The sequence below is a fragment of the Streptomyces ruber genome, from assembly GCF_014648075.1.
Taxonomy (GTDB): domain Bacteria; phylum Actinomycetota; class Actinomycetes; order Streptomycetales; family Streptomycetaceae; genus Streptomyces; species Streptomyces ruber.
In genome coordinates, this window is sequence record NZ_BMQK01000001.1 from 109458 (window position 1) to 221340 (window position 111883).

The 111883-nt window shown below is 73.4% G+C and carries 103 protein-coding genes and 3 pseudogenes (2 of these 106 only partly in view); 49 read left to right on the top strand and 57 right to left on the bottom strand.

The genetic code is table 11. The features are described 5' to 3' along the window. Both IEZ04_RS00555 and IEZ04_RS00560 read right to left on the bottom strand, forming a co-directional pair. A protein-coding gene (locus IEZ04_RS00555; protein WP_229820752.1) for a GNAT family N-acetyltransferase crosses the window boundary here: on the bottom strand, positions 1–10 show its start. 1103 nt of this gene lie to the left of the window's left edge; only the first 10 of its 1113 coding nucleotides appear in the window; the start codon lies at positions 8–10; the stop codon falls past the left edge of the window. Between the two features lie 42 nt (positions 11–52). After that, a complete protein-coding gene (locus IEZ04_RS00560) occupies positions 53–754 on the bottom strand; it encodes an HD domain-containing protein (protein ID WP_229820754.1) in 702 nt (233 codons plus the stop codon). A 224-nt stretch (positions 755–978) separates the two neighbouring features. On the opposite strand from IEZ04_RS00560, the gene IEZ04_RS00565 reads away from it, so the two are divergent. Beyond that, positions 979–1677 carry a copper homeostasis protein CutC gene (locus tag IEZ04_RS00565; RefSeq protein ID WP_189214600.1) on the top strand — a complete coding sequence of 233 codons (699 nt, stop codon included), beginning with the start codon at positions 979–981 and terminating at the stop codon, positions 1675–1677. A 104-nt stretch (positions 1678–1781) separates the two neighbouring features. On the opposite strand, the gene IEZ04_RS00570 is transcribed toward IEZ04_RS00565, so the two are convergent. After that, the gene (locus IEZ04_RS00570; protein ID WP_229820827.1) at positions 1782–3758 is read right to left on the bottom strand and encodes a HelD family protein; all 1977 of its coding nucleotides are present in this window, start codon (positions 3756–3758) and stop codon (positions 1782–1784) included. Between the two features lie 475 nt (positions 3759–4233). Here IEZ04_RS00570 and IEZ04_RS00575 point away from each other — a divergent pair, with 475 nt between their 5' ends. Beyond that, positions 4234–4434: a hypothetical protein gene (locus IEZ04_RS00575; RefSeq protein WP_189214602.1), complete on the top strand. Its 201-nt coding sequence runs from the start codon at positions 4234–4236 to the stop codon at positions 4432–4434. Between the two features lie 61 nt (positions 4435–4495). Here IEZ04_RS00575 and IEZ04_RS00580 read toward each other — a convergent pair whose 3' ends face one another. After that, positions 4496–6139 (bottom strand): DNA repair helicase XPB, encoded by a 1644-nt coding sequence (locus IEZ04_RS00580; protein WP_189214603.1) that lies wholly within the window; start codon positions 6137–6139, stop codon positions 4496–4498. A gap of 260 nt (positions 6140–6399) precedes the next feature. Here IEZ04_RS00580 and istB point away from each other — a divergent pair, with 260 nt between their 5' ends. After that, the gene (istB, locus tag IEZ04_RS00585; RefSeq protein WP_189214604.1) at positions 6400–7629 is read left to right on the top strand and encodes an IS21-like element helper ATPase IstB; all 1230 of its coding nucleotides are present in this window, start codon (positions 6400–6402) and stop codon (positions 7627–7629) included. Here the strand turns inward: istB and IEZ04_RS00590 are convergent. From IEZ04_RS00590 to IEZ04_RS00595, 3 genes are all read right to left on the bottom strand, one after another. Beyond that, positions 7607–7810 (bottom strand): hypothetical protein, encoded by a 204-nt coding sequence (locus tag IEZ04_RS00590; RefSeq protein ID WP_189214605.1) that lies wholly within the window; start codon positions 7808–7810, stop codon positions 7607–7609. The two genes, istB and IEZ04_RS00590, sit on opposite strands and share 23 nt — an antisense overlap. Positions 7811–7901: 91 nt before the next feature. After that, complete coding sequence (locus IEZ04_RS35545) at positions 7902–8030, bottom strand: hypothetical protein (RefSeq protein ID WP_268245651.1); 129 nt, start codon at positions 8028–8030, stop codon at positions 7902–7904. Positions 8031–8188: 158 nt separating this feature from the next. Continuing rightward, the gene (locus tag IEZ04_RS00595) at positions 8189–10807 is read right to left on the bottom strand and encodes a helicase C-terminal domain-containing protein (protein ID WP_189214606.1); all 2619 of its coding nucleotides are present in this window, start codon (positions 10805–10807) and stop codon (positions 8189–8191) included. A gap of 183 nt (positions 10808–10990) precedes the next feature. On the opposite strand from IEZ04_RS00595, the gene IEZ04_RS00600 reads away from it, so the two are divergent. Together IEZ04_RS00600 and IEZ04_RS00605 are read left to right on the top strand one after the other, a co-directional pair. Further along, a complete protein-coding gene (locus tag IEZ04_RS00600; protein ID WP_189214607.1) occupies positions 10991–12148 on the top strand; it encodes a hypothetical protein in 1158 nt (385 codons plus the stop codon). A 111-nt stretch (positions 12149–12259) separates the two neighbouring features. Continuing rightward, positions 12260–12907, top strand: coding sequence for an HAD family hydrolase (locus IEZ04_RS00605; RefSeq protein WP_373296229.1), 648 nt, complete (start codon positions 12260–12262; stop codon positions 12905–12907). A gap of 45 nt (positions 12908–12952) precedes the next feature. Here the strand turns inward: IEZ04_RS00605 and IEZ04_RS00610 are convergent, their stop codons facing one another. After that, positions 12953–13216: a hypothetical protein gene (locus IEZ04_RS00610; RefSeq protein WP_189214609.1), complete on the bottom strand. Its 264-nt coding sequence runs from the start codon at positions 13214–13216 to the stop codon at positions 12953–12955. A gap of 194 nt (positions 13217–13410) precedes the next feature. On the opposite strand from IEZ04_RS00610, the gene IEZ04_RS35740 reads away from it, so the two are divergent. Further along, on the top strand, positions 13411–13794 hold the full coding sequence (locus IEZ04_RS35740) for a cold-shock protein (RefSeq protein WP_189214610.1): 384 nt from the start codon (positions 13411–13413) through the stop codon (positions 13792–13794). 29 nt (positions 13795–13823) lie between these two features. On the opposite strand, the gene IEZ04_RS00620 is transcribed toward IEZ04_RS35740, so the two are convergent. From IEZ04_RS00620 to IEZ04_RS00635, 4 genes are all read right to left on the bottom strand, one after another. Then, positions 13824–14723: a 1,4-dihydroxy-6-naphtoate synthase gene (locus tag IEZ04_RS00620; RefSeq protein ID WP_189214611.1), complete on the bottom strand. Its 900-nt coding sequence runs from the start codon at positions 14721–14723 to the stop codon at positions 13824–13826. Then, positions 14707–15528 (bottom strand): futalosine hydrolase, encoded by an 822-nt coding sequence (locus IEZ04_RS00625; protein ID WP_189214612.1) that lies wholly within the window; start codon positions 15526–15528, stop codon positions 14707–14709. The genes IEZ04_RS00620 and IEZ04_RS00625 overlap by 17 nt, the downstream gene beginning before the upstream one ends. Beyond that, on the bottom strand, positions 15498–15971 hold the full coding sequence (locus tag IEZ04_RS00630; protein WP_189214613.1) for a DUF2771 domain-containing protein: 474 nt from the start codon (positions 15969–15971) through the stop codon (positions 15498–15500). The genes IEZ04_RS00625 and IEZ04_RS00630 overlap by 31 nt, the downstream gene beginning before the upstream one ends. Positions 15972–16032: 61 nt before the next feature. Continuing rightward, positions 16033–17472 carry an MFS transporter gene (locus tag IEZ04_RS00635; protein ID WP_189214614.1) on the bottom strand — a complete coding sequence of 480 codons (1440 nt, stop codon included), beginning with the start codon at positions 17470–17472 and terminating at the stop codon, positions 16033–16035. A 536-nt stretch (positions 17473–18008) separates the two neighbouring features. On the opposite strand from IEZ04_RS00635, the gene IEZ04_RS00640 reads away from it, so the two are divergent. Beyond that, positions 18009–18935 carry a DUF3027 domain-containing protein gene (locus IEZ04_RS00640; protein ID WP_189214615.1) on the top strand — a complete coding sequence of 309 codons (927 nt, stop codon included), beginning with the start codon at positions 18009–18011 and terminating at the stop codon, positions 18933–18935. A 164-nt stretch (positions 18936–19099) separates the two neighbouring features. Here IEZ04_RS00640 and IEZ04_RS00645 read toward each other — a convergent pair whose 3' ends face one another. Next, positions 19100–19357, bottom strand: coding sequence for a hypothetical protein (locus tag IEZ04_RS00645; RefSeq protein WP_189214616.1), 258 nt, complete (start codon positions 19355–19357; stop codon positions 19100–19102). Continuing rightward, positions 19354–19701 (bottom strand): hypothetical protein, encoded by a 348-nt coding sequence (locus IEZ04_RS00650; protein ID WP_189214617.1) that lies wholly within the window; start codon positions 19699–19701, stop codon positions 19354–19356. Before IEZ04_RS00650 ends, IEZ04_RS00645 begins: the two co-directional genes overlap by 4 nt. 282 nt (positions 19702–19983) lie before the next feature. Between IEZ04_RS00650 and IEZ04_RS00655 the strand changes: the two genes are divergently transcribed. Then, positions 19984–23106, top strand: a complete 3123-nt coding sequence (locus IEZ04_RS00655) for a sacsin N-terminal ATP-binding-like domain-containing protein (RefSeq protein WP_189214618.1) — start codon at positions 19984–19986, stop codon at positions 23104–23106. A 17-nt stretch (positions 23107–23123) separates the two neighbouring features. Here IEZ04_RS00655 and IEZ04_RS00660 read toward each other — a convergent pair whose 3' ends face one another. Further along, positions 23124–25538, bottom strand: coding sequence for an HAD-IC family P-type ATPase (locus tag IEZ04_RS00660; RefSeq protein ID WP_189214619.1), 2415 nt, complete (start codon positions 25536–25538; stop codon positions 23124–23126). A 68-nt stretch (positions 25539–25606) separates the two neighbouring features. Beyond that, positions 25607–25939, bottom strand: a complete 333-nt coding sequence (locus IEZ04_RS00665; protein WP_229820756.1) for a hypothetical protein — start codon at positions 25937–25939, stop codon at positions 25607–25609. 456 nt (positions 25940–26395) lie between these two features. Between IEZ04_RS00665 and IEZ04_RS00670 the strand changes: the two are divergent. Next, positions 26396–28015, top strand: a pseudogene (locus IEZ04_RS00670) (DUF6531 domain-containing protein); the annotation flags it as partial. Here IEZ04_RS00670 and IEZ04_RS00675 read toward each other — a convergent pair. Next, a pseudogene (locus tag IEZ04_RS00675) lies at positions 28016–28369 on the bottom strand (helix-turn-helix domain-containing protein); the annotation flags it as partial. Between the two features lie 185 nt (positions 28370–28554). Between IEZ04_RS00675 and IEZ04_RS00680 the strand changes: the two are divergent. Next, complete coding sequence (locus tag IEZ04_RS00680) at positions 28555–28974, top strand: ATP-binding protein (RefSeq protein WP_189214620.1); 420 nt, start codon at positions 28555–28557, stop codon at positions 28972–28974. 13 nt (positions 28975–28987) lie between these two features. On the opposite strand, the gene IEZ04_RS00685 is transcribed toward IEZ04_RS00680, so the two are convergent. Continuing rightward, complete coding sequence (locus IEZ04_RS00685; RefSeq protein ID WP_189214621.1) at positions 28988–29308, bottom strand: DUF2530 domain-containing protein; 321 nt, start codon at positions 29306–29308, stop codon at positions 28988–28990. A 182-nt stretch (positions 29309–29490) separates the two neighbouring features. On the opposite strand from IEZ04_RS00685, the gene IEZ04_RS00690 reads away from it, so the two are divergent. Next, on the top strand, positions 29491–30942 hold the full coding sequence (locus IEZ04_RS00690) for an NCS2 family permease (protein WP_189214622.1): 1452 nt from the start codon (positions 29491–29493) through the stop codon (positions 30940–30942). 22 nt (positions 30943–30964) lie between these two features. On the opposite strand, the gene IEZ04_RS00695 is transcribed toward IEZ04_RS00690, so the two are convergent. Beyond that, on the bottom strand, positions 30965–31186 hold the full coding sequence (locus IEZ04_RS00695) for a ribbon-helix-helix protein, CopG family (protein ID WP_189215333.1): 222 nt from the start codon (positions 31184–31186) through the stop codon (positions 30965–30967). Between the two features lie 206 nt (positions 31187–31392). Here IEZ04_RS00695 and IEZ04_RS00700 point away from each other — a divergent pair, with 206 nt between their 5' ends. From IEZ04_RS00700 to thpR, 3 genes are all read left to right on the top strand, one after another. Further along, positions 31393–31830: a MarR family winged helix-turn-helix transcriptional regulator gene (locus tag IEZ04_RS00700; protein ID WP_189214623.1), complete on the top strand. Its 438-nt coding sequence runs from the start codon at positions 31393–31395 to the stop codon at positions 31828–31830. A 156-nt stretch (positions 31831–31986) separates the two neighbouring features. Continuing rightward, positions 31987–33507 carry an MFS transporter gene (locus tag IEZ04_RS00705; RefSeq protein ID WP_229820758.1) on the top strand — a complete coding sequence of 507 codons (1521 nt, stop codon included), beginning with the start codon at positions 31987–31989 and terminating at the stop codon, positions 33505–33507. A 30-nt stretch (positions 33508–33537) separates the two neighbouring features. Continuing rightward, positions 33538–34131, top strand: coding sequence for an RNA 2',3'-cyclic phosphodiesterase (thpR, locus tag IEZ04_RS00710; RefSeq protein WP_189214624.1), 594 nt, complete (start codon positions 33538–33540; stop codon positions 34129–34131). A gap of 142 nt (positions 34132–34273) precedes the next feature. On the opposite strand, the gene IEZ04_RS00715 is transcribed toward thpR, so the two are convergent. The 3 genes from IEZ04_RS00715 to IEZ04_RS00725 form a co-directional block, all read right to left on the bottom strand. Next, positions 34274–35266: an aldo/keto reductase gene (locus tag IEZ04_RS00715; protein WP_189214625.1), complete on the bottom strand. Its 993-nt coding sequence runs from the start codon at positions 35264–35266 to the stop codon at positions 34274–34276. A 47-nt stretch (positions 35267–35313) separates the two neighbouring features. Continuing rightward, positions 35314–35901 (bottom strand): Uma2 family endonuclease, encoded by a 588-nt coding sequence (locus IEZ04_RS00720; RefSeq protein ID WP_189214626.1) that lies wholly within the window; start codon positions 35899–35901, stop codon positions 35314–35316. Positions 35902–35987: 86 nt separating this feature from the next. Further along, the gene (locus IEZ04_RS00725; protein ID WP_189214627.1) at positions 35988–36665 is read right to left on the bottom strand and encodes an SGNH/GDSL hydrolase family protein; all 678 of its coding nucleotides are present in this window, start codon (positions 36663–36665) and stop codon (positions 35988–35990) included. A gap of 84 nt (positions 36666–36749) precedes the next feature. Here IEZ04_RS00725 and IEZ04_RS00730 point away from each other — a divergent pair, with 84 nt between their 5' ends. Then, positions 36750–37739: a TolB-like translocation protein gene (locus tag IEZ04_RS00730; protein WP_189214628.1), complete on the top strand. Its 990-nt coding sequence runs from the start codon at positions 36750–36752 to the stop codon at positions 37737–37739. On the opposite strand, the gene IEZ04_RS00735 is transcribed toward IEZ04_RS00730, so the two are convergent. Next, positions 37740–38540, bottom strand: coding sequence for a TetR/AcrR family transcriptional regulator (locus IEZ04_RS00735; RefSeq protein WP_189214629.1), 801 nt, complete (start codon positions 38538–38540; stop codon positions 37740–37742). A 111-nt stretch (positions 38541–38651) separates the two neighbouring features. Here IEZ04_RS00735 and IEZ04_RS00740 point away from each other — a divergent pair, with 111 nt between their 5' ends. Together IEZ04_RS00740 and IEZ04_RS00745 are read left to right on the top strand one after the other, a co-directional pair. Then, a complete protein-coding gene (locus IEZ04_RS00740; protein WP_189214630.1) occupies positions 38652–39632 on the top strand; it encodes an ATP-binding cassette domain-containing protein in 981 nt (326 codons plus the stop codon). Further along, positions 39629–40450: an ABC transporter permease gene (locus IEZ04_RS00745; RefSeq protein ID WP_189214631.1), complete on the top strand. Its 822-nt coding sequence runs from the start codon at positions 39629–39631 to the stop codon at positions 40448–40450. Before IEZ04_RS00740 ends, IEZ04_RS00745 begins: the two co-directional genes overlap by 4 nt. A gap of 60 nt (positions 40451–40510) precedes the next feature. On the opposite strand, the gene serC is transcribed toward IEZ04_RS00745, so the two are convergent. The 6 genes from serC to IEZ04_RS00775 form a co-directional block, all read right to left on the bottom strand. After that, the gene (gene serC, locus IEZ04_RS00750; protein WP_189214632.1) at positions 40511–41629 is read right to left on the bottom strand and encodes a phosphoserine transaminase; all 1119 of its coding nucleotides are present in this window, start codon (positions 41627–41629) and stop codon (positions 40511–40513) included. A 149-nt stretch (positions 41630–41778) separates the two neighbouring features. Next, positions 41779–42993, bottom strand: coding sequence for a cytochrome P450 (locus IEZ04_RS00755; RefSeq protein ID WP_189214633.1), 1215 nt, complete (start codon positions 42991–42993; stop codon positions 41779–41781). Then, complete coding sequence (locus tag IEZ04_RS00760) at positions 42993–43613, bottom strand: GTP-binding protein (RefSeq protein WP_189214634.1); 621 nt, start codon at positions 43611–43613, stop codon at positions 42993–42995. Before IEZ04_RS00760 ends, IEZ04_RS00755 begins: the two co-directional genes overlap by 1 nt. After that, positions 43594–43956, bottom strand: a complete 363-nt coding sequence (locus IEZ04_RS00765; RefSeq protein ID WP_189214635.1) for a DUF742 domain-containing protein — start codon at positions 43954–43956, stop codon at positions 43594–43596. Before IEZ04_RS00765 ends, IEZ04_RS00760 begins: the two co-directional genes overlap by 20 nt. Further along, positions 43953–44360: a roadblock/LC7 domain-containing protein gene (locus IEZ04_RS00770; RefSeq protein WP_189214636.1), complete on the bottom strand. Its 408-nt coding sequence runs from the start codon at positions 44358–44360 to the stop codon at positions 43953–43955. The genes IEZ04_RS00765 and IEZ04_RS00770 overlap by 4 nt, the downstream gene beginning before the upstream one ends. Then, entirely contained in the window at positions 44357–46543 is a 2187-nt protein-coding gene (locus IEZ04_RS00775) for an ATP-binding protein (RefSeq protein ID WP_189214637.1), read from the bottom strand. The genes IEZ04_RS00770 and IEZ04_RS00775 overlap by 4 nt, the downstream gene beginning before the upstream one ends. Before the next feature lie 294 nt (positions 46544–46837). Here IEZ04_RS00775 and IEZ04_RS00780 point away from each other — a divergent pair, with 294 nt between their 5' ends. Then, positions 46838–49714, top strand: a complete 2877-nt coding sequence (locus tag IEZ04_RS00780) for an FAD-binding and (Fe-S)-binding domain-containing protein (RefSeq protein ID WP_189214638.1) — start codon at positions 46838–46840, stop codon at positions 49712–49714. Here IEZ04_RS00780 and IEZ04_RS00785 read toward each other — a convergent pair. Further along, positions 49671–50333: a TetR/AcrR family transcriptional regulator gene (locus IEZ04_RS00785; protein ID WP_229820760.1), complete on the bottom strand. Its 663-nt coding sequence runs from the start codon at positions 50331–50333 to the stop codon at positions 49671–49673. The genes IEZ04_RS00780 and IEZ04_RS00785 overlap by 44 nt on opposite strands. A 61-nt stretch (positions 50334–50394) precedes the next feature. On the opposite strand from IEZ04_RS00785, the gene IEZ04_RS00790 reads away from it, so the two are divergent. Further along, positions 50395–51369 (top strand): NAD(P)-dependent alcohol dehydrogenase, encoded by a 975-nt coding sequence (locus IEZ04_RS00790; RefSeq protein WP_189214639.1) that lies wholly within the window; start codon positions 50395–50397, stop codon positions 51367–51369. Positions 51370–51525: 156 nt separating this feature from the next. Here the strand turns inward: IEZ04_RS00790 and IEZ04_RS00795 are convergent, their stop codons facing one another. The 4 genes and pseudogenes from IEZ04_RS00795 to IEZ04_RS00810 all read right to left on the bottom strand — a co-directional run bounded on the left by IEZ04_RS00795 (position 51526) and on the right by IEZ04_RS00810 (position 54372). After that, positions 51526–51840 (bottom strand): winged helix-turn-helix transcriptional regulator, encoded by a 315-nt coding sequence (locus tag IEZ04_RS00795; protein ID WP_189215336.1) that lies wholly within the window; start codon positions 51838–51840, stop codon positions 51526–51528. 62 nt (positions 51841–51902) lie between these two features. Further along, complete coding sequence (locus IEZ04_RS00800; RefSeq protein ID WP_189214640.1) at positions 51903–52736, bottom strand: NAD(P)-dependent oxidoreductase; 834 nt, start codon at positions 52734–52736, stop codon at positions 51903–51905. 157 nt (positions 52737–52893) lie between these two features. Further along, positions 52894–53819 (bottom strand): annotated as a pseudogene (locus IEZ04_RS34525) (IS701 family transposase); the annotation flags it as partial. Between the two features lie 157 nt (positions 53820–53976). Continuing rightward, complete coding sequence (locus tag IEZ04_RS00810) at positions 53977–54372, bottom strand: MerR family transcriptional regulator (protein WP_189214641.1); 396 nt, start codon at positions 54370–54372, stop codon at positions 53977–53979. 128 nt (positions 54373–54500) lie between these two features. Between IEZ04_RS00810 and IEZ04_RS00815 the strand changes: the two genes are divergently transcribed. After that, complete coding sequence (locus tag IEZ04_RS00815; protein ID WP_189214642.1) at positions 54501–55637, top strand: alkene reductase; 1137 nt, start codon at positions 54501–54503, stop codon at positions 55635–55637. Positions 55638–55866: 229 nt separating this feature from the next. Continuing rightward, complete coding sequence (locus IEZ04_RS00820; RefSeq protein WP_189214643.1) at positions 55867–56226, top strand: putative quinol monooxygenase; 360 nt, start codon at positions 55867–55869, stop codon at positions 56224–56226. 223 nt (positions 56227–56449) lie between these two features. Here IEZ04_RS00820 and IEZ04_RS00825 read toward each other — a convergent pair whose 3' ends face one another. Next, the gene (locus IEZ04_RS00825) at positions 56450–56656 is read right to left on the bottom strand and encodes a hypothetical protein (protein WP_189214644.1); all 207 of its coding nucleotides are present in this window, start codon (positions 56654–56656) and stop codon (positions 56450–56452) included. A 396-nt stretch (positions 56657–57052) separates the two neighbouring features. On the opposite strand from IEZ04_RS00825, the gene IEZ04_RS00830 reads away from it, so the two are divergent. Further along, positions 57053–57292 carry a GntR family transcriptional regulator gene (locus IEZ04_RS00830; protein WP_189214645.1) on the top strand — a complete coding sequence of 80 codons (240 nt, stop codon included), beginning with the start codon at positions 57053–57055 and terminating at the stop codon, positions 57290–57292. A 106-nt stretch (positions 57293–57398) separates the two neighbouring features. Then, positions 57399–58922, top strand: a complete 1524-nt coding sequence (locus tag IEZ04_RS00835; protein WP_189214646.1) for an alpha-1,2-mannosidase — start codon at positions 57399–57401, stop codon at positions 58920–58922. 21 nt (positions 58923–58943) lie between these two features. Here the strand turns inward: IEZ04_RS00835 and IEZ04_RS00840 are convergent, their stop codons facing one another. After that, positions 58944–59927 carry an EamA family transporter gene (locus IEZ04_RS00840; protein ID WP_189214647.1) on the bottom strand — a complete coding sequence of 328 codons (984 nt, stop codon included), beginning with the start codon at positions 59925–59927 and terminating at the stop codon, positions 58944–58946. A 535-nt stretch (positions 59928–60462) separates the two neighbouring features. On the opposite strand from IEZ04_RS00840, the gene IEZ04_RS00845 reads away from it, so the two are divergent. The 9 genes from IEZ04_RS00845 to IEZ04_RS00885 all read left to right on the top strand — a co-directional run bounded on the left by IEZ04_RS00845 (position 60463) and on the right by IEZ04_RS00885 (position 69797). Beyond that, on the top strand, positions 60463–60825 hold the full coding sequence (locus tag IEZ04_RS00845) for a DUF6247 family protein (RefSeq protein WP_189214648.1): 363 nt from the start codon (positions 60463–60465) through the stop codon (positions 60823–60825). After that, complete coding sequence (locus tag IEZ04_RS00850) at positions 60822–61082, top strand: hypothetical protein (protein WP_189214649.1); 261 nt, start codon at positions 60822–60824, stop codon at positions 61080–61082. The genes IEZ04_RS00845 and IEZ04_RS00850 overlap by 4 nt, the downstream gene beginning before the upstream one ends. A gap of 97 nt (positions 61083–61179) precedes the next feature. Further along, positions 61180–61974 (top strand): TIGR03084 family metal-binding protein, encoded by a 795-nt coding sequence (locus IEZ04_RS00855; RefSeq protein ID WP_189214650.1) that lies wholly within the window; start codon positions 61180–61182, stop codon positions 61972–61974. After that, positions 61974–63656, top strand: a complete 1683-nt coding sequence (locus IEZ04_RS00860; RefSeq protein WP_189214651.1) for an acyclic terpene utilization AtuA family protein — start codon at positions 61974–61976, stop codon at positions 63654–63656. The genes IEZ04_RS00855 and IEZ04_RS00860 overlap by 1 nt, the downstream gene beginning before the upstream one ends. Further along, positions 63653–65251: an acyl-CoA carboxylase subunit beta gene (locus IEZ04_RS00865; protein WP_189214652.1), complete on the top strand. Its 1599-nt coding sequence runs from the start codon at positions 63653–63655 to the stop codon at positions 65249–65251. Before IEZ04_RS00860 ends, IEZ04_RS00865 begins: the two co-directional genes overlap by 4 nt. Positions 65252–65261: 10 nt before the next feature. Beyond that, positions 65262–67130, top strand: coding sequence for an acetyl/propionyl/methylcrotonyl-CoA carboxylase subunit alpha (locus tag IEZ04_RS00870; RefSeq protein ID WP_189214653.1), 1869 nt, complete (start codon positions 65262–65264; stop codon positions 67128–67130). Positions 67131–67185: 55 nt separating this feature from the next. Next, positions 67186–68352, top strand: a complete 1167-nt coding sequence (locus IEZ04_RS00875) for an acyl-CoA dehydrogenase family protein (protein WP_189214654.1) — start codon at positions 67186–67188, stop codon at positions 68350–68352. A 42-nt stretch (positions 68353–68394) separates the two neighbouring features. After that, complete coding sequence (locus IEZ04_RS00880) at positions 68395–69132, top strand: enoyl-CoA hydratase family protein (RefSeq protein WP_189214655.1); 738 nt, start codon at positions 68395–68397, stop codon at positions 69130–69132. Further along, entirely contained in the window at positions 69120–69797 is a 678-nt protein-coding gene (locus tag IEZ04_RS00885) for a TetR/AcrR family transcriptional regulator (protein WP_189214656.1), read from the top strand. Before IEZ04_RS00880 ends, IEZ04_RS00885 begins: the two co-directional genes overlap by 13 nt. A gap of 15 nt (positions 69798–69812) precedes the next feature. Here IEZ04_RS00885 and pdxH read toward each other — a convergent pair whose 3' ends face one another. Continuing rightward, complete coding sequence (gene pdxH / locus IEZ04_RS00890) at positions 69813–70556, bottom strand: pyridoxamine 5'-phosphate oxidase (protein ID WP_189214657.1); 744 nt, start codon at positions 70554–70556, stop codon at positions 69813–69815. Positions 70557–70753: 197 nt separating this feature from the next. Between pdxH and IEZ04_RS00895 the strand changes: the two genes are divergently transcribed. Further along, positions 70754–71872, top strand: coding sequence for a citrate synthase 2 (locus tag IEZ04_RS00895; protein ID WP_189214658.1), 1119 nt, complete (start codon positions 70754–70756; stop codon positions 71870–71872). A 309-nt stretch (positions 71873–72181) separates the two neighbouring features. Here the strand turns inward: IEZ04_RS00895 and IEZ04_RS00900 are convergent, their stop codons facing one another. Both IEZ04_RS00900 and IEZ04_RS00905 read right to left on the bottom strand, forming a co-directional pair. Further along, entirely contained in the window at positions 72182–73573 is a 1392-nt protein-coding gene (locus tag IEZ04_RS00900; protein WP_189214659.1) for a PAS domain-containing protein, read from the bottom strand. A 226-nt stretch (positions 73574–73799) separates the two neighbouring features. Beyond that, positions 73800–74558: an SIS domain-containing protein gene (locus tag IEZ04_RS00905; RefSeq protein WP_189214660.1), complete on the bottom strand. Its 759-nt coding sequence runs from the start codon at positions 74556–74558 to the stop codon at positions 73800–73802. A 337-nt stretch (positions 74559–74895) separates the two neighbouring features. Between IEZ04_RS00905 and IEZ04_RS00910 the strand changes: the two genes are divergently transcribed. Continuing rightward, a complete protein-coding gene (locus IEZ04_RS00910; protein WP_189214661.1) occupies positions 74896–75588 on the top strand; it encodes an iron-dependent transcriptional repressor DtxR in 693 nt (230 codons plus the stop codon). 553 nt (positions 75589–76141) lie between these two features. Further along, positions 76142–77068, top strand: a complete 927-nt coding sequence (locus IEZ04_RS00915) for an alpha/beta fold hydrolase (protein WP_189214662.1) — start codon at positions 76142–76144, stop codon at positions 77066–77068. Positions 77069–77088: 20 nt separating this feature from the next. On the opposite strand, the gene IEZ04_RS34535 is transcribed toward IEZ04_RS00915, so the two are convergent. Together IEZ04_RS34535 and IEZ04_RS00930 are read right to left on the bottom strand one after the other, a co-directional pair. Next, entirely contained in the window at positions 77089–78702 is a 1614-nt protein-coding gene (locus IEZ04_RS34535) for an ABC transporter ATP-binding protein (protein ID WP_229820765.1), read from the bottom strand. Positions 78703–78801: 99 nt separating this feature from the next. Beyond that, the gene (locus IEZ04_RS00930; protein ID WP_373296230.1) at positions 78802–79485 is read right to left on the bottom strand and encodes a bifunctional DNA primase/polymerase; all 684 of its coding nucleotides are present in this window, start codon (positions 79483–79485) and stop codon (positions 78802–78804) included. Positions 79486–79815: 330 nt separating this feature from the next. Here IEZ04_RS00930 and IEZ04_RS00935 point away from each other — a divergent pair, with 330 nt between their 5' ends. Further along, the gene (locus IEZ04_RS00935) at positions 79816–81201 is read left to right on the top strand and encodes an NsdA family TPR-like regulatory protein (RefSeq protein WP_189214664.1); all 1386 of its coding nucleotides are present in this window, start codon (positions 79816–79818) and stop codon (positions 81199–81201) included. A 130-nt stretch (positions 81202–81331) separates the two neighbouring features. After that, positions 81332–82714: a hypothetical protein gene (locus tag IEZ04_RS00940; RefSeq protein ID WP_189214665.1), complete on the top strand. Its 1383-nt coding sequence runs from the start codon at positions 81332–81334 to the stop codon at positions 82712–82714. Between the two features lie 79 nt (positions 82715–82793). On the opposite strand, the gene IEZ04_RS00945 is transcribed toward IEZ04_RS00940, so the two are convergent. Beyond that, complete coding sequence (locus IEZ04_RS00945; protein WP_189214666.1) at positions 82794–84140, bottom strand: ABC transporter substrate-binding protein; 1347 nt, start codon at positions 84138–84140, stop codon at positions 82794–82796. Positions 84141–84311: 171 nt separating this feature from the next. Between IEZ04_RS00945 and IEZ04_RS00950 the strand changes: the two genes are divergently transcribed. Continuing rightward, on the top strand, positions 84312–84758 hold the full coding sequence (locus tag IEZ04_RS00950; protein ID WP_428838052.1) for an SCO4402 family protein: 447 nt from the start codon (positions 84312–84314) through the stop codon (positions 84756–84758). Positions 84759–85311: 553 nt separating this feature from the next. After that, positions 85312–86193 carry a formyltetrahydrofolate deformylase gene (gene purU, locus IEZ04_RS00955; protein WP_189214668.1) on the top strand — a complete coding sequence of 294 codons (882 nt, stop codon included), beginning with the start codon at positions 85312–85314 and terminating at the stop codon, positions 86191–86193. A gap of 23 nt (positions 86194–86216) precedes the next feature. On the opposite strand, the gene IEZ04_RS00960 is transcribed toward purU, so the two are convergent. Together IEZ04_RS00960 and IEZ04_RS00965 are read right to left on the bottom strand one after the other, a co-directional pair. Further along, positions 86217–87806, bottom strand: a complete 1590-nt coding sequence (locus IEZ04_RS00960) for a maleylpyruvate isomerase N-terminal domain-containing protein (protein WP_229820767.1) — start codon at positions 87804–87806, stop codon at positions 86217–86219. Further along, positions 87803–88384, bottom strand: a complete 582-nt coding sequence (locus IEZ04_RS00965) for a sigma-70 family RNA polymerase sigma factor (RefSeq protein WP_189214669.1) — start codon at positions 88382–88384, stop codon at positions 87803–87805. Before IEZ04_RS00965 ends, IEZ04_RS00960 begins: the two co-directional genes overlap by 4 nt. A 411-nt stretch (positions 88385–88795) precedes the next feature. On the opposite strand from IEZ04_RS00965, the gene IEZ04_RS00970 reads away from it, so the two are divergent. The 3 genes from IEZ04_RS00970 to IEZ04_RS00980 all read left to right on the top strand — a co-directional run bounded on the left by IEZ04_RS00970 (position 88796) and on the right by IEZ04_RS00980 (position 90914). Next, the gene (locus IEZ04_RS00970; protein WP_189214670.1) at positions 88796–89224 is read left to right on the top strand and encodes an STAS domain-containing protein; all 429 of its coding nucleotides are present in this window, start codon (positions 88796–88798) and stop codon (positions 89222–89224) included. A 230-nt stretch (positions 89225–89454) separates the two neighbouring features. Then, positions 89455–89967 (top strand): EF-hand domain-containing protein, encoded by a 513-nt coding sequence (locus tag IEZ04_RS00975; RefSeq protein WP_189214671.1) that lies wholly within the window; start codon positions 89455–89457, stop codon positions 89965–89967. A 467-nt stretch (positions 89968–90434) separates the two neighbouring features. Next, positions 90435–90914, top strand: a complete 480-nt coding sequence (locus IEZ04_RS00980; protein ID WP_189214672.1) for an ATP-binding protein — start codon at positions 90435–90437, stop codon at positions 90912–90914. Positions 90915–91363: 449 nt separating this feature from the next. Here IEZ04_RS00980 and IEZ04_RS00985 read toward each other — a convergent pair whose 3' ends face one another. After that, a complete protein-coding gene (locus tag IEZ04_RS00985) occupies positions 91364–92599 on the bottom strand; it encodes a flavin-containing monooxygenase (protein ID WP_189214673.1) in 1236 nt (411 codons plus the stop codon). Between the two features lie 87 nt (positions 92600–92686). Further along, positions 92687–93340 carry an isochorismatase family protein gene (locus tag IEZ04_RS00990; protein WP_189214674.1) on the bottom strand — a complete coding sequence of 218 codons (654 nt, stop codon included), beginning with the start codon at positions 93338–93340 and terminating at the stop codon, positions 92687–92689. Between the two features lie 180 nt (positions 93341–93520). On the opposite strand from IEZ04_RS00990, the gene IEZ04_RS00995 reads away from it, so the two are divergent. After that, entirely contained in the window at positions 93521–94228 is a 708-nt protein-coding gene (locus IEZ04_RS00995; RefSeq protein ID WP_189214675.1) for a GNAT family N-acetyltransferase, read from the top strand. Here the strand turns inward: IEZ04_RS00995 and IEZ04_RS01000 are convergent. From IEZ04_RS01000 to IEZ04_RS01010, 3 genes are all read right to left on the bottom strand, one after another. Beyond that, positions 94206–94889, bottom strand: a complete 684-nt coding sequence (locus IEZ04_RS01000; RefSeq protein ID WP_189214676.1) for a pyridoxine/pyridoxamine 5'-phosphate oxidase — start codon at positions 94887–94889, stop codon at positions 94206–94208. The two genes, IEZ04_RS00995 and IEZ04_RS01000, sit on opposite strands and share 23 nt — an antisense overlap. Before the next feature lie 51 nt (positions 94890–94940). Further along, positions 94941–95375, bottom strand: coding sequence for a pyridoxamine 5'-phosphate oxidase family protein (locus IEZ04_RS01005; protein WP_189214677.1), 435 nt, complete (start codon positions 95373–95375; stop codon positions 94941–94943). Between the two features lie 185 nt (positions 95376–95560). Continuing rightward, a complete protein-coding gene (locus IEZ04_RS01010) occupies positions 95561–96202 on the bottom strand; it encodes a TetR family transcriptional regulator (protein ID WP_189214678.1) in 642 nt (213 codons plus the stop codon). Positions 96203–96410: 208 nt separating this feature from the next. On the opposite strand from IEZ04_RS01010, the gene kbpA reads away from it, so the two are divergent. After that, positions 96411–97199, top strand: a complete 789-nt coding sequence (gene kbpA, locus IEZ04_RS01015) for an AfsK-binding protein KbpA (RefSeq protein WP_189214679.1) — start codon at positions 96411–96413, stop codon at positions 97197–97199. A gap of 209 nt (positions 97200–97408) precedes the next feature. Then, on the top strand, positions 97409–99784 hold the full coding sequence (afsK, locus tag IEZ04_RS01020) for a protein serine/threonine kinase AfsK (RefSeq protein ID WP_189214680.1): 2376 nt from the start codon (positions 97409–97411) through the stop codon (positions 99782–99784). A 125-nt stretch (positions 99785–99909) separates the two neighbouring features. On the opposite strand, the gene IEZ04_RS01025 is transcribed toward afsK, so the two are convergent. The 3 genes from IEZ04_RS01025 to IEZ04_RS01035 form a co-directional block, all read right to left on the bottom strand. Next, positions 99910–100155 (bottom strand): sigma-like protein, encoded by a 246-nt coding sequence (locus tag IEZ04_RS01025; protein ID WP_229820769.1) that lies wholly within the window; start codon positions 100153–100155, stop codon positions 99910–99912. 276 nt (positions 100156–100431) lie between these two features. Next, positions 100432–103425 carry an SARP-family global regulator AfsR gene (afsR, locus tag IEZ04_RS01030; protein ID WP_189214681.1) on the bottom strand — a complete coding sequence of 998 codons (2994 nt, stop codon included), beginning with the start codon at positions 103423–103425 and terminating at the stop codon, positions 100432–100434. 131 nt (positions 103426–103556) lie between these two features. Then, entirely contained in the window at positions 103557–103943 is a 387-nt protein-coding gene (locus IEZ04_RS01035; RefSeq protein ID WP_189214682.1) for a winged helix-turn-helix transcriptional regulator, read from the bottom strand. A gap of 114 nt (positions 103944–104057) precedes the next feature. On the opposite strand from IEZ04_RS01035, the gene IEZ04_RS01040 reads away from it, so the two are divergent. Continuing rightward, positions 104058–104474, top strand: coding sequence for a RidA family protein (locus IEZ04_RS01040; RefSeq protein ID WP_189214683.1), 417 nt, complete (start codon positions 104058–104060; stop codon positions 104472–104474). Between the two features lie 76 nt (positions 104475–104550). Here the strand turns inward: IEZ04_RS01040 and IEZ04_RS01045 are convergent, their stop codons facing one another. From IEZ04_RS01045 to IEZ04_RS01065, 5 genes are all read right to left on the bottom strand, one after another. After that, positions 104551–104838, bottom strand: coding sequence for a type II toxin-antitoxin system PemK/MazF family toxin (locus IEZ04_RS01045; protein WP_189214684.1), 288 nt, complete (start codon positions 104836–104838; stop codon positions 104551–104553). Between the two features lie 141 nt (positions 104839–104979). Next, positions 104980–107304: a protein translocase subunit SecD gene (secD, locus tag IEZ04_RS01050; protein ID WP_373296231.1), complete on the bottom strand. Its 2325-nt coding sequence runs from the start codon at positions 107302–107304 to the stop codon at positions 104980–104982. 70 nt (positions 107305–107374) lie between these two features. Continuing rightward, the gene (locus IEZ04_RS01055) at positions 107375–107782 is read right to left on the bottom strand and encodes a hypothetical protein (RefSeq protein WP_189214685.1); all 408 of its coding nucleotides are present in this window, start codon (positions 107780–107782) and stop codon (positions 107375–107377) included. Positions 107783–107852: 70 nt separating this feature from the next. After that, positions 107853–108560 (bottom strand): response regulator, encoded by a 708-nt coding sequence (locus IEZ04_RS01060; RefSeq protein WP_189214686.1) that lies wholly within the window; start codon positions 108558–108560, stop codon positions 107853–107855. Positions 108561–108790: 230 nt separating this feature from the next. Then, positions 108791–109867, bottom strand: coding sequence for a HAMP domain-containing sensor histidine kinase (locus tag IEZ04_RS01065; RefSeq protein ID WP_189215339.1), 1077 nt, complete (start codon positions 109865–109867; stop codon positions 108791–108793). 413 nt (positions 109868–110280) lie between these two features. On the opposite strand from IEZ04_RS01065, the gene IEZ04_RS01070 reads away from it, so the two are divergent. The 3 genes from IEZ04_RS01070 to IEZ04_RS01080 form a co-directional block, all read left to right on the top strand. After that, positions 110281–110610, top strand: coding sequence for a TraR/DksA family transcriptional regulator (locus IEZ04_RS01070; RefSeq protein WP_189214687.1), 330 nt, complete (start codon positions 110281–110283; stop codon positions 110608–110610). Next, the gene (locus IEZ04_RS01075) at positions 110597–111412 is read left to right on the top strand and encodes a rod shape-determining protein (protein ID WP_373296232.1); all 816 of its coding nucleotides are present in this window, start codon (positions 110597–110599) and stop codon (positions 111410–111412) included. The genes IEZ04_RS01070 and IEZ04_RS01075 overlap by 14 nt, the downstream gene beginning before the upstream one ends. Before the next feature lie 124 nt (positions 111413–111536). Continuing rightward, a protein-coding gene (locus tag IEZ04_RS01080) for an Rv1733c family protein (RefSeq protein WP_189214688.1) crosses the window boundary here: on the top strand, positions 111537–111883 show its 5' portion. It continues 322 nt past the right edge of the window; the window shows 347 of its 669 coding nt (coding positions 1–347); the start codon lies at positions 111537–111539; its stop codon lies off the right edge, out of view.

The window sequence follows — 111883 nt, forward strand, 5'->3', positions numbered from 1 at the left end:
TTGGTCGCATGACGGCGAGGGTAGGGGGTTTCGGATGTCCGTACGTACCGGATTACCCGAGCGCCGCCAGCTCGGCCTCCAGGTTGCGGCGCGCGGCCGCCTCCCACTCCCGCTCCCCGTACGGCGTCCGGAACAGCCGCGGCAGGCCGAGGAGCTGCCGCAGCACGGTAGCGCGGCCCGAGCGGAACGCGTCGTCGGGCACGAAGGCGTACTCCTCGCGGACGGCGCTCGCGTAACGGCCGTACGCCTCCGGGGCCGCCGCCAGGATCGCGAGGTCGGCGTCGCAGAGCACGGCGCCGTTCCCGTCGCCCGGGGCCGGGTCGTGCGTGACGGTGAGCCGGACGAGGCGGGCCACCTCGGCCGTGCCCGCCCGTGGCACACCGGCCTCGGGCAGGGCGCGTTCGGCGAGACGGGCCGACCGCTCCTCGTTCGTGGACCGCTCCGGCAGGTACACCGCGTCGTGGAACCAGGCCGCCAGCCGGACGAGGTCGGGGTCGTCCGCGTACTCGGCCAGGACGTCGAGGTGGTCGAGGACCGCCGTGAGGTGGTCGAGCGTGTGGTACCGGCGCTGCGGCTCCGACCAGCGCCTGATCAGGTTCTCGGCGTAGGGGTACGGATCGGGGTGGCAGGCGCCGTCGCGGGCCGCGAGCAGGGTGCGCAGCCAGCGGCCGCGGAGGGCGTCGAGGTCCGGTGCGGGCGCGGGCGTGGGCGTGGGCGTGGGCGCGGGGCTGGGCGTCGGCCTGGACGTGGGCATGGGGTCATTGTGCGGGGAGGGGCGTGGGGCGGGGCGCAGCACGGGGCGTGAGCCGCTCGGCACGCGGGGCGGGGTACGAACCGGCCGGAGCGGAGGAGGGCGGTCCGAACACCTTCGGACGAGGCGGTGCCCGCGGGGCGTACCGGGCGTACCCTTTCGGTCGGACAACTGGACTAGACCTGTAGACCTGCAGGTCGACGGACGGAACGACCGGAAGGGGTCCCATGCAGACGCGTGCAGTCCTGGAGGTGATCGCCCTCGACGCCGAGGACGCGCTCGCGGCGCGGGCCGGAGGCGCGGACCGGCTGGAGGTGGTCGCCGACATGGCCGCGGACGGACTGACCCCGCCGGCGGCCGTGGTCGCCGCGATCCGGGACGCCGTGGACCTCCCGGCCCGGGTGATGCTGCGGCCGGGCGCCGGCTTCGCGGCCGGGACCGCCGAGGACGTCGCCGCGCTCGTACGGCAGGCGCGGGAGCTGCGCGCGGCCGGGGCCGAGGAGTTCGTGTTCGGGTTCCTCGCGGAGGACGGCGGACCCGACCTGGCGGTGCTGGAGCGGGTGGCCGCGGAGCTGGACGGCCGGCCGTGGACCTTCCACCGCGCCATCGACCGCGCCGCCGACCGTGAGGCCCTGCGCAAGCAGCTCGACGGCCTGCCCGGTCTCGACGCCTACCTCACCGCGGGGTCGGCCCGGGGCGTGGACGACGGGCTGGACGTCCTCGTCGCCGAGGCCGCCCGCCGCGGCGAACCGGGCCACACCCAGCGGCTCGTCGTCGGCGGCGGACTGCGGCTCGGCCACCTGGCCCGGCTGCGGGCCGCCGGCGTGGACGCCTTCCACGTGGGGAGCGCGGTCCGGCCGGCCGGGTGGCGCGGGCCGGTGTCGGCGGACGCGGTACGGGAGTGGCGGGCCGCGCTCGACGGGTGAGCGCTCCGCCGGGCCGGGGTCCGGTGCGCCGGCCCGGTGTGTCGGCTGCGGGTCCGTCGTGGCTGGTCGCGCAGTTCCCCGCGCCCCTTGCCGGGCGCGTGCCCTCAGCCCAGCTGCGGCGGCAGCTCCGCCGTGTGCGTCACGATCAGGCCCGACACCGCGCGGGTCAGCGCGACGTACAGGCGGCGCAGGCCCGTGCGTTCGTCCGGCTCGCCCGCGACGACGGCGCCCGGTTCGTCCAGGACCACGTAGTCGTACTCCAGACCCTTGGCGAGCGAGGCCGGGACGAGGGTGAGGCGGGTCTCCCGCGTCGTCTCCTCGCCGGGGCCGAGATGACCGATCCCGGCCGCGGCGAGGGCCTCGGCCAGGGCGGGTACGCGGGCGTCCGCCGCGATCAGGCCCACCGAGCCCTCGCGCCCCAGCAACTCCTCGCAGGCACCGGCCACTTCCGCGTCATCGGTGTGCGTACGGATCTCGAAGAAGCCCGGGTTCTCCCGGACCGACGCCACCGGGGCGAGACCGGGCGCGATGTGGGGCAGCAGCCGGGAGGCGTAGGCGATGACGTCCGTGGGCACGCGGAAACCGGCCGTCAGCTCCTCGATCACCGCCTCGTCCTTGCCGAGGTGCGCCAGCGCCTCCTCCCAGCTCCGCGTCGCCCACGGAGTGGTGCCCTGCGCCAGGTCGCCGAGCACGGTCGCCGAACCGGTGGTGCAGCGGCGGCCGACCGCCCGGTACTGCATGGGGGACAGGTCCTGCGCCTCGTCGAGCACCACGTGGCCCAGCGACGGGGTGCGCTGCACCAGGTCGGTGGCCTCGTCGATCAGTACGGCGTCCGCGGCGGACCACTTGGCCGACCGGACGCTCCGCGCGGGCTTCGCCCACAGGATCGCCCTCTGCTCGTCCTCGCTCAGCACACCGTCCGCGTGCGCGGCGAGGAACTCCGCGTCGCCCAGCAGCCGCAGCACCAGCTTCGCCGGGTCCACCGGCGGCCAGATCTCCTTCACCGCCGCCTTCACCGCCGGATTGCGGGCCACCGCGTCCTGCACCCGGTCGTCCGGCGCCTCGCCCGCGCGCTCCATCTGCACCAGCACCGCGTGCGCGATCCGCTGCGGCAGCGCCTCACGGGCCGCCCCGTACCGGATGCCGCGGGCCTGCAACTCGCGGACGATCTCCTCCAGTTCGTACGCCGGTACGCGCCACCGGCGGGACCCGCGCACCACGACGACCGGCTCGGTGGGCAGGGTGACGTGCGACCGCACGGCCCGCCGCAGCACCTCGGCCATCCGGGCGTCGCCCTTGACCACGGCGGCCGCCGCGTCGTCGGCGCCCCGCACCTCGACGTGCGCCACGAGGTCGTCGACGGTCGCCTGCTTCACCTCCAGCTCGCCGAGGGCGGGCAGCACCTGCTCGATGTAGTGCAGGAAGGAACGGTTCGGCCCGATGACGAGAGTGCCGGTGCGGGCGAGCCGGTCGCGATAGGCGTACAGCAGGTACGCGACCCGGTGCAGGCCCACGGCCGTCTTCCCGGTGCCGGGTCCTCCCTGGACGCAGACCGTGCCGGACAGGCCGGACCGGACGATCTCGTCCTGCTCGGGCTGGATGGTCGCCACGATGTCGCGCATCGGGCCGACGCGCGGGCGCTCGATCTCCTGCTGGAGCAGCTTGCTGGTGGTGTCGGCCTCGGCGGGGTCGGTGAGGTGCTCGTCCTCGTACGCGGTGAGGTCGCCGGCCGTGTAGCCGAAGCGGCGGCGCAGCGCCACGTCCATCGGGTCCCGCCGGGAGGCCCGGTAGAACGGCTGCGACACGGGCGCGCGCCAGTCGACGACCATGGGGTCGCCGCCGGTGTCGTGCACGTGGCGGCGGCCGATGTAGAAGCGGTGCGCCTCGTCCGTCTCCTCCGTCCCCTCGGTGCCGTCGGTGCCCGGGGCGTTCAGGTAGTCGAGACGGCCGAAGAAGAGGGGGGTGTCGCTCAGATCGGCCAGGGCCCTGATGCGCTGGTCGATGTCGTGCCGGAGCGCCTCGGCGCTGACCCAGGTCGCGGCGACGTTGCTGGTGTCGAGCGACTCCGCCTCCTCGCGCATGGCGCGCAGCGCGGCCCGGGAGGCGGCGAGGTGGGCGCGCTCCCGGGTGAGGGGGTTGTCCGGGTCCGTTTCGGGGGCGCGGTGGGTGAGCTCGTCGGTTCGGGTCGACACGGTTCTGCCTCCGGGCGTGACGGTGCGCCGGCCCGGGACGCGGGGCGTGTGCCGGCCGGCTGCCGTTTGTGGGAGCGCGGGTGCGCGCAGTACACGGTGCCGGCCGGTTTCCGTCCGGGCGGCGGCGCTCCACTCCGAGAACTGCTTCGAGAACTTCGAGAGGGAGGCGGGCAAGAGCGGAGATTCTAGGGGAGTGGGGAGCGCGGGTGCCAACCCGTTTCTCGGGGTCCCTCCCCTCCCGCCCCTAGGGGAGGGTCTCGGTCCCGAGTCGTACGGGGGCCCGGACCTGAGGGTGAGGAAGCGGCGCCCCGGGTTCCCTCCCTGGACCGACGCCGTCCGCGGACCGGAACACCACCATGGAGACATGAGTGCAGCGACCTTCACCCCGGCCCCCGTCGCCCGGCACGCTGTGCCGTCCGGTGCGATCCCCTTCGACTCCGCCCGCCGCCGTCCCGGTCCGGGCGGTGCCCTGCGCGCCGTAGGCGTGTTCGCGGGCGCGGCGTTCGACGTGATCCTGCTCGGCGACTACGCGGAGGGCGAGGAGGCGGGTGTACGGCGCCGCTGAGGCACCGTACCGGTCCGCCCCCGCGCCCGGCGGGAACCAGCCCTCCGCTCAGCCCTCCGCCTCAGCCCTCCGCGAGGATCTCGTCCGCGTCCAGGATGCGGTACGCGTAGCCCTGCTCGGCCAGGAAGCGCTGGCGGTGGGCCGCGAAGTCCTGGTCGAGGGTGTCGCGGGCGACCACCGAGTAGAAGTGCGCCTGGTGGCCGTCGGCCTTGGGGCGCAGCACGCGCCCGAGCCGCTGGGCCTCCTCCTGGCGCGAGCCGAACGTGCCGGACACCTGGATGGCGACCGTCGCCTCCGGCAGGTCGATCGAGAAGTTCGCGACCTTGGACACCACCAGCACGTTGAGCTCGCCGTTGCGGAACGCGTCGAACAGCTTCTCCCGCTGGGCGTTCGAGGTCTCGCCCTTGATCACCGGCGCGCCGAGGTGCTCGCCCAGCTCGTCGAGCTGGTCGATGTACTGCCCGATGACGAGGATCTGCTGCCCGGCGAAGCGGCGCACCAGCGCCTCCGTCACCTTCCGCTTGGTCTCGGTCGTGGAGCAGAAGCGGTACTTCTCCTCCGCCTCGGCCGTCGCGTAGGCGAGCCGCTCGCTGTCCGTGAGGTTGACCCGGACCTCGACGCAGTCGGCGGGTGCGATGTAGCCCTGCGCCTCGATCTCCTTCCAGGGCGCGTCGAACCGTTTGGGCCCGATGAGCGAGAAGACGTCGGACTCCCGGCCGTCCTCGCGCACGAGCGTCGCGGTGAGCCCGAGCCGCCGTCGCGCCTGGAGGTCGGCGGTGAACTTGAAGACCGGCGCGGGCAGCAGGTGCACCTCGTCGTAGACGATGAGCCCCCAGTCCCGGGAGTCGAACAGCTCCAGGTGCGGATAGACGCCCTTCCGCTTGGTCGTCAGCACCTGGTAGGTGGCGATGGTGACCGGGCGGATCTCCTTCTTCGTCCCGCTGTACTCGCCGATCTCGTCCTCGGTGAGCGAGGTCCGCTTCACCAGTTCGTGCTTCCACTGGCGGGCGGAGACGGTGTTCGTGACGAGGATCAGCGTGGTCGCCTCGGCCTGCGCCATCGCCCCGGCGCCGACGAGCGTCTTGCCCGCGCCGCAGGGCAGCACCACGACCCCGCTGCCGCCGTGCCAGAAGTTCTCCACGGCCTGCTTCTGGTACGGGCGCAGCGCCCAGCCGTCCTCGTGCAGCTCGATCGGGTGCGCCTCGCCGTCCACGTACCCGGCGAGGTCCTCGGCCGGCCAGCCCAGCTTGAGCAGCGTCTGCTTGATCTGCCCGCGCTCGGAGGGGTGCACGGCGACGGTGTCCGGGTCGATCCGGGCGCCGACCAGCGGGATGATCCGCTTCGACCGCAGGATCTCCTCCAGCACCGGCCGGTCGGTGGTCGTCAGGACCAGCCCGTGCGCCGGGTGCTTGGTCAGCGTCAGCCGGCCGTAGCGGTCCATCGTCTCCGCGATGTCGACGAGCAGCGCGTGCGGCACCGGGTACCGGCTGTACTGCACCAGCGCGTCCACGACCTGCTCGGCGTCGTGCCCGGCGGCGCGCGCGTTCCACAGGCCGAGCGGGGTCACCCGGTAGGTGTGGATGTGCTCCGGCGCGCGCTCCAGCTCCGCGAACGGGGCGATCGCCCGACGGCAGTCGTCGGCCTGCTCGTGGTCGACCTCGAGCAGGAGGGTCTTGTCGCTCTGGACGATGAGTGGACCATTCACGCGCGGCTGCCTTTCGGGATGGCTCCGTGGCTCTGCACGGCCAAACGTCCAGTGTGCCTGATCGCGGCGGCGGAGCGGGGGCGTCGCGGTGACGGCCGGTGCCGTCCCGTGCCGTCCCGTGCCGGAGGCGGACCGCGTCCCCTCCTATTGAATGTCTAACCACCCCAATGGGTGGTCGGAATTCTGATATGCGGTGCTGTTTCCGAAGAATGGCGGACCGTGCGGGTCACCGCCCACGCCACCGTCCCCGGAGTGAGCCCATGCACGGTCACAGCCCGCCCCTGCCGTCCGCCGCCGCATCGCCGACGACCGCGACGCTCGGGTACGTCCTGTTCGCCACCCGCTGGTTGCAGGCGCCGCTCTACTTCGGTCTGGTGGCCGCCCAGGGCGTGTACGTCTACAAGTTCTTCAACGAGCTGTGGACGTTAGTGCACCGCTGCGTGACCGGTGCGGCGACCGAGACCTACGTCATGCTGGCCGTGCTCAAACTGGTCGACGTCGTCATGATCGCCAATCTGCTGATCATGGTGATCGTCGGCGGTTACGAGACCTTCGTGTCCCGGATCGGCCTCCAGGGCCACCGTGACCAGCCCGAATGGCTCTCGCACGTCAATTCCAACGTGCTGAAGGTGAAGCTCGCCACCGCGATCGTGGGCATCTCCTCGGTCCACCTGCTGCAGATGTTCGTGGACGTGCACCACACCACACGGCACGCGCTGCTGTGGGGCACCGTGATCCACATGGCGTTCATCGTCTCGGCGGCGATCCTCGCGTACATGTCCGGCCCGATGGTGCGCCCGCACCGCTCGCCCAGGGAGCTCGGCGAGCCCGGCGGCCACGGGGTCGCGCCGGCCGCGGCGGTGCTCCCCGCGCAGCCGGCGGCCCCCCGCCCGTCCCCGTACGACGCCGGTGCCGAGAGCCGGCTCCGTGCCGCGCGCTTCCCCGTCCGCAAGCTGCTGGAGGAGTTCGACGAGAGCCACCCGCAGTCCTTCGACCGGGAGACCGTGACACGGCTGGGCAAGCTCGACTTCGTCACCGCCCGGCGGAACGCGGTGTTCGTCGGCGCCCCCGGCACGGGCAAGACGCACCTCGCCATCGGTCTCGGCGTACGCGCCTGCCAGGCCGGCCACCAGGTGCTGTTCGCGACCGCCGCGGACTGGGCGGCCCGGCTGTCCGGCGCCCACGCCGCGGGCAGGCTGGCGGAGGAGCTGGCCGCGCTCGACGCCTACCCGGTGCTGATCCTCGACGAGGTCGGCTACGCGCCCTTCGACGCGGACACCGCCCACCTGTTCTTCCAGCTGGTCGCGCACCGCTACGAACGGGCCTCGCTGCTCGTGACCACCGACCGCCCGCTGGACCGCTGGGACGAGATCTTCGGCGGCGGCCCCGCACCGGCGATGGTCGACCGCCTCGCCCACCACGCCGAGATCGTCCACCTGGTGGGCGAGAGCTACCGGCTGCGGTGCGCTACCTCAGCGTGGGCAGAGTGATGTTGTTGATCAACGGGCCCTCCACGGTGACACCCTCGCCGACCAGGGTCTCGACGTAGGTCCCGGAGACGGGCAGCGGCAGCGGGTTTCGGGCCGCCGCCGGGGGAGCGCCGAGGACGGCGGTCACGGCGAGCAGTGCGGCGCCGGTCAGCGCGGTGGTGACACGACGGGTGGTGCGCATGGGGTTCCCCTCCTGTCGGGCCGGTCCCCGGGCGCCGGGGCCGGCCCGAGGCGATGGCGGGCCCGGTGCTGCGAACGGGCCCGCACAACGGTCAGAGCTGCGGCGTCTCCAGCACGAGACCGGCGATGTCGATGGAGACCGCCGCCGCCTGGGCGGCGAACGAGGTGACCATCGCGGCGGCCGCGGTCAGCACGGTGGCGATTCGGCGAGCAGTACGCATGGGGCTTCCTCTCTGCCGCGCTCGGGTGAGCGCTGTCGGACACCGGGTGGCTGCCCTTGCGCCGACCGGCCGACGCGGCGCGCCCGGGAAGCTCGCCCGAGCGTGGGAAACCCACGGCGTGGCGTGCATGAAGCCGTGCGTACGCCCGTACGGGTGAGTCAGATCGCGTCGTCGGCGAGCTCCGCGACGCCCGTGATGCGGTGCAGCGGGAAGGTGCGGACCTCGTCCGCGGTGTGGTCGTACGCCGTGACGAAGCCCCCCTCGACGCGCACGGGCGCGATGACGCGCTGGCTGGCGCCGCCCTCGGCGTTGACGTAGCCGATCCACACGGCCTCGCCGGTCAGGACGGCGGCCTGCAGGGTGGCGAGGGTCTCCGCGGAGCCGGTGCGCGGCAGGGCGCCCTCGGGCGCGGGCGGACCGTCCTTGCGGGGCGCCGTGGTGGCGAGGTCGCCCGCGCGGACGGCGCGCAGGGCCGCGCCGAGCAGGACGTCGTCCGGCACCGGCGGCCCCTCGGGGACGGGTTCCGGCGCGGTGCGCGGCGGGGTGCGGTGGGCGTGGGCGCGGGTGATCAGCACGTCGCCCTCGGCGGACTCCGCGGCCGGGGCGTACCCCATGGCGCGCAGGCCCTCCAGGAGCGTCGCCGGGTCCACGCGGGCGGCCAGCACGGTCGGCGCGAGGCGGCGCAGGCCCAGCGCCTGGGACCGCCGGTCGGCGAGGATCTCGGCGAGCACGGCGTCGTCGTCGCAGCGCACGTACGCCGAGGCCGCGCCGATGCGCAGATGGCCGTGGCGGCGTGCCACGTCGTCGATCAGGTACGCGAGCGGCTGCGGGACCGGGGTGCGGGAGTGGGCCGCGAGGAAGGCGTGCAGGTCGGCGGCGGTGCGCCCGGCGTCCAGGGCGCGACGGACCGAACCGGGGGTGAAGCGGTAGACGGTCGCGCCGCCCTTCGACTCCACGTCCGCCAGCACGTCCAGCGTGTCGGCCAGCGGGCGGCGCAGCGGGCCGGGGGCCACGGCGGTCAGGTCCGCCTGGAGGAGGACGTGGTCGAGGGGTTCCGGCAGCAGCGGGGCGAGCAGCCGGGCGGCCCGCAGACCGGCCGCGGAGCGCTCGGCAGGGGTGGCGGGAACGGCGGGCGGGGGCTCCTCGCGGTGCCGGTGGTGGGCGGGGAGCCGGTCGCCGGGCTCCTCGGGCAGGTCGTCCCGCGCGGCGGTGCCCTCCGGCAGCCCCAGCAGCGCCCGGCCGTGCGCGGACAGCGCCCCGCGCCCCGTCACGCCCAGCTCCTCGGCCTCCGCCAGGGTCCAGCGGGCGAGCCGTGACCGCAGATCGTCCTCCTGCCGCGGTTCACCCGCCGGGCCCTGCCGGGGGCCGCGCAGGGGGCGCTCCCAGCGCAGGCGGGCGAGGACCGACTCGTGCGTGGGCGCCGCGCCCCGGGGCAGCCCGGCGAGCAGGGTGAGCACCCGGTGCCGTACCTCCGGCGCGGCCGAGCGGTCCAGGTTCGGGCCGAGCGCCGACAGCGTGCGGTCCTTCGCGTCCCGCCCGCCGACCAGGCCCGCCGTACGGGTCGCCGCGAGCCACGCGGTGGCCAGCCGGGCCCAGCGCTCGGCGGGCGGCAGCTCCAGCCACTCGTCGTACGCCGGGGTCGCCGCGTACCGCTCGTCGGCCTCGCCGTCGGACGCCAGCAGGCCCGCCGCGTAGGCGAGTTCGAGCCAGAAAGCGGCCATCGGCTCGGGCACGTCGAGGGCGACGGCGGTCCGCTTGAGGTCCCGCACGCTCAGGCCCCCGGCCCGCAGCACGGCGGGACCGCCCTCGTCCCAGTCCTTCAGCAGCTCCTCGACGGTCGAGAGCGCGGTGTACGCCTGCCCGGCCGCCGCCGCGTCCACAGCCTGTGGACTGTGCGAGGCGGCGGTCCCGACGCGCGGGGGCACCGGCTCCGGCATCCGGTGGGCGCGCCCGGCCCGCAGGTGGAGGGCGGCCTCGCGAGGCAGTACGACGGTGCCGGGCGGTGGGGGTCCCCCCTGCCCGAGCGCAGTCGAGAGCTTGGGGGAGGGCAGCAGCAGACCGCGGTCCAGCAGCCAGCGCAGGTGGGCGGCCGGGTCGGCGGTGACCTGCCCGTACGGCGGGCCCCACACCAGGCGGTCCAGGACGGCCGTCGCGTCCGCCGGCGCGTCGTCGAGGAGCGCGGCCATCCGGGCGCGGTCGCCGAACAGGGCGGTCAGGGAGGTCACCGCCGACACCGAGTCGTGCGTGCCGGGCAGCCCGGCCGCGACGACGATCTCCTGCACACGGCCCGGGGACATCCCCGCCATCGCCTCCGCCACGGTCGGCCCGAGCCCGGTCGGGGACGGGTGCTGCGGGGAGGGCGCGAGCAGCTCACGGGCCGTGCGGACGAGCCGCAGCCGGTCGTCCGGGCCCCAGACGAGGGCCTGTTCGCGCAGCGTGGCGAGGGCGTGGGGGAGCGCGGCGGCGACCGCGGGATCGGTCTCGTCGCCCGCCATCAGGCCGAGCAGTTCGTCGTACGGGGCGGGGTCCGCCGCCACGGCCAGCGCCTGGGCGGTCTGCAGCGCGAACCGGTCCAGGCGCTCCAGCGCCCGGACGACCGAGGCGCGGGTGCCGGCGCGGGTGGCGAGCTGGGTGAGGTCGGTGGGGACGGGGGTGATGAGGTCGGGACGGGCCCGGAGGAGCGCGGACAGGGAGTGGTCGTCCCGCGCGCGCAGCGCTTCCGCCAGCGAGCGGGGGGCACTGTCGGGGGTGCGTTCCGGTTGCTCCTCGGTGCTCATCCGCTCAACGTTAGCGGGTGGCAGGGGCACCGACCTCCGTCACGGGCCACTCGGCGCGCGTCCGCGCGCCCCGTCGCGTACGCCTGGGCGCCCGGTCGGCGGGCGCGCGGTAACGTCTGACGGCGCAGGGTAGGGCACGGTACGGCACAGGCTTGACAACGGACCCGTCCCGGAGGGGACTTCGTGGGGATTGAGAGCGACCAGGTCGTCTACGAGTACTTGAGCCGGGTCGGTGACCTGGCCCAGCAACGGCAGCTGCCGTCCGCCACGAGAGCGCGGCTGGTCACGGAACTGCGCAACGAGATCGACCGGCGCCGGTCGAAGAACCCGGTGGACAGCCCGGCCTCGGTGCGCCGCATCATCGCGCGGCTCGGCACGCCCGACGAGGTCGTGGCCTCCGCGGGTGCCCCCGACGCCGTGGCGGAACAGCCGCCGGCCGCCGTGCCCGCCCCGCGTCCGGCGGAGCCGCGGGAGCGGCCCGCGGAAGCGCGGGAACGGCCCGGTGCGCCGCGGGAGCGGGCGAAGAGGCTGCGCCGCATCGTGCCCCGGCCACGGCCGGCGGAGCCCGGGCCGGCGCCCGCGGCGGCTCCCGCGGCGGCTCCCGGGAACGGAACCGTCCCGTCCGGCCAGGACAAGGGCGAGAAGAGCGACGCCCCCGTCGAGTGGTGGCGCGACGACAGCCCCGCCGCGGGCACCGCCGCCCTCCGCAACGGCAACGGCGACGGCGACGGCCCGCACGGCGACCTGGGGCTGAGCGACGTCGTACCCGGCTTCGTCGGCGGTGTGGAGATCCCCGAACTGCTGGGGCCCTCGCTGCGGAAGGGAGCTCCCGACGGCGGCGCGGACGGCGCGGACGGCGCGGGCAAGGCGGTGCCGCAGCAGAAGGGCGCCGCGGTCGCCGTCGAAGGAGCCGCACCCGAGAAGGCCACCGCGTCCGAGAAGGCCGGACCCGGGTCCGCCCTCGGGCGTGGCCGCCGCGTCCTGACCCGGCTGCGCCCCGCCGACGGCTACACGAACCCGCTGCTCCTGCTCGCCGCCGCCCTCCTCGTCGCGGGCGCCTTCGTCGGCAGCCTCGTGCCGCTGATCCTCGGCTGGCTCATCGCCTACCTGTCGCGCCGGCTGACGCCCGTCGAGTCCAAGTGGGCCGTGCTCGGCGTGCCCGGGGTGGTCGCCGCCGCGGGGATCGTCTGGCTGTGGGGGCGGATGGACGGGAGGTGGGGCGAACCCATCGCCGAGGGGCAGATGAGCGGCGCGATCGACGAGACCTGGCCATGGGTCCTGCGCGGCGCGGCGGTCGCGTCGGCGGTGTTCCTGGTGTGGCGGTCCCAGCGGGCGCGTTAGTGCGGTCGACTCCGGCCAGTTTCCGGCTGCGGGTCCGTTGTGGCTGGTCGCGCCCACGCGGCGGAGCCGCACATCGACACGGTCCCGCGCCCCTGTTCGGGGCGCGGCACAATGGCCGATATGGCCTCCACGACCTCCTCCGTGCCCGCAGCCGCGCCCACCGTCGGTTTCGACCTCGACATGACGCTGATCGACTCCCGGCCCGGCATCCACGCCAACTACCTGGCGCTCTCCGCGCGCACGGGCACGTACATCGACGCCGATCTGGCCGTCACCCGGCTCGGTCCGCCGCTGGAGCAGGAGCTGGCCCACTGGTTCCCCGCGGAGCGGATCGCGGCCGTGGCCGGTCTCTACCGTGAGATGTACCCCACACACGCCATCGCCGCGACGCCCGCCCTGCCCGGCGCCCGGGAGGCGATCGCGGCCGTGCGGGCGGCGGGCGGCCGGGCGGTCGTCGTCACCGCCAAGTACGAGCCGAACGCCAAGCTGCACCTGGCGCACCTCGGCATCGAGCCGGACGCGGTGGTCGGCGATCTGTGGGCCGAGCAGAAGGCCGACGCGCTGATCGAGCACGGCGCGGGTGTGTACGTCGGCGACCACCTCGGTGACATACGCGGGGCGCGCACGGCCGGCGCGTACTCCGTGGCCGTGGCCACCGGGCCGTACGGCATGGAGGAGCTGCGCGCGGCGGGCGCGGACGCCGTCCTGCCGGACCTGACGGCGTTCCCCGCCTGGCTCACGGAGTACCGCGCGGCCTGACGGTCCCGTACGCGGACGAGTGGGGGAGTGCGGTGCGCGCCGGGATCACCGTGAGGCGCGCGCCAACACCTCACGAGCCCGGCGGCGCCCCGCCGCGATCGACTGGAACACACCCGCTCCGGCGATCAGGAAGCCGACGCCCATGAGCATGCTCAAGCCGAACATGAAGGTGGGGAACGGCGTCGTTCCGAGGAAGAGCGGGGCCAGGGTGACGAGAGTGGCCACGGCACCGACGACGAAGACGACGGCACCGGCACGGATCAGCCGGTCACCCGGTCCGCTGGAATTCGGTTGGGTTTTGTCACGCACCCGACCAGGGTAGTTCCCAGCGCGGAGGAACAACCGGGGGACGTCTTGTCACCGGCCCCCGGACCATTAGCCTTGGAACCGGCGGGTCCCGACGGCCCGCTCTACTGCTATACGGAGCCGTTTCCGCATGCGCGGACGGCTTTCGGCGCAGTTTTCAGACGCAGTTTCCGACGAGTACGAGGACGAGGACAGACGTGCCTACCGGCAAGGTCAAGTGGTTCAACAGCGAGAAGGGCTTCGGCTTTCTCTCCCGCGACGACGGCGGTGACGTCTTCGTCCACTCCTCTGTCCTGCCGGCCGGAGTCGACTCCCTGAAGCCGGGCCAGCGCGTGGAGTTCGGCGTCGTCGCGGGCCAACGCGGCGACCAGGCGCTGTCGGTGACGATCCTGGACCCGACCCCCTCGGTGGCGGCCGCGCAGCGCCGCAAGCCCGACGAGCTGGCGTCCATCGTCCAGGACCTCACGACCCTGCTGGAGAACATCACCCCGATGCTGGAGAAGGGCCGCTACCCCGACAAGGCCTCCGGCGCCAAGATCGCGGGCCTGCTGCGCGCGGTCGCCGACCAGCTGGACGTCTGACCCGAAGGGCCCCGACCTGCCTGTGGGGCCTACGGGAAGTCGAGCGCCTGCGGGCCGAGGGGCGGAACGAGTCCCTCGGCCGCCGCGCGGGTGAGCAGCCCGCGGACCGCCGCGTAGCCGTCCTCGCCGAGGTCGGCCGTGAACTCGTTGACGTACAGCCCGATGTGCTGGTCGGCGACGGACGCGTCCATCTCCTGCGCGTGCGCGAGCACGTAGGGGCGGGAGGCCTCGGGGTCGTCCCAGGCGGCGCGGACGGAGGCGCGGGCCGACTCGGCGAGCAGCTCCAGCGTCTGCTCGCCCAGCGAGCGCTTGGCGATGATCGCGCCCAGCGGGATCGGCAGCCCGGTGGTGCGCTCCCAGTGCTCGCCCATGTCGGCGAGCTTGTGCAGGCCGTAGTTCTGGTACGTGAAGCGCGCCTCGTGGATGACGAGACCCGCGTCGATCTTCCCGTCCCGTACGGCGGGCATGATCTCGTGGAACGGCATGACCACGATCTCGCCCACCCCGCCGGGCACCACGTCGGCCGCCCACAGCCGGAACAGCAGGTAGGCGGTGGACCTCTCGCTGGGCACGGCGACCGTACGGCCGGTGAGGTCGGCGTCCGGCTCCCGGGTCAGCACCAGCGGCCCGCAGCCCCGGCCCAGCGCGCCCCCGCAGGGCAGCAGCGCGTACTCGTCCAGGACGTACGGCAGCACGGCGTACGACACCTTCAGCACGTCGAACTCGCCGCGCTCGGCCATGCCGTTGGTGATGTCGATGTCCGCGAACGTCACGTCGAGCGCGGGCGCGCCCGGCACCCGGCCGTGGGCCCAGGCGTCGAAGACGAAGGTGTCGTTGGGGCAGGGCGAGTACGCGATCCTCAGCGGCTCGGTCGTCAGGGACTCGGCCGGCTGCGGTTCGGCCGGCTGCGGTTCAGTCTGTTCGGTCATGTGAGGTCCAACGTTCCAGTACGGGCGTGAGCTTCCCGAAGGCTCCGGTGAGCGCGGCCAGCGCGTCCCCGATGCGCCAGGCGTCCCGGTCGCGGGGGCCGATGGTGTTCGAGACGGCCCGCAGCTCCAGGACGGGCGTGCCGTGCGCGGTGGCGGCCTCGGCGACCCCGAAGCCCTCCATGCCCTCGGCGAGGGCGCGCGGATGGCGGGCGCGCAGCTCGGCGGCGCGCCCGGCGCTGCCGGTCACGGTCGACACGGTCAGTACGGTGCCGATCCGTGCCCCCGTGACCGCCGCGACCTCCCGTACGAGTGAACCCGGCGGACGGTGGTGGACGACGCCGAAGCCCAGCTCGGTGACCGGCAGGAAGCCGCCGGGGGCGTCCGGTGCCTCGGCGCCCAGGTCGGCGACGGTGATCGTGTCGGCGGCGACCAGGGAGCCGAGGGGCGCGTCCGGCTGGAACCCGCCGCCGATCCCGGCGGAGACGACCAGGTCGTACGGTGTCCCGGCCAGGGCCGCGGCGGTCAGCGCGGCGGCCGTGTTCGCGGCGGCGAGGGCGGGGCCGACGCCGGCCGCGAGGAGGTCGTAGCGGACGTACGGGACGCCGTGCGGCTCCTGTGCGCCGCCCGGGCCGGACCGGTCGTCGTCGTACCGGTGCAGGATCGCCGCGGGCAGGGGCACCTCGCGCGCGGGCGCGGGAAACGCCCCTGCCACCGCGTCCCGTTCGACGGGGACGGCGGTGGCGACGAGTACGTGTACGGCGGACGCGGACGTGATCAGGCGTCCTTCTTGAGCTTGAAGGACCACAGTCCGGTGACCTTGTCCTCGCCCTCGCGGACCGAGACGACCGTCGTGTTGCCCTGCGCACCGTACTGGGCGTTGAAGAAGACACTGCCCGGGATGGTGCGGTACGTCTTGGTGCTGGAGTCGGTCAGCGGCTGACCGTTCATCAGGATCGTCCAGCCCTCGTCCGCGATCTTCGGGTCCACGCCGAAGCGGACGGTCTCGTCCGGGTCCACGGTGATCGACTTCATGTTCGAACCCTGGAGGCACTTCGAGAGCTGGGCGGTGGCGACCGTCTTGCCGTGGCCGTAGCAGTCGGTCTCGGAGCTCACCGAGTCCGAGCCGACCGTGAGCGTGGCCAGCGGGGTCGGCTTCTCACAGGCCGACAGGGCGAGAAGACCGGCGGAAACGGCGCCGAGAGTGGCGACGGCGCGACGTCGGCGCGCTTCGGGACGCAGGAAGGTCATGGCCGAAGGCTATCTGGCGGCCCCTGGGCCGTGACCATGCGGGTACGCGGCGTGCCGCGGATCACGCCACGCGGTGCCGGACCGTGCCCCCGTGCCGGGCGGAGGCGAGCAGCCCGCGGACGGTGGTGAGCCAGCCGACGGCGACGATCGCGGCGGCCACCGCGAGGCCGAGGACGCCGTTCAGCGGCAGCGCGATGCCGATGGCGCCGCCCAGCACCCAGGACATCTGCAGCAGGGTCTCGGAGCGGGCGAAGGCGGAGGTGCGGACCCGCTCGGGGACGTCCCGCTGGATCAGCGCGTCCAGGGACAGTTTCCCGAGGGCCTGCGCGAAGCCGGCGACCGCCCCGAGGCAGGCCACGAGGACGGTGCCGAAGAAGACGGCGGCCGTGACGGCGACGCCCAGCTCGATCGCGACGACGGTCACGATGATCAGCTCGGGCGCCCGGGAGCGCAGCCACGCCCCGACGGCCGTGCCCAGCGCGTTGCCCGCGCCCGCGGCGACGCCCACGATGCCGAGGGAGACCGCCGCGCTCTGTCCGGCGATGGGGTGCACGCGCAGCAGGAACGCCAGGAAGAAGATGAGGAAGCCGGAGAGGCAGCGCAGGGCGGCGTTGGCGGCGAGGGCGTGGGTGACGGCGGTGCCGACGGTGCGCAGGCCCGGGCGCTTCAGCGTCCCGCTGCGGTGCGGGCCGTGCAGGTGCTCGGCGTCGGCCGCGAGCAGCGCGGTGTCCTCGCCCTTCGCCGAGTCGACGCCGCGCGGCAGCGAGAAGGAGAGGAAGGTCCCCGCGACGAAGAGCACACAGGCGCCGTAGAGCGGCCAGCGCTCCCCGATCAGCTGCAGCCCGGCCCCCACGGGCGCGGCCGCACCGGTGGCGAGCAGCCCGCCCAGGGTGACCCGCGAATTGGCCTTGACCAGCGAGAAGCGGGGCGGGAGCAACCGTGGCACCACGGCGCTTCTGACCACCCCGTACGCCTTCGACGCGACCAGCACGCCGAGCGCGGCCGGATACAGCTCGAGGCCGCCGGTGACGACGGCGGCGGACAGCAGCAGCGCCAGCAGGGCGCGGGCGAGCATGGCCGTGGCCATGGCCGCCCGGCGGCCGTGCGGTACGCGGTCCAGGAGCGGGCCGATGACGGGGGCGAGCACGGTGAACGGGGCCATGGTGATGGCCAGGTACAGCGCGACGCGGCCGCGCGCCTCGTCGGTCGGCACGGAGAAGAAGACGGTGGAGGCGAGCGCGACGGTGATCATCACGTCACCGGCGCCGTTGACGGCGTGCAGTTCGATCAGCTTGCCGAGACCGGACTCGCCGGCCCCGTGCGCGTGCGTCACCCTGCGGATGCCGCGGGCCGGGCCGGTGACCGGAAAGCGCAGGGCACGCCCGACGGAGCGGACGGCGCCGCCGACCCGGCCCGGTCCGCCGCCTCGACTGCTTCCCTTGCCGCCACCCCTGGGCCCGCTGATCCCGGTGGCACTCTGGGTCGACCTCGCGGCTGCCACCCCGTCATAGTGCCCCGACTTCGGGGGGTGTAGTGCGGTTACCGCGCGGATGGGGGCCGTGAGACGGTGCACACCGCCGCACCGGTGCCCCTGACGACGGCACTTGGGCCGCGGCGGATCCCACACGTTCTCCGGTGCGTCGTCCCCGGTTCTCCGGAGGGCCGCCGGGTGTCCCTCCGGGAGTCACGGAAGCCGCGCGGGGCGGTTTTGCGCCACCGGTCCGTGCCCGGGCCGGGCGGCTCCCCGGTCCGTTCCCTGCCCGGCGGACGTGCGGAAGCGTACGTCGGGGGTGGGCCCAGAGGCCGGGAGAAGGTAGCGTGCCTAGAACGACCCGGCGGTTGTTCTCGGCCGCGCGCCGCTCCGGCATCCCGCAGAATGGATGACGTAGGTGCGCCCGAGCGCGATCGGGCGCGGACGTCGACGCGGCCCACCCCCAGTGCCCTCCGCGGCCTGGGAGGTCCCTCAGCCGCTCCGTCCGCACCCCCGCTCCGCCCGGGGGCGCACTCGTGAGACGGCGTAGGAGAGAAGCGATACCTGTGAGCGCAGCGACAACGCGAAGCCGCACCCCCGACCGTCTGTGCGCAGAGGCCGTCGACCTCGCCCGGGCCGCCGCCGAGGAGGCCGCGGCACCCGGTGTCGTCGGCGAGCACGCGGGGCTGGTGTCCGAGGGAGACCGTGTTGTCACGCACTTCTTCGAGTGCAAGGAACTGGGGTACAGAGGCTGGCGCTGGGCCGTGACCGTGGCCCGGGCCTCCCGCGCCAAGTACGTCACGCTCGACGAGGTCGTGCTGCTGCCCGGCCCCGACGCGCTGCTCGCCCCGGAGTGGGTGCCGTGGAGCGAGCGCCTGCGGCCCGGCGACCTCGGCCCGGGCGACCTGCTGCCCACCGACGCCGACGACCTCCGGCTGGAACCCGGCTACACCGGCGAGGACGAGCCGCCGCCGAACTCCGCGGTCTCCGAGGAGATGGCCGCACTGGTGGAGTCGGAGGACGCCGAGGTCACCGACGGGTCGCCGGCCCGCCTGCCGGTCGCGCCCGCGCGCGGCTCGATCGCCGCCGTCGCGGACGAACTGGGCATGCGCCGCGCCCGCGTGCTGTCCCGCTACGGGCTGCACACCGCGGCGGACCGCTGGGAGGAGTCGTTCGGCCCGAAGACCGCCATGGCCCAGGCGGCGCCCGCGACATGCGTCAGCTGTGGCTTCCTCGTACGGATCGGGGGGTCGCTGGGGCAGGCCTTCGGCGTGTGCACCAACGAGTTCGCGCCGGCGGACGGGCGGATGGTGTCGCTGGCGTACGGCTGCGGGGGCCACTCGGAGGCGGCGGTCATGCCCAAGCCGCCGCGGCCGGCCCCGCCGGTGATCGACGAGACGAAGGTGGACCCGTTCCCGCTGCGCCCGGCCCCCGACTCGGGCTCGGTGTCCGTGACGGCGGACGAGTCGGCGGCGGAGCTGGGGCACTCGTAGCGGTGTGGCGGGGCGGGGCCGGAGAACGCCAGTGCTTCGGCCGGTTCCCGGGCCGCCTCCGCGGAGCCGGGCGGGGCGGCGGTACCTCGGTCGTCAGTGAGGTCCGTCGGTGACCTCGATCGGGTGGCGAGCCGCGAGCCACAGGCACGGCCCGGCCTGGTGGCTCACCACCCCAGATAGGTGAGCTGCAGGACGTAGACGCGTTCGCTGCGCACCACGATCTGGTACCTGAACATCCCGCCGCGAACGATGACGTCGCCTCCCCTCGGGTCGTCCGTGTCGTGCGCCCGGCCGTGTACGTACAGTGCTTCGGCCGCCCGTACCAGCTCGGCCGCCTTGCGTTCCACCTCGGCGAGGAACGCGGGCGGCGCTGTGCGGGCGGCTTGTTCCGCGCTGAAGGCGTACTCCCAGGCCCAGCTCAACCTTGTACTGCCTGCATGGCCTCGTCCAGTACGAGGCTCAGCTCCCGAAGGGCTTCCTGCGCGACGGCCGTGTCCTCGTGTTCGAGATTGCTGCGGGCACGGGCATGGCGGGCGGCGAGGTCCGGGCGCCGGGCGATCTCGATGTCTCTGGCCCAGGCCAGCACCCAGCTCCGGACCGGGCTGAAGGACTGCCATTCCACGGCCTTGGCGAAGGCTTCGTCCTTCGTCCGCTGCATCTCCGGCAGCCGTGTGGGGTCCACGACCGCGAGGGCGGCCCGCAGGGCGTCCGGCGTCTGCTCAGGTCGGGGAAACAGCTCGTGTCCGTGATCGGCCGGTGTGCTCATGGTGTCCTCCCGGGCGTGGCCCGGCCAGGTTAGTCGTCCGGGACGGCCGGGGTGCCGAAGCGTGGACACGGGGGTGGGTTCTCCCTGGCCGTCCCGGTCAATGGCCATATGGGGTGGCGCGCATACCGGGTGGCTCATTCCGCCGCCTCGTGATCCGGCCGTGACGATCAATATGCGCATGAGGTGATCCTCCTCCGGTCGCACGGGACGATCCGCCTCCGGAAAGCGGTTGTTCGCCCGGGCGCGGTACCTTCATGGCCGATGCGACAGGGAAGGTGAACCGTGAGCGACTTCGTGCGGCCGGCGGCCGAGGGTGCGGACCCGTTCGGGACGGCCCGGCTGCGGCGCGGCGTGCTGGACGCCTGGGCCGCCGCCCCGGCCCGTTTCCGTGAGGACGCGAACGCCGAGGAGGACCTCGTCCTCGGCGGATACCGGGACCGGCTCGTCGTCGAGCTCGCCCAGAACGCCGCCGACGCCGCCACCCGCGCCGGGGTGCCCGGCCGGCTGCGGCTGACCCTCCGCGACGGCGTCCTCGCCGCGGCCAACACCGGTGCCCACCTCGACGCGGCCGGCGTCGAGTCCCTGTCCACCCTGCGCGCCTCCGCCAAGCGGGACGCGGAGGACAGCACCGTCGGGCGGTTCGGCGTCGGGTTCGCCGCCGTGCTCGCGGTGAGCGACGAGCCCGCCGTGGTCGGCCTGCACGGCGGGGTGCGCTGGTCCCTCGCCGAGGCCCGTGACCTGGCCGCCGACACCGCGCTGGGCAACCCGGGCCTCGGTGACGAGATCCGGCGCCGGGACGGCCACGTACCGCTGCTGCGGCTGCCGTTCGCGGCGGAGGGCAGCGCTCCCGAGCCGTACGACACCGTGGTCATCCTGCCGCTGCGGGACACCGCCGCCGAGGACCTCGCCGAGCGGCTGCTGCACGCCGTGGACGACGCCCTGCTCCTCGCCCTGCCCGGCCTTGAGGAGGTCGTCGTCGAGGTGGGGGAGGAGGAGCGGACCCTGCGGCGGAGCGCGCGGGGGAACACGGTGACCGTCGAGGACAGCCGCGACGGCGTCACCCACTGGCGTACCACCGCCGCGCACGGCGCGCTCGACCCCGCACTCCTCCTCGACCGGCCGGTCGAGGAGCGGCTGCGCCCCCACTGGTCCGTCACCTGGGCCGTGCCCGTCGGTGACGACGGCGCGCCGGTCCGGCCCCGCACCGCCCCCGTCGTGCACGCGCCCACGCCCAGCGACGAGCCCCTCGGCGTGCCCGCCCTGCTCATCGGCTCCTTCCCGCTCGACACCACCCGCCGCCACGCCGCACCCGGCGCGCTCACGGACTTCCTGGTGGAGCGCGCGGCGGACGCGTACGCCGAACTCCTCGCCGCGTGGCGGCCGGTCACCCCCGGCATCCTCGACCTCGTGCCCGGCCCGCTCGGCAAGGGCGAGCTGGACGGGGCGCTGCGCCGGGCGGTGCTGGAGCGGCTGCCGCGCACCGCCTTCCTGCCCACCGCCCTCGACCCGGCCGACGACGAGGACCTGCCCGAGGCGCTCCGCCCGCGCGACGCGGAGGTCGTGGAGGGCGCCGGGGCCGAGACCGTACGGGTGCTCGCCGAGGTGCTGCCCAGCCTGCTCCCCGCCGGCCTGGAACGCCGCGTCGAGCTGCGCACCCTGGGCGTCCCCCGGGTCCCGCTCACCGAGGCCGTGGACCGCCTCGCGGGGCTGGAGAAGGCGCCCGGCTGGTGGCGGCGGCTGTACGACAGCCTCGCCGGGGTGGACCCGGAGCGGCTGTCGGGGTTGCCCGTGCCCCTGGCCGACGGCAGGACCACCATCGGCCCCCGTCAGGTCCTCCTCCCCACCGCCGCCTCCGCCGAGGAGGCCGCGACCGAGTCCCTCGCCCGCCTCGGCCTCAAGGTCGCCCACCCGGACGCCGCCCACCCCCTGCTGGAGAAGCTCGGCGCCCTCCCGGCGACGCCGCGCGCCGTGCTGACCACCCCGCAGGTGCGCGCCGCGGTGGCCGCCTCGCTGGACGACGAGGGCGCCAGCTGGGACATCGAGGACGGTCTGGACGCCGAGGAACTCGCGGACCTCGTTCTCGCGCTCGTCCGCGACGCCGGCCTCGAACCCGGCGACGAACCCTGGCTCGGCGCCCTCGCCCTGCCCGACGAGGACGGCGAACTCGCGCCCGCGGGTGAACTCGTCCTCCCCGGCAGCCCCTTCGCGCAGGTCATGCGTGCGGGTGAACTCGCGGCCGTGGACGAGGAACTGGCCGCGCGCTGGGGCGAACAGCCCCTGGCGGCCTGTGGCGTCCTCGCCACGTTCGCCCTCGTCCGCGCCACCGACGTCGTCCTCGACCCCGACGAACTGGAGCCGCGCGACGGCGACTTCGCCGAGCCGGACGACGCCGGGCTGCTCGACGCCGTGGACGTGTGGAGCGAGGACGTCCTCGACCGGCTGCCGGACACTCCCGTCCCGCCGGTGGCCACGGAGATCGTCGCCGTACGGGACCTGGACCTGGTGGACGACGACCGCTGGCCCGAGGCCCTGGCCCTGCTCTCCCGCCCGCCGCTGCGCGACGCGCTCACCCAGCCCGTACGGCTGCTGCTGCCGGACGGCACGCACGAGATCGTCCGGCCGTACACGGCGTGGTGGCTGCGCGGGCACCCGGTGCTCGACGGCCGCCGCCCGGCCGGTCTGCGCGCCGCGGGCGGCGACCCGCTGCTGCGCGGCCTGTACGACGAGGCCGACGCCACCGGCTTCGACGACGAGCAGGTGCTGCGGGCGCTGGGCGTACGGACGTCGGTGGCCGCGCTGCTGGACGAGCCGGGCGGTGCCGCCGAGCTGCTGGACCGCCTGGCGGACCCGGAGAGGCCCGTGACGGCGCCCCAGCTGCACGCCCTGTACGGCGCGCTGGCCGACCTCGACCCCGAGCAGGTGACCCTGCCGGACGAGCTGCGGGCCGTGCGGGACGGCGAGGTCGTCGTCGTGGACGCGGCGGACGCGGTGGTCGTCGACTCGCCCGACCTGCTGCCCTTCACGGACGGGGTGCCGCTGCTGCCCGTACGGCCGGCGCGGGCCGCCGAGCTCGCGGAGCTGTTCCAGGTGCGGCGGCTGAGCGAGTCCGTGACGGGCGAGGTGACCTCCGAGGGCACGGAGCACGAGGTACCGGAGTCCGTGCGGGTCCTGCTCGGCCCGTCGACCCCGGCGTCGTACGTCGAGCACGAGGAACTGATCGTGGGCGGGGTGGAGCTGGACTGGCGCCGCACCCGCGACGGCGTGCTGCACGCGGCCACGCTGGAGGGCGTCGCGGCGGGCCTGGCCTGGGCGGCCGGGCAGTGGCCGCGCCGCTTCGAGGTGGCGGCGCTGCTGGAGGACCCGTCGCGCACGGAGGAGCTGGCGCGGGACCGCTGGTTCGACTGAGCACCCGGTACCCGGGGTCACGCGGGAAAGCGGCGGTCGACCCACCTCCACAGGAGCTCCAGGGCGGCCGCCCCCGCCACCGCGATGCCCACCGCGGCCCACGGCGTCGTCGTCCCCACCAGCTTCAGCGCGAAGAAGTCCTGGAGCCAGGGGACGGCCAGCACCAGCAGAAAGGCCAGGCCCATCGCCGCCACCAGGCACAGCCGCCACCAGGTGTACGGCCGGGCGATGATCGCCAGCACCCACATGGAGATCAGGAAGAGGGTCAGCGTGGCAGCGCTGGTCTCCGCGTCCAGGGCGTCCGGGCCCGTGTAGTGCCCGCGGGCGATCAGGTACGTGGCGAAGGTCGCCAGTCCCGCCACCACGCCGCCGGGAATCGCGTACCGCATGACCCGCCGGACGAAGTGCGGCCGCGCGCGTTCCGTGTTGGGCGCGAGGGCGAGGAAGAACGCGGGGACGCCGATCGTGAGGGTCGAGAGCAGGGTCAGGTGGCGGGGCAGGAACGGGTACTCGACGTTCGACAGCACCACCAGGACCGCGAGCAGCACCGAGTACACGGTCTTGACCAGGAAGAGCGTCGCGACGCGGGTGATGTTGCCGATGACCCGGCGCCCCTCCGCCACCACCGAGGGCAGGGTGGCGAAGCTGTTGTTGAGCAGCACGATCTGGGCGACCGCACGGGTCGCCTCCGAGCCCGAGCCCATGCTCACGCCGATGTCCGCGTCCTTGAGGGCGAGGACGTCGTTCACGCCGTCGCCCGTCATCGCGACCGTGTGGCCCTGGGACTGGAGCGCGCCCACCATGTCCCGCTTCTGCCGCGGGGTGACCCGCCCGAACACCGTGCCCGCCTCGATGGCCTTCGCCATCCGGTCGGGGTCGTCGGGCAGCCGGCGCGCGTCCACCACCTCGCCCTCCAGCCCCAGCTTGGCGGCGACCGCGCCCACGGAAACGGCGTTGTCCCCGGAGACGACCTTGGCCTGCACGTCCTGCTCGGCGAAGTAGCGCAGGGTGTCGGCGGCGTCGGGGCGCAGCCGCTGTTCGAGGACGACCAGCGCGGTGGGCCGGGTGTCGCGGGTGACGTCGGGGGCGTCCAGCTCCCGGCCCCCGCCGGTCCGCGCGAGCAGCAGCACGCGCAGCCCCTGCTCGTTCAGCCGTTCGGTCTCGGCGAGGGCGGGGTGGCCGTCGTCCAGCAGCACGTCGGGGGCGCCCAGCAGCCACGTACCGGACTCGCCGTCCCCCTCGCTCAGCGTGGCGCCGCTGTACTTGCGGGCCGAGGAGAACGGCAGCGACTCGGTGCAGCGCCAGTCGTCGCTGTCCGGGAAGGCGTCGATGATCGCCCGGAGGGAGGCGTTGGGGCGCGGGTCGGACTCGCCCAGCGCACCCAGAACCGTACGTACGTACGACTCGTCGGCTCTGGTTCGGGCTCCGGCCTCGCCGAGCAGCCGCAGTTCGGTGACGACCATGCCGCCCTCGGTCAGGGTCCCCGTCTTGTCGAGGCAGACGACGTCCACGCGGGCGAGCCCCTCGATGGCGGGCAGCTCCTGGACGAGGCACTGCTTGCGCCCCAGCCGGATCACCCCGATGGCGAAGGCGACGGAGGTGAGCAGCACGAGCCCCTCCGGGACCATCGGCACGATGCCGCCGACCGTCCGGGCGACGGAGTCCCCCAGCGCGTTGTCCTCGGCCACGAGCTGGCTGACGACGAGCCCGACCGCGGTGGGCACCATCATCCACGTCACGTACTTCAGGATCGTGGAGATCCCGGAGCGCAGCTCGGAATGGACGAGCGTGAACCGGGACGCCTCCTCGGCGAGCTGCGCCGCGTACGCCTCGCGCCCCACCTTCGTCGCCGTGAACGCGCCCCCGCCGGCCACCACGAAGCTCCCGGACATGACCGGGTCCCCCGGCCGCTTCACGACCGGATCGGCCTCCCCGGTGAGCAGCGACTCGTCGATCTCCAGCCCGTCGGCCTCGGTGATCCCGCCGTCCACGACGATCTTGTCTCCGGGCCCGATCTCGATCAGATCGCCGAGCACGATCTCCGAGGTGCTCACGGCCGCGGCGGCCCCGTCCCTCCGTACGGTCGGCCGGGCCTCCCCGATCACCGCCAGCGAGTCCAGCGTCTTCTTGGCCCGCCACTCCTGGACGATGCCGATGCCCGTGTTGGCGAGGATGACGAAACCGAACAGGCTGTCCTGGATCGGCGCGACGGCCAGCATGATCACCCAGAGCACGCCGATGATCGCGTTGAACCGGGTGAAGACGTTCGCACGGACGATGTCGGCCAGGGAGCGGCTGCTCCGCGCGGGGACGTCGTTCACCTCGCCACGGGCGACCCGCTCGGCCACCTCGGCGCCGGTCAGGCCGCCCGCGCGGCCCAGGGAGCGCGGGGGGTCCGGGAGCGGGGCGGCGCCCGCGTCCATGTGCGTCATGCAATCGACGGTACGTGCGAATCAGGGGCCGCACCCGGCGAGCGGGGGAGGAGGGCCGGACCCGGACGTCAGGCGGCCCGGTCCCACTCCTGGCCGTGCCACTGCTCCTCGGCGGCCGACTCGCGCAGGGCGGCCTTCTCCCGGGCCCGCAGCACGGCCCAGGTGACCGCGCAGACACAGGTGAGGTACCAGGGCAGCGGCCACAGAACGGGCCACGCGCGGAAACCGGGCGCGAGAACGACGTCGACGGCGGCGGTGGTCATGCCGCCGGCCAGGCTCCAGCGGAGGAGGCGGCCGGAGGTGCGGACGGACCGGCCGAGGCGGTGAGCGGTCTCCGCGGTGGTGCCAGGGGGATCGGGCGGGCTTTCGGGCAGGGCTCTGCCCGGGTCCTGATCAGACATCGCGGGAGGGTCTCCGGGCTTCTCGGTGTTCTCCGGAAAGGACGGCCGACCTGCTTACCGGCTGGATCGCCGGTGGTCGGACGCTGAAAGTGTGCATGCCGTGAAGTCCCTGGTCACGGTACGCATGGTGGGCGGCGTGGCGTCTGAGACAACTTCGCGGCGGGGTACCGGGCGGCGATTGACCGTGTCGTGGCCTGATTGATGCAGCCGTCAGGCGGACGACCGCCTGTCTCAAAGTGGCTGGAAAGAAGCGCCGGGGACAGCGCTTGAGAGCTGCGCAAGCTCCCGCGAGGGGTTATCAGCCAAACAAGGCGCTGGAAACCCCGGCGGAACGGGGAATTCCTGCCGTTTCTGCTCGGATATGTCTTGTTTTATCCGGTGTAGAGCGCGTAAGAGGTGGGGCTGATTCCGGCCCGTATGTGATCGATCTTCGGGGGAAGCGCCCGCCGTCTCGGCGTGCCCGGAGAACGAACAGCACACAGATCCGCCCTCGTCGCGGCCCTCACGGCCGCCGCTCTCGCGGTCACGGCCGCACCCGGCCTGGCGGCGACTCCGCAGCCGGAGCTCCCGGACCCGGAGAGCCCGTGGACGAAACCGACCAAGATCGCGGCCCCGGCCACGCCCACCGGGGTGACGCAGCCGCCGGCGTCGAAGCCGGAGGCGGAGCCGTCGGCAGAGGTGGCGGCCTGGCGGGCGGCTCAGGAGGCCCGCACCGAAGCGGGCGAGGGTTCCGCCGGGACAGCGGCCCGCACCTCCGCCGCCGCCGAGGCCACCACGGAGTTCGTGCCCGAGGGTCAGGGCGACGTCCCCTGGCACCGCATCCTGGACACCCGCCTCAGCGATGCCCTGGTCGCCCGGGTGAACCTGTCCGACGGCAATCTGATGCTGGCCGCGACCGACTTCGACATCGCGGGCGTCGGCCAGAAACTCCAGCTCACCCGCACGTACAACTCCCTGGAGGCCCCCTGGGGCAAGGTCTCCCAGCGCTGGTGGCAGGGGTACGAGCGCTACCTCCGCGTGGCGGACGGCGAGGTACACGTCTTCGACGCCACCGGTGACGTCCTGCGCTTCACCGAGACCAGCAGCGGCGGCTACACGACCCCGACCGGCTACTCCAAGGACCTGAGGAAGAACGCGGACGGCACCTACACCCTCACCGACCGCAAGTCCGGCACCAAGGACGCCTACGACGAGCACGGCACCCTCACCAAGGTCACGGACAAGAACCACGGCACGATCACCGTCGACCAGCACGACGAGGGAGCCGAGCACAAGGGCTTCAAGCTCACCGAGACCCGCTCCGGCCGCTGGATCGACCTGGTCAAGACGTACGGCAACCAGTGGCAGGCCAAGGACCACACCGGCCGCACCGCCGTCCTCGACCTGGACGGCTCCGGCAACCTGGCGAAGGTGACGGACACGGCGGGCAAGGCGACGACGTACGACTACGACGCCTCCCGCCGCCTGACGAAGGTGACCACCCCCGGGGGCACGGTCACCGTCTTCACCTACGACGGCCACAACCGCGTCACCTCCCTGCAGCGGGCGACACAGTCCTCGGGCAGTGGCCACTCGGGGCCGACGTGGAGATACGACTACTCGGCCGCGCCCAAGGAGGCGGGCACGACGACGGTGACGGACCCGGACGGCGACGACACCGTCTGCACCCACACCGCGGACGGCGAGGTCACCAAGGTCACCGACCCGCTGCAGCACTCGCGCCACGCCACGTACGCGAACCACCTCACCCAGACCGCCACCGACGCGCTGGGCACGGGCGCGGACGGCACCGGCGGCAACGTCACCACGTACGGCTGGGACGGCCGCAACAACGCCACCTCGATCGAGCTGCCGCTGGGCGCGACGGCCTCGGTGACCCAGTACCAGACGATCGCCGGCACCGACCTGCCGAACGACTTCACCACCGCCGACGGCCGCAAGGACTCCTTCACGTACGACACCAACGGCAACACCATGTCGGTGACCACCACCGGCAGCGCCGGCGGCACCCGCGAGTACACCTACAACAAGGCCACCCCGGCCTGCGGCGGCTTCGAGGGCCAGCGCTGCACCGCGCAGGAACTCGACATCGAGTCGGTACGTGGAGTGGTACTCCAACTCGGCCAGGTTCAAGAACGAGGTGGGCAGCAGACCGCGGTACTTCTCCCACCAGCCGCGTGTTCGATCGCCGGCCATCGCCACCAGTGCATTGATCAACTTGCCGTCCGTGCAGGAGTAGTGAGCTGCGAGCTGCCGTACGCGCTCTTTGCTCACGCCCGCCATGCCGGATTCGATCTGACTCACCTGGGCCGAATCCGTTCCGAGCAGCGCTGCGGCCTCACGTCCCTTGAGTCCTGCGGTCTCGCGCAGTTTCCGTGGCTCAGCGCCCAGGCGTTCCTGTCGTGCGGTGGACTGCTGCCTGCGCGGCATGGTGTCCTCCTCGCCCCCGACTGCTGGAGGGCCCTACTGTCGGTGACGCGACGCACACGCTGCGGAACCCCGGGACCCCGGAAGCGCACCACTCCGTCCTGCCACGGCGGCTGCGGCAATGCCACCGCCCGAGAGCCTCCGCGCACTTCCACCCCACCCGCCCCTCCGCCGGAACGGAGTCCCGCATGCCTGAGAACGACCGCGAGCCCTGGGAGTGCTGGCTCCACGTCCCCGACGATCCGTGCGCCGTCACCGTCAGCCGCCGCACCCTCCGCCTGATCCTGACCCTGCACGGCCTGCTCCACCTCGCCGACACCGCCGAACCGCTCGCGACCGAGCTGGTCACCAACGCCGTGCGGCACACCGAGGGGTCCGCCGCCCTCCGCGTCCGCTGGAAGGGAGGCGTGCTGCGGATCGGTGCGTGGGACGCCAGTCCGGAGCCGCCGGACCCTCCCTGTCTCGTAGGGCGGTGCGCCGACGATCGCGAGGAGGGCCGCGGACTCGTCCTCGTCCGTGCCTGCGCCGACCTGTGGGGGTGGCAGCCGCTGGCCAGGAACGGGAGTCGGGGCAAGTGCGTGTGGTGCGACCTCGCCGCCACGGCGTGAGCGGACCGCGCGGCTAGGGCTTCTGTTCGGTGACCGCCGGGTCCGGAGCCGTCTCCGGACCCGCGCCCGCCGTGTCCCCGCCCGCCCGGAGGGCCGCCGCCCGTTTGATCGCCGCGTCCCGCCTGCGCACGTAATAGATGCCGATCAGCCCCAGCCCGCCGCCGGCCAGGCAGGTCCACACCCACCATGTGTGGCCGTGGTCGTCGAACCAGCCGTAGAAGGGGAGCTGGGCGAGGAAGAGGACGAACCACAGGATCGTGCCGCCGGTGATCGTCGCGACCACGGGGCCCTCTAGGGGCTCCGGCGCCTCGTGCCTGGGTGTCCACTTCGCCATGGGGACAGCTTACGAGGGCCTCACGGCGCGGGTGGCGACCGGCTCGCCTCGCGGGGTTACGCGCGTAGATGGCAAATCGCGCCTCATATGTTCATACTGAAACCAATTGTTCATGACCGCTTCATTTCGTAGGAAACACCAAACGGGCACGGGGGAGACCGGTTGGTGGTGTGAGGACCCGCATGCCCACCTCGGCACCCAGCCAGGACTCCCCGCTCCGGTCGCCGGAACCCAGACCCGCCCGGAACGCGCTCGACCGCTACTTCAAGATCTCGGAGCGGGGCAGCACGCTCTCCCGTGAGGTCCGGGGCGGCTTCGCCACCTTCTTCGCGATGGCCTACATCGTCGTGCTGAACCCGATCATCCTGGGCAGCGCCAAGGACATGTACGGCCACCAGCTGGACAACGGCCAGCTGGTCACCGCGACCGCCCTGTCCGCCGCGTTCACCACGCTGCTCATGGGCGTGATCGGCAACGTGCCCATCGCGCTGGCGGCGGGGCTCGGCGTCAACACCGTCGTCGCCCTCCAGCTCGCTCCCCGGATGTCCTGGCCGGACGCCATGGGCATGGTGGTGCTCGCCGGGTTCGTGGTGTGCCTGCTCGTGGCCACCGGACTGCGGGAGCGGGTGATGAGCGCGGTGCCGCTGGGGCTGCGCAAGGGCATCTCGATCGGCATCGGTCTGTTCATCCTGATGATCGGTCTTGTCGACTCCGGTTTCGTCTCGCGCATCCCGGACGCCGCCCAGACCACCGTGCCGCTCCAGCTCGGCGGCGACGGTCACCTCAACGGCTGGCCGGTGCTGATCTTCGTCCTCGGCGCGCTGCTCACCCTCGGGCTGATCGTGCGCAAGGTGCCGGGCGCGATCCTGATCTCGATCGTCGTCATGACCTTCGTCGCGGTTCTGATCAATGCCGTCGCCGATGTGCCGTCCTGGGGCCTGACCACCCCCGAGTGGCCGGGCAATCCCGTCTCGACCCCCGACTTCGGGCTCCTCGGCCAGGTGAGTCTCTTCGGCGGGTTCGAGAAGGTCGGCGTGCTGACCGGCATCCTGTTCGTCTTCACCGTGCTGCTGTCGTGCTTCTTCGACGCGATGGGCACGATCATGGGCGTCAGCGACGAGGCCAAGCTGGCCGACGCCCAGGGCAACATGCCCGGCATGAACAAGGTCCTCTTCGTCGACGGCATCGCCGTCGCCGCCGGCGGGGCCACCTCCTCCTCGGCCACCACCTGCTTCGTGGAGTCCACGGCCGGTGTGGGCGAGGGCGCCCGAACGGGCTTCGCGAACATCGTCACCGGCGGGCTCTTCGCCGTCGCGCTCTTCCTGACCCCCGTCGCCACGATGGTCCCGTCCCAGGCGGCCACCCCGGCGCTGCTCGCGGTCGGCTTCCTGATCCTCGCGAACTCGATCCGGGACATCGACTGGAGCGACCACACGATCGCGATCCCCGCGTTCGTGACCATGCTGATGATGCCGTTCACCTACTCGATCACCAACGGCATCGGCATGGGCTTCATCACCTTCGTGGTGCTGCGCCTCGTGGCCGGCCGGGGGCGGGAGGTGCCGGTGGCGCTGTACGTCGTCTCGGCGGTGTTCGCCTTCTACTACCTGATGCCGGCGCTGGGGCTCACCTGATGCCCCGCCCCTGCCGCGCGGCTCACACCGGACCGGGCGACCGGCCCGGTGACCCCTGGTCCCACGTGACCTCGTAGAACCTCTCCGTCTCGTCGACGGCGGCCTGGAACCGCTCGTCGAAGTCGTCCCGAATGAGCGTCCGGACCACGTAGTCCTGGACGCTCATTCCTCTTCTGGCGGCGCGTCGCCGGACACGTTCGAGCAGGTCGCGATCCATCCGCAGGCTGAGCACGCTGGTCCCCATGGTCCCCATGGACACGAGGGTCGGGCGGGCGCGGGCGCGCTGTGTCAGGTTCCGCCGACGACTCACTCGTACGAGTGATTACGCGTGCAGTACGGGTGGGGTGATGTGTGAAGTCCCAGGGTCCCGGGGCAGGAGTGGCGGGTTTCACGGGCGATCCGCCGCCGTTCGGTGGTATTTAGCGAGAGTAATGAGTTACGCTAAAGAACATGTCCGAACTGACCCATGGCGGCGACGACGCTGCCGTGAACGCCCTCCGGTCCGCCGTGATGCGACTGTCCCGCCGACTGAAGCACCAGCGGGTCGACGAGTCGCTGAGCCCCACCGAGATGTCGGTGCTCGGCACGCTCGCCCGCTGCGGCACCGCCACCCCGGGCGAGCTCGCCCGCAAGGAGCACGTGCAGCCGCCCTCGATGACCCGCATCGTGGCGCTGCTGGAGAGCAAGGGCCTGGTCAGCCTGGAGCCGCACCCCGAGGACAGGCGGCAGAAGGTCGTCGCCCAGACCGAGCGCGCCGAGGCGATGCTCGAGGAGAGCCGGCGCAAGCGCAACGCGTGGCTGGCGTCCCTGGTCGAGGGCCTCGACGAGGAGGAGTGGGCCAAGCTCCGCGAGGCGGCACCCGTCCTGGAGAAGCTCGCGCACCTGTGACCGGCCGGGGCTGACCGCAGGGACGTGCGCCCCGCGTCCGCGCCCGTGCGTGCTGCGCCTGCGCCGGGTGCGCACTCGTGAGCCTCTCGGGCCGACCCTCCGAAGAACCACACCGAGGACGACGATGTCCGTGACCAGCCAAGGAGGCGAACCCTGTTGAGTACGGGATCCGGAGCACACTCCGCCCCCGCACCGGCCACCCACGACTCCCCGTCCACCCGCGACCCGCTGCCCGCCGACGAACTGCCGGGCATGGTCGAGCCTGAGCCCCAGCGGACACCCGAGCCCGCACCCGAGCTCAAGTCCGAGCCCAAGCCCAAGCCCTCCCGGCCGTCGTCGGCGGCGTCTTCGTCGTCATCGATGTTCCGTTCGCTGCGCATCCGCAACTACCGGCTGTTCTTCATGGGCCAGGTCGTCTCCAACACCGGCACCTGGATGCAGCGCATCGCGCAGGACTGGCTGGTGCTCAGCCTCACCGGCTCGTCCACCGCCGTCGGTGTCACCACCGCGCTGCAGTTCCTGCCGATGCTGCTCTTCGGACTGTACGGCGGTGTCCTCGTCGACCGGCTGCCCAAGCGGCCCACGCTGCTCGGCACCCAGACGGCGATGGGCCTCACCGGTCTCGCCCTCGCCTTCCTGACGCTCTCCGGACACGTCGAGGTCTGGCACGTGTACGTCGCCGCCTTCGCCGTCGGACTCGCCACGGTCCTCGACAACCCGGCCCGTCAGTCCTTCGTCTCCGAGATGGTCGGCCCCGAGCAGCTCCAGAACGCGGTCAGCCTGAACTCGGCCAACTTCCAGTCCGCCCGGCTGATCGGCCCCGCCGTCGCCGGTGTGCTGATCACCGGCGTGGGCACCGGCTGGGCGTTCCTGCTCAACGGCCTCTCCTTCATCGCCCCGATCACCGGTCTGCTCCTGATGCGGGCGCGCGAGCTGCACGTGGTCGAGCGCGCCCCGCGCGGCAAGGGGCAGCTCCGCGAGGGGCTCCGGTACGTCGCCGGGCGACCCGAGCTGATCTGGACGATCGTGCTGGTCGGGTTCATCGGCACCTTCGGCTTCAACTTCCCGGTGTTCCTCTCCGCCTTCGCCGACGACGTGTTCGCGGCGGGCGCCGGCTCGTACAGCCTCTTCAACACGCTGATGGCGGTCGGCTCCGTGGCCGGCGCGCTGCTGGCGGCACGGCGCGGCACCTCCCGGATGCGGGTGCTGATCGCGTCGGCGCTGGCGTTCGGCGCCGTGGAGGTCGTGGCGGCCGTGACGCCGTCGCTGTGGCTGTTCGCGGTGCTCATGGTGCCGATCGGGATGTTCGGCATGACCGTCAACGTCACCGCCAACACCAGCATCCAGATGACCACGGACCCCGCGATGCGCGGCCGTGTCATGGCGCTCTACATGATGGTCTTCCTCGGCGGTACGCCGGTGGGCGCGCCGATCGTCGGCTGGGTCACGGACGCGTACGGGCCGCAGGTCGGCCTCGCCGCGGGCGGACTGGTCTCGCTCGTCGCGGCGGCCGTGGTGGGCCTGGTGCTGACGCGCGCCGGCGGGCTGCGGCTGTCGGTCGGCTGGCACCACGGGCACCCTCGGGTGCGGTTCGTCCCGCAGTCCCGGAGCGAGGAGCCCCGGGGTGCGGGCGCCGAGGGGCAGCGGACCGAAGAACTGGTGACGGCCGCCAGGTGACGTGCCACCCGGACCGGGGAGGGTGACGGCATGAGACTGTTCGCGGCCGTGCTGCCGCCCTCCGAGGTGACCGAAGAGCTCGTCCCCGCCGTCGCCGCGCTGAGACGGCTCCCCGGGGCCGGCCGGCTGCGCTGGGCGGACCGGGCGAACTGGCACTTCACGCTCGCCTTCTACGGCGAGGTCGGCGACGGCGTGGTGGCCGAGCTGTCGGAGCGGCTGGAGCGTGCCGCCCGGCGCACCGACGCGTTCCCCCTGGCGCTCCGGGGCGGCGGGCAGTTCGGGCAGGGGCGCGCGCTGTGGGTGGGCGCCGGGGGCGACGTACGGACCCTGCGGCTGCTGGCCGAACGCGCGGAGGCGGCGGCGCGGAAGGCGGGCGTGCCGATGGAGGGACACCGCAGGTACCGGGCCCATCTGACGCTGGCCCGCAGCCGGGAGCCGTTCGACGTGCGGCCGTACGTCGATCGGCTCGACGCCTTCGCGGGCCGTACCTGGACGGTCGGCGAGCTGGCCCTCGTCCGCAGCAACCTGCCGAGGTCCGGGGTGCCGGGGGAGCGCCCCCGGTACGAGACGGTGGCGAGCTGGGACCTGGGGGCGGGCGCCGGGGGCGCCGGGGCGTCCGGCTAACCTCGGTGACGTGGACCCGAAGACCAGGAACCGGATCATGGCCGGTGCGCTCGTGCTGATGTTCGCCGTGGTGGCCGTGGCGGCCGCGCTCGGCAGGTGAGCCGATCGCGACCGCCACGCTCCTCAAGACGCGTACGCGCCGTTACCAGGCGAACGCCTCCGGAGACGGCCCCGGCCCCGGGAAGATCTCGTCCAGGCCGGTGAGCACCTCCTCGCTCAGCTCCAGCTCCACGGCGCGGAGCGCGGACTCCAGCTGCTCGGCGGTGCGCGGACCCACGATGGGACCCGTCACGCCCGGCCGGGTGAGCAGCCAGGCCAGGGCCGCCTCGCCGGGCTCGATGCCGTGCTTGGCCAGCAGGTCCTCGTAACGCTGGACCTGCTCGCGGGCGGCGGGGTCGGCGAGCGTGTCGGCGGCCCGGCCGGAGGCCCGTCGTCCGCCCTCGGCCTGCTTCCTCAGCACGCCGCCGAGCAGCCCGCCGTGCAGCGGCGACCAGGGGATGACCCCGAGGCCGTACTCCTGGGCGGCCGGGACGACCTCCATCTCGGCGCGGCGCTCGGCGAGGTTGTAGAGGCACTGCTCGCTGACGAGGCCGATGGTGCCGCCCCGGCGGGCGGCGATCTCGTTGGCCTGGGCGATCTTGTAGCCGGGGAAGTTGCTGGAGCCGACGTACAGGATCTTGCCCTGCTGGACCAGGACGTCGATGGCCTGCCAGATCTCCTCGAAGGGGGTCGAGCGGTCCACGTGGTGGAACTGGTAGAGGTCGATGTAGTCGGTCTGCAGCCGCTTGAGGCTGGCGTCGACGGCCCGCCGGATGTTGAGGGCGGAGAGCTTGTCGTGGTTGGGCCAGGCCTCGCCGTCGGCGCCCATGTTGCCGTAGACCTTGGTGGCGAGGACGACCTTGTCGCGGCGGTCACCGCCCTTGGCGAACCAGTCGCCGATGATCGACTCGGTACGGCCCTTGTTCTCGCCCCAGCCGTAGACGTTGGCCGTGTCGAAGAAGTTGATGCCCGCGTCCAGCGCGGCGTCCATGATCGCGTGGCTGTCGGCCTCGTCGGTCTGCGGACCGAAGTTCATGGTGCCCAGCACCAGTCGGCTGACCTTGAGTCCCGTGCGTCCGAGCTGCGTGTACTTCATGGTCACCAGCCAACGGGTTGGAGTGCGCTCCAGGCAAGGGGACGCGATCAGTCGCGGGGGAACTCGTCGGTCTTGAGGGTGAGCCCGACCACGGTGCCGGTGAGGTCGACGTCGTCGCCGAAGGTGACGATGGTCTCGGTGGCGTAGTCGCCGTCCTTGGGGTGGATGTAGAGGTGACAGCGGCGCTGGTACGGGTCGGCGATGAGGAGGACGGGGACCTCGGCGGTGGCGTAGGCCGCCTTCTTCGGGCCGTAGTCGTTCGCCGCGGTGCCCTTGGAGATCACTTCGGCGACGAACTCGACGTCCTCGTGGCGCCAGTGGCCGCTGTCCGTCGTGTCGGCGCCCTCGGTCACCAACGTGATGTCGGTCGCGAATCCGTTGAGGTGCCCCGGGTAGTCGATGCGCACGTCCGACAGCAGACGCTTGCGGGGGTACTTGGTCCGCAGCTGTTCGACGATGTCCAGGATGATGTGCCAGTGGGTGCCCCGCTGCGGCGACATGAAGACGGTCCCCTCGACGATCTCGACCTTGTATCCCTCGGGGACGGGCATCTTCTCGAGCCGCTCGAACATCTCGTCGAGCTCACTCGTGTTGTCGCTCTCGGCCATCGTGATCCTGTCTTCGAGGACGGTCATCGTGGCGCTCCTCCCCGGCCGCGTCTCGATCGAACGGGGCCGCGCGGTACAACGATACGCACGGTCACCGGGTTGCGTACGGACCGCTACCGCGGCTCGTACGGTTCCCCCAGCCCCCACGCCTGGTACATCGCCTCCGCGAACGCCGCCGCGATCCGGTGCTCGCCGTTCGCGTTCGGGTGGGTGCCGTCGTAGGTGTCGTGGTGGATGTCGTACGCCGGGTCGGGGGAGGCGAGGAGCAGCGGGGAGCGGGGCTCGTCCAGGTCGGCGGCGGCCTTGGCGAGGAGCTCGTTGAAGCGGGCGACCTCGGCGGCGAACGCGGCGTCCGTCGTGGCGCGCACGTTCGGGGTCACCGGCAGCAGGACCATGTGGATGCGCGGGTTCGCCTCGCGGGCGTTGGCCACGAAGGCGCGGACGTTCTCCGCCGTCTGCTCGGCGTCGGTGTAGAAGCCCAGGTCGATCAGGCCGAGGGAGACCAGGAGGACGTCCGCGCGGCAGCTCCGTACGGCGTCGGCGATCAGGGGTGCCATGTGGCACCAGCCCTCGCCCCAGCCGGCCAGGTGGGCGCGGGGGAAGTCGGGGTCGGCGTAGTCGTACGAGACCGGGGCGTCCGCGGCCTTGTCGTAGAGCGTCTCGCGCGGGCCGACGATGCGGAACGGCCCTCCGTAGGTGTCCCGCAGGTGCTGCCACACGCGGTAGCGCCAGGTGTGGTCACCCGCGCTGCCGATCGTCGTGCTGTCACCGACGGGCATGAATCTGAGCATCGGGCCATCATCCCGGATGAGGCGGCCGGACGGAGAGGCCGGATGGGGACGGCGTGTGCCGCGCCGTGATGGCAGGCTGGGGGCATGCGCCGTCGATCACTGCCGTTGCTCGCGGGCCTCGCCGGGCTCCTCCTCGCCGCCGCCGGGACCGCGCCCGCGGCCGCCGACGCGGAGCGGTTCACCATCGAGGACCCGAGGATCTCGGAGTCCAGCGGCCTCGCCGCCTCCCGTCTGCACCCCGGTGTCTACTGGACCCACAACGACAGCGACGACGGGCCCTACCTGTACGCGGTCGACAGTGCCACCGGGAAGACCGTCGCCACCGTCACCATGAGCGGCGTGGGCGAGCCGCGCGACGTCGAGGCGATCTCCATCGGGCCGGGGAACGAGATCTACGTCGGTGACATCGGCGACAACCTCGACGGCGGCTGGGACCACGTCTGGATCTACGAGCTGCCCGAGCCGAAGGAGCTGACGGACCGGACGGTCCGTGCCACGCAGTACGTCGTCCAGTACGCCGACGGCGCCCGGGACGCCGAGTCGCTGATGGTGCACCCGAAGACGGGCCGCGTCTACATCGCCGACAAGAAGAAGGCGGGCGGCTCGCTGTACGAGGGACCCGAGACCCTCTCCCCGAGCGGCGTCAACGTCTTCCGCAGGATCGCCCCGGTCGACCTCTGGGCCACCGACGGGGCGTTCTCCCCGAACGGGGAACAGCTAGCCGTGCGCGGGTACTTCGGCGGCATCGCGTACGACTGGAACGGCGGGAGGATCGAGGAGAGCGGGAGGCTCAGCGTCCCGCTGCAGCGGCAGGGGGAGTCGATGACCTACACCCCCGACGGGAAACAGATCATGTACGGCAGCGAGGGGTCGGGAAGCTCGGTGGAGCCGCGGCCGGCGCCGGACGGGGGAGAGGTGTCCGCGTCGCCCTCCCCGGGCGAGGGGTCGACGCGGGCCGGTGAGGGCGGCGGGGAGGCCGGAACCTCGAAGGGCGTGCAGGTCGGTGTGCTGGCCGTCGCCGCCGTCATAGCGGTCGTGTGGGGGATGGGGCGGCTGCGGCGCCGGTCGTCGTGATCACGCCTCGTCGTGTTTCCTGCCGCGCTCCTCGCCGCGCCGGGTGACCAGCACCTCGAGCCCGTCCAGGATGCGCTGCAGGCCGAACTCGAAGTGGTCGAAGTCGGGGCCGAAGGTGTCGTCGGACAGTGAGGCCATGACCGGGTAGCGGCCCGACGTCATGGCCTTTTCCAGCACGGGCTCCTGCGCCTGCCAGAACTCCGCGTCGGTCAGGCCGGTCCGGCGCTCCGCGTCCTGCGCGTACAGCTGGGTGCGCGCGGCCCCGGCGACGTACCCGTCGACCATGATGAGCACCGACACCAGCTCCGGGTCGGTGAGGCCCATGGGCTTGATGTACGCGAGCACCGCCTCCATGGTGTCGAGTGCGCTCGGGCCGAGGACCGGGCGGGTCTGGTTGATCTGGAGCAGCCAGGGGTGACGGCGGTGGAGGGCCAGGGAGGCGTGGGCCATGGCCTCCAGGGCCCCGCGCCAGCTGCCGTCGTGCCGGGTGACCGGGTTGGCGTCGAGGCTCTGCACCCGGTCGAGCATCAGGTCCAGCAGCTCCGCCTTGCCGGGCACGTAGCGGTAGAGGGACATCGTTCCGGTGCCGAGTTCGGTGGCGATCCGGCGCATCGACACCGCCTCCAGACCCTCCGCGTCCGCGACCCGGACGGCCGCTTCCACGATCTGGTCCAGGGTCAGCCCCGGCTTGGGACCGCGGCTGGGGCGTTTCCCGGTGTCCCAGAGCAGTTCGAGGGTGCGCGCGATATCGCCGCTGCCACTGGTCTCCGTACCGCCCGTGCCCTTGGTGCCACTGCTCATGGACCTGAGGGTAATCGGTCGCGCGGAAACTGAGTACGGTGTACTCTCAGCGAAATGGGTACGGCGTACCCAGTTCGCATGCCCGGGGTGGAACAAGGGGGAGAGAACGTCATGACGGACGACGGCTACGCGGTGCGGGCCGAGGGACTGGTGAAGCGGTACGGGGAGAAGCGGGCGCTGGACGGCTTCGACCTGACGGTGCGCGAGGGCACGGTGCACGGCCTGCTGGGGCCGAACGGCGCGGGCAAGACCACCGCCGTGCGCATCCTGGCCACGCTGCTGCGGCTGGACGGTGGCCGGGCCACGGTGGCCGGGCTCGACGTGGCGCGGCAGGCGCAGGAGGTGCGGGCGCGGATCGGGCTGACCGGGCAGTACGCGGCCGTGGACGAGGTGCTGACGGGGCGGCAGAACCTGGAGATGTTCGGCCGGCTGTTCCATCTGGGCGGCAGGCGGGCCCGGCTGCGGGCGGGCGAGCTGCTGGAACAGTTCCGGCTGACCGACGCGGCGGACAAGGGGGTCGGGAAGTACAGCGGCGGCATGCGGCGCCGGCTGGACCTCGCCGCCTCGATGATCCTCACCCCGGCCGTCCTCTTCCTCGACGAGCCGACGACCGGTCTCGACCCGCGCAGCCGGGGCGAGGTCTGGGACTCCGTACGGGACCTGGTGGCGGGCGGTACGACCGTGCTGCTGACCACGCAGTACCTGGACGAGGCCGACAGGCTGGCCTCCCGGATCACCGTGCTCGACCAGGGGCGGGCCATCGCGGACGACACCCCGGACGGGCTGAAGAACACGGTGGGCGGCGACCGCATCGAAATCGTCGTCGCCGAGCGGGCCGACATCCCGCGCGCGGTGAAGGTCCTCGCCCGGGTCGCGGACGGCGAACCGGAGACGGACGAGACCGAACTGCGCGTCCACGCGCCGGTCGCCGACCGGGTGGCGGCCCTGACGGAGGCGGCACGGACCCTCCAGGACGAGGGCATCGCGGCCGAGGACATCGGGCTGCGCAGGCCGAGCCTGGACGACGTGTTCCTGCGCCTGACCGGACACCGCACGGAGCGGACGGAGACCGGGAAGGAGACGGCGGCGTGACCACGGTGGATCTCTCCGGGCGGCCGGCACACGGCCGCGTGTACTGGGTCCTGGCGGACTGCTGGAACGTCGTGCGCCGCGGCCTGACCCACTACCAGCGCCAGCCGGCCAACATCCTGTGGGCACTGGGCTTCCCGATCGTCTCCGTCCTCCTGTACGGCTACGTCTTCGGTAGCGCGATGCGGGTGCCGGGCGGCGGGGACTACAAGGACTTCCTGATGCCGGGCATGTTCGTGATGTCGATGGCCTTCGGCTTCATCAACACCGCGACGCTCGTGGTGCACGACTCCACCAAGGGTGTCACCGACCGCTTCCGGTCCATGCCGATGGCCTCCTCGGCGGTGGTCGCCGGGCGCGGGGTGACGGATCTGGTCCTGGCCTGTGCGGAGCTGCTCATCATGATGGGCACCGCGTTCGCCATGGGCTGGCGGCCGGACGGCGGCTGGGCCTTCCTCGCGGCCTTCGGCCTGCTCCTCTGGCTGCGGATCGCCCTGATCTGGGTCGGGGTGTGGCTGGGCTTCCTGGTGCCCAACCCGGAGGCGGCGGGCAACCTGTTCGCGGTCGCCATGCCGCTGACGATGATCTCCAGCATCTTCGTGGCACCCCAGCTGATGCCGGACTGGCTGGGCTTCGTCGCCGCCTGGAACCCCATCTCCTCCACGGCCGCGGCGACCCGTGAGCTGTTCGGCACGCCGGTGGGCGGCGGTGACGGGTGGATCGAGCAGCATGCCCTGCTGATGGCGTGGGTGTGGCCGCTGATCCTGACGGTGGTGTTCCTGCCGCTCGCGGTGCGCAGGTTCCAGAAGCTCAGCCGCTAGACGAACGGGAAGGGGCGCCCGGTGAGGTCCGGGCGCCCCTTTCGTTCCGTACGGGCGTGGTCAGAGCTGCTCGATCACGTAGTCCACGCACTTCGTCAGCGCCTCGACGTCCGCCGGGTCGACGGCCGGGAACATCGCGACGCGGAGCTGGTTGCGGCCGAGCTTGCGGTACGGCTCGGTGTCGACGATGCCGTTGGCGCGCAGCACCTTGGCGACGGCGGAGGCGTCCACCTCGTCGGCGAAGTCGATCGTGCCGACGACCTGCGAGCGCTTGGCCGGGTCGGTGACGAACGGGCTCGCGTACTTGATGTCCTCGGCCCAGCCGTACAGGGTGCGCGCGGAGGTGGCGGTACGGCGCACGGCCCAGTCCAGGCCGCCCTGGCCGTTGATCCACTCCAGCTGCTGGTTCAGCAGGAAGAGGGTGGCGAGGGCCGGGGTGTTGTACGTCTGGTTCTTGCGCGAGTTGTCGATCGCCGTCGGCAGGGAGAAGAACTCCGGGACGTGGCGGCCGCTCGCGTGGATCCGCTCGGCGCGCTCGATCGCGGCCGGGGAGAAGACGCCGATCCAGAGGCCGCCGTCGGCGGCGAAGGACTTCTGCGGGGCGAAGTAGTAGACGTCGGTCTCGGCGATGTCGACGGGCAGGCCGCCGGCGCCGGAGGTGGCGTCCACGAGGACCAGGGCGCCCTCGTCGGCGCCCGCGACCCGCTTGATCGGGGCGGCGACACCGGTGGAGGTCTCGTTGTGCGTGAACGCGTACACGTCCACACCCGCCTCGGCCTCGGGCTCCGGGTGCGTGCCCGGCTCCGAGGAGATGACGGTGGGCTCGGCCAGCCACGGGGCGAGCTTGGAGGCCTTGGCGAACTTGGAGGAGAACTCGCCGAAACTGAGGTGCTGCGACTTGTTCTCGATCAGTCCGTGGGTCGCCACGTCCCAGAAGGCGGTGGAGCCGCCGTTGCCGAGGACCACTTCGTAGCCCTCGGGGAGCTGGAACAGCTCGCCGATGCCCTCGCGCACCGCGCCGACCAGGTTCTTGACCGGGGCCTGACGGTGGGAGGTGCCCAGCAGGGACGTACCGGTGGCGGCCAGCGCGTCCAGCGCCTCCGTCCGCACCTTGGAGGGGCCCGAGCCGAAGCGACCGTCGGCGGGCTTGATGTCAGCGGGAATCCGGATCTCAGCCACGTCGGCGAGCCTAGCCGCTCGGTGAAACCCGGAGGAAACGAAGTCCGTGCTCTGAGACGGGTATCTCATCCCTGGTGTCCCGGCCGGCACCCGCCCCCCTGCCCCGGACGGAACCGCACACGGTTCCGTCCGGGCGCACCAGGCGGGCGTCAGGCGTCCGGGCCGCCGAGCGCCGGGGTGGGGGCGAAGGTGACCGGAAGCTCCGTCAGGCCGCGCAGCCACGGGGACTCGCGGCGCTTCAGGGAGTCGGCCGGGACCGCCAGGTCGATGTCCGGCAGCCGGTCCAGCACGACCTCGATCCCCGTCCGCGCGATCACCTCGGAGACCTCCTGCGCCGGGAACGGGCACCGGTGCTCCCCGTGGCTGAAGGAGAAGTGCGCGCTGTTGCCGCCGGTCAGGGCCGAGGCGTCGGTGCGTATCTGGGGGTCGGAGTTGGCGCCCTGGATGCCGAGGATCAGCAGGTCGCCGGCGCCGATCCGGCGGCCGCCGAGGTGGGTGTCGCGGGTGGCGTACCGGCCCGGCATGTTCTGCGTGGGCGTCTGCTCCCACAGCACCTCGTTCATGGCCTCGGCGACGCTGCTGCGGCCGCCGAACATGGTGGCCGCGAACCGGGCGTCCGTCAGCATCAGGTGCAGCGAGGTGCCGATCCAGTCGGCGGTCGGCTGGTGGCCCGCCGACATCAGGATCATCAGGTCCTGGACCGTCTCCTCCTCGGTGAACTCCGGGGAGTAGTCGAGCATCCGGGTCGCCACGTCGTCCGCGGGCGACTTCCTCCGGTCGGCCAGCAGCTCCTTGGCCGTCCTGTACAGGTAGGCCTCGCCCTCGAGCGCCCGGTCACCCGCGTTGATCATGTCGGTCAGCGCCGTGACCAGTCCCCGGCCCGCCTCCTCGGTGAAGCCGTAGGTGTGGGCGAGGACACGCACCGGCAGCTGCATCGCGTACTCGTTGACGAGGTCGGCGCCGCCCTTGGTGCAGAACGTGTCGATCAGCTCGTCGGCGAACCGCTCGCAGTCGGCGCGCAGGACGGACGGGTCGATGCCGTCCAGCGCGGCGCCGAGCAGCGCGGCCCGCCGGCTGTGGCGCTCGCCGACCGTGTAGAGGATCGACGGCTGGCCGCGGTTGAGGACGGGCCGCAGCGGCCAGTCCTCGGGGATGTTGTCCCACTGGTTCCACAGCTCGGAGTCCCGGCTGAACAGGTTCGGGTCACCGGTGACCTGGTGCAGCTCGCGGTAGCCGATCACCAGCCAGGCGGGTATGTCGCCGTCCAGCAGGATCGGGGCCACCGGACCGTGCTTGCGCCGCATCGCCCGGTACAGCTCGGCCGGCTCCTCGTGGGACCCGGGACCGCGGAGGGGGATGGGCATTACACCAGCTCCTGACGAGAGGGTCGGACGCGGTCGGCGGCGTGCAGCGTGTGCACGTGCTCGACCAGGGTGATCAGGACCAGCTTGCTGGACTCCCGGGAGCGCGCGTCGCAGGAGACGAGCGGGACGTGCGGGTCCAGGTCGAGGGCCTCGCGGACCTGCTCCGGGGTGAAGCTCGGGCCGCCGAAGTCGTTGACGGCGACGACGAACGGCGTGCCGTGCTTCTCCAGCCGGTCGATGGCGTACCAGGAGTCGTCGATCCGCCGGGTGTCGACGAGGACGACCGCGCCCAGCGTGCCGGAGAACAGCCGGTCCCACAGGAACCAGAAACGCTCCTGGCCGGGCGCGCCGAACAGGTACAGCACATTGCGGGCGTCGAGCGTGATGCGCCCGAAGTCGAACGCGACCGTGGTGGCGGTCTTGGTCGTCACGCCGGTCAGGTCGTCCACGGCCGCGCCGGCCTGCGTCATCGTCTCCTCGGTGGCGAGGGGACGGATCTCGCTGACCGAGCGGACCAGCGTCGTCTTGCCGACGCCGAAGCCGCCCACGACCACGATCTTGAGACCATTGCTGGCCGACGCGCCGAGCGGCGCGCTGGCTCTAGAGGTTGCGGAGTCCAACGAGCACCTGCTCCAGGAGTTCTAGGTCGGGTACGGCTGCCTGGTGGCGGGGGTGGCGGGCGCTGACGCGGCCCGTGGCGAGGAGGTCGGCCAGCAGGATCTTGGTGATGCCGACCGGCAGCCGCAGTTCGGCGGCGATCTCCACGACCGCCGTGGGACGCTCGGTCATCCGCAGGATCGCCGCGTGCTCCGACTGCATGCCGGGCACCGGGGCGCTCTCCGCGACGACGAGGGTCACCAGGTCGAAGGGGCTGTCCGTGCCCGCCCGGCTGCGCCCTCCGGTGAGGGTGTAGAGCCGGTCCGGGGAGTCGTCCCTGCCTGGCCTGCTGCCGGGCCCGCTCATGAGGTCCGGGGCTGGGCGGTCAGGTGCTCGCCGAGTTGCTCGACGAGTTCGCTCATGTTGTGGCCGACGAGCCCGGCGTCCGCGTCCTCGGCGGCGATCACGGCCAGGTGGGCGCCCTCGCCCGCCTCTACGATGAACAGCACCCCGCCGTAGAACTCGGTCATGGCGGACCGGACTCCGCCGGTGCCGTCGCCGAACTCCACGGAGGCCCCGTGCGACAGGGACTGGATGCCGGCCGCGATCGCGGCGAGCTGGTCGGCCTGGTCCGCGGAGAGCTCCGGCGTACGGCACAGTTTCAGGCCGTCACGGGACAGCACGAGCGCGTGTCGCGCGCCCGGGGTGCGCTGCAGCAGGCCCTCGATGAGCCACGTGAGCTTGTCGTCGGCGGTCGTCGTGCCGGTCATGAGGTGGTGTCGCCTTCCGGGTGGGTCTGCGGGTGCGAGGGGGACGGAGTGGTCGGTGCGGCGCCGTCGGTTCCGGCAGTCGTCTCGGGGGCGGTTCCGGGAGTCGTCTCGGGGGCGATCCCGTCGCCGTCGCCGTCGCCGGGGCCGGAGCCGGAGCCGGATGCGAGGTGGTCCGGGGCCGCCGCGGGTGTGCCCTGGAGGGGGGCCTCACCCCAGGTCGTGCCCTGGGCGGGGGCCTCACCGAAGCCGGGCCGGCCGATGGGGGTCTGGGTGGCGGGGTTCTGGCCGATGGGGTCCTGGCTGGTGGGGTCCTGGCCGGTGGGGCTCTGGCCGGTGGGGTCCTGGCCGGTCGGGCTCTGGCCGGTGGCATTCCGGCTGGTGGGGTCCTGGCCATAGGTGCCCTGGCCGTAGGCGTCCTGAGCGCGGGTGGCCTGTCCGGTGTCGCCGGGCGGCTGGTCGGGCGTGCCCTCGGGGGCGTTGCGGACGGCCTGGCGGAAGCTGCCGAAGCGGGTGGCGCGGGTCTTCGCGTCGCCGGCGGGCGGCGCCGTGCGCGGCGTGGCGTCGCGGCCGGCGAGCCGGGAGCGCTCGGCCTCCGCGAGGGTGCGCCCGCGGCGGCGCCTGGGCAGCCCGTGCGCGAGGGTGTCGGTGTCCGGGGCCGGGGAGCCGGGCAGGCCGGCGTCGGGCGACTCGTGCGTGGGCACGGGGTCGGGGTCCAGGTCGGTCCCGGCGAGCGCGGCGGCGTACGTCGCCTCGGCGTCCTGCGCCGCGCGGCGCCGCGGCAGCGCCGGGGTCCCGGACGCGGAGGGCAGCGCGGCAGACGCGGCCGGGGTGGCCGGGAGGGCCCGGGCGCCCGGGGACGTCGGGAGGGCCGCGGCCGTCCGGCCGGCCGGGACGGCGGCGAGGCCGGACGTGCCGTCCCGGGCCACGAGGATGTCCTGCGGTATGAGCATCAGCACGCCCGTGCCGCCGCGCGCCGACGGACGGTACGAGACCTTGAGGCCGTACCGCTTCGCCAGCCGGCCGACCACGGCGAGGCCGAGCCGGGTGCCGGTGAGACCGCCGAGTTCCGAGCCCTCGCCGGAGACGGCCCGTTCGGCGCGGCGGAGCTGGACCTCACCCATGACGAGACCGCTGTCCTCGACGGACACGATGGCGCCGGCCGGGACCTCCTCGACGTAGACGTGGACCTCCGCGGTCGGCGGGGAGAAGTTGGCCGCGTTGTCGAGGAGCTCGGCGAGCGCGTGCATCACGCCCTCGGCCGCGTGCCCGGCGACGGCGACGTCACTGGTCGAGTGGACGCGCACGCGCTGGTAGCCGCTGATCCGGCCCATGGCGCCGCGCAGGATGGACTCCATGCTGATCGGCCGGGCCCAGCGGCGGCCCGAACGGGCGCCCGTGAGGACGGCGATGGAGTCGGCGAGGCGTCCGGCCTGCGCGGTGCGGTGGTCGAGGTGGAGGAGGTCGGTGAGCACCTCCTCGTCGGAGTGCTTCTCCTCCATCGACCGCAGGTCGGCGAGCATTCCGGTGGCCAGGGCCTGCAAGCGTCCGGCGACGTTGGCGGTGGCGGAGACGGCGGCGGAGCGCAGGGAGTTCGCCTCGCGCAGCTTCCGCGTCAGCCGGGCCAGGTCCTCGGCGGACCGGGCGCGCTCAGCGGCGTGCTCCTCGGTGAGCCGGGTGGTCTCCGCCTCGTACTCGGCGGTCAGCCGGGCGGTCTCCGTCTCGTACTCGGTGGTCAGCCGCGCGGTCTCCGCCTCGTACTCCTCGGTGAGGCGGGCGCGTTCGGCGGCGAACGACTCGGTGATCCGGGTGCGCTCCTGGGCCAGCTCGGCCGTCAGACGGGCGCGTTCCCGGTCCAGTTCGTCGGTCAGCCGGGCGCGTTCCTGGCGCGCGTCCTCGGCGATCCGGGCCCGTTCCTGGACCAGCCGACCCACGTCCTGGGTGACCGACTCCAGCCGGTGGCGGGCCGCCCTGGCCGACAGCAGTCCGTGCGCGGCCACCGTGACGGCCGCGCACAGCAGCAGGCCCGCCGCGGTGCCGCCCAGCGCGAGGGGTACCCGCACGGAGTCGGGCGCGACGACGACCGCGCTCGCCACCGCGAGCCCGGCCAGTACCGCGGTCAGGAGGAAGGCGGTCAGCAGGCTGCGGGCGGCGGGCCGGTCGCCGGGGAGCGTGGGGGAGGTCATCAATCGATTCCTCGGTCGGGTCCGCGGGCGTTCACCGTGGTCTGGGGTGGCCCCCGGGGCGGGTCATAAGGCGATTCTTGAGACGGGTGTTGGTCTGTTTTCGGTTCTCTTCTTCAGGTGAGAGCCATCACTTATGCGCACCTGGCGGTCACTATATGAGACTTTGCGAACGCAGTGGGAACCTTTCAGTCACGTTCCTAGCATCAAGTGACAGGTGCAACCGCAGCGTGGGGCGGTCGGGGCAGAAGGGGTGGCCGAAAAGTGACACTCTCTCAACAAGGGCGTGCTGAGGGCATGACGGGACTCCGGGAACCGCGGACCGGGACGCGCGAAGCGCTGCGCACCGCGCTGCGGACGGCCGTGCGCGGCGAGGTCGCCTTCGGCCCGACCGCGCGGGCGCTCACGACCATGGACGCCTCCAACTACCGCCGGGTGCCCCTCGGTGTGGTGGCGCCGAGGGACGCCGACGACGTGGCGGCGGCCCTGGCGGTCTGCCGGGAGCACGGGGTCCCGGTGGTGGCGCGCGGCGGCGGCACGTCGATCGCGGGCCAGGCCACGGGCACGGGCGTGGTCCTGGACTTCACCCGCCACATGAACCGCGTCCTCTCCCTCGACCCCGGCGCACGCCGGGCCGTCGTCCAGCCCGGTCTGGTCCTCGACCGCCTCCAGGAGGCCGCCGCCCCGCACGGCCTGCGCTTCGGCCCCGACCCGTCCACCCACAGCCGCTGCACGCTCGGCGGAATGATCGGTAACAACTCCTGCGGCTCCCACTCGGTGGCCTGGGGCACGACCGCGGACAACGTCGAGGAGCTGACGGTGCTCGGCGGCGGGGGCGACCGGCTCCGTCTCGGCCGGAACTGGGCGGGCGCCCCGGAAGGTCTGCGTCCGCTCGTGCACGGGGAGCTGGCGCTCCTCCGCAAAGGTTTCACATCGCTTCCGCGACGCATCTCCGGCTACGCGCTCGACGCCCTGCTGCCCGAGCACGGCGCGGACGTCGCCCGTTCCTTCTGCGGCTCCGAGGGCACGCTCGGGCTCCTCACGGAGGCGGTCGTACGGCTCGTCGAGGCCCCGCGCGCGCGTGCGCTCGCCGTACTGGGCTACTCCGACGAGAGCGCGGCGGCGCAGGCGGCTGCGGGACTGCTGCCGCTGGGCCCGCTGACGGTGGAGGGCATGGCGGCGGACCTGGTGCGCGAGGGCGCGGGTCTGCCCCGGGGCGGTGCCTGGCTGTTCGTGGAGACGGGCGGCGACACGGCGGCGGAGGCACGCGCGCGCGGGGAGACGATCGCGGGAGCGTCCGACGCGCTGGACACACTGGTGGTGACCGACCCCGCGGCCCAGCGCACGCTGTGGCGCATCCGCGAGGACGCGTCGGGCACGGCGACCCGTATGCCCGACGGCACGGAGGCGTGGCCGGGCTGGGAGGACTGCGCGGTGCCGCCCGCCCGACTGGGCGCCTACCTGCGGGACTTCAAAAGGCTGCTGGCGGACCACGGCCTGCGCGGCACGCCGTACGGTCACTTCGGGGACGGCTGCATCCACGTCCGTATCGACTTCGACCTGGTGACGGAGGCGGGGATCGCCCGCTTCCGCCGCTTCTCGGAGGAACTGGCGGACCTGGTGGTGTCCCACGGCGGCTCGCTCTCGGGCGAGCACGGCGACGGCCAGGCACGCGCGGAACTGCTGCCCCGCATGTACGGCCCCGAGGTCGTCGGCCTCTTCGAGCGCGTGAAGGGCGTCTGGGACCCGGACGACGTCCTGAACCCGGGCATGCTGGTCCGCCCGGCCCCGCTGGACGCCGACCTCCGCTTCGCGGTCCTGCCGCGCGAGCCGGTGGACGTGGCGTTCGGGTACCCGGAGGACGGCGGCGACTTCGGCGCGGCCGTACGGCGGTGCGTGGGGGTGGCCAAGTGCCGTACCGCGACGCCCGGTCAGGGCGCCGTCATGTGCCCGTCCTTCCGGGCGACGGGCGAGGAGGAGCACTCCACGCGGGGCCGGGCGAGGCTGCTGCACGAGATGCTGGCGGGCGAGGTCGTGACGGACGGCTGGCGCTCGGAGGAGGTGCGGGACGCCCTCGACCTGTGCCTGTCCTGCAAGGGCTGCCGCTCGGACTGCCCGGTCGGCGTCGACATGGCCACGTACAAGGCGGAGTTCCTGCACCACCACTATGCGGGCCGCCGCCGCCCGGCCGCGCACTACGCGATGGGCCGGCTGCCGGTGTGGCTGCGGCTGGTGGCCCGTACGCGGACGGCGTGGCTGGTCAACGCGCTCGCCCGGATCGGCCCGTTGGCGGCGCTGGGCAAGCGGCTGGGCGGCATCGCGCCGGAACGGAGGATCCCGCGGCTGGCGCGGGAGCCGTTCAGCAGGTGGTGGGCGCGTAAGGGGCTGCGCGGCAGGGCGGGGGACGGCCCGGTCGTCGTCCTCTGGCCGGACACCTTCACGGAACACCTGTCACCCGCGGTGGGGCAGGCGGCCGTACGGGTCCTGGAGGCGGCGGGCCTGACGGTGACGCTGCCGCCGGCCGGAGGCGGGACGGTACGCGGGAACCGCGTCTGCTGCGGCCTGACGTACCTCTCGACGGGCCAGCTCGACCACGCCCGTACGGTCCTCCGCCGCACCCTCGACCTCATGGAACCGGTCCTGGAGGCCGACGCCCCGGTCGTCGTCCTCGAACCCAGCTGCGCGGCGGCCCTCCGCTCCGACCTGGCGGCGCTGCTGCACGACGACCCCCGGGCACCCCGGCTGGCGGCGCGCGTCCGCACGTTCGCGGAAGTCCTGCAGGAGTACGCCCCGCACTGGACCCCGCCCCGCGTCGACCGCCCGGTCACCGGCCAGACCCACTGCCACCAGCACGCGGTCCTCGGCGACGCGGCGGACCGCCGACTGCGCGAGGCGGCCGGCCTGACGGGCGACCTGGCGGGCGGCTGCTGCGGGCTCGCGGGCGACTTCGGCTTCGAGAAGGGGCACTACGACGTGTCCGTGGCGTGCGCGGAGGAGCAGTTGCTCCCGGCGGTCCGCGAGGCGGCCGAGGACGCGGTGGTGCTGACGGACGGCTTCTCGTGCCGCACACAGGTGGGCGAGCTGGCGGGGGCACGGGGCCGGCACCTGGCGGAGGTGCTGGCGGAGGCGCTCAGCGGCCGAGGCGGACCGCCGTCGGCGACGACGGGTCGGTGAAGTCGCCCAGGCGTACCGCGCTCGGCGGGGGCAGGGCACCCCGGGCCGGCCGGGCGCGGAACGCCTCCAGCAGGTAGGCCACCAGCCGCCGGGACGCCGCGCCGTCCTCGGGCAGCGCCTCCACCAGCCCGCAGTGGGCGAGCAGCACCACGAGCAGGTCGGAGGGGTGGAAGTCGGGCCGCAGCGCACCCGCCGCCTGCGCCCTGCGGACCAGCGCGGTGAAGCGCCGCTCTCCCTGTAGCCGCACCTCTGCGTGCTCCGCGGCGTCGGGGAAGGCGAGGAAGAACGCGGCGGGGAACCCCCGCTCCTCGCGCTGCAGCGTGCAGACCGTCTCGATGAGCCGCTGGAAACCGTGCCACGGGTCGGGATCGGCGACGGCCTCCTCGAGCACCCCGCCGCAGATCTCCATCTGCCGCGCGAAGGCCGACCTGACCAGGTCCTCCCGGGTCGGAAAACGCCGGTACAGGGTCGCCACCCCGACCCCGGCCCGGCGCGCCACGGTGGCCATCGGCGCGTCGATGCCGCGTTCGGCGAACACCTCACGGGCGGCGCCGAGGATGCGCTCCCGGTTGCGCAGGGCGTCGGCCCGCAGCCCGATCCGAGAGGATTCCGCCGTCACTGTCTCTCACCTCCGCCAGAAGTGGACGATGCCGTCCACTTCGCAACCTACCGTCGACGGCATGACGAACCACATGATGAAAGCCGTACTGTTCGACCGCTTCGGCGGCCCCGAGGTGCTGTACGTGGGCGAGGTGCCGCGTCCCGAGCCGGGACCGGGCGAGGTGCTGGTGCGGGTACGCGCGCTCAGCGTGAACGGCGGCGAGCTGACGGTCCGGTCGGGCCGGGCCGCGTTCGTCACGGGCCGGAAGTTCCCGCAGCGCATCGGTATCGACTTCACCGGCGAGGCCGTCGCGCTCGGCCCCGGCGGGACCGGGCCCGAGGAGGGGATCGCGGTCGGCGACCGGGTGTGGGGCGTACTGGGCCGTACGAGTCTCGGCAGCGCCGCCGAGTACGTGACGGTGCGCGCCGACCGGATCGGGCGCATACCGGACGGCCTCGACCTGATCGAGGCCGCCGCCCTCCCGGTGGGCACCACGGCCGTCACCGCTCTCCGCGATAAGGCCGCCCTGCGCCGCGGCGAACGCCTGCTCGTCCGGGGCGCGGCGGGCGGCGTCGGCAACGTCGCCGTCCAGCTCGGCCGGGCCCGCGGCGCCGAGGTCACCGGCCTCGCCCGCGCCGCGAACCTTGACTTCGTGCGCGAGCTGGGCGCGCGGCACGCCGTCGACCACCGGGCCGTACGCCCGCACGACCTCGGCCGCTTCGACGTGGTGCTGGACACCGTGGGGACGGAACTGCCCGCCTACCGGCGGCTCCTGAGGCCCGGCGGACGCATGGTGACGATCACCTTCGACCCGTCGCGTCCGGCCGCGTCGCTGGGTCGCATCGCGGCCAGCACCGTGCACGGACGCGGCCGCATCCGGTTCTTCAGCGGCGACCCGCGCCGCGCCCTCCTCGACGACCTCGCGGGCTACGCGGCGGACGGCACGCTGCGCCCGGCGGTGGACACCGTCTTCCCGCTGGAGCGGATCGGGGACGCGCACCGGGCGCTGGAGGCCGGCGGGGTGCGGGGCAAGTTCGTGGTGCGGGTCGGCTAGGGCGCTTCTGACGGCTCTTGGCCGGACATCATCCGGCCGGGTGGCACTACGAGAGACGGCTCGCGAGGCGTCGGCTGACTCATCGGGCCCGCCCGTAACCGTCCGGGGACGGTCTCAAGAGCCGTCAGAAACGGCCCAGGGCGGCGGGCCTCGGCCTCAGGTCTCGCTCAGCTCTTGCCGTGGGTGGGGGATGTCGAGGTCCCGCATGCGGCGGGTGCCCCACTGCCCCAGGGCGCCGAGCGCCGCGTACAGCGCGACGCCCTCCCCGGTCAGCTCGTACTCGACCCGGGGCGGCACCTCGTCGTACACGGTCCGCCGGACGATGCCGTCCGCCTCCAGCTCGCGCAGCTGCTGGGCGAGGACCTTCTCGCTGACGCCGGGAAGGGCGCGGCGCAGCTCTCCGAAGCGGTGGAGACGCTCGTTCAACGCCCAGAGGATCGACGCTTTCCACTTTCCCCCGATGACGTCCATCGCGGCGTCCAGGGCACATATGTAAGGCGGGTTGCGCACCAGCACATGGTAATGGCACGGACTCAGCCCGTGACGATGCCCGCGGCACGTCGCATCCGCCACAACTGGGCGCGCAGGTGCCCGTCCAGCTCCGCGGGCACACCCGCTTCGCCGGAGGCGGCGACCATGTTCTCCAGGCCGGTCGCCTGCATCGCGGCGTTGAACTCCGCCGGGACGGAGCCGCTCACGTTGGCGAGGGCGACCTGCACCGGGAGCATCGCCTCCAGCCACGGCTGGAGCACCTCGCTGCTGAAGGTCTCCACGTCGCCGCCCTCCGCGTGGACCATCGCCAGGGCGTGGGCCGCCCCGGCGCCGATTCCGTACATGCCGCTCAGCGCGGCCATGTCGTACAGCGCCGCGAACCCGGGGTCCTCGCCCACGTAGTGCGGGCGTGCGAGCGGTTCGAGCGCGGGGACGACGCCGTCGAAGACGTCCCGCGGACCGCTGTAGAGGATGAACGCCGCCGGCGTCCCCACCATCGGGGGCACGCCCATGATCCCTCCCGCCAGGAGGCGCACCCCGTGCTCCCCGGCCCACGCGGCGAGCTCGCGCGCCTGCCGTGCGGAGCCGCTGGTGAGGTTGACGAGCGTGCCGCCGGCCAGCTTCGGCATGACGGGCGCGAGCGCCTCGCGGACGCTGGCGTCATCGAGGAGGCACGCGACCGTCAGACCGCCTGCCCCGACCGCCTCCGCCACGGTCGAGACCTCCCGCGCACCGCGCGCGACGAGGTCGTCCGCCTTCCCGGGGGTGCGGTTCCAGACCGTCACCTCGCGCCCGGCCGCGAGGAGGGCGCCCGCGAGGGCGCGGCCCATGGCTCCCAGACCCAGAACAGTGATGTGTGCGTGTGCTGAACTCATGCTGAACACTTTTCACGCGGGGCGGTATGCACCACAAGAACGCACTTTCAAGTGGGTGGTTACCTCGCGGTTAGTCGTCCTGCAGTCGTCCCGGGGGCGTGCCAAGGTCTCCGGGGCGTCGGCCGGCTCCGGCCGCCCTGCGTTCCCCGAACGGAATGAAACACTCGGCCACGCTCCAGCGGACACCTGCGACGCGGACCAGCTCCGCCAGGGGTACTCGGTGGGTGACCAGCACAGGTAGAGGGCGAGTTCGCCGGTGGTCCGGCTGCGGCGGATCAGCAGGTGGCGGTGGTGATCGGTGCCGATGTGGATCCAGGCCCAGTCGTAGTGGCGCGGTCCCTTCGCCCCTGTCCCGGCACTGTGCCGCTGCCAGGCCGTGGCGGGCAGGCGACGGACGAGAACATCGGCGCGGACAGGGGTGCGGCCGTGGTTGATCCGGACCCGGGTGGAGCAGGCGACGGCCATCACGTAACCAAGGCCCCGTGCTTCCAGAGCGGCGCGGAGCTGGGGATCTTGGCCGTAGGCTTCGTCGCCGGTCACCCAGGAGGGGGTGATGCCGGCGTCCAGCGCGGCGGCGATCATCTCCGCGGCCAGGCGGGGCTTGGTCGCAAACTGCACCTCGTCGGGTACACGGGCCGCGTGGCGGCGCCGGGGATCGGTGGACCAGGAGCGCTCGGGCAGGTAGAGCCGGCGGTCGATCAGCGCCCGCCCCCGCTCGGTGGCCAACGCGAGGAACACGCCGACCTGGCTGTTGTCGATGCGTCCTGCGGTGCCTGTGTATTGCCGTTGCGCTCCCGCCGAGGCCCGGCCCTACTTCACGGAGCCGGTCCCATCCACGACCAGGACACCGCCGTGGGTGCCAAGGTGGTCGACGGTGTAAGCGCGCAGGTCATCCCGGACGGCATCGGCGTCCCCGCGGGCGTAGCGCAGCAGGCGCTGCGTAGGCCCGGGCCGGGCATGACCGGCCTGTTCGACCAGTTACCAGCAGTTCTTGCGCTCGGCATTCGACAGCAGCCCGAGCAGATAGGCGCGGGCGGTGGCCCGCGGCTCAACTCGGCCGAACCGTCCCGCAATCCGGGCCATGACCTGGTCGAACATCGCCCGCCGGCGGGCAGGGTCCACGCTATGGCCCGCGGCCACCGCACGATCTTCAGGAGTCCACACAACCCCCGATGATCACGCGGTGGCTGTACCCGTTCCCAGCCGGGGTTGCCGCAAGATCGCGACCCAGACTGGAGTACTAGACGAACGAAGCTGCCATGGCACTACAGTTCGCCCGAGGGGTGTCGCGGTGGGCCTGGTTCGCGGCCATGAGCGCGTCGAGCGCGTCGCGGGTGTGCTGCAGCTTCTCGATGTGCGCGGAGAGCCGGTCCCGTTCCTGGGCCATGCGCTCCATAGCGGCGTCGGAGTTGTCATGGCTGGGCGAGTCCACACACGGCAGCAGCTCGACGATGGTGCGGCTGGAGAGCCCGGCTGCGTACAGATGCTGGATGAAGGCGACCCGCTCGACCTCGGCGTCGGTGTAGTGCCGCTGTCCGCCCGCGCTGCGGGTGCTGGTGAGCAGCCCTTGTTCCTCGTAGTAGCGCAGTGAGCGGACGCTGGCTCCAGTGCGCGCTGCGAGTTCGCCTATCCGCATCTCGTTCTCCTGTCTGTGACTCCGGCCACATGACTTGCCTCTCACATGAATGTCAGGTTTTAGGTTACCTGTCGGGCCCGCTGCTCCGGGTCCTCCTACCAGTACGGACGAGTGCCAGGAGTACCGGCATGGCCACGTTGTTCGACCGCCACCGTCTAGGTGACCTGGAACTGCCCGACCGCGTCGTGATGGCCCCGATGACCCGGGTCCGGGCAGCGGCCTCGGGTCTTGCGACCCCGTCCATGGCGGTCTACTACGCCCAGCGGGCCACCGCCGGGCTCATCATCAGCGAGGGGGTGCAGCCGAACCCGGTCGGGCAGTCCAACCCGGGCACGCCGGGTCTGTACACCGACGAGCAGATGGCCTCCTGGCGGCCCGTCACCGACGCCGTGCACGCCAACGGTGGGCGGATCTTCGCCCAGCTCATGCACGGCGGCCGGGTCTCGCATCCCGACACCACGGGCCTCCAGCCGGTCGGGCCGTCCGCGGTCGCCGCCGCGGGGAAGGTGTTCACCCCGACCGGGCCGCAGTCCGCCCCGGCACGCCGCGCCCTGGAGACCGCCGAGGTGTCCGAGCAGGCGCGTTCGTACGCCGAGGCCGCCCGGCGCGCCGTCGGCGCCGGCTTCGACGGTGTCGGCTTCGACGGTGTCGGCTTCGACGGTGTCGGCTTCGACGGTGTCGGCTTCGACGGTGTCGAACTGCACGGCGCAAACGGCTGTCTGATCTCACAGGTCCTGTCGTCCAACGCCAACCCGCGCACCGACTCCTACGGCGGCCCGATCGCCCACCGCATCCGCTTCGCCGTCGAGGCGGTCGCTGCCACGGTGGACGCCGTGGGCGCGGCCCGCACCGCGATCAGGCTCTCCCCCGGCGGCACCTTCTGGGGTGTGGAGGAGACCGAGGTGCCGGAGCTGTACGCGGCCCTGCTCGCCGAACTCGCCCGCTTCGACCTCGCCTACGTGCACCTGGAGGCGACCGCGGAGGAGGAGGTACTGGTCGGGCTGCGCCGCGCGTGGCCGGGCACACTGATCGTCAACCCCGTGCTTCCGATGGGCCCTGAGCAGGCCGACCGGACCGCCGCCGACCACTGGCTCGGGCTGGGCGCGGATCTGATCAGCTCTGGCCGTGCCCTCATCGCCAACCCCGACCTGATCGAACGGCTACGCATCGGCCTGCCGGTCGCGCCCGCCGACGAGACCACGTACTACCAGGGCGGCGACGCGGGCTACCTCACCTGCTCGGCCTGCCAGTACACCGCCGCCTGACCGGAGCCGGCAGGCGAGGCGGGACAGCGCGCCCGACCGGGCCTCACGCTTCCATGCAGCCCGGCCGGCCTCACACCTCATCAGGGTCCGGCAGGACCGCGCCTGATCGAGGTGGTGACCGAACTTGTCGCCCCGCTCACTCCTGCCCCTGACGCCGACGTCAGGGTTCACCGCGCACATGCAGGGTCGGCCCGGCTCTGCACCAGGACACCAAGGACGAGAAGGAACAATGGATTCACCACAGGACAAGGCCGCCACCACCGCAGACACGCAACCGTCTGCCCGGACGGTCCTCATCGTCGCCGGCCGGGTCTTCGTCCCCGCTAGGGATGTCGAGACGTTCGTCGCCGAGGCGCAGGCGACGTACCCGATCGCCGCGGCGAACCCGGGCAACGTGCTGATCTCGTTCTGCGTGGAAGACGCAGCGGCCGGAACGGTCACGGTACTCGAGCAATGGGCGTCCCAGGAGGCGCTCGATCGACACCTCGCCGCACCGGAGGTCATGGCGCTCTTCGCCAAGTGGAGCCCCCATATGCGCAATGAAGTGCGCAAGTACGACGCACTCAACGAGAGAGACCCCCGAGCCTGAGGCACCCGTCTTCGGGCGGGACCGCGTCGACGCCGCTCCTGACGACCCGGCCTGGAAGGTCCGCCTGCTGAGAGCTCCGCCGAGGAGGTCACTCCGCTATGGCCTGCCGCCGCTGCATGATCTTCCGGAATCCACGCAACCCCCGCTGATCAAGCGTCGGCCGTTCTGTGTCCAGCCGGGCCCGTCGCCAGATCACGAACGCCCAGGCTGGAGTACTGGCCGGTCAGTTGTTGCCCCTGCTCTCCGCGATCCGCAAGGCGTCGCGCAACGCGTCGGCGTGGGTGAGGAGTCGTGCGCCCATGTCGAGCTGGATGGCCTCGGTGTCGTCGGCCAGCCGGGAGACGGGGCCGCCGTGGTCGTCGGTGATCAGGTAACAGCTCCTGCCGTCGCTGCCGGTCCAGGGCAGCAGCCGTGCGGGGCGCTGCGTCATCACGCGGCTCCCGTCGCCAGGTGCATGCGGTACGGGGTGCGCGTCCGCTGTTCATGGGCGAGGAGGTAGGGGCGTACGGGGTTGTGGGCGGCGCCGTCGAGGGGGGTGGCTACTCCGTAGGGGCTGCGGTGGAAGGGGAGGGCCGGGTGCCACGAGGGGAGCGCTCGGGAGTACGTGGGGGCACGAGTTACGGCGATGCGCTACGCGAGGGTGGAGCACCAGGCTCACCCAAGCCGTGAGGTGGCCGACGAGATCGGTCATGCCATCAGCGTGTATGCGTCGGCGGACGGACGCGACCGCGGTCCACCGAGGCTGACTACGGTGTTCCATGGCATGCCAAGCATGCTCGGTCCACCGCGGTCGCGCGGTCCACCGCAGGCGGTTAGCGTCCGCCGCATGAGCTACGAGCTTGATCGCACCCGCCCCGTATGGCGCCAGGTAGCAGCAGCGGTCATCACCCGCATCGCCGAGGGCGAGTATCCCGTGGGCGCCCGCATGCCGACCGCCGTCGCGCTGTCCACCGAGGTCGACGTCGCCACCTCCACCGCGCAGAAGGCGATGAGCCACCTGAAGGCCAGGGGCCTCATCCGGTCCGAGGTGGGCCTCGGCTCCTTCGTGGCCGAGCGCCCCGAGTAGCTCGTGCGACGGGGCGTTGTCAGACCCACCCACTAGGTTCCTGATCACCAACAGCACTCGCCACGGCGGGCGTTGAAAACTGCCACGATCAGGAGCCGAACCCGCCATGAGCCTGGACGCCACCTACGCGGACTTCTCCGTCACCCCGCCCCGGCTGGCCAACGCCGAGGTCAGGCAGCACCTCTCCCGCCCCGCCGGGGGTCACCTCGCGCTGGACGCGGGCGGCACGGTCGAGGTGGACTTCGAGGTGAACGACCCGGAGGGCATCCCCCAGGCGACGCTCACCGTCACCGCCCTGGTCTCCAAGCTGGGCGCCTCCCCGGGGTACGCGCCGGTCGACGTCCTGCTCCAGGGAGAGGAACTGGCGCGGGACCTCACCGTGCCGGGCGGCGGCGACCTCCCGCAGGACAACGTGTTCGCGGTCCCCGCACACCTGCTGAAGCCGGGCACCAACACCCTGGAGATACGCACCTCGGCCAAGGCGCGCAGCATGCTCTGGCTCTACCGGATCACGCTGGACTCCGTCGCGGAGCGGGGCCGCTCGGAGCGCGCGCTGGCGGCGGAGGCCGCACGGGACACGGTCTTCGCCTTCCGTACGGAGCGCCGGGCGCCCTTCTCCTCGTCCGCCTCGTCCTGGGAGTCGGCGCCTCCGCTGCTGTTCCACGTCGACCGGGGCGAGCACTCGCTGCCCGCGCAGCTCGGCTGGCGCGGGGAGGACGGCGCCGAGTCGGCGATCAGCTTCCAGTCGAACCTGTCCGACTTCCACGGCCACCACCGCGCCGCCGACGGCACGGACTACGAGTACCGGGGCCGCCTCACCGGCAGCTGGGCCTCTCCGGAAGGTCTGGAACACATACCGGTCGACGCCCTGCACCACTTCCGTACGGAGGAGGGATGGGGCGGCGGCTGGCACCGCTCCGGCGAGCTGCGGCTGCTCGTGGACGACGGCGGCGCGCCCGTGGAGCGGGTGACCTGGCGCGACCAGCGGGGCAATTCGGGGGTGGCCGCGCTGCGGACCGTGCCGGCCGAGATCGAGGCGACCGACGTCGAGGCGAGCGACGAGTTCGAGGAGGCGGGGGAGACGGCGGACAACCTCCTGCACGACGACCGGGAGAAGTGGCGGGCGGGCGAGGAGACCGCGCAGCTCGACTTCACCCTGGCCCGCCCCGCCGCCGTCACGTCGTACGCCCTGATGACGGCGAACGACTTCGCCGAGCGCGACCCGCGCGACTGGACACTCCTCGGTTCCCGCGACGGTCACACCTGGACACCCTTGGACCACCGCGCGGGCGAAAGCTTCACCGGGCGTTTCCAGACCAGGGAGTTCACCCTCCGTGGCCGCGCCTCGGCCTACGCGCACTACCGCCTCGACATCACCGGCAACGCGGGCGGTACCGAGATCCAGCTCGCCCGGGTCCGTTTCTTCGAAGCCCCGGCCGCTCCGGGCTTCACCGGCTACTACCAGCGCTGGAACGAGGGCCCCATCGGCTACCGCGGCACGCCCGTCCCGGCGCCCGAGTCCGCCGCCCTCCCGGCGGCCGACCTGGCCGCGGACCTGGAAGCGGCGGTCAAGAGCCTGACGGAAACCGCACACACCCTGGCCGCGCTGGCCACCCGGCTCCGCGCGTAGGAACCCCGCGCCCGGCTGCCCTCAGCCCTCCGTCCGTTCGACACTGCCGCCCTTGCCGCCCCGCGCCGCCTGCGTCCGCACCGCCCCCATGCTGGCCCCGATGACCAGCGCGATCGCGAGCGCCTGCACGGCGGACAGCGCCTGGCCCAGGATCAGGAAGCCCGCCATCGAGGCGATGGCGGGTTCCAGGGCCATGAGAATGGCGAACGTGGGCGCGGGCAGCCGCCGCAGCGCGATCAGCTCCAGCGTGTACGGCAGCACGGACGACAGCACGGCCACCGCCGCGCCGAGCCCGAGCGTGACCGGATCGACGAGACGCGTGCCCGCCTCCACGATTCCCAGCGGCAGGATCAGCACCGCGCCGACCGCCATCGCGAGCGCCAGCCCGTCGGCCTGGGGGAAGCGGCGCCCCGTACGCGCGCTGAAGACGATGTACGTGGCCCACATGGCACCGGCCGCGAGCGCGAAGGCGACGCCCACCGGGTCGAGCCCTCCGAATCCGCCTCCGGCCAGCAGGAACACCCCGACGAGCGCGAGCCCGGCCCACAGCAGGTTCACCAGCCGCCGTGAGGCGAACACGGAGAGGGCGAGCGGGCCGAGGACCTCCAGGGTGACGGCGGGACCGAGCGGGATGCGGGCGAGGGCCTGGTAGAAGAACCCGTTCATGGCGGCCAGGGCGACACCGAAGACGACGACGGTGGTCCAGTCGGCCCGCGAATACCCGCGTACCCGTGGCCGGCACACGACGAGCATGATGATCGCGGACACCACCAGCCGCAGCGTCACCACACCCAGCGCCCCGGCCCGCGGCATCAGCGTCACGGCCAGCGCCCCGCCGAACTGCACGGAGACGCCCCCGGCGAGCACCAGCCCGACCGGCCCGAGGGAGCCCCAGCGGCGGACCCGCCCGACGGGGGCGGGCTCCGGCACGGCTGCGGCAGCGGCCGCGGTCGGGTCGGCGGCCGTGGGCGCGGGCGTGGGCTGATCGGTACCGGGGGTGTTCACGAGGGGCCGTCCAGTAAGGGGCAGTCGAGCGAGTCAGGTGTATACAGCTGCTTCGCAGCTTACGTCCGCCGGCGTGTACCGCCGCAAGGCGACCGCCCCGGCCTTCCGGGCGCCAGGAACTCGGCCAGTCGTTGCGCAGGGCGTCCCGGCACGACGACCCCGGCGGCCCGTGCCTGGTCTTCGCGGCCACCCGCGGCGACAGGATCCTGGTCGGCACCGTCCTGAACGGCACCCGACCGCCACGCCGACGCCGCGGACCTCCTGGACCACGGCTTCGGCACGGACACCGCCGACACGATGAAGCTCCGCAAGCTCCCGGCGCACACCCGGCGCGACTGATCCACCGGCCGGCCGGCTTGACCGACCGACCGACGCACCGGCGGGCGACACCGTCACCCGCGCCCGCCGTCTCTGTCACGGTTCGTTTCCACGACGCGGTGGGGTGCCGTGCGACTAGAGTCGGGCGCGTGCCCTGCGTTCCCCGGTCCCGGAGCGCGGTCGGCGGGTCGGCCGAGGACACGAAGGGAACGGCGGCATGAGCCTTCAGCACACGGAGATGGCCGGTGACGGGCCGTTGATCCCCCGTCCGGAGCGCACCCCGGGCGCCTTGCGCGCTGCGTGCGCCGTCGTCGCCCCGCACCTCCTGACTGCCTACGACCAGGCCAAGGACCACGCGCTCGCGGAAGCGGTGGAGCACGGGTCGCTCAAGCCTGTGCACGCCTACCTGGCCCATTGGGCCGCGCTGATCGAAATCGAGCGCCACCCCGAGATCGCGAGGACCTACCACCGGGCCGAGTACCTCGCGCGGATCGCGACCGCTCCGGAGGAAGCGCGCGAACACCTGGTCACGGCCAGCGCCATCTACCGGGACGCCGCTCGGGCGGTGCTCGCGGGGTGACCTGGCGCTGGGAGTACGTTCCGGACGAGGAGTCCGTGGCCGCCGGGGCGCCGCCCGCGTTCCTTGCCGAGGTGGCGGGGACGGCCGACGAACTCGTGCGGGCCGCTGCGGCACTCCACCTCCGCGGGGCGGCCTACCAGGACGCCGACGAAGGAGCCAAGTACGCGTTCGTGGCGGGTGGCTTCTTCGTGTACATGGTCACGCCGCGCTCGGAACTCGTCACCATCTGGCAGATCACGCCCGACCCTCCCGCCTGACCGCCACGCGAGCGGCGTATGGAACCCCTTGATCGCGCGTCACCGATTCATGCAAGCACGCTTGCTTGTTTCCGGACCCGCTGCCATGCTCCCACCCATGGCCGACCCGACGCCCGTGCTCGACGACCTGCGTGCCGAGAGCGACGAACTCGACCGTCTGGTGAGCGACTTGGCGCCCGAGCGCTGGGTGCTCCCGACCCCCGCCGCCGGCTGGACCGTGGCCCACCAGATCGCCCACCTCGCCTGGACCGACCACGCGGCCCTGCTCGCCGTCACGGACGAGGACGGCTTCCGCGTCCTGGGGGAGAAGGCCCTCGCCGCGCCGCACTCCTTCGTCGACGAGGGGGCGCAGGCAGGTGCGCAGGCGCCGCCCGCCGAGCTGCTCGCCACCTGGCGGCAGAGGCGCGCCGCCCTCGACCACGCCCTGCGCACCGCCTCGCCCGGCGCCCGTTTCCCCTGGTACGGGCCGCCGATGTCCGCCGCGTCCATGGCCACCGCCCGGCTCATGGAGACCTGGGCGCACGGGCTGGACGTCACCGACGCGCTCGGTGCCACCCGCGCCGCCCCCACCGCCCGGCTGCGCCACATCGCCCGGATCGGCGTACGCGCGCGGGACTACGCCTTCTTCGTACGAGGACTGCCCGCACCCGCCGACGAGTTTCACGTGAAACTCGTCGGCCCGGACGGTGACGTATGGACGTACGGCCCCGAGGACGCGCCCCAGCGCGTCACCGGCCCCGCGCTCGACTTCTGTCTCCTGGTCACCCAGCGCGCCCACCGCGCCGACCTCGCCGTACGGGCGTCAGGCCCCGACGCCGACCGTTGGCTCGACATCGCCCAGGCCTTCGCGGGGCCGCCGGGAGCCGGACGCGCGCCGAAGGGTGCTCTCTGATGGCCGTCGCCCCCTTACGCATCGGCAACGCCTCCGGCTTCTACGGCGACCGCTTCGACGCCGTGCGCGAGATGCTCACCGATGGCCCGCTCGACATCCTGACCGGGGACTACCTCGCCGAACTGACCATGCTCATCCTCGGCCGGGACCGGCTGAAGGACCCCGGAGCCGGGTACGCCCGCACCTTCCTGCGGCAGATGGAGGAGTGCCTCGGACTGGCGCACGAACGGGGCGTGCGCATCGTCACCAACGCGGGCGGGCTCAACGCCGCGGGCCTCGCCGACGCCCTACGGAAGCTCGCGGACCGGCTCGGCGTCCCGGTGCGCGTCGCGCACGTCGAGGGCGACGACCTCAGTCCGCACCATCCAGACGCCCTCGCAGCCCATGCCTACCTCGGCGGGTTCGGGATCACCGCCGCCCTGCGCGAGGGCGCGGACCTCGTCGTCACCGGGCGGGTGACCGACGCGGCGCTCGTCTCCGGGCCCGCCGCCGCGCACTTCGGCTGGGCCCCGGACGCGTACGACCGGCTCGCGGGCGCCGTGGTCGCCGGGCACCTGCTGGAGTGCGGGGCCCAGGTCACCGGCGGCAACTACGCGTTCTTCCGGGACGGCGACGTACGGCGGCCCGGCTTCCCGCTCGCCGAGATCCACGAGGACGGCACCGCGGTCGTCACCAAGCACGACGGCACCGGCGGCTTCGTCGACACCGGCACCGTGACCGCCCAGCTCCTGTACGAGACGGCGGGTGCCCGGTACGCGGGGCCCGACGTCACCGCCCGGCTGGACACCGTACGGCTCACGAGGGAAGGACCGGACCGGGTCCGGATCGGCGGGGTCCGGGGCGAGGCCCCGCCACCCACCCTCAAGGTCGGCCTCAACCGCCTCGGCGGCTTCCGCAACGAGGTGACCTTCGTCCTCACCGGACTCGACATCGATCACAAGGCCGACCTGGTCCGGGAACAGATGGCGGACGCGCTCGCCACGTCCCGCCCCGCCGACGTGCGCTGGGACCTGGTCCGCACCGACCGCCCCGACGCCCCCACCGAGGAGACGGCGAGCGCCCTGCTGCGGCTGGTGGTGCGGGACCCGGACCAGCGGACGGCCGGGCGCGCGCTGAGCGGGGCCGCCGTGGAGCTGGCGCTGTCCGGCTACCCGGGCTTCCATGTCACGGCGCCCCCGGGCAGGGGCGTCCCCTACGGCGTCTTCGAGGCCGCGTACGTCCCGCAGGACGCCGTCGGTCACACGGCCGTCCTCCACGACGGCCGTCGCGTCCCCGTCGCGCCGCCCCGGGACACCGTCGCGCTGGAGGACGTACCGCAGCCGCCGCTGCCCCCGCCGCTGCCGCCGGGGCCCGTCACCTGTGCCCCCCTCGGCCGCGTCGCCGGAGCCCGCAGCGGCGACAAGGGCGGTGACGCCAACGTGGGGGTGTGGGTGCGGACGGACGACGCCTGGCGGTGGCTCGCGCACGAGCTGACGGCCGGCCGGTTCCGGCAGCTGATCCCCGAGAGCCGCGATCTGCCCGTCACCCGCCACGTCCTGCCGAACCTGCGCGCCCTGAACTTCGTCGTCCACGGCCTGCTCGGCGAGGGCGTCGCCGCGCAGGCCCGCTTCGATCCGCAGGCCAAGGCCCTCGGCGAGTGGCTGCGCTCCCGCCACCTGGACATACCGGAGATCCTGCTGTGACGGTCCTTCCCACTTCCCTGGACACCACCGGACCCGACTACGCCGCCCACCGCGAGGCCATGCTCGCCAAGCTCGCCGAGCTGGACGCCGAGCACGCCAAGGCACTCTCCGGCGGCGGTGAGAAGTACGTCGAGCGGCACAGACGCCGCGGCAAGCTCCTCGCCCGCGAGCGCGTCGAACTGCTCCTCGACCCCGACACGCCCTTCCTGGAGCTGTCCCCGCTCGCCGCCTGGGGGAGCGAGTACGCGGTGGGGGCGTCGATCGTCACCGGGATCGGGGTCGTCGAGGGCGTGGAGTGCGTGATCACGGCCAACGACCCGACCGTACGCGGCGGCGCCAGCAACCCCTGGACCCTCAAGAAGGCCCTGCGCGCCAACGAGATCGCCCTCACCAACCGGCTGCCCTGCATCAGCCTGGTCGAGTCCGGGGGCGCCGACCTGCCCGCCCAGAAGGAGATCTTCATCCCGGGCGGCGCGCTCTTCCGCGACCTGACCCGGCTGTCCGCCGCCGGGATCCCCACCGTCGCGGTCGTGTTCGGCAACTCCACCGCCGGCGGCGCGTACGTGCCCGGGATGTCCGACCACGTGATCATGGTCAAGGAGCGGGCGAAGGTGTTCCTCGGCGGGCCGCCGCTGGTGAGGATGGCGACGGGGGAGGAGGCCGACGACGAGTCCCTCGGCGGTGCCGAGATGCACGCGCGCGTGTCGGGCCTCGCCGACCACTTCGCCGTCGACGAGCGCGACGCCCTGCGCCAGGCGCGGCGCGTCGTCGCCCGTCTCAACCACCGCAAGGCGTACGCCGACCCGGTCCGTGTCGTGCCGCCCCGGTACGACGAGGACGAACTGCTCGGCATCGTCCCCGGCGACCTGCGCACCCCCTTCGACCCGCGCGAGGTGATCGCGCGGATCGTCGACGGCTCCGACTTCGACGAGTTCAAGCCGCTGTACGGGACCAGCCTGGTGACCGGCTGGGCCGGGCTCCACGGCTACCCGGTCGGCGTCCTCGCCAACGCCCGGGGCGTGTTGTTCAGCGCGGAGTCGCAGAAGGCCGCCCAGTTCATCCAGCTCGCCAACCAGCGCGACGTCCCGCTGCTCTTCCTGCACAACACCACCGGCTACATGGTCGGCAAGGAGTACGAGCAGGGCGGCATCATCAAGCACGGCGCGCTGATGATCAACGCGGTGAGCAATTCGCGGGTGCCGCACCTGTCCGTGCTCATGGGCGCGTCCTACGGCGCCGGTCACTACGGCATGTGCGGGCGCGCGTACGACCCGCGCTTCCTGTTCGCCTGGCCCGGCGCCAAGTCCGCCGTCATGGGCCCGCAGCAGCTCGCCGGCGTGCTCTCCATCGTCGCCCGGCAGTCCGCGGCCGCGAAGGGGCAGCCGTACGACGAGGAGGGCGACGCCGCGCTGCGCGCCATGGTGGAGCAGCAGATCGAGTCCGAGTCCCTGCCGATGTTCCTGTCCGGGCGGCTGTACGACGACGGGGTCATCGACCCGCGCGACACCCGCACCGTCCTCGGCCTGTGCCTGTCCGCGATCCACACCGCACCCTACGAGGGCGTCCGGGGTGGCTTCGGCGTCTTCCGGATGTGAGGGACCACCGATGATCGCCACTGTCCTCGTCGCCAACCGGGGCGAGATCGCCTGCCGCGTCTTCCGCACCTGCCGTGAGCTGGGCATCCGGACGGTCGCCGTCTACTCGGACGCCGACGGGAACGCCCTCCACACGCGTGTGGCGGACGCGGCGGTGCGGCTGCCGGGAGCGGCGCCCGCGGACACGTACCTCCGCGGCGACCTGATCGTGAAGGCCGCCCTGAGCGCGGGCGCGGACGCCGTGCACCCCGGGTACGGCTTCCTGTCGGAGAACGCCGGCTTCGCGCGGGCCGTCACGGACGCGGGGCTGGTCTGGATCGGGCCGCCCCCGCAGGCGATCGAGGCGATGGCGTCCAAGACCCGTGCGAAGCGCCTGATGGGGATCGAGCCGCTCACCGGGGCCGACGACATCACCGAGGCCGACCTGCCCGTCCTGGTGAAGGCCGCCGCGGGAGGCGGCGGGCGCGGCATGCGGGTCGTCCGGCGGACGGCGGACCTCGACGCCGCGCTGACGGCCGCGCGCGCGGAGGCCGCGAGCGCCTTCGGGGACGGCGAGGTGTTCATCGAGCCTTACTTCGAGGGTGACGCGGGCGGCCGCCACGTCGAGGTGCAGATCCTCGCCGACACCCACGGCACCGTTTGGACGCTCGGCACCCGCGACTGCTCCCTCCAGCGCCGCCACCAGAAGGTCGTCGAGGAGGCACCGGCCCCCGGCCTGACCCCCGGGCTCGTCGCCGAACTGGAGGGGACGGCCGTACGGGCGGCCCGGGCCGTCGGCTACGTGGGCGCCGGCACGGTCGAGTTCCTGGTCGCCGGGGGCCGGGCCCACTTCCTGGAGATGAACACCCGCCTCCAGGTCGAACACCCCGTCACCGAGGCCGTGTACGGCGTCGACCTGGTCGCCGAGCAGATCCGTGTCGCGGAGGGCCACGCCCTGGAGAAAGATCCTCCCCGCGCGCGCGGGCACGCCGTGGAGGCCCGGCTGTACGCCGAGGACCCGGCCCGCGACTGGGCCCCGCAGACCGGCCGCCTGCACCGCCTCGACGTCCCGGACGTCCGCCTGGACACCGGTTACACGGACGGCGACGACATCGGCGTGCACTACGACCCGATGCTCGCCAAGGCCGTCGCCCACGCGCCCACGCGCGCGGAGGCCGTGCGCAGGCTCGCCGGCGCCCTGGAACGCGCCACGGTCCACGGCCCGGTCACCAACCGCGACCTCCTCGTCCGCTCCCTGCGCCACCCGGAGTTCACGTCCGGCCGCATGGACACCGGCTTCTACGCCCGGCACCTGCCGGAACTGACCGCCCCCGCCCCGGACCCGTACGCCCCCCTGGCCGCCGCCCTCGCCGACGCGCGCAGCGGCCCCCGGTCCCGCTTCGGCGGCTGGCGCAACGTTCCCTCACAGCCGCAGACCAGGCGCTACGCCATGGCGGGACAGGAACACGAGGTCCACTACCACCACACCCGCCGGGGCCTCACCGCCGACGGCGTCCGCGTCGTGCACGCCGAGGCCCGCCGCGTCGTCCTGGAGGCCGACGGCGTCCGGCGCACGTACGAGGTGACCCGGTACGACGACCGGGTGTACGTGAACAACACCGAACTCACCGCCCTGTCCCGCTTCCCCGACACGACGGCCCGGCAGGAGCCCGGCTCCCTGCTCGCCCCGATGCCCGGCACGGTCGTACGCCTGGCGGACGGCCTCACCGAGGGCGCACGGGTGGAGGCCGGCCAACCGTTGCTGTGGCTGGAGGCGATGAAGATGGAGCACAAGGTCTCGTCCCCGACGTCAGGCACGCTGACGACCTTGAACGTGAGCGACGGCCAACAGGTGGAGCCCGGCGCCTTACTGGCGGTGGTGCGGGAAGACGCCCCGTAAGGGGCGCGGGGAACTGCGCGACAAGCCACGGACAAGCCGCACCCGAAGGAGCCCCATGCCCCCCTCGACCCTCATCGAAGAGAACGAGCACAAGACACTCCGCGAAGCAGTGGCCGCCCTGGGAAACCGCTACGGCCGCCCCTACATCACCCGCGTCACCAGAGAGCACGCCCACCCCGACGAACTCTGGACCGAAGCCGCCGAGCTGGGCTTCCTGGGCGTCAACCTGCCGGAGGAATACGGCGGCGGAGGCGCCGGCATCACCGAACTCTCCATCGTCCTGGAGGAACTCGGCGCCGCGGGCTGTCCCCTCCTCATGCTCGTCGTCTCCCCGGCGATCTGCGGCACCGTGATCGCCCGCTTCGGCACGGACGCCCAGAAGCGGCGATGGCTCCCCGGCCTGGCGGACGGCACCCGCCTCATGGCCTTCGGCATCACCGAACCCGACGCCGGCTCCAACTCCCACCGCATCACCACCACCGCCCGCCGTGACGGCGCCGACTGGGTGCTCACCGGCCGCAAGGTGTTCATCTCCGGCGTCGACCGGGCCGACGCGACCCTGATCGTCGGACGCACCGAGGACGCCCGCACCGGCCGCCTCAAGCCCTGTCTGTTCATCGTGCCCCGGGACGCCGAGGGCTTCGAGCGGCGCCCCATCGACATGGAACTGAAGGCGGCTGAACGGCAGTTCGAGCTCGTCCTGGACGACGTACGCCTCCCGGCGGACGCACTCGTCGGCGACCAGGACGCCGGCCTGCTCCAGCTCTTCGCCGGGCTCAACCCGGAACGGATCATGACCGCCGCCTTCGCGACCGGCATGGGCCGCCACGCGCTGGCCCGGGCCGTCGAGTACGCCCGCGACCGCACCGTGTGGGACACCCCCATCGGCGCCCACCAGGCCGTCGCGCACCCGCTCGCCCAGTCCCACATCGAGCTCGAACTCGCCCGCCTGATGACACAGAAGGCCGCCCGCCTGTACGACGCCGGGGACGACACCGGCGCGGGGGAGGCCGCCAACATGGCCAAGTACGCCGCCGCGGAGGCCTGTGCGAAGGCCGTCGACCAGGCGGTGCACACCCTGGGCGGCAACGGCCTCACGGCCGAGTACGGACTCGCCTCCCTCGTCACGGCGGCGCGGGTGGCCCGTATCGCCCCGGTCAGCCGGGAGATGATCCTCAACTACGTCTCCCACCGGACCCTCGGCCTGCCCAAGTCGTACTGAGTACCTGAGTACCTGAGTACCTGAGCACCGCAGGAGGCACCCGTGACGGAGACGGTCCGCCGTGCGCATGCGCGCGGGATCACCACCCTCACCCTCGACTCCCCGCGCCACCGCAACGCCCTGTCGGCCGCGCTCGTGGCCGGGCTGGCGGACGCGCTCGACCGGTGCGGCGCCGACCCCGCCGTACGCGCCGTCGTGCTGACCCACACCGGCGGCACCTTCAGCGCGGGCGCCGACCTGCGCGACCCACCGCCCCCGCAGGCGCTGGTCGCGCTGTTGCGGCGGATCGTCGAGCTGGACAAGCCGGTGGTGGCCCGGGTCGCCGGGCACGTCCGCGCGGGCGGCCTCGGTCTGCTCGCCGCCTGCGACATCGCCGCCGCCTCCACCGCCGCGACCTTCGCCTTCACCGAGGTCCGCATCGGCGTCGCGCCCGCCGTCATCTCCCTGCCGCTGCTGCCCCGCACCGATCCGCGCGCCCTGGCCCGGTACTACCTCACCGGCGAGCACTTCGACGCCGCCGAGGCGGCCCGCATCGGACTGGTCACGGCGGCCGGCGACGACGTGGACCAGGTACTCGCGCCCGTCCTCGACGGGCTGCGCCGGGCCTCGCCCCAAGGTCTGGCCGAGACCAAACGGCTGCTCACGGCTAGGGTGCTGGAGACCTTCGACCGGGACGCGGACGTCCTGACCGCGCTCTCGGCCCGGCTGTTCTCGTCCGCGCAGGCCCGAGAGGGGATGACGGCCTTCCTCGAACGACGGGATCCGACATGGGCGCTGTGAGCACGAACACGGTGACGGACGCGGGCACGAAGACGGACACGGACGCGGGCACGGGCACGAACACGGACGCGGGCGGACGTACGGCCAAAGGCCCCAAGCAGGACCGCAGCCGCGCCACCCGCAGGCGTCTCCTCGAAGCCGCCGTCGCCTGTCTCGCCGAACGCGGCTGGGCGGGCTCCACGGTCTCCGTCGTCGCCGAACGCGCGGGCGTCTCCCGGGGCGCGGCCCAGCACCACTTCCGTACCCGCGAGGACCTGTTCACCGCGGCCGTCGAGTACGTCGCCGAGGAACGTTCCGCCGCGCTGCGGACCCTCTTCCCCCAGGGCGCCGCCGACCGCCGGGACGTGGTGGCCGCCCTGGTCGGCCTCTACACCGGCCCGCTGTTCCGCGCCGCCCTGCACCTGTGGGTGGCCGCGACCGACGAGGAGCAGCTGCGGCCCCGGGTCACCGAACTGGAGGCGCGCTTCGGCCGCGAGGCCCACCGCATCGCCGTCGACCTGCTGGGTGCCGACGAGTCCGTGCCGGGTGTGCGCGAGACCGTGCAGGGCCTCCTCGACATGGCCCGCGGCCTCGGGCTCGCCAACCTCCTCACGGACGACACCGGCCGCCGCGACCGGGTGGTCGCCCAGTGGGCCGTCCTCCTGGACGAGAGCCTCGGCCGCTGACGGGCCGGCCGGGAGTCAGGGACTGAGCCGCTCCACCCGCCACGACCCGTCCGGCTCCGCCACGTACCGCAGCCGGTCGTGCAGCCGGTTCTCGCGCCCCTGCCAGAACTCCACCGTCCGCGGCGCGACCCGGAACCCGCCCCAGTGCGGCGGCACCGGCACCTGCTCGCCCTCCGGGTAGCGGGTGTGCAACTCCTCGTACACCACGTCCAGTTGCGCCCGGGACCGGATGACCGATGACTGCTCGCTCGCCCACGCGCCGAGCTGTGAGCCGTGCGGCCGGGTGCGGAAGTACGCCGCCGTCTCGTCCCGGCCGGTACGGCGCGCCGTACCGGAGACGATCACCTGGCGGGCGATCGCGTGCCAGGGGAACAGCAGGGACACGTACGGGTTCTCGGCCAGGTCACGGGCCTTGCGGGAACCGTAGTTGGTGTAGAAGACGAAGCCCCGCTCGTCGTACGCCTTCATCAGGACCGTACGGGAGCTCGTCCGTCCGGAGGCGTCCGCGGTGGAGACCACCATGGCGTTCGGCTCGAACACCGCGCCCTCGGCCGCGGCCTGCCGGAACCAGCGCTCGAACTGTTTCATGGGGTGGCCGGCCAGCTCGCTCTCGTCGAGCCCTTCGGCCCGGTACTGCTCGCGCATCGCGGCCGGGTCCGGGGCCGGAACGGGGAGCCGGGACGCCTGGGAAGCGGGATCTCGGTCGTTCACATGGTCATCCTGCCGTACGGTCGCGGCGCGCGTGGATGGGTTCCCCATCCTTTCCTGGCACTCAGTGCCGCGATGACTCCCGGAATCTGGCACTCAGTGTTATCGTGCTGCAACCGTCCCGGTGGGTGACCGCCCGGCGCACGGGGCATCTTCGGGATACCGCTGCGGACCACGCGTCCCGCACCGCTTCACCACCCCCCACTCCCCACCCCACCAGCCGCACACACGCCGTGAGGAGCCGCCTGATGTCCGACTTCGTACCCGGACTCGAAGGAGTCGTCGCGTTCGAAACGGAGATCGCCGAACCGGACAAGGAGGGCGGCGCACTCCGGTACCGGGGCGTCGACATCGAGGACCTGGTCGGCCACGTCTCGTTCGGCAACGTCTGGGGCCTGCTCGTCGACGGTGCCTTCAACCCCGGCCTGCCGCCCGCCGAGCCGTTCCCGATCCCCGTGCACTCCGGTGACATCCGCGTCGACGTCCAGTCCGCGCTCGCCATGCTCGCCCCCGTCTGGGGCCTCAGGCCGCTCCTCGACATCGAGGAGGAGGAGGCCCGCGACGACCTCGCCCGGGCCGCCGTCATGGCCCTGTCGTACGTCGCCCAGTCCGCCCGCGGCCAGGGACTGCCCATGGTCCCGCAGCGCGAGATCGACAAGGCGCGGTCCATCGTCGAGCGCTTCATGATCCGCTGGCGTGGCGAGCCCGACCCCAAGCACGTGGCCGCGGTCGACGCGTACTGGACGAGCGCCGCCGAGCACGGCATGAACGCCTCCACGTTCACCGCGCGCGTGATCGCGTCGACGGGCGCGGACGTGGCCGCCGCGCTCTCGGGCGCCGTGGGGGCCATGTCCGGCCCGCTGCACGGCGGGGCGCCCTCCCGCGTCCTCGGGATGATCGAGGAGATCGAGCGCACCGGGGACGCCGGGACGTACGTCAGGCGCGCCCTGGACCGGGGCGAGCGTCTGATGGGCTTCGGGCACCGCGTCTACCGCGCCGAGGACCCCCGCGCGCGCGTGCTGCGCCGTACCGCCCGCGAACTGGGCGCGCCCCGCTTCGAGGTCGCCGAAGCCCTGGAGAAGGCGGCGCTGGAGGAGCTCCACAACCGCCGCCCCGACCGCGTCCTCGCGACCAACGTGGAGTTCTGGGCGGCCATCGTCCTCGACTTCGCCGAGGTGCCCGCCCACATGTTCACCTCGATGTTCACCTGCGCCCGCACGGCCGGCTGGTCGGCGCACATCCTGGAGCAGAAGCGCACCGGCCGTCTCGTACGCCCCTCCGCCCGCTACGTCGGGCCGGGCACACGCGACCCGAGGGAGATCGCGGGCTACGAGGACATCCCCGATCTCGCGGACCTCACGCGCTGACCGTCCGCCGACGGGAATCCGCCGGCCCGCCGGGCAGCGGGCAGCCCGCCGGGGAAGCAGACGACCCGCAGGCTCTGGGTCCGTGCCTCGCGGCGCGGAGCCGGCCGGACGTACCGGCGAGCCTGCGGGTCGGGTGAACTGCTTGGGATTGGGCCGGCTGCGCGTACGTCTCACGCGCTGGTCCGGCACCGCACTGCACGTGGTGCCGGGCCGCTAGCCCGCAGCCACCTCACGCGTCCGGGTTTCCATCATTTACCCGATCACCTCCCTTCTGTGTATCCGCCACCTTAGGAAGCCGTCCCGGATCGTTCAACCGTTTTTTTCCGCGGCCAGTCCGGCCAGGTCCAGCGCCGCCGCGATCCGGGCCGCGACGTCCTCCGCGTACAGGGTGTCGGCGCGCTCGAACCGGGCGCGGCCGGAGGTGCGCAGGAAGGTCACGACGCCGAGGGTGCGGCCCCGGCTGCGCAGGACCACGCACAGGGCGTGCACCGTGTCCGCCGGCCACTGCCGGGCGGTGGCCCAGGCACGGGTGGTCTCGGGCGACGCCGTGCCCGCGCCGACGCGTACGGAACCGGTGCGCTGGACGCTCTGCAGGGCGGGGTGCCCCTCCGGGTAGCGGACCGGGATGCCGGCGTGACCGGTGAGGTGGGTGGGGCCGGGCGCCCCGGAGGGGGTGGCGGCGACGCGCACGAGCCGTACGGGTGCTTCGTCGTCCGCCCCGGCGTCGCGCTCCACCACCCGGTCGATCAGCGCGTGGTCGGCGAAGCCCGCGAGCGCGTAGTCGAGGTGGACGGTGGCGGCCTCCGCGGGATCCTCGCACTCGGCGGCGGCGCGGGCGGCCCGGTAGAGCTGGTGGGTGCGGAAGCGCAGCTGGGAGGACTCCTGCTCGCTCTGCCGGGACTCGGTGATGTCCTGGAAGAGCCAGCCGACGCCGAGCGGGACGGGCTGCTCCGCGAGCGGCGAGGCGAGCCGCAGGAAGCCGCTGCGCCAGCAGCGCCGCTTCTCGCCCTCGGGGGTGCGCACCCCCACCCAGATCTCGGTGGGCGCGGGCGGCGCGCCCTCGGCGAGGACGTGCGTCAGGACGCTCTCCAGTTCCTCCACGCCCTGGGTGAGCAGCTCCCCCAGGGGGCGTCCGAGGGCGGCCGTGGGCCCGATGGCGAGCGCGCGGGCCGCGTGGGCGTTGACGACGGCGGGCCGCAGGTCGGCGTCGACGAGGACGACACCCCAGCTCGCGTCCTCGAACAGCGCCTCGCTGAGGGCGATGGACCGCTCCAGGTCTATCTGCGCGTGCACCTCGCTGAAGGCGCAGTAGACGCCCGCGGGCTTGCCGTCCGCTCCCCGTACGCCCGCCGACTGGGTGCGCACCAGGACCCGTCCGCCGTCCTTGGTGAGCAGCGCGAACTCGTGGACCTGGCGGCCGGGCGCGTGCATCGCGCCCAGCAGGCGCGCCTCGACCTCCGCCGCGTCCGCGGTCCGCACGGCCCAGCCGGCGAACCCCTGGCGGCCGACCGCCTCGGCGGCGGTCCAGCCGAGGATGCGCTCGGCCTCGCGGTTCCAGTGGGTCACCCGGCCGTCGGCGTCGAAGGCGCACAGCGCCGCGTCCATGCCGTCGAGCAGCGCGGCCAGCAGGTCGGCCCCGTCGCGCTCGGGCTCGTCCGGTCCGAGTTCGTCCGTGGTCCCCCTATGCCGGGAAGCACTCACCCTGAACCCCCTGCACGCTGCGTCCGCACGTTCGGCGCGACGGTTCGCTCCTTCGCAATCATTCAACTTGAACGCGACTCCGCACACAGCGGGTTCCCGCAAGTTCTGAGGAATTCCAGAGGTGCTCGCCGTGGCGTTCACCGGGCGGGGCGCACGCTGGGCACGCGTGGGGCGTCCGCCCGGAGCCCGCCGGTGCCGTCCGAAGCCCGCCGGTGCCGTCCGGAGCTCAGCGGCGCCGGTAGAAGATCCGGTCGCCGTACTCGTCCTGGACGCGGTCGTTCCAGTCGAGCCCGCCGTCCACGTTGCCCGAGCGCAGCAGCGGGGGCTCGACGCCGCGGGCGGCGAGGGTGCCCGCGGCCGTGGCCATGACCGCCTGCAGGAGCGCGGTCGTGACGACGGTGGACGCGGGTGCGAACGGGGCCGCCACGCCCTCGGCGGTGAGCTCCGCGTCCCCGGGCGCGATCTTGGAGTCGAGGACGATGTCGCAGTGGTCCTTGAGGAACGTGCCGGACCCGTGCCGTGACGTGGTCTGCGCGGCGTACGCCACCGAGGTCACGCCGATGACCTTCACCCCGCGCGCGCGGGCGCCGGAGGCCATCTCGACCGGGAGCGCGTTGCGCCCGGAGAGGGAGACGACCACCAGGAGGTCGCCGGCGCGCAGGGGGCCGGCGTCCAGGACGGCGGTCGCCAGCCCGGCCACCCGTTCCAGCGCGGAGCCGAGCGTCGCGGGGACCACGTCGACTCCGGTCACGCCCGGCACCGTCAGCAGGTTCATCAGGGCGAGGCCGCCCGCGCGGTAGACGATGTCCTGGGCGGCGAGCGAGGAGTGCCCGGCGCCGAAGGCGAAGAGCCGGCCGCCGCCGGTCACCGTGCCGGCGATCAGCTCACCGGCCGCCGCGATCGCCCCCGCCTCCTCCTCGCGCACCCGCCGCAGCAGGTCCGCCGCCGCGTCGAAGAACTGCTCCGCCAGCGTGCCGTCGCCCATCCGCGCGGGTCCTTCCGCTCCGGTGCTCCCCGTCATGTCGCGGATCACGTTGCGGTCTGGACCAGTGGGCTGTCAATACGGCCGGACGCGGTCCGCCGGGGCGGCCGGAACCGTGCGGGGCACCGGCGCGTTCGACGGACGGGGACGGCGCCGTCCCACCCCCGTACAGGTGTACGGTCGGACCGGCCCTGGGGCCTCTGTGGCCACGGGTGCTGCGATGGAGCCGCCTTCCGACGGCGCGGCACGGTTGTCAGTGGTATCCGGCAGAATTGAATGCAGGGCCAGCGCACACGCCGAGGAGCCGCAGAGCCCTCGGCAATCTCATCGAGGGGCACGTATGTCCGGACTGATCGACACGACGGAGATGTATCTCCGCACCATCCTCGAACTGGAGGAGGAAGGTGTGGTCCCGATGCGCGCCCGGATCGCCGAACGGCTCGATCAGAGCGGCCCGACGGTCAGCCAGACCGTGGCGCGCATGGAGCGCGACGGCCTGCTGGCGGTCGCCCCGGACCGCCACCTGGAGCTCACGGAGGAGGGGCGCCGGCTCGCCACGCGCGTGATGCGCAAGCACCGCCTCGCCGAGTGTCTGCTCGTCGACGTGATCGGCCTGGAGTGGGAGCAGGTGCACGCCGAGGCCTGCCGCTGGGAGCACGTGATGAGCGAGGCCGTGGAGCGGCGGGTGCTGGAGCTGCTGCGCCACCCGACCGAGTCGCCGTACGGGAACCCGATCCCGGGCCTGGAGGAGCTGGGCGAGAAGGGGCCCGTGGACCCGTTCCTGGACGAGGGCATGGTGTCGCTGGCCGACCTCGACCCTGGGCTGGAGGGCAAGACGGTCGTGGTGCGGCGCATCGGCGAGCCGATCCAGACGGACGCGCAGCTCATGTACACGCTGCGCCGCGCGGGCGTGCAGCCCGGCTCCGTGGTGAGCGTGACCGAGTCGGCGGGCGGGGTGCTCGTGGGCAGCAGCGGCGAGGCCGCGGAGCTGGAGAACGAGGTCGCGTCCCACGTGTTCGTCGCCAAGCGCTGACGGCCGGGCGGCGACGGCCAGGCCCTGACGGCCGGGCGCCCGGGCACCGGCAGGCAAGATCCAGTACGCCGAATCGCAGCGCTCCGGGCGTTCCCGTGCGAGGCTTGCGCATGAGGCATATGACTGGGAACTCCTGGCCGCTCGCGGCGGTGTCCCGGCGGCCGGAGAGGGGGCGCGAGATGTGCCGCGTAGACGTGGAAGGGCCCCGGCGCCGTGTGGCGCCGGGGCCTGTCCTCCCCTGTGCCGACCCGGAGCCCCGAGCTCTCAGGGTCGTATCCCCCGGACCGTTTTCCCCGAGCGGTCCGCCCCCCGCTGAAGATCTCCCCTCGGTGGCAGCGGGCAATCCTTGAGCGGGGTCACTCGAACGAGGGGTGTTGCCGTCAGGAACGCCATTATCGAAAACTTTTTCGATAAAGTGTCCCGCCGGAGCGGCGCATCGAGCACGACAGCAGGACCAGCACGCAGGAGCACAAGCACAGAACGACAGCGGTGAGAAGCGGACCGGCCGGCTCGAGCGGGAGCGAGCGGTCCGAGCGGAGCCTGGGGGGTGCCAATGGTGCGACGCATCGACGTGACCGGAGCGGGCGGCCTGCGTCTCGCTGCCTGGGAGTTCGCCGACCCGCCCAAGGAGGACCCGCAGGGAGGGGACCTGCCGGGCGTGCTGTTGCTGCACGGTCTGATGGGCCGTGCCTCGCACTGGGCGTCCACCGCCCGCTGGCTCTCCGAGCGGCACCGCGCCGTCGCGCTCGACCAGCGCGGTCACGGACAGAGCGGCAAACCGGCCGAGGGCGAGTACACGCGCGAGGCCTACGTCGACGACGCCGCGGCCGCCCTGGAACAGCTCGGCCTCGCCCCGGCCGTCGTCATCGGCCACGCCATGGGCGCGCTGACCGCCTGGCAGCTCGCCGCCAAGCGCCCGGAACTGGTGCGCGGGCTGATCATCTGCGACATGCGGGCCTCGGCGCTGGGCGCGGCCTCGCAGCGCGAGTGGGAGAACTGGTTCGACGCCTGGCCCCTGCCCTTCGCCACGCTCGCCGACGTCCGCAAGTGGTTCGGCGAGGACGACCCCTGGGTGGAGCGCCGCAACGCGGCACGCGGTGAGTTCTACGCCGAGGTCATGCACGAGTGCCCGGACGGCTGGCGCCCCGTCTTCTCCCCCGAGGTGATGCTCAGGTCCCGCGAGGCGTGGGTGTACGACGCCCACTGGGAGGAGCTGGCCCAGGTACGGTGCCCGACGCTCGTCGTACGCGGCCTCGACGGCGAGCTGGGCCGCGCGGAGTCCCAGGAGATGGTCCGCGTCCTGCCCCGCGGGGAGTACGCGGAGGTCGCCGACGCCGGCCACCTCGTCCACTACGACCAGCCGGACGCCTGGCGCACGGCCATCGAGCCCTTCCTGGACGGCCTCCTCGACCCCCGCGACCCCTGGGACCTGGACGACGCACCCGGGCACGCCCCCGAACACCCCGAGGGCGAGGAGTAGGACGGGCCCGTCCGCACGGTTCACCCCCTGCCGACCGCGGCCAGGATCTCCGGCAGCCGCCGGGCCGTCCGCGGCGCCGCCAGCCGCAGGCCGGCGAACCCGACACCCGCCCCGTACGCGGTGCCCAGCGGCAGCAGCAGCCATGTCCGGGCGGTGCCGCCCGGGACGAGGTGCAGCCAGACGGTCAGGGCGATGACGGGCAGACACAGCAGGGCCGCCGCCACCATGCCGCCGAAGACCGGGATCCAGGCGAGGCCCGCCTGCCCCGGGGTGACGTTCTTGTGGCCCTCCTGCGGGACGGGGTACGGGAAGCGGGCCGAGGACCAGGCCCCGGTGGCCAGCATCGCGCCGAGCAGCGCGAAGGAGAGGCCCAGCGCACCGGGCAGCGCGGGCCAGTCGCCGAGCATCGCGGTGGTCAGGACGGTCACGAGCGTCGCGTACGGCAGGCTGATCACCAGCAGGGCGAGCGCCCGGCCGCGCAGCTCGACGTACGCGTCCCGGGGCGAGGCGATGGTCAGCGCGACCATCCAGAACGCGGACGCGTCCGGCCCGAACTGGTTGTACATCTGGACGCCGAGCATCCCGGCGGCGAAGCACGCGAACCAGACCGAGCCGGTGTTCTGCAGGGCGTTGAACACCGGCACGATCAGGCCGATCGCCAGCGAGGTCACCCAGGCCGTCCTGGTCCTCGGGTCGCGCCACGCGTACCGCAGACCGCGCTCCACGGTGGCGCCGGTACGCCCCTGGGGCAGGAGACGGCCGGGGCCCGCCGGGCGCGACCGGTGCCGCACCTCCCGCGCGTCCTGTCCCGCGGCCGGCAGGGTGGAACCGTCCGGCGAGGTCATCAGCCGGGCGAGGCGGCACGTCCGGTCCAGGTCCGGGCCGGCGTCCCGGCCGGTCGCGCCGACCAGTTCCGGGAAGGCCCGCTGGAGCGAGGGCGCGTCCCCCCGTACCTCCGCGAGCGGGCCGTGCGCGCGGACGCGGCCGGCGGCCATGACGGCCACCCAGTCGCACAGCGACTCGGCCAGTGCCATGACGTGGGAGGAGAGGACGACGGTGGCGCCCGACGCGGTGTACCGCTCCAGGACACCGCGGATGACCTGCGCCGAGACGGGGTCGACCCCCTCGAACGGCTCGTCCAGGAAGAGGATCTCGGGACTGTGGAGGAGGGCCGCGGCGAGACCCAGTCTCCTGCGCATGCCGGGCGAGCAGTCCACGAGGAGTTTGTGCCGGGCGCCCGCGAGGTCGAGGACGTCGAGGAGCCGGGCGGCACGCCGGTCGGCCTCGGCCCCGGGCAGACCGCGCAGTCCGCCCGTGTACGCGAGGAGTTCCCGCCCGGAGAGCCGCTCGAAGAGCCGCAGCCCCTCGGGGAGGACCCCGATGCGGGACTTCACCTCGACCGGGTCCCGCCACACGTCGAACCCGGCGACCTCGGCGGTGCCCTGGTCGGGGCGGAGCAGACCGGTGAGCATGGACAGGGTGGTCGTCTTGCCCGCCCCGTTCGGCCCGACCAGGCCGATGCAGCGGCCCGCGGGCAGCTCCAGGTCGATACCGGCGACGGCGACCTGCTCGCCGAACCGCTTCGTCAGGCCCCGCACGCGTACGGCGACCGCACCCGCTGAACCCTCACTCATACGATCACGATACGAGGGTTGCGCCCCTCAGGGACGCGGGGAACTGCGTGACCGGCCACGGCGATCCCGCAGTCACGTACCGGACCGTGAGCGGAACGCCTACCGCCGCCCGTCCCGCCCGCACGCGTACGCCAGCGGGGAGATGAGCTCCTCCGCGTCCGGCAGCCAGCGGTTCGCCGCGGTGGGGCGGCGCGCCCACTGCACCGGGCCCCGGGTGCCGTACCGCGTGGGCGGTGCCGCCACGTACTGGCCCTCGCCGAGCGTGGTCAGGTCGAGGGTCAGCGGGGACCAGCCCAACTTCCGTACGAGATCCGGCACCTTCACCGAGGCGCCGGGCAGCACGAAGAACTGCATGCGCCGGTCCGGTGTCCAGGTCACCGGACCGAGGGTGAGATCCATGCGCTCCATCCGGGCCAGCGCGAGGAGTCCGGCGCTCTCGGGCACGTCGATGGCGTCGAACGTGTGGCCGGTCGGCAGCAGGATCGAGGCGTTCGGCTGCTCGGACCACATGCGGCGCGCGACGGTCGCGCTGCCCGTCGCCCGGGTCGCCCAGTCCTCGCCCGCCGGGTGGGCACCGGGGACGGCACAGGCCGACTGGCCGCACGAGCAGACCTGGACGCCGTCGACGGTCTCCAGCCAGGTCCCGGGGAACACGTCCCAGTGGCGCTCTTCGGCATAACGTACTGCGGCTTCCAGGAGCGATTCGCCGCGCTGAACCGGAATTTGGGCAGCTTCAGGGCCCGCGATGGTCTCTTCCACGATGAACACAACTCTAGCCGTCATCAGGGGTTACGGATGTCGCGTGCGCGGGGGAGGAGCACCGTTTCGGCGTCCGGGGCGCATGGGTGCACACGTGGGGGCGCGCGGGAGGAAGAACGGCAGACGCCGGGTAACCACGTACGGGGGACGGTAGCTGCCTTTACCCCGGCAATCCTCGTAAGTCTCGCATTCTCGGTATGTCCGCGGGGCATTGATCGTCAAGGCCGGGTCCCGCCGGCGCGTACGGCGGTGAGGAACGCGGGTGCCCGCCGGGTGCCGCCGACAGGGAACGGCCGGTGAAGGCACGTCAACTCGGTGCGCGGGCAGGCACCGCAGCCACAGGGGGTACACACCATGGCCGCAAGGCCTCTCGTCGCCAGGCAGCCGAACGAACGGCTCCAGGCGCTCATCCAGGAAGCGGGCTGCTCCAACGCGGGGCTCGCCCGCAGAGTCAACATGTGCGGCGCGGAGCACGGTCTCGACCTGCGCTACGACAAGACGTCCGTGGCGCGCTGGCTGCGCGGACAGCAGCCGCGCGGGCGGGCGCCCGGCATCATCGCCGAGGCCCTCGGCCGCAAACTGGGCCGTACCGTCACGATCGACGAGATCGGCATGGCCAACGGCAAGAACCTGGCCTCCGGTGTCGGCCTGCAGTTCTCGCCGACCGTGCTCGGGGCCATCGAGCAGGTCTGCGAGCTCTGGCGCAGCGACGTCGGCCGCCGGGACTTCCTCTCCGGGTCCTCGGTCGCCGCCTCCGCGCTGGTCGAGCCGAGCCGGGACTGGCTGATCTCCCTGCCGGACCCGCAGGTGGCGCGCTCGGCCGGGCCGCGGGTCGGGGCCGCCGACGTGGCGGCCGTGAAGTCGATGACCCAGGCGCTGACGGACCTCGACCACACCTACGGCAGCGGGCACGTGCGCCCGGTGGTCGTGCACTACCTGAACAGCGTGGTCTCCGGGCTGCTGGCCGGCTCGTACCGGGAGGCCGTCGGGCGGGAACTGTTCGCGGCGGTCGCCCGGTTGACGGAGCTCGCCGGGTACATGGCCGTCGACACCGGTCAGCCGGGGCTCGCCCAGCGCTACTACATCCAGGCGCTGCGGCTCGCGCAGGCGGCGGGCGACCGCGGGTACGGCGGGTACGTCCTGGCCGCGTCCATGAGCCACCTGGCGGCGCAGCTCGGCAATCCGCGGGAGATCGCGCAACTGGCGCGCGCGGCGCAGGAGGGGGCGCGGGGGCGCGTCACTCCGCGCGCGGAGTCCATGTTCTACGCCGCGGAGGCGCGGGGGCACGCGCTGATGGGCGACGCGAAGGCGACCCAGCAGGCGGCCGGGCGCGCGGTCGAGGCCCTGGAGGGGGCCGACGCGAAGTCCGGTGACGACCCGGTGTGGATCCGGCACTTCGACGAGGCGTACCTCGCCGACGAGCTGGCGCACTGCCACCGCGACCTGGGGCAGGCCACGGCGGCCGCGCGGCGCGCCGAGGAGGCCCTGGCGGGGCACCCCGAGTCCCGGGCCCGGCGGCGCGCCATCGGACTCGTCCTGCTGGCCACCGCGCAGGTGCAGCAGCGCGACGTCGAACAGGCCTGCCACACGGGCCTGCAGGCGGTCGAACTGCTCGGCACCGTGCGGTCGGGCCGCGGCGCCGACTACCTGGAGGACTTCCAGCAACGGCTGGAGCCGTTCCGTGACGAGGCGGTGGTACGGGAGTTCGGCGCGCGGCTGGAGCTGCAGACCGCGGCCTGAACGGGCGCCGGGGGCACGGGTGATGACCGTGCCCCCGGTGATCCGGGAGGGGGCTTCGGGGGGACCTCGTCACGCGGACCCGGTAGCGTGGGCCGACGATGTCGGCAGGTCCCCATCAGGAGGAGTCCCGGTGACGCAGAGTGGACAGGGCGGGGAGCCCTCGGCGCGGATACCGCGCGAAGGCGTCGTGCTGCCCTCCGACGGCGGTGCGCCCCTCCTCCCCGGTGAGCAGGCGGTCGTGGCCCCCGGCCGGACCTGGGACCAGCCCTGGAGCCCGGGCCCGTCGGCGGCCCAGGAGCCGCCGACGCAGCACTGGGACGCGCGGGGGTGGGATGCGTCACAGCCCCCGGAGCAGCCACGGATGCCCGCGCAGCAGCAGACGCCGCCGGCACCGCCGGGTGCGGGACCGCTGCCGCCCGAGGGGGCGCGCTCACCCCGGCCGCTGCCGTACGGCACCGAGTCACCGGCGTACGGAACGCAGTACGAGGCACAGGGGCACGCGGCGCAGGGGCACGCGGCACAGGCGTACGGAACGCCGCCGCACGCCGCCGAGGCCGCCACCCAGTACATACCGCCGGTCGGCCCGGGCGCCCTGCCGCCCGAGATGCCCGCCGCGCCCGGGCCGGACGCCCAGGCCACGCAGTACCTCCCGCCCGTCCCGGCGCAGCAGCAGCCGGGTGCCGCGCCGCCGCAGCGCACCCCCCCGGACGTGTTCGACAACCTGTTCCGCAGCGAGCCGGGCGACGCCGCGGCCGGGCCCGCCCAGCGGCCGCACCCGCAGGCCGCCGGGGACGGACGGGGGGCGCAGGGCCCCAGACCGCCCCACGCGGCGGCCGGTGGCCGGGCCGCCGCCCGCCGTGACACCGACCGCGGGCGCACCGGCTCCCGGGTGCCGCTGATCGCGGCCGTCGGCGTCGGCATCGCCGCGCTCGGCATCGGCGCGGGCGCCCTGCTCGGCAGCGGCGACGGCGGAGGCGGCGACGGGCAGAAGCAGAGCGTCGACCCGGCCGTCGCGGCGGCCGCGTCCGACCCCGCGTCGGCGTCACCGGACACCGACCCGGCGAAGGAACAGGCCGTCGCCCTGGACCAGTTGCTGGCGGACAGCGGCGACAGCCGGGAGAGCGTGATCAACGCGGTCGGCGACGTCAAGGCGTGCAAGGACCTCGACCGGGCGGCCGCCGATCTGCGCGACGCCGCACAGCAGCGCAGCGACCTCGTCACCCGGCTGTCGGAGCTCTCCGTCGACAAGCTGCCGAACCACGCCGAGCTGACCGCCGCGCTCACCAGCGCCTGGAAGGCCTCCGAGTCCGCCGACAACCACTACGCCGCCTGGGCCGACCAGGCCGCCGGCAAGAAGGGCTGCCGCAAGGGCGAGGCGCGCACCACCGGCGAGACCCGGGCCGGCAACAAGGCCAGCGCCACGGCCAGCGCCGAGAAGGAGAAGGCCGCCGAGCTGTGGAACGCCATCGCGGCCGACCACGGCCTGACCCGGCGTCAGGCGTCCCAGCTCTGACCGTGCCCCGCGGGGGCGCGGGAGTGCGCGACCGGCCACAGCACGCCGGCGTGTGCGGCACCGGGCCCCGGCGGAGCGCCTAGCCGGCGTTCTCCAGTGTCTGCCGCACGTTCACGAAATCCTTCCGCGCGGCCACCAGCCGGCCGTCGCGTACGACCTGGAAGGTGACGTCGGAGTTGACCAGGCGCGGGAAGTCACCGGCCGCGATGAGGTCCTCGAAGCGCCAGCGCAGCGTCGGCGTGAGCCCTCCCGTGGTCACCTCCAGACCGTCGTCGAGGGCCCGCCGGATGCTGCGCGCGCTGATCTCCTCCTCGCCCAGCTTCTCGACGACCGCCTCGAACACGGTGTACGCCACCCACGTGGTCTGCACCCCCGGGTCCGAGGCGTCGATGCGGTTGTCACCGAAGGCGTGCTCGTCGATGACCTCGTTCATGGTGTTCCAGCGCGCGTCGGTCTCCTCCGGGTACCAGCCGGTGACGTACGCCCCCTCGTACGGCCCGGAGCTGCCGCCGGTGGCGTCGAGCCGCGACTGGTCGACGCTGCCGAGCACGGAGCCGATGCGCACCTCGGAGGAGTCGTCGCGGACGCGCCGGAAGGAGTCCATGAAGGTGTCGGTGCGGTCGCCGAGCGAGGGCACCACGCACCCCGTGCTGCTCGTGTCCGACGTGGCGCGGGCCAGCGCCCGCCCGGCCGCGTCCGTGTACGAGGTGGCGTCCTCGGCGGCGAGCTGGTCCGTGACGGCGGCGTGCTCCCCGGTGCGCAGCCCGGCGTCGAGGAGCACCGGCATGGTGTCGCCGACGACCGAGTCGGGGCGGACGAGGACGACGGTGCCACAGGCGTCGGCGAGCTGCTCGCCGAGACCGGCCAGGAGCGAGAACTGGCCGCCGTTGACCGGGTAGGAGATCGAGCTGGTGAACTCGTCGGAGGTGACGCCGTAGCCGCCCATGTACGGGATGCCCGCCGACTCCAGGGGGGAGAGGAAGGAGCGGCCGTGCTGGCTGTACGAGCCGACGACCGCGACGGCGCCCTCGTCGACCGCGCGCTGGGCGCACGCCGCGGCGCCCACGGCTTCGTTGTCGTCGTTGCAGGTCAGGACGCGCAGTTCGCGGCCGTCGAGGCCGCCCCGGGAGTTCACCCAGCGGGCGTAGGCCTGGGCCATGGCGGGCATGCCGGGCTTGTTGGTGGCGGCGGTGTCCTCCGGCGCCCACGTCATGACGGTGATCGGCTCGTCCGTGCCGCCCCCCGAGGTGCCGGGGACGACACCGCAGCCGACGGCGAGCGACGCGCAGGCCGCGAGGGCGCCCGCGGACAGCACGGAGGTGCGCGTGCCGCCTCTCCGTGCTGCCCGCCCGCGCGGTGCGTGGCCCTCCGGGACGGGCCGGGTACGGACGGGGAGGAAATTGCGCAAGTGTCGCTTGCCGGTCATGAAAGCGCACGATTCCGCCACACCGCCAACCGGGGAGTGACGAGCGGTCAACGCGAGGTGGCCGGGAGGTGAATTGCGGGGGTCGTGGGCCGCGGCCGTGCGAGGAACGTACGATCGGTGGTCGTGCAAGGTGCGGACAACTCTTCCCGTCGCGGCCGTCGCTCATCCACCATGGGCGGCATGCCACTGAACGACATGCCGTGGTGGCGCTGGCGCAGCAATGTGCGCTCCGCGCTGCACATGCTCTCCGACCCGGTGTTCCAGCGGGACGTCTGGCTGGCCGGTGTCGACGGATACGGGGACGTCACCGACGCCGTCTACCGGCTGGTGGAGGACACCTGGCTGGACAACTGGTCCGCGGAGAAGTACGTGGGCACGATATTCCGTGACTCCCAGGAGGCGGCCCTCGTGGACACCGCCGTGCTGCGGGTCCTGCGGATCATGCACCAGGTCGGACCGGACGCGCCGGTGGCCGCCTACCTGGAACACCACGCGTGGCCGGAGGCGGTCCGGGCGGCCCGCGACGCGCACGTACGCATGGCGGCGAGCGACGCCGAGGACCCGGACACACCACCGCGGACGCTCGAGGTGCTGCGCATCATGACGCGGACGGGGTAGGGGCGGCGGACTGGGCCTGCCGGGAAGGGGGCCCGCCGGGACGGGGCCCGCCGGACCTGGCACCCGCCGGGAAGGGGGCCCGCGGGGCCGGGGGCCCGCCGGGACGGGAACCTGCGGGGCGGGGCTTGCGAAACTGAGGGTCCGCCGGGACGGGGCTTGCCCCGGTGGACTGGGCCTGCCGGGACCGGGGGCCCGCGGGGCGGGGCTTGCCGGAGTAGGGGTCCGCGGAATCGGGCGTCCGCCGGTACGGGGCTCGTCTCGGTGGAGTGGGCTTGCCGGGACCGGGGGCCCGCGGGGCCGGGTGTCCGCCGGGCCGGGGGCCCGCGGGGCGGGGCCGCCGAATCAAGGGTCCGCGGGGCCGGGCGTCCGCCGGGACGGGACTTGCCCCGGCGGAAGGGGTTCGCCGGGGCCGGGACCGGGGGCCCGCGAGACGGGTCCGCGGAGCAAGGAAGCGCCGGACAGGGCCCGGGCGCCCGCGCGTGTGTGGCCGCGTGGGTGACCAGGGAGCGGGACGCCCGGCCGGGCGGGGCGCGTCTGTGGGATTCTGTCCTGCATGAACGAGCAGCCCAACCGAGCCGCGGTCCCCGCCGACCAGTACGTCCTCACCCTCTCCTGCCCGGACAAGCAGGGCATCGTGCACGCCGTGTCGAGCTACCTCTTCATGACCGGCTGCAACATCGAGGACAGCCAGCAGTTCGGCGACCACGACACGGGCCTGTTCTTCATGCGGGTGCACTTCTCGGCCGACGCCCCGGTGACCGTGGAGAAGCTGCGGGCGAGCTTCGCGGCGATCGGTGACTCCTTCCACATGGACTGGCAGATCCACCGGGCCGAGGACCGGATGCGCGTCGTCCTCATGGTCAGCAAGTTCGGCCACTGCCTGAACGACCTGCTGTTCCGCGCGCGGATCGGCGCGCTGCCGGTGGACATCGCGGCCGTGGTGTCCAACCACACCGACTTCGCCGAGCTCGTGGCCTCGTACGACATCCCCTTCCACCACATCCCGGTGACGAAGGACACGAAGGCGGAGGCCGAGGCGCGGCTGCTGGAGATCGTGCGCGCCGAGGACGTGGAGCTCGTCGTCCTCGCCCGCTACATGCAGGTCCTCTCCGACGACCTGTGCAAGCAGCTCAGCGGCCGGATCATCAACATCCACCACTCCTTCCTGCCGAGCTTCAAGGGCGCCAAGCCGTACCACCAGGCTCACGCGCGCGGGGTGAAGCTGATCGGTGCCACGGCGCACTACGTCACCGCCGACCTCGACGAGGGCCCGATCATCGAGCAGGAGGTCGAGCGGGTCGGCCACGACGTGACCCCCGACCAGCTCGTCGCCGTCGGCCGGGACGTGGAGTGCCAGGCGCTCGCGCGCGCGGTGAAGTGGCACGCGGAGCGGCGGATCCTGCTGAACGGGCGCCGGACGGTCGTCTTCGCCTAGGCCGGCACCCGGGCGCGGCGCGGCTACATCCGGCTCAGTGAGGCGGCCGCGTACAGGACGTCGCGGATCGCCTCCCGGTCGCCGTCCTGGCCGGCCGCCGCCTCCTGCGGCGGCACGTGCCCCGCGGCCAGCCGGCAGAACTCCACACCGTCCAGCGCCACGTGGGCGACCTCGTGCGCGGCGGAGCCCACCGCGGCCGGTGAGTCCAGCGGGATCAGCCACTCGCCCCCGCCCAGACCCTCTATCTCCAGACGCAGACTGCGGCCGGGCGCGCCCGCCGTCACCAGGTGGCGCACCTGCCGCGGCGGCCCCGCGAGCCCGGCCCGGCGCCGCTCGGACAGGACCGCGGGCAGCATCCGGGCCGCCAGGTCGATCATCCGGTGCAGATGGCGCGGGGCGGGCGGCCCGTACGGGTAGTCCACGGCCTCGGCGATGTCCTCCGCGTGGATCCAGCACTCGAAGGCGCGGTCCACCATCGCGTCGCGCAACGGCAGCTCGAAGCCGCCGTACGGCACCGTCAGGCCGCCGGAGCCGTCGCCCGCGAAGGACACCGTACGGACCAGGCCGTGGCTCTGCTCGCGCCACGGCCCGCGCACCGCGCGCGTCAGCGGGAAGCGGGAGGCGCGCCAGTACGCCTCGGTGCGGGCCTGCGGGGTCGGGGCCTCCGCCGGTGTCTCCAGCGGGTCGTCGAGGCCGAGCGCGACCGCGACGAGACCGTCGACGCTCAGCAGGTGGGCGATGATCCCGGCGACGGTCGTCCGGCGGCTCGTCGTGCCCTCCCCGCGGAACCACCGCAGCCGTACGGGCGTGTGCCAGTCGGCGTCCCCGATGTCCTGCAGCAGCGCGTCCAGCCGCGCCACCTCCGCGTCGTACGGCGTGGCCCACCCCGGTACGGGGATGCGGGGCGGCCGGCGGCCGAGGCAGGACTCCAGGACGCGGGTGCGCAGTCCCGGGTCCACGTCGAGGCTCTCCGTGGGGTGCAGCAGGCCCACGGCCGCGCGCAGCCGCAGGGCCTCCTCGGCGCAGGTGCCGCAGACACCTAGGTGGTCCTCCACGGCCGCCGTCTCCTCCGGCGCGCAGGCGGCCAGCGCCCACGCCCCGAGCAGCGACTTCAGCACCGGGTGCGGCAGGCCCGGGGGCGCGGGAACCGCATCGGGCAGCGGCAGCCCGGTGTCCTCGACGGGCGCCCGCGGCAGCGGTATGCGCGGCGGCCCGGCCTCGCCGTGCCCACCGCCGCCTCCGGGGCCGCCCGGTTCCCGGGGGCCGCCCGGTCCGTTCGGATCATGTGGGCGGCTGTGGGGGTCACTTGGGCGGCCGTGGGGGCGGCCCGGCCCGTCGACGTCCTTCCCCTCCGGGTCCTTCCCCTCCGGGTCCTTCCCCTCCGGGTCCTTCCCCTCCGGGTCCTTCCCCTCCGGGTCCTTCCCCTCCGGGTCCTTCCCCTCCGGGCCCTTCCCCTCCGTCCCGTCTTCCTCGCCCGCGCTCTCCACGCCCCGGCTCCCGTGCTCCTCGTCGTCCTCGTGGGCCCCGTACCCGCGGCGCCCCGCCGTCCCGTCGTGCCCGGCGCCCTCGCCGTGCTCCCCGTGTGCCTCGAACCGGTCCGCGTCGCCGGTCACACCGCACCCCCGTGACCGGGCGGACCCCCGGAGGAGCCCGTGTCGTGGGCGGTGGCCAGGAGCTGGAGGCCGAGGCGGAGCCGGCGGCGGGCCTCCTCCTCGGTGATGCCGAGATCGGCGGCCGTCTGCCGGTAGTCCCTGCGCCGGAAGTACGCCCGCTCCAGGGCGGCGCGCAGCGGCACGGGCATGGAGGTGACGATGTAGTCGGCGCGGGCGGCCACCGAGGCGCTGCGCACCCTGCGCTCCAGCTCCTGCGCGCCGCCCTCGTCACCGTCGGCGAGCGTCGCGGCCCCGGTGGCGCGCAGCCGCCGTACGGCGAGGCGGTGGGTGAGCGCGGCCATCCAGGAGCGCAGCGGGCCCTGTCTGGGGTCGTACGACTCCGGGTCCTCCCAGACGTGGGCGAACACCTCGCGCGTGATGCTGTCGGCCGCCCGTTCGTCTCCGAGCACGCGGTGGGCAAGACCGTGCACGAGTGAAGCGAACCGGTCGTAAAGCTCGCCGAGCGCCGCCGCCTCGCCGCGCGCCAGCCGCTGCTGCATCTTGCGGTCCCAGCGGGGCGGTGCGTCCTTCGCCGCCATGTGCCCCCTCATCCCTGCCCGTGCCTGCGCGTTCCGGATTCAGCGTGGTGTTCTCCGCCCTCCTGAATGTAGTCGGCACGTCCCTGGGCGCACGCCCCTTTGTGGCAATGTGCGCCCCCGGTACGGCGGAAGGTGGTATGGACCGGACAGAGGTTCTCTTTGTCCCTCTTCACGTACGAGACAGCGCTTACCCCGCCTGATATCGAGCACGCGTGACTGCTTTGGATCGGAAGGGACTGCTCAGGCCCGAAATGGCTAGTCTTGGCCCATACTTTCGGCCAGCGGTCGGTGTTTCATGGGGATCACGGTGGGGCAGCGGCGCAGGAAGAAGCGAAATGGCGTCTTCCGTTTTCCGGTTCGGGAGTGCCGGATCCGGGATCCCTCGGTGGCGGGCGACGGAGAGGCGGGGCGGTGACGCTCAAGGTGACCGACGGGCAGCGCGGGAAGTGGGCCGTGCTCCAGGTGTCGGGCGAGATGGATCTGGTGACGTCCCCGGTGCTGCGCCAGCGGGTGCACGACGCCGTGGCCGACGGGCGCCGCAGTCTGGTCCTCGATCTGTCGGGGGTCGTCTTCTGCGACTCAAGCGGCGTCGGCGTGCTGATCGCCACCCGCCGCCTCATACGGTCCTGCCAGGGCCGGCTGCGCCTGATCCTGCCGCCCGAGAGAACGCCCATGGGCGTTCGCGGCCCGGGCTCCACCGGACGCGCGCAGGGTGCGCACGTCAACCGCGTCCTCGGCGCCCTCGGCGTCCGGCGCCTCTTCGAGGTGCACCCTGACGTGGCCTCGGCCGTCGCCGCGGACCCGGACGACGACGAGGAGGCCGGACCCCTCTCGGCGTGACGCACCCCGGCTCCACACATGCGGCTCCACGCAGGCGGCTCCACACGTGCGGCTCCACGCAGGCGGCTCCACGCATGCGGCTCCACACGTGCGCGGGAGTGTTGTCGCGGAATCACCAGTCCTGGCACAGCCGTCGCTTTCCGTCGCTTTCCCCCTCCCGTACCTGCGCAGACGTCGTACGCTCCGTGCGAGACACCCCACGTGACGACGTAAGGCGGGCCCGAACAGACATGGTCAGCACCGAGTACGAGCGCAGGATCGCCGCCCGGTTCGCCACCTTCGACCAGGACGGCAACGGCTGGATCGACCGGGAGGACTTCAGCGCGGCCGCGAAGGCCGTCCTCGTGGAGTTCGCCACCACGCCCCGGTCCGACAGGGGCCAGGCCCTGTACAGCGGCGCAGAGGCGTTCTGGCAGGGCATGGCGGGCATAGCGGACCGGGACGGCGACCAGCGCATCACCCGGGACGAGTTCGTGAACGGCGCGGTGAAGCGGCTGCGCGACAACCCCGACCGGTTCGCCGAGATCGCCCGCCCCTTTCTGCACGCGGCGCTCGCCGTCGCGGACGCCGACGGCGACGGCTCGGCCACGGTCGAGGACACCGTCCGGGTGCTCAGAGCCCTCGGCGTGCCCGAGGAGGCCGCCGGTGCCGCCGCCGCGCGCCTCGACACCGACGCCGACGGCAAGGTGGGCGAGCGGGAGATCGTGACGGCGTTCGCGCGCTACTTCACGGTTCCGGAGTGACCGCGGCACCGTCCGGCATCGAACTCCCGCACATCACCGAGCGTTGACACCGGGTTGTGTCCTGAGTGTGACTCGTCACAACCCGGAGTCGGCATTCCGCTCCGGTACCTTGTGTGAAATGCGCGTGCATCCGTGGCCGAGCCGTCCCGGTGTTGCCCCCGAGGCGGCCCCCGGATCCCGCCGGCGTGCGCGGCTCACCGAGGTGGGAACGGGCGTGCACCCCCCTGTTCGACTCGCCGTCGCGAGCGTCGCACAGTATGCCGCAGGCGTACTCCTTCGCGCTGGAATATGCCCGAAGCGCTTGTTGGCGTGACTCTGCGTCAACCATGCTGGAGACGATGGAGATCACGCTGGGTGATCCCCGTACGGTACGGGCCACGGAGACGGTGGCCGATCAGAAGACGACCACGATCGTGGCCTTGTCCAGGCCCGAGGCGATGTGTCCGCCGGTTCGGATGGTGTGAGCGGTGCAGGTGCTTCAAGTGCAGCTGGAGGTCGGGCCCGACCCCGCGGAGGTGGGGCGCGCCCGTAAGTGGGCCCGTTCCCGGCTGGCCGGTTCCGGGATAGAGGCCGACGAGTCGCTGGCCGAGACGCTGATCTTGCTCGTGTCCGAACTGGTCACCAACGCCGTGGTGCACACCGGCTGTCCGGCCGTGCTCCGGCTGCTGCTGCGGGAGCCGCCCGGCGGTGCCGCGGGGACCGTCCGCCTGGAGGTGGCCGACGCCTGCGACCGGCCCCCGGTGCCGCGCTGCGCGGAGAGCGACGACACGAACGGGCGCGGCCTGTCCCTCGTCGAGGGGCTCGCCGACCGCTGGGGGTGGAACGCCGAGGGCGTCGGCAAGCGCATCTGGTGCGAACTCGACCGGTGCGCCCCCGGACCGGAGCACGCCGCGGCCCCCGTCGCCGCCGCGGTGGCGTACCAGGGGCTGACGTACGAGGCCGTGTAGGTCCCCGTGCACCCCGGGCTCGCGCGCTCCCGGGGCCGCGCACTCCCGGGCCCGTGCGCGGTCGGGTGCGCCGGGGAATGCTCCCGTACGCGCCGTCATGAACAGGTCCTTAACCGGCATATCGCCGCCGGGGTGTTGACGTGTCGTGTCCGTTTGATCACGCTTGTGTTCAGCGATTCGCCGTGAGGGGACGCCGAGGGTTCCGGTGACGGGGGCCCTCGACGAGTGTGGGTCGTGACCGGCGCCGGCTCCCACAGGGACGGACGACCCGCCGCGGCGGATCTCCGGGGAGCGGGTGAGTGTGCCGGAGCCGGATGGCGGCGCGCGGTGCCGCGCTCGGGGCGGGCAGCGGCGCGCCGCCAACCGGAACTTCCTCCACAGGCTGTGGACAACTTCTCGCGACCGTCGGCCGCCGTGCGGTTCACCCCCGGCGGCTCACGCCCGAGGGTTCACGCCCGGGCGCGGATCCGTTCCACCCCCGTGCCCTTGCGGTCGATCCTCCTCGCGATCTTCCGGGCGTCGGCGGCGAGTTCACGGAGCATGCCGCTGATGGGATTGGTGAAACCGGTGAAGTACAGGCCGGGGGCGTGCTTCAGGGTGCGGGCGCCGCGCGGAATCGGTCTGCCGCGCCCGTCGAGCACGCCGAGGTGGCCGACGACGTCCTCGAGGCCGCGCCGGTAACCGGTGGCGGCGATCACGCTGTCGGGCTCGGCGCGCCCGCCGTCCGCGAGGAGCACCGTGCCGCCCTCGAAGCCCTCCACCGCCGCCACGACCTCGACCCGCCCCCGCCGTACGGCGTCGACGATGCCGACGTCCTGGACGGGGATGGCGCCCGCGCGCACCCGGGAGTAGAGCCCGGCGGAGGGGCGGGGCAGCCCGTGGGCGGACAGGTCCGGGACGCTGATCCGGCAGACCGCCCTGGCGAGGAGGTCGACGAGGAACACGGGCAGCCGCCGTACGGCGATGGCCGTGAACTGGGACGGCCAGCCGGCCGTGGAACGGCGCACGATGTGCGGCGGGGTGCGCACGGCGAGCCGTACCCGCTCGGCGCCGCCCTCAGCCAGGTCGACGGCTATCTCGGCACCGGTGTTGCCCGCGCCGACGACCAGGACGTCACGGCCGGCGTAGGGCGCGGCGGTGCGGTACTCCCGCGCGTGCAGCAGCTCGCCGGTGTACGTGTCGCGGCCGGGCCAGTCGGGCAGGCGGGGCGTGTGGTTGTGGCCGGTGGCGACGACGACCGCGCTGCCCAGCAGTTCGCGGCCGCCGCTGGCGCGCAGCAGCCAGCCGCCGCCGTCGGGAGCCCGCTCCACGCGGGACACCTCGACCCCGGTGACGATCTCCAGCTGGTGGTGCTCCGCGTACTTCTCCAGATAGCGCACCATGTCGGCGCGCGACACCCAGCGCCCGAACCGGCGCGGCATCCGCAGCCCCGGCAGCGACGACAGCCGCCGGGTGGTGTGCAGCCGCAGCCGGTCGTAGTGCCGCCGCCAGGACGCGCCGACCCGGTCGGACCGCTCCAGCACGACGGCCCGTACGCCGCGGGCCCGCAGGGCGTACGCCACGGACAGCCCGCCCGGGCCGCCGCCGACGACGTACACGGGACGGTCGGGGCGAAGCGGTGCGGAAGGGGCCGCGGGCGAAGCCGTGGTGGGGGTGGAGCCGGTGGACGCTGTGGTGTCGGCCATGACGCCGAGCGTAGGGACGCCCGCTTCCGGTGGGTCTCGGTCGAGCGCGGAATCGGTTGCGGATTGATCACGGGGCCGGCCGTCGCGTCACGCGGGCAGATGGGGCAGGCGGGCGCGTATGCGGTCGGTGGTGGTGACGACCGCGCAGCAGCCGGCGGCGTGCTCCAGGGCGTCGGTGTGGAACCGCTGGGTGAAGTCGGCGGTGGCGTCGGCGACCAGGAAGGGCTGCACGGTGTGGGCGAACGCGTCCAGGGCGGTGTGCAGGATGCCGATGTGGGTGTAGACGCCGCACAGCAGGATCTGATCGCGGCCGAGGGCGCGGAGGAGGTCCAGGAGGGGGGTGCGGTGGAAGGCGCTGTAGCGGAGCTTGGTGATGACGGTGTCACCGGGGCGCGGAGCGAGGTCGTGGTGGATGGCGTGGTGCTCGCCGCCCGCGGGTACCCCCGGACCCCAGAAGTCGGTGAGCAGCCCCCGCTGTTCCGCCGGAGTGCCCCCGGGCTGGGCGGTGTACACGACGGGGATGCCGGTGCGGTCGCTCACGGTGCGCAGGACGAGGGTGTTGGCCAGCATGTCGGTCAGGGGCGGCCGCCCGGCGGGGTAGGACGTGAGGAAGTAGCGCTGCATGTCGTGGATGAGGAGTGCGGCGCGGTGCGGTTCGGGCTCCCAGGAGGCGATGTTGACGGGGAGTTGGTGCGGGCCGGGCATGGGATAAGGGGTGATCACGGGGAGCTGTCGGTACATGCCGTCCGTAGTAGCAACGCGGACCGGCCGCAGCCAGGCGGCATTCCGGTCGAAGTGGCTCGTCACGGAACCTCACGGGGCGTTGTATACCATCTCGGACCTCCGTGACATTCCCTCGCTCCGTCCCTGTTCCGCGGCCCCGGTGACGGGGTGAGGTTTCGTACGGGTTTCAATGGGCCGATGGCCGACCTCGAAGACAAGTTCCCGTCCCAGCCGCCCGTTCCACCGGCTTCCCCCTCGGGCTCCTCACCTTCCTCACCTTCCTCGCCGTCCTCGCCGTCCTCGCCTTCCTCGTCCTCCTCGCTTCCTCCGCGCGAGCTGCGCGGGCACGGGCTGCTGTTGCGCCCGTGGGACCCGGAGTCCGAGGCCGACGTCGAGGCGTGGCTGCGAGGGGTGTCCGACCCGGAGTTCAAGCGGTGGAACACGCCCCTGAAGCCGGTCGACGACATCGAGGACGCCCGGGAGTCGCTGCGGCTGCGGGCCGAGTGGGACGAGGAGGGGCAGAGCGTCTCGTTCTGCGTCACGGAGGAGGGGAGCGGCACCCGGCTCGGGCACATCGGCATCAACAAGATCGACCCCTTCATGCGGGTCGCCGTCGTCGGCTACTGGATCCTGCCCGAGGCCCGGGGGCGCGGTGCCGCGGGCCGTGCGCTCCGGCTGGCCGCCCGCCACGCCTTCGACGGGCTGGGCCTGCACCGTCTCGAACTGGGCCACGCCCTCGGGCACGAGGCCTCCTGCCGCATCGCGGAGCGCTGCGGGTTCCCCTACGAGGGCACGCTGCGCGGCGCGATGTTCGACGCAGGCCGGCACGACGCGTTCCGCGACGTCCACCTGCACGCGCGCCTCGCCACGGACCCGGAGCCCGTCACGGCCACAGCAGCTCCCTGAGCCAGCCCTCCGCCCGGCGCCGGTACGCCAGCCGCACGTGCCGCCGCCGTTCGTCCCCCTGGAAGAACTCGACCTCGTCCGGCCGGAGCACGTACACCGTCCAGGAGGGCACCGCCGCGTCCGGCTCGCGCCGGGCACGGTCCCAGGCGTCCGCCGAGGCGCGCTCCAGCTCCGCGTACGAGGGCAGCGCGTCGCTCTGCCGGCCCACGAGCGCGGCGGCCAGCGCCCCGGTGGAGCGGGCGTGCAGGTCGGCGTGGGCGGCCTCGGCGGACGCGGTCCGCACCGGGCCCCGCACCCGCACCTGGCGTCCCAGCACCGGCCAGTAGAAACCGAGTGCGGCGTACGGCCGGGCCGTGAGCTGCCGTCCCTTCCGGCTGTCCGCGTGCGAGGCGAAGTGCCAGCCGTCCTCGTCGGCGCCGTGCAGCACGACCGTCCGTACGTCCGGGGTGCCGTCCGCGTCCGCCGTGGCGAGGGACATGGTGTGCGGCTCGGGCTGCCCGGCCGCCGCGACCTCCGCGAACCAGCGCCGGAACAGCGGCAGCGGCTGCGCGGGGGCCGTGTCCGGATCGAAGCGGGGCAGTTCCGTGACCTCCGGGTCCCACACCCGAAGGGACCGCAGCAGTGCGGCGAGACCGGTGTCGCTGTCGCTGTCGTTGCTCATGCCCCGATTGTCACGCGATCCGGCGCACGGCCGCCCCGCGCGCCACCCGTCTCACACGTCCGGCAGCGAACCGAGGTCGGACGACACCCAGCGCTCGGGCCGCATGCGGACGATCACCTGCTCGCCGTGGTGCGCCAGGGAGTAGTCCACGAAACGGTCGACCCGGTCGGCCGGCAGGTAGCGGGACGTGATCTCCCGGACGTGCTCGGCGGTCGCGGGGACCGTGCCGACGACGGGGCCCTCGACCGACACGTACCGGGCGGTGGGCTCGGTCCGGTCCACCAGCAGGGCGAACCGGCCCGCCGCGCCGATCAGCCGGTTCTTGCGGGAGTCCCGCCCGGTCAGGATCCACACGTCGCCACCGGGCGTGTACTGGTACCAGACCGGCACGGTCAGCGGGGCCCTCCCCGCCCCGGCGTCCACCGCGAGCGCGGCGGTGTGCGGCTCGGCCAGGAACGTCTCTCGCTCTTCGCGGGTCAGTGCCATCTCGGCCTCCTCCGGAGGTACGAGGTACGGAGCGGACGCCTTCGTCCGCTCCGGTCAGCGACGGCCGCGCCGCCCGGTATTCCGGGCCCCGGGAAACGCCGCGGGCGGCGGTCCACTCGCATCGGTGGACCGCCGCCCGCATGACAGGACGTGAGCCGGGGAGCGCCCGCACGGCGCCGGTCGTGTTACCTGGTGGGCTTCCTCCCCGTGACGCCGAGGTGGACCAGGAGGGCCAGGTTCGGCTTGAGTTCGGCGGGCTTGACGCCCTGGAAGCTCTTCTGGTGGGAGGCCACCGAGGCGAGCATCGCGACGAGGGCGCCGGCGACGGCCGCCGGCTTGACGTCCTTGTCGATCCTGCCCTTGGACTGGAGTTCGGTGATCGTGGCGGCGAGGGAGCCCGTCACGGAGCTGAGGATCTTCGCACGGATCTTCGCGAAGCGCTTGTCGCCCTCGGCGGCGCCCAGGTCGACGACGCGGAGGAGCGCGTCGTTGCGCCGCCAGAAGTCCAGGAAGCCCTCGACGAGGTCCTGCGCGGTCCGCCAGCCGGCCCGGCCGACCCAGGAGCCCTCCTCCAGCACCTCGGACAACCCGGCGCCCTCCGCCGCCATTTGCTCGGCGAGCTCCAGGACGGCGCCTTCGACGTCCGGGAAGTACTGGTAGAACGTCGCGGGCGAAGTGCCCGCCTTCCGGGCGACGTCGATGACCTTGACGTCCCGGTACGGGGACGAGCTGAGCATCTCGCTGAGGCAGTCGAGCAGTTTCTGCCGCGTCGCCTGCCCGCGCCGGCCCGCCACGCGGCCGTCGACGGTACGTACTTGTCCTGTCATGCCGTCAGCTTACCGAGGGGTGATCTGAGCGCTATTCGGCCGACTGCAAATGGGGACCACGGCTTCCACCAAGGGGTTCACGGGATCAGGGGTGCTGTCGAATGGCGTGATTCTTTCGCTCCCGCCGCTCCCGCATCCTCCTCTCCCGGGGGCCCGGACGGACCACTTCCGCCGCGCACGTCACGGCGAACCCGTCTAGCTTGGCCGCATGGCCGAAACCGCGGCAGCCGTTGCGTACGGGGAGGGCGTCCCCTGCTGGGTCGACGCCCAGCTCTCCGACGTCGAGGCGGGCAAGCGGTTCTACGGCGGGCTCTTCGGGTGGGACTTCCACGAGGTGCCCGAGGCGCACGACGCACGGGGGGCCCACGGCCGGCAGGGGCCATCCGTGGGGGCCTTCCTGGGCGGCGAGGCCGTCGCCGGGCTGGCGCCCAAGGCGGACGGGCGGCTGCCGACGGTGTGGACCGTCCACTTCACCACCCCGGACATCGCCGCCCTGGTCGGGCGGATCCGCGCGGCCGGCGGGCAGGTGATCACCCCGCCCACCCCGGTCGGCACCCTCGGCGCCGCGGCCCTGGCCACCGACCCCGAAGGGGCCGTCTTCGCGCTGTGGCAGCCCGGCACCCGCTGCGGCTTCGGCCGCCGCCACCTCCCCGGCTCCTTCACCTGGGCGCAGCTGTACGCCCGGGACGTCAACGTCGCCGAGTCCTTCTACGGGTACGTCTTCCACGACGCCCTCTTCGGGCCCGGCGCCGCCCCGGACTTCGGCCGCGCCGCCCTCTCCGAGGTGTTCCCGCCCGAGATGCCGCCCCACTTCCTCGTCCACTTCGCCGTGACGGACCTCGGCGAGGCGCTGGGGACCGTGGAGCGCCTCGGGGGACGGGTCCGGGCGCTGCCGTTCGGGGCGTCCTACGGGCGGGTGGCCGTCGTCACGGACGACCAGGGGGCGTCGTTCGCGTTGCTCCAGCGGGACTGGCAGGGTCGTACCAGCGCTCCGTGAGGTGCCGAGGGACGCACTCGCGGCGCGCTTCGGGACCGTAAACCATGGGTTTGTCCTGAGACACCCCGATATGTCACCGGGTTCGCACCAGGTGGCCCAGGAAGGAAGAATCGGGGTGCGTGCCGCCACGGCGGTGCCGTGGTGAGACGCTGCACGGGGTCGCGGGCATTCGAGGGCGACGCGGCCCGTACGGGGAGGTGGCAGGGCAAGTGGTGGATCAGCTGACGCAGCACGATCCGCGGCGGATCGGGCCGTTCGAGGTGCTGGGACGGCTGGGTGCCGGCGGTATGGGGCTGGTCTATCTGGCGCGGTCGGCGTCGGGCCGGCGCGTGGCGATCAAGACCGTCAGAACGGAACTCGCCGAGGACCAGTTGTTCCGGGTGCGGTTCACCCGCGAGGTCGAGGCGGCCCGCGCGGTGTCCGGGTTCTACACGGCGGCGGTGGTGGACGCCGATCCGCGCGCCGCCGTGCCGTGGCTGGCGACCGCGTACGTGCCCGCGCCCTCGCTCGAGGAGATAGTGAACGAGTGCGGGCCACTGCCCGCCCAGGCCGTGCGCTGGTTCGCGGCGGGCGTCGCCGAGGCCCTCCAGTCCATCCACGGCGCGGGCCTCGTCCACCGGGACCTCAAGCCGTCCAATGTGCTGGTGGTCGAGGACGGCCCGCGCGTCATCGACTTCGGTATCGCCTCCGGTGTCTCCAACACCCGGCTGACCATGACGAACGTCGCCGTCGGCACCCCCGCCTACATGTCGCCCGAACAGGCGAAGGACTCGCGCAGCGTCACCGGCGCCAGTGACGTGTTCTCCCTCGGCTCGATGCTGGTCTTCGCGGCGACCGGGCACGCGCCCTTCCACGGCGCCAACCCCGTCGAGACCGTGTTCATGCTGCTCCGGGAGGGCCCGGACCTCACCGGGCTGCCGGACGAACTGCGGCCGCTGATCGAGTCCTGCATGCAGATGGACCCGGTCAACCGCCCCAACCCGGCCGACCTCCAGGCCCAGCTCGCGCCCCACCTGTTCGGCTCCGGCTCCGACGACAGCGGTACGGCGTCCGCGTGGCTGCCCGAGAAGGCGGTCTCCCTCATCGAGGCCCGCCGCGGCGGACGCCCGGCGGCGCGGACCCAGGGCGGCGGCGCCGGCGCGCGCAGCGCGGGAGGCCCCGGCCCCGCGCCCGCCGCCCCCGTGCCCGCGCCTCCGCCCCCGCCCTCGTACGCCCCGGCCCCGGTACCGGTCGGCGCGCACGACGGCGGGCCGGTGCGGCTCGCGGGCGCGCAGGTGCCCATCGGCCCCGGGCCGCGCGTCGCGGACGCCCGCGCCGCCGCGGTGCAGGCGCCCCCGCCCGAGGCGGGCCTCGCGGCCTCCTGGTCGCGCCCCCGCGCCGGGGTGAACGGCGCGGACGCGGCACCGGCCGTGCCCGGCGTCCCGCCCCCGCCGCCCATGCCGCCGGAGGCGCCGTCCGGCTGGCGCCCGTGGCGGTTCCGCATGTCGAACGACGTGTGGGGCACCCCCACGGTCGCCGACGACCTGGTCTACGTCACCTCCTTCGAGGTGCACGCGCTCGACGTGGCCACCGGCCGCCGCCGCTTCAAGACCCGCGACGTGGCCTGGTCGATGGCGGTCGCCGACGGCCGTATCCACGCGTCCGACGGGCCCACCCTGTTCGCCCTGGACGCCCGCGAGGGCACCGACCTGTGGCGGCTGTCGGTGGACGCCTGGGTGTACTCCCTCAAGGCCGACCGCGGCACCGTCGTCACCGGCACCCGCGGCGGCGGCATCCAGGCATGGGAGGCGTCCAACGGGCAGAAGCTGTGGGAGCTCACCGGCGCGCAGACCGACTTCGAGTCCCCGGAGGCAGGCCCCGTCGTCCACGACGGCACGGTGTACGTCTGGAAGGATGCCCGGCTGCGCGCCCTGGAGGCCCGTACGGGTGACGAGCGGTGGTCGTACCCGATCGGCGACGCGGCCTCCTGCGGCGGCGTCCCGCTGCGGCTGACGCCCGCGCCGGACGGGCACGTGTACGTGTCGGCGGGGTCGCGGGTCCTCGCCATCGACGTGGCGGGCGGGCACGTGCGCTGGCACTTCGAGGCGCCGGCGGTGTTCCTGTGCGCGCCGACCTTCGCGCCGGGCCCGGCGGTCACCGGCGGCGGTGTCTACCTGACGGACTACCTGGGCACGGTGTACGCCCTCGACGCGGCCGACGGCCGCGACCGCTGGCGCATCGCCACCGAGGCCCGCTCCTCGATCGACTCGGTGCTGGTGGCCGCGGGCCACGTCCACGTGGGCAGCGGCAAGGGCCTCTACACCCTGGACGCGGTCACGGGCACCCCGAAGTGGCGGTTCCAGGCGGGCGGCGACATCGTGGGCGCCCCGGTGGTCGCCGAGGGCCGCATCCACTTCGGCTCGACCGACCACCTGCTGTACACGCTGAAGGCCGACGACGGCCGGCTGCGCTGGAAGCTGGCCACCGGCGGCGAGATCACCGGCTCCCCGGTCGTCCGGGACGGCGTCGTGTACGCGTGCAGCAAGGACCGCTGCGTGTACGCGCTGGACGCGGAGAAGGGGACGGGGACGGCGCGGACGGCGTGAGTCCGTACAGCGACAGGGGGCCGGGCGTGTGCCCGGCCCCCTGTCGCTGAGCCTCGGCCGCGGCGGCTCCCCCTGTTCCCGCGCCGCCGCGGCCGGTCCCCGCCGGGGTGGTGGTCCTGTGGTCGTTACCTGTTGCCCAGGCCGAGAGCGGGCGGGGCGGGCATGACGTTGTCCTTGGTCTCGACGGGCCCGACGGACTCCGCGGCCGGACCGCTCGGCATGACGTTGTCCTGCGGCTTGGCGGTGCCCCCGTCCTTCGGCGGCGCGGGCATCACGTTGTCGAGCGTGGTGAAGGTCTCGCCGTCCGCGGGCGTCGTGGACATGACACTCTCGTCGAGCGGGGCGGTGTCCACGTTCTTGTTCTCGCTCATGGCCTTGCTTCCTCCCGTTAGGTGGTGCAGCGGGGCGGTGGTGCAGAACGCCCGCCCAGAGACTCCCCCGAGGGTCGCTGGACGGGCGTCCGGAGCCGATCGGTGTTCGACCGACCGGGCCCCTGGTCACACCGTCTGCCCCCCGACGCGACGGTGCGATGGAGAAGAGCATGCCGGACCGAGATAAACGAATGCTGAACGTCCACAACCGGCCCCGGACACGCCGGTGCGCGGGCACACCGGTGGGTGAGACGCCGTCCGGTACCGGCTGGTTGCTCAGGCCGCCGTGACGGGTGCCAGCAGCGCGCGGACCTCGTCGGCCTCCGCGGCGCCGCACTGCTCGTAGAGACCGAGCGCGTCGCGCCAGCAGGCCCGGGCCCGGTCCGCCTGCCCCAGCGCGGACAGCGCCCGGCCGAGGAGCGTGAGGACGGTGCCCCGCATGCGGTCACCGCCGATACAGCCCAGGGCCAGCGCCTGCTCCGCGTGCTGCGCGGCCGGTGCCGGGCGGTGGGCGGCCAGATGCACCTCGGCGATACGGAAGTGGGTCGTCCCCTCCCAGAGCCGCTGCCGGTGGTCCCCGAAGATGCAGAGCGCGTCGTTGAACTGCCCGAGCGCCTCGGACAGCCGGCCGGCCCGGGTGAGCGCGACACCCAGCGTGAAGTGACCGCTGGCCAGCCGCATCGTCCGGCCGATCGCCGTCTGAACGGCGAGGGCGCGCTGCGCGATCGCCACCGCCTTGACGGTGTTGCCCATGCCCAGGTGGGCGCGCGAGAGGTTGCACAGGGCGACGGCCTCGCCGGGGCTGTTGCCCGCCGCGCGGTAGCCCTCGATCGCCTGCTCCGCGAAGACCTCGCCGTCCGCGTACCGCCCCTGGTGCAGCGAGATGATGCACCGGTCGTTGGCGACCCAGCTGACGGCGTGCGCGTCCCCCGCGGACTCCGCCAGCTCCATGGCCAGCCGCGCCTGCTCGGCCGCCTGCGCGATACGGCCGGAGACGAGGAGCACGTTGGTGAGCGTCGTCCGCGCCCTGCCCTCCGCGCGCGCGTCCCCGGCCTTCCGCGCGGCCTCGCACATCGCGCTCGCCGTCGTCTCGTACTGGTGCGAGTCGGCGCCCGACTCGGTCAGGTCCTTCGCCGCCCACAGCAGGTCCACCCCGCGCCGCAGCCGGTCCGACCCCGCCGACTGCCGTACGCACGCCAGCAGCGGGGCCGCCTCGCTGTACAGCCAGTCCAGGGCGGCGGACCCCTCCGCGAAAACCAGCCCGGGGTGCTCCGTCGGCTCCAGCTGGTCCACCAGCCGGTCCCCGGGGCGCTCGATCGCGTACACGCCGGCCGCCGTGGCCAGGTAGAAGTCCAGCAGGCGGGACATCGCCGCGGCCCTCCCCCACTGCTCGGAAGGCGTGGGAGGTGCCCCCACGCCCGGCGGCTGCTCGTCCCGCTCCGCGCACGCGCGCGCGTACAGCCGCACCAGGTCGTGGTACCGGTAGCGGCCCGGCGAGGCGGACTCCAGCAGCGAGGTGTCGACCAGGGACTCCAGCAGGTCCTCGGTCTCGTCCTCGGGCAGGTCCAGTACGGCGGCGGCCGCGGCGAGGGACATGTCCGGGCCGTCGGCCAGCCCCAGCAGCCGGAACGCGCGCGCCTGCGCGGGCTCCAGCTGCCCGTAGCCCAGCTCGAACGTGGCCTTCACCGCCAGGTCGCCGGCCTGCAGCTCGTCCAGCCGGCGCCGCTCGTCCGCCAGCTTGGCCGCCAGCACCGACACCGTCCACGTGCGGCGCGCCGCCAGCCGGGACGCGGCGATCCGGATCGCGAGCGGCAGGAACCCGCACGCGGCCACCACGTCCAGCGCGGCCTCCCGCTCCGCGGCCACCCGCTCCTCGCCCACGATCCGGGTGAAGAGCAGCAGCGCTTCTTCAGGGGACATGACATCCAGGTCGACCAGATGGGCGCCCGCCAGGTCCACCATCCGCACCCGGGCCGTCACCAGGGCCGCGCAGCCCGCCGTGCCCGGCAGCAGGGGCCGTACCTGCGCCGCGTCGCGCGCGTTGTCCAGCAGCACCAGCACCCGGCGGCCGTCCAGCACCGAGCGGTACAGCGCGGCACGCTCCTCCAGGGTGTCCGGGATCGCGGAGTCCGCCGTGCCCAGGGCGCGCAGGAACGCGCCGAGCACCGTCTCGGGCTCCGCCGCGCGGGCGCCCGCGCCCTGGAGGTCCACGTACAGCTGCCCGTCCGGGAAGGCGGCCCGCGCCTGGTGCGCGACGTGCACGGCCAGGGTCGTCTTGCCCACGCCGCCGATGCCGGCCAGCGCCGACACGGCCATCACCCGGCCGCCCTCCCCGGACGCCGCCGTGAGGACGTCGCTCAGCTCGGCGACGAAGGAGGCCCGCCCGGTGAAGTCCGGGACCGTGGCGGGGAGCTGGGCCGGCCTGACGGGTGCGGCGGCGGCCTCCTCGGGGACCGGCGGCGCCGACGGCTCCGTCAGCGCGGGGTCGGCCCGCAGGATGCGCTGTTGCAGATCGCTGAGGCCGGGCCGGGGATCCACGCCCAGCTCGTCGGCGAGCAGCCGGCGCGTGTCCGCGTACACGGCGAGCGCCTCGGCCCGCCGGCCGCTGCGGTACAGCGCCAGCATCAGCAGTTCCCGCAGCCGCTCCCGCAGCGGGTGCGCCGCCGTCAGGGCCGTCAGCTCGGAGACCGCCTCCGCGTGGCCGCCCTGCTCCAGGTCCATCTCCAGCCGGCTCTCCAGGAGTTGCAGCCGCCACTCCGCCAGCCGGGCCCGCTGCGTCTCCATGTACGGCCCCGGGAGATTGGCGAGCACCTCCCCGTCCCACAGGTTCAGCGCCTTGTTCAGCAGGGCGCGCGCCTGGCGCACATCACCGCCGCTCCTCGCCTTCTCGGCGTCGGCCGCGAGTTCCTGGGCGGCGGACAGGTCGAGCGCGCCGCTGCCGCGCGGCATCCGGATCGCGTACCCGCCCGACTCGCTGAGCAGGATGTCCGTACCGAAGAGCTTGCGCAGCCGGGAGGCGTACGTACGGACCGTGGCCAGCGCCTGGGACGGGGGATCGTCGCCCCACAGCGCGTCGATCAGCTCGCCCGCCGTGGCCGTACGGCCCTCCCGGAGCAGCAGGGCGGCCAGCAGGGCGCGCTGCTGCGGGGAGCCGGTGGGCAAAAGCTCGGCGCCGCGCCAGGCGCGCACCGGCCCCAGCACGCCGAAGCGCAGGGCCGCGAAGTCCTCGGAACTCCGCTGTTCCGGCACTCGCGGTTCCACGTCCGCCATCGTCGCCCCCTAGCGTCCCTGACAACTACGCCAGTCTGCCTTGTGGACCGGCGGTGCGTCAGCCGTGGGGGGTACCGATCGCGGCCCGCCGCACGGGACGGCACAAGGTCTGCACACGCTCTTCGCACGCGTCAGACGTCGTCGAAGCGGCGGCGGGAGACCTCGATGTGGGCGAGGTTCCGGTGCGTCCACTCGCACATGACGTCGACCGTCGTCCGCAGGGCCCGGCCCGGCCCGGTGAGCGTGTACTCGACCCTCGGCGGCACGGTGGGGTGCACGGTCCGCTCGACCAGGCCGTTGCGCTCCAGCATGCGCAGGTTCTGGGTGAGCATCTTGTGGCTGATGCCCTCGACCCCGTCGCGCAGCTCGCTGAAGCGCAGGGTGCGGTCGCCGAGCATCTCGATGATCAGCAACGCCCACTTGTTGGCGACGTCGGAGAAGATCTCCCGCGCCAGGGAGTCGGCGCGTCGCAGATCGGCCGGATCGGTCGGTCCGCCCGTGAACTGCTTGGTTTCCATACGGTTCCCCAGTCACCGAAAAGTGCGTTCTTCCATGTCAGCGCACACTCTCCTACGGTTCCCGAGTAACCACAAGAGAGCACGAGGCTCTGTGGGACTGAGGAGGAGAACAGCATGGCCATCACCATGACGAACCCCGCCGGACTGCCCGAGATCGACGGCTACCGCCAGGTGTCGATCGCACCGCTCACGGCCGGTTCGAAGCTGGTCCACGTCGCCGGGCAGGTCTCCTGGGACACCGACCTGGCCCCGATCGCCGAGGGCGACCTGGCCGGCCAGGTGGAGCAGTGCTACCTGCACATCAACACGGCGCTGACGGCGGCCGGCGGCTCCTTCGACGACGTGGTGAAGCTCAACTTCTACGTCGTCGACTGGGCCCCCGAGAAGCTGCCCCTGATCTGGGAGGGCATCAACCGGGCGGCCGCGAGGATCGGCACCACCCCGGTCCCGCCGGTGACGCTGGTGGGCGTGGTGATGCTCGATGTCCCGGAGCACCTGGTGGAGGTGGAGGCCACGGCGGTGATCGGGTGAGCGGGTGCTTCCGCTTCTTCTTCGCCCCGGTCCATTCACCACGGTCCGGGGGGCGACCGGGGTGACGTGAGCGGCGCTACAGGTCGAAGACGGCCCGCAGGCCGATCGCGACAGCCTCCACGACGCGTTCGTCCACCGGCCCGAGGTCTTCGGCGAACCGGGAGGAGGACAGGGACCGGAATGCGCCGAGCACGATGGTGCCGGAGGACGGAGCGGCGACGGGAATGCCGGCCGGCGTCGCCTCGCGCACTCGCTGCGGACGGATCAGGACGCACGTGGCGGTCCCGTTCTGGGCGTTCAGCGCGTCGGACGAGATCGCGGGGACGTGTTCCCGGGTCTCCGGCGAAGGACGGCTCGTGGACATGGCCGCGCTGCACCGGCCCGCCAGTGCCGTTCGGGCCGCCGACCGGGACGGGAGGACGTGCCCCTGTTACTCCGGGAGGAGAAGGCGCCGGGTGCCCACGAGCGGCAGCGCCCGGCGCCGAACGGCCTCAGGACGCCCGGGTCACCGGACGCGGGGGAGCGAGGTGTCCGCGGAGTCCGGTCGTCGCCGGCCGGGGCGCGGTGGCCGCGGTGCTCGCCGTCGTCGCGCGTGCAGTTCCACGGTGAGCGGAGCCGCGGTGAAGACGGAGGAGTACGTGCCGACGGCCAGACCGATGAGCAGGGCGAGGGCGAAGTCGGTGAGCGTGTCGTCGGCGAGGACGACGAGGGCGGTGAGGATGAGGGCCGCGCCCATGCCGGTGTTGACCGTGCGGGGCAGGGTCTGCAGGAGCGCCTGGTTCGTCAGGCGCGGCAGCGGGGTGGCGCGGTCCCGGCCGAGGAGTTCGCGGATGCGGTCGAAGACGACGACGGAGTCGTTGACCGAGTAGCCGATGACGGTGAGCAGGGCGGCCAGGAAGACGCCGTCGACCGGCTTGCCGAGCCAGGCGAAGACACCGACGAGGATGATCACGTCGTGGGCCAGCGCGCCGACGGCCGCGGTGGCGAACGTCCAGCGGAAGCGGACCGCGAGGTACAGCAGCTGGGCGCCGAGGGCGAGACCGAGCGCGACGAGGGCGTTGCGGCGCAGCTCGTCCCCCATGCTGGGGCCGATCAGCTCGTTGCGGACCTTCTCCGTTCCGCCGCCGAGGTCGCCGATGGTCTCGGTGACGGTGGCCACCTGGTCGTCGGTCAGCTTCTCGGCGCGCACCGTGATCCGGGTGTCGCCGTCGCCGGAGGACTGGACGACCGCGCGGTCGAGCCCGGCGTCGGCGAGGGCGGTGCGGGCCCGGTCGGGGTCGACGGGGGTGCCGGTGGCGTACTCGACGAGGCGGCCGCCGGTGAACTCGATGCCGTAGTCGAGGCCGCGGACGAGGATGCCGGAGGCGGCCAGCACGAGGACGGCCGCGGAGGCGGCCAGCCAGCGGCGGGGGCGGCGCATCAGGAACGGGTCGCGGCGCAGCAGCCGGGTGCGGACCCAGCCGCTGCCCGCGATGCCGGTGAGGCGGGGTCGGCGGTGGACGGCGGGGCGGTCCGCCGCGTACTCGGCGAGCACCCGGGTGATCACCAGGGCGCTGATCATGGAGGCGAGGACGCCGATGCCGAGCGTGACGCCGAAGCCGCGGACCGGCCCGGAGGCGAGGAGGAACAGCAGGGCGGCGGCGATCAGTGTGGTGATGTTGGAGTCGGCGATGGCGCTCAAGGCGCCGCGGAACCCGCCCGCGAGGGCGGTGCGGGGACTGGGCCGGCTGCGGGCGGTGTACTCCTCGCGCGCCCGTTCGAAGACCAGGACGTTGGCGTCCACGGCCATGCCGATCGCCAGGACGAACCCGGCGAGACCGGGCAGGGTCAGCGTCGCGCCGAGCGCGGCCAGGGCGGCGTAGGAGATCAGGCCGTAGCAGGCCAGCGCGACCGTGGCGAGCAGCCCCATGAGCCGGTAGACGGCGATGACGAACAGCGCGGTCAGCACGGTGCCGATGACCGCGGCCCAGGCCGCGGCGGAGATGGCCGTGTCGCCGAGGGTGGCGCCGACGGTGCGCTGCTCGACGGTCTCGACCGGTACGGGCAGCGCGCCACCGGAGACGAGCAGCGCCAGCTCGCGGGCCTCGGCGTCGTCGAAGGAACCGGTGATCTGGGTGGTGCCGCCCGGGATGCCCGCCCCGCAGACGACGGAGGGGTCGACCTGCGGCGAGGAGATGATCTTGTCGTCGAGGACGATGGCGATACGGCGCCGGGGGTCGCCGGCCGCATGGCACGCCGCCTGTGCGGTCAGCTCGGTCCAGCGGTCGCTCCCGGTGCCGGTGAAGTCGACGGTGACGTGCCATCCGGCGCCGCCCTGCTGGTCGAAGCGGGCGTCGGCGCCCTCGACGTCCTGCCCGGTCAGGCCGGCGGCCGCCAGCCGCAGCGGCTGCCCGGACTCGTCCGCGAGGACGCGCTCCCCGGCAGGGGCGGAGGAGCCGGTACCACCGGTGGGTTCGGTGGAGCCGGCCGTGCCGAGCACCGCGTGGACGGTGAGCTGCGCGGTGCGGCCCAGCACGTCGGCGGCCTGCTCCGGGTCCTGCACGCCGGGCAGCTCGACGATGATGCGGTGGTCGCCGGAGCGGACGAGGGTCGGTTCGGCGACGCCGAGGGCGTCGATGCGGCCGCGCAGCACTTCGAGGGTGCGCTCGGTGGCCGCGCGGTCGGCTTCGGTGGTGGCGGTCGAGCGGGTCTCCAGCACGATCTGGGTGCCGCCGCGCAGATCGAGTCCGAGGCGGACCGGTGTGGTGAGGGCGATGGCGAGCGATGCGGCGAGCACCGCGAGGGCGAGCAGCGCACGTATGCGCGAGGAACGGTTCCGGCGTTTCAACACAGACCTCCGGCAGGCATGCCGCGGCAGCGGCTCGCGGCCGCGACGGGATGAAGAACAGGGACGGGTCGCTTCAGGTGCCAGGAGGTGCCGGAGGTGCCCGGCCACGGTCGTGCGCCGTACGGCCGGGGGAGACGGCCGGGAGCGCGTCCGGCGGCGGGGTCCGCGCACCGGCGGCCGGGACGGCGGGTCCGTGGGAGGCGGTGGTGGCGTGGTGGTCCGCCGGGGAGGGGCGCTCACCGAGGTGATCGTGGCGGACGGCCCTCGGCTGGGCGGTGGCGCCCGCGTCGTCCGCGTGACGGTCGGTGTCGCCCAGGGGGTGCGCCGCGGGGGCCGTGGCGGCCGCGGCGGGCAGCGGACCGGCGGTGACGGTGTGCGGACCGGCCGTGGGCACCAGCGTGAGCAGTACGGCGAGCAGCGTGGTGAACGCGGCGGCGAGCCGGCGACCGCCGGTGGGGACGGCGTGGGGTGCTGGGCGCATGCACCGTCCCTTTCGTGAGAGGCGCTCGGAATGCGGCGGACGTCGGGCGGGAGAGGGCTGGGGCGGACCGTCAGGCTTCGATGAGACCGGCGCGGATGGCGTACCGGGTCAGTTCCAGCCGGTCGCGCATGCCGAGTTTGTGCAGGAGGTTGGCGCGGTGCCGCTGGACGGTCTTGATGCTGATGAAGAGGATGTCGGCGATCTCCTTGGAGGAGTGACCCTCGGCGACGAGCTTGAGGACCTGCTCCTCCCGCGGCGTCAGAAGGGGATGGACGCCCTCCCCGCCGTGCCGGCCCCGGTCCAGGTAGCTGCGGATCAGGGCGGTGACCGCGCCGGGATAGAGGAACGGCTCGTCGCGCATGGTGGCCCGGCAGGCGGCGACCAGGTCGCGGTCGGCCACCGACTTCAGCACGTAGCCGCAGGCCCCGGCTCGCAGCGCCTGGAACAGGTACTGCTCGTTGTCGTGCATGGTCAGCATCAGGATGCGCAGGCCCGGTCGCAGCGCGGCCAGCTCACGGGTGGCCTGCAGGCCGGTCAGGCGGGGCATGGAGATGTCCAGGACGGCGAGGTCGATGTCCGCCTTCCGGGCCGTCTCGACGGCCTCGGCGCCGTCCCCGGCCTCGGCGACCACCTGGAGGTCGGGCTCCCGGTCCAGGATCAGCCGCACTCCCCGACGGACGAGTGTGTGGTCGTCGGCGAGCAGGATGCGGATCGGCGCCGGGGCGGCCGGGGAGGGCGGCCAGGGCGTGTCGGGCTCGGGCAACAGCGGATTGGGCATGGTCGGGGCTGCTTTCTGTGATCGGTGATCGGTGATCGGTGTCGGTGGTCGGTCGCGGTCTTCGCGGGACCGGTGGCGGCTGTTTCGGGACCGGTGGCGGTTCTCCCGGGACCGATGAGGATTCTGCCGGGATCGGTGGCGGGGTTTCCCGGAATTGTTTGTGGGCGTTCCGGATCCGAGAGGGTGCTCTCGGACTCGATGAGGGTGCTCCTGAGACCGATGAGGGTGCTCTAGGTACGGATGAGGGTGCCCTCGGGACCGGGACCGGGACCGGGACCGGCACCGGCACCGGCACCGGCACCGGGACCGGGACCAATAAGGGTGCTCCCGGTGCTCCCGGGACCGGCGGCGGTCTTCCCCGGGACCCGGGTGGTCAGGCGGATGCGGGTGCCGGCACCGGGTGCGGAGGTGATGTCCAGGTCCGCGCCGGCGAGCAGGGCCCGCTCGCGCATGCCGCGGATGCCGGCGCCCTCGCCGACGGCCTCGATGCCGCGGCCGTCGTCGCCGATCTCGAGCACCACCGCCTCACCGGTGCGGCGCAGGCACACCTCGACGTGCTCGGCGTCCGCGTGGCGGGCCACGTTGGTCAGGCTCTCCTGGGCCACCCGGTACAGGACGAGTTCGGTCTCCGGGTCCAGGGCGGGCAGGCCGGCGTCGAAGCGGCGCCGCACCCGCAGCCCGGTGTGGGTGGCGTACTCCGTGGTGAGCGCGGTCAGCGCGCTGACCAGTCCCAGGTCGTCGAGGACGCCGGGCCGCAGCCGGCGCACCAGCCGGCGGACCTCGTCCAGGCTCTCCCGGGTGATCTCCTGCGCCTGCTGCAGCTCCTGGCGCAGCGGTTCGGGCGCGTCGTCCGCGGCGCGCTTGAGCACCAGCAGAATCGCGGTCATGCCCTGCCCGACCTCGTCGTGCAGTTCCTGCGCGATACGGCGGCGCTCCGCCTCCTGGGCCAGCAGGACCCGGCCGCTCGCGGTGGCGCGTTCGTGCTCCAGCCGGTCGAGCATGGCGTTGAAGGCGGAGATCAGCTCGCTGATCTCGCGCCCGCTGCCCACACCGGGCACCGGCAGCCGCTGACCGGGCCGGAGCAGGTCGACGGTGCTCATCAGCCGGGTCAGCCGGTCCAGCGGGGACAGGCCGAAGCGCAGCAGGGCGCCGTTGGCGACGAGCATCACCGCCAGGCCGCCCACCAGGATGACCGCCTCGGTCAGCAGGATCGGCACGGACACGGTCACCGGCGCCCACAGCAGCAGGGCCGTGGCGGTGCCCAGCACCACCGCGTTGAGCCCGAAGATCCGCCAGAACAGCGACACGGACGCCGACACGGACAGCGACACCGGGGAAACGCCTCCTTCAGCGACCCGACAGGGTGGGAGCTCCACTGTCGGTCATCGCGCGCCTCGGGCGGGAACCGCAGTTCTCAGGTCACGCCCGAGGCTCGTCACCCAGCCTGCACCGCCTCCCGCGCGCGGTCGATGGAGCCCGCTCCCCATTTCCGCAACCCGGCCCACCCACGGCGTATCGGCGCCGCCTGACGCCGGTTGGTCACCGCGTTCCGCCCGAATGGGGCCCGCGCCCGATTCCCTCCGCCCACCGGACCGACCAGGGTTGTCGGTGACCCGGCCGTCCGGTGCGGCGGGGTACGGCTCCGTGTGCCGTACCCCGCCGCACCGGACGGCCTCCGTCATGTGCACCACGCCCCGATGACCGATGGAAGGACCGAACCGTGTCGCTCGACGCCTCCCGAACCGCCCCCCGCCCCCGGCCGACGGCCGTCCGCGAGACCCGCCGGCGCCTGGAACACGCCCGCGACAGCCGCATGGAGCAGTTGCGGGCCCTCGACGCCGGCGGCCACAGCGCGGACGACGACCTGCTGTCCGTGCAGCGCGACGCCATCCAGCGGGTGCTCACGGAGATCGACGAGGCGTTCGCCCGCGTCGACGCCGGCACCTACGGGACCTGTCTCGGCTGCTCGGAGCCCGTACCTCCGGAACGCCTGGAGATCCTCCCGTACACCCGGTACTGCGTTCCCTGCCAGAGCCGTGCCGCCGCCTGAGAGCGCCCGTGCGCGTGTCCGTGGGTCCTCGTCCGCCGCCCTGCCCCGGCCGTCGGTCCGGCCGGGCAGCGGCATCGCCCTCGACCTGGGCAGCGTCCGCACCCGCGCGTGGATCGCCGGCCGCGGGACGATCCTGGACGTGCCCACGGTCACCTTCTCGGGCGCCGGAGTGGTGTACCCCGTCCAGCGCGGCACCATCGTCGACGTACCGGGTACGGCCCGGATGCTGGAACGGCTGCTCGGGCACCGCCTGCCCCTGCTGTCCCGCCCGCTGGTGGCGGTCACCACACCCGTACTGGACGGCCCCATGTTCCGCGAACGGGCCCGCACCGCCGTACAGGTGCTGCGCCCGCGCAGCGTCCTCACCGTCCCCGGCGCCCTCGCCGTGGCCGTGGCCGCCCACGCCGACCTCTCGCGCCCGCTGCTCGTACTGGACATCGGCGCCCACCTCACCGAAGCGGTGCTGCTCCTGGACGGCGACGTCCTCGACGCGCGCCGCACCGCCCTTGGCACCACCGACCTCCCGTACGCCGCCTCCTCCGTGGAGATCAGCGAGGCGGTCGGCGCCGTCGTCACCTCGATGCTCCGGCAGGACCGCACCTGCCTCACCGCCGACGCGTTGAGCCGGGGCGTGCTGCTCGCCGGCGGCGGTGCCCTGCGCCCCGACCTGCCCCGCCGGATCGTCAGCCGGCTACAGGCCCCCCTGCGGGCCGTGCCCGCGCCGCACACCGCCGCCGTCCGTGGCGCCGCCCAGATCCTGCGGTCCGCGCACGTCCACCCCTCGGCGAAGGGCACGCCCTAGCCGGGTGGCGGCCCCGGTACCGGCGCACCGCCCCACTGAGCCCCGTCCCCCGGACCGCCCCGGCCGGTGCCGCGCCACCGGCCGTGGCGGCCCCTTGCCCGCCGCCCGGAAGGAGAGAACCACCGTGTCCGGCCCGATACCCCCCGCTCAGCCACCCCCGGCCCCCCACCACCACCAGCACGGCCCCCTGCACCCCCTGACCCTGTGGCGCCGACGGCACAACCCGCTCCGCAGGCGCACCGACCGCCTCCAGTGCGGGATCGCTCTCGGGCTCCTCCTGCTCGTACCGGCACTGGGCCTCGTCGCCACGTTCACCGTCGGCGACGCCGCCCACCGGCACTACCGCGCGACCGCCGAGCACCAGGCACGGACCCGGCACCTCACCCCCGCGGTCCTCGTCCACGACGCCCCGCGCCACCCGGAACCCGGTTCCGCCGAGGCGAGGAAAACCCGCTACCCGGTCCCGGTCCG

Bases quoted from the DNA above. Each gene is read 5' to 3' on its own strand.
- IEZ04_RS00820 (WP_189214643.1), top strand. From the start codon at position 55,867: ATGGATTCACCACAGGACAAGGCCGCCACCACCGCAGACACGCAACCG.
- IEZ04_RS01000 (WP_189214676.1), bottom strand. From the start codon at position 94,889: ATGAGCAACGACAGCGACAGCGACACCGGTCTCGCCGCACTGCTGCGG.
- IEZ04_RS01060 (WP_189214686.1), bottom strand. From the start codon at position 108,560: ATGCCCAATCCGCTGTTGCCCGAGCCCGACACGCCCTGGCCGCCCTCC.
- IEZ04_RS00730 (WP_189214628.1), top strand. From the start codon at position 36,750: ATGCGCCGTCGATCACTGCCGTTGCTCGCGGGCCTCGCCGGGCTCCTC.
- IEZ04_RS34535 (WP_229820765.1), bottom strand. From the start codon at position 78,702: ATGAGTGAGGGTTCAGCGGGTGCGGTCGCCGTACGCGTGCGGGGCCTG.
- IEZ04_RS00725 (WP_189214627.1), bottom strand. From the start codon at position 36,665: ATGCTCAGATTCATGCCCGTCGGTGACAGCACGACGATCGGCAGCGCG.
- IEZ04_RS00690 (WP_189214622.1), top strand. From the start codon at position 29,491: ATGCCCACCTCGGCACCCAGCCAGGACTCCCCGCTCCGGTCGCCGGAA.
- IEZ04_RS00800 (WP_189214640.1), bottom strand. From the start codon at position 52,736: ATGAGTTCAGCACACGCACACATCACTGTTCTGGGTCTGGGAGCCATG.
- IEZ04_RS00565 (WP_189214600.1), top strand. From the start codon at position 979: ATGCAGACGCGTGCAGTCCTGGAGGTGATCGCCCTCGACGCCGAGGAC.
- IEZ04_RS00860 (WP_189214651.1), top strand. From the start codon at position 61,974: ATGGCCGTCGCCCCCTTACGCATCGGCAACGCCTCCGGCTTCTACGGC.
- IEZ04_RS00985 (WP_189214673.1), bottom strand. From the start codon at position 92,599: ATGGCCGACACCACAGCGTCCACCGGCTCCACCCCCACCACGGCTTCG.
- IEZ04_RS00795 (WP_189215336.1), bottom strand. From the start codon at position 51,840: ATGGACGTCATCGGGGGAAAGTGGAAAGCGTCGATCCTCTGGGCGTTG.
- IEZ04_RS00810 (WP_189214641.1), bottom strand. From the start codon at position 54,372: ATGCGGATAGGCGAACTCGCAGCGCGCACTGGAGCCAGCGTCCGCTCA.
- kbpA (WP_189214679.1), top strand. From the start codon at position 96,411: ATGGCCGAAACCGCGGCAGCCGTTGCGTACGGGGAGGGCGTCCCCTGC.
- IEZ04_RS00630 (WP_189214613.1), bottom strand. From the start codon at position 15,971: ATGACCTTCCTGCGTCCCGAAGCGCGCCGACGTCGCGCCGTCGCCACT.
- IEZ04_RS00845 (WP_189214648.1), top strand. From the start codon at position 60,463: ATGAGCCTTCAGCACACGGAGATGGCCGGTGACGGGCCGTTGATCCCC.
- IEZ04_RS01040 (WP_189214683.1), top strand. From the start codon at position 104,058: ATGGCCATCACCATGACGAACCCCGCCGGACTGCCCGAGATCGACGGC.
- afsR (WP_189214681.1), bottom strand. From the start codon at position 103,425: ATGGCGGACGTGGAACCGCGAGTGCCGGAACAGCGGAGTTCCGAGGAC.
- IEZ04_RS00790 (WP_189214639.1), top strand. From the start codon at position 50,395: ATGACGAACCACATGATGAAAGCCGTACTGTTCGACCGCTTCGGCGGC.
- IEZ04_RS00995 (WP_189214675.1), top strand. From the start codon at position 93,521: ATGGCCGACCTCGAAGACAAGTTCCCGTCCCAGCCGCCCGTTCCACCG.
- istB (WP_189214604.1), top strand. From the start codon at position 6,400: ATGCACGGTCACAGCCCGCCCCTGCCGTCCGCCGCCGCATCGCCGACG.
- IEZ04_RS00665 (WP_229820756.1), bottom strand. From the start codon at position 25,939: ATGTCTGATCAGGACCCGGGCAGAGCCCTGCCCGAAAGCCCGCCCGAT.
- IEZ04_RS00915 (WP_189214662.1), top strand. From the start codon at position 76,142: ATGGTGCGACGCATCGACGTGACCGGAGCGGGCGGCCTGCGTCTCGCT.
- IEZ04_RS00815 (WP_189214642.1), top strand. From the start codon at position 54,501: ATGGCCACGTTGTTCGACCGCCACCGTCTAGGTGACCTGGAACTGCCC.
- IEZ04_RS00825 (WP_189214644.1), bottom strand. From the start codon at position 56,656: ATGACGCAGCGCCCCGCACGGCTGCTGCCCTGGACCGGCAGCGACGGC.
- IEZ04_RS00895 (WP_189214658.1), top strand. From the start codon at position 70,754: ATGTCCGACTTCGTACCCGGACTCGAAGGAGTCGTCGCGTTCGAAACG.
- IEZ04_RS00935 (WP_189214664.1), top strand. From the start codon at position 79,816: ATGGCCGCAAGGCCTCTCGTCGCCAGGCAGCCGAACGAACGGCTCCAG.
- IEZ04_RS00945 (WP_189214666.1), bottom strand. From the start codon at position 84,140: ATGACCGGCAAGCGACACTTGCGCAATTTCCTCCCCGTCCGTACCCGG.
- IEZ04_RS01035 (WP_189214682.1), bottom strand. From the start codon at position 103,943: ATGGAAACCAAGCAGTTCACGGGCGGACCGACCGATCCGGCCGATCTG.
- IEZ04_RS00590 (WP_189214605.1), bottom strand. From the start codon at position 7,810: ATGCGCACCACCCGTCGTGTCACCACCGCGCTGACCGGCGCCGCACTG.
- IEZ04_RS00885 (WP_189214656.1), top strand. From the start codon at position 69,120: ATGGGCGCTGTGAGCACGAACACGGTGACGGACGCGGGCACGAAGACG.
- IEZ04_RS00715 (WP_189214625.1), bottom strand. From the start codon at position 35,266: ATGAAGTACACGCAGCTCGGACGCACGGGACTCAAGGTCAGCCGACTG.
- IEZ04_RS00905 (WP_189214660.1), bottom strand. From the start codon at position 74,558: ATGGGCGACGGCACGCTGGCGGAGCAGTTCTTCGACGCGGCGGCGGAC.
- IEZ04_RS00775 (WP_189214637.1), bottom strand. From the start codon at position 46,543: ATGACCTCCCCCACGCTCCCCGGCGACCGGCCCGCCGCCCGCAGCCTG.
- IEZ04_RS00930 (WP_373296230.1), bottom strand. From the start codon at position 79,485: ATGACGGCTAGAGTTGTGTTCATCGTGGAAGAGACCATCGCGGGCCCT.
- IEZ04_RS00720 (WP_189214626.1), bottom strand. From the start codon at position 35,901: ATGACCGTCCTCGAAGACAGGATCACGATGGCCGAGAGCGACAACACG.
- IEZ04_RS00695 (WP_189215333.1), bottom strand. From the start codon at position 31,186: ATGGGGACCAGCGTGCTCAGCCTGCGGATGGATCGCGACCTGCTCGAA.
- IEZ04_RS00965 (WP_189214669.1), bottom strand. From the start codon at position 88,384: ATGGCGGCGAAGGACGCACCGCCCCGCTGGGACCGCAAGATGCAGCAG.
- IEZ04_RS00685 (WP_189214621.1), bottom strand. From the start codon at position 29,308: ATGGCGAAGTGGACACCCAGGCACGAGGCGCCGGAGCCCCTAGAGGGC.
- IEZ04_RS01010 (WP_189214678.1), bottom strand. From the start codon at position 96,202: ATGACAGGACAAGTACGTACCGTCGACGGCCGCGTGGCGGGCCGGCGC.
- IEZ04_RS01005 (WP_189214677.1), bottom strand. From the start codon at position 95,375: ATGGCACTGACCCGCGAAGAGCGAGAGACGTTCCTGGCCGAGCCGCAC.
- IEZ04_RS00735 (WP_189214629.1), bottom strand. From the start codon at position 38,540: ATGAGCAGTGGCACCAAGGGCACGGGCGGTACGGAGACCAGTGGCAGC.
- IEZ04_RS00595 (WP_189214606.1), bottom strand. From the start codon at position 10,807: ATGAGCACCGAGGAGCAACCGGAACGCACCCCCGACAGTGCCCCCCGC.
- purU (WP_189214668.1), top strand. From the start codon at position 85,312: ATGAACGAGCAGCCCAACCGAGCCGCGGTCCCCGCCGACCAGTACGTC.
- IEZ04_RS00950 (WP_428838052.1), top strand. From the start codon at position 84,312: ATGGGCGGCATGCCACTGAACGACATGCCGTGGTGGCGCTGGCGCAGC.
- IEZ04_RS00605 (WP_373296229.1), top strand. From the start codon at position 12,260: ATGGCCGATATGGCCTCCACGACCTCCTCCGTGCCCGCAGCCGCGCCC.
- IEZ04_RS00570 (WP_229820827.1), bottom strand. From the start codon at position 3,758: ATGCGCGAGGAGGCGGAGTCGCTCGACACCAGCAACGTCGCCGCGACC.
- IEZ04_RS00700 (WP_189214623.1), top strand. From the start codon at position 31,393: ATGTCCGAACTGACCCATGGCGGCGACGACGCTGCCGTGAACGCCCTC.
- IEZ04_RS00780 (WP_189214638.1), top strand. From the start codon at position 46,838: ATGACGGGACTCCGGGAACCGCGGACCGGGACGCGCGAAGCGCTGCGC.
- IEZ04_RS00975 (WP_189214671.1), top strand. From the start codon at position 89,455: ATGGTCAGCACCGAGTACGAGCGCAGGATCGCCGCCCGGTTCGCCACC.
- IEZ04_RS00650 (WP_189214617.1), bottom strand. From the start codon at position 19,701: ATGAGCACACCGGCCGATCACGGACACGAGCTGTTTCCCCGACCTGAG.
- pdxH (WP_189214657.1), bottom strand. From the start codon at position 70,556: ATGGGGAACCCATCCACGCGCGCCGCGACCGTACGGCAGGATGACCAT.
- IEZ04_RS00560 (WP_229820754.1), bottom strand. From the start codon at position 754: ATGCCCACGTCCAGGCCGACGCCCAGCCCCGCGCCCACGCCCACGCCC.
- IEZ04_RS00870 (WP_189214653.1), top strand. From the start codon at position 65,262: ATGATCGCCACTGTCCTCGTCGCCAACCGGGGCGAGATCGCCTGCCGC.
- IEZ04_RS00875 (WP_189214654.1), top strand. From the start codon at position 67,186: ATGCCCCCCTCGACCCTCATCGAAGAGAACGAGCACAAGACACTCCGC.
- IEZ04_RS00990 (WP_189214674.1), bottom strand. From the start codon at position 93,340: ATGTACCGACAGCTCCCCGTGATCACCCCTTATCCCATGCCCGGCCCG.
- IEZ04_RS00620 (WP_189214611.1), bottom strand. From the start codon at position 14,723: ATGACCGAACAGACTGAACCGCAGCCGGCCGAACCGCAGCCGGCCGAG.
- IEZ04_RS00910 (WP_189214661.1), top strand. From the start codon at position 74,896: ATGTCCGGACTGATCGACACGACGGAGATGTATCTCCGCACCATCCTC.
- thpR (WP_189214624.1), top strand. From the start codon at position 33,538: ATGAGACTGTTCGCGGCCGTGCTGCCGCCCTCCGAGGTGACCGAAGAG.
- IEZ04_RS35545 (WP_268245651.1), bottom strand. From the start codon at position 8,030: ATGCGTACTGCTCGCCGAATCGCCACCGTGCTGACCGCGGCCGCCGCG.
- IEZ04_RS00755 (WP_189214633.1), bottom strand. From the start codon at position 42,993: ATGCCCATCCCCCTCCGCGGTCCCGGGTCCCACGAGGAGCCGGCCGAG.
- IEZ04_RS00740 (WP_189214630.1), top strand. From the start codon at position 38,652: ATGACGGACGACGGCTACGCGGTGCGGGCCGAGGGACTGGTGAAGCGG.
- IEZ04_RS00765 (WP_189214635.1), bottom strand. From the start codon at position 43,956: ATGAGCGGGCCCGGCAGCAGGCCAGGCAGGGACGACTCCCCGGACCGG.
- IEZ04_RS00855 (WP_189214650.1), top strand. From the start codon at position 61,180: ATGGCCGACCCGACGCCCGTGCTCGACGACCTGCGTGCCGAGAGCGAC.
- IEZ04_RS00830 (WP_189214645.1), top strand. From the start codon at position 57,053: ATGAGCTACGAGCTTGATCGCACCCGCCCCGTATGGCGCCAGGTAGCA.
- IEZ04_RS00660 (WP_189214619.1), bottom strand. From the start codon at position 25,538: ATGACGCACATGGACGCGGGCGCCGCCCCGCTCCCGGACCCCCCGCGC.
- IEZ04_RS01025 (WP_229820769.1), bottom strand. From the start codon at position 100,155: ATGAGCGAGAACAAGAACGTGGACACCGCCCCGCTCGACGAGAGTGTC.
- IEZ04_RS00575 (WP_189214602.1), top strand. From the start codon at position 4,234: ATGAGTGCAGCGACCTTCACCCCGGCCCCCGTCGCCCGGCACGCTGTG.
- IEZ04_RS00770 (WP_189214636.1), bottom strand. From the start codon at position 44,360: ATGACCGGCACGACGACCGCCGACGACAAGCTCACGTGGCTCATCGAG.
- IEZ04_RS01055 (WP_189214685.1), bottom strand. From the start codon at position 107,782: ATGCGCCCAGCACCCCACGCCGTCCCCACCGGCGGTCGCCGGCTCGCC.
- IEZ04_RS01045 (WP_189214684.1), bottom strand. From the start codon at position 104,838: ATGTCCACGAGCCGTCCTTCGCCGGAGACCCGGGAACACGTCCCCGCG.
- IEZ04_RS00835 (WP_189214646.1), top strand. From the start codon at position 57,399: ATGAGCCTGGACGCCACCTACGCGGACTTCTCCGTCACCCCGCCCCGG.
- IEZ04_RS00680 (WP_189214620.1), top strand. From the start codon at position 28,555: ATGCCTGAGAACGACCGCGAGCCCTGGGAGTGCTGGCTCCACGTCCCC.